The following is a 111,687-nucleotide window of genomic DNA, read 5'->3' as shown; positions in this document are numbered from 1 at the left end:
CGCTGTTTCCTTTGCGATCAAATTCGTCGAACGGACGCGCAAGGCACCGCCCAATGACGCAATCGCATAGACCCAAAGCCAAAAAATGGCAATCCATTATTTTTGATGCAGCGTTTTCAATCGTTTAGATACAAAAATGCTTACGTAAACGTAAGATATTCTGTCACCGAATTGTTACTCCGCGGCGCGTTTCTCATGGTGCAGCGCAAGATATTCCGCACTGCGCATCTCGAACAGGCGTGAAGCCGTGCGGTCGAATTCGAAGCCCTCGACACCCCGCCGTTGCAGCAGCAGTTCCTCCGGCATGGCCGCTGCGGAAATGTAAAGCCGCACGGCATGATCGTAGAACGTATCGACCAGAATGATGAACCGCTTGATCTGGTTCCGCTTTTCCGGCCCGAGCAAGGGAATGTGATCGACGAAGACCGTATCGAAACGCTCGGCGATCGCCAGGAAGTCGACTGCCCCGAGCGGCTTGTCGCAGAGATCGGCGAAAGAGAACCGCGCCATGCGGTCGACGGCGAGCGGCACATGGATGTGGCGCCCCTTCATTGGAATATCCAGCGGCTGCGCCTTGCGCCCATGCAGCGCCTGCGTCCAGGACGCATCCATCGCCATGTCGTTATGGTCGTTGATCGGCACCAGATAGACCGGCTGGCTGCTCAGCTTCTCCATCCGGTAGTCGGTCGGCGAATCCAGGGTGACGACATCGACATGCTGCTTGAGCAAGGCGACGAAGGGCAGGAACAGGCCGCGATTGAGACCATCCGTGTAGAGATTGTCGGGTTCGACGTTCGAGGTCGCGACCAGCACGCATCCGCGCGCGAAAAGCTCGGAGAACAGCCGCGACAGGATCATCGCATCGGCGATGTCGGTGACCGTGAACTCGTCGAAACAGAGCAGTTCTGCCTCGTCGTAAAGCGCTGCGGCGACCGGCGGCATCGGGTCGGCCTGTCTCGTCTCGCCGTTCTTGAGCTTCAGCCGGTGCGCCGCGATGCGGTTGTGCACATCCGCCATGAATTCGTGGAAATGCGCCCGGCGCTTCTTCCTGCACGGCGCCATCGCGAAGAACATGTCCATCAGCATGGTCTTGCCGCGCCCGACGCTGCCGTGGATATAAAGCCCCTTGATGCCGTCTGTGGATTTCTTCTTGGCGGCAAACAGCCAGCCGAGCGCGCTCGATTTTGCCGCCGGCAGCCGCTGCTTCAGCCCGGCGAGCACCCGGTCGAGGCTCTTTGCCACGTCCAATTGGGCAGAATCGACCTGGAGGGCGCCCGATGCGGTCAGCGCTTTAAGCTGTTCGCAGACGCTGAGCGCATAATCCGGCATTGGTTGCATGAGCGCATATCCGCCTGTCAGTCAATGGCGCTGACCCGCCGGACCACGCCAGTTAGTTTACCGACTGAGGCTGATCGACTGGCCCGTGCTCGTCTGTCCCTGGAAGCGGTTGTCGGCCGTCTTGTAGACGCTGCCAAGCTGGTTGCCCGAGCGGTCCTTGAGCAGCACCTGCTTGCCGGCGACCTCCCAGGAGCCCATCGCCGTCAGCTCGCCGACGCAACCACGCGTGCCGCCGCGCGAACCGCTGCCGAGATTGGTGAGCGTCAGGAACATGTCGCAGCTGCCGTTGACACGCCAGCTTCCAACCATCGATTCCTTGGTGATATCGAGCGCATTCGCGGCCATTGCCCCAGGCTGAGCGCCCGGCATCGGCGACGCCGACGCTGGTGCGGCCGGAAACTGCGAGCTGCCGGTCGGCGGCGGAAGCTGCCCGCCCTGTACGGAGGGCACCGGTTGCGCCGTCAACGGCGTCGGCACCGAGTTTGAGCTGGAGTTGTAATTATATGCCGTCCGATCACAACCGGCTAGCGCGAGAGCCACCACCAGACCTGTCATCGCATATCGCAACTGCATCATCATACTCCTGAATTCGGCCATCGCCGCAGAGAAACGGGCGTGAGACAAGTCCGATTATCGTAATTCGCTTTGGTTAATCAAGTCGGGCGGCATAAATTGCCCGCGACAACACCTAACCGAAAAACGATACAGTTCAACTGTCCCGCTGCAAAACTTCCTGCACATAGAATTTGTCAGCAAGGTGTTGCCCGCGTTCATCTCTGTCAGGATCCCTGTCGAACTCGCGCAATGTCTCGGAATAGCGCTCCAGTGCACCCTGCAGGAACACTTGCACCAGTGCCGGTGGCAGGCCCACACCCATTTCGCGCGTCTGCTTCTTGACATGCACGAGATCGAGTATCGCCGCCCGAAGTTCCGGCGCGATGGAGATCGTCTCAAGGCATTCCAGCATATTCATCGGCGGCAGCACGCGATATGAACGCTGCCGCATCCATTCGAGCGCGATGGCCGGACGCAGGGCATAGAGCAGCGTCTTCAGCTTGATCACGTCTTCGCCATGGCTTTGAAAATGCCGCCGCATAAGTCCGACATAATGCGCAGCGACCTTCTCCGGCACCATGACGTGATCAAGAAACGCGCCGAGACGGGAGCGAAAACCAGCTTCCTCTTCGTAGGCGATCGGCGATTTCAGCCATTCAACCACCACGGCGTTTCCCTTGAGCGCGAGCCGCAACGCCTTTCTGAGATCCCAGCCGCCTGTATCGATATCGCCAATGATCGGGAACTCGATGACATCGCGCGCCGAAACAAGAGCAAGATGATGTTCGACGGGACGGATGTAGACAAAGCGACAATCATAATCGCTGTCGGGAGATGGAAAGCCCCAGGCGCGGCTGCCACTTTCGATCGCAAAACCGATGCGGATGCCCTGTTCGCGCACCGATGCAAGCCGCGACCTGATCTCCGTGACGGCTTCGGGATCGAAGCCGTCGATTCCGCCATCGGTATGCATGCTGATCAAACCCGGCGCTCGACCATCATCTTCTTGATTTCGGCGATTGCCTTGGCCGGGTTAAGACCCTTCGGACAAGTCTGCGCACAGTTCATGATCGTATGGCAGCGATAGAGGCGGAACGGGTCTTCGAGATTGTCGAGGCGCTCGCCGGTCGCCTCGTCTCTGGAATCGATCAGCCAGCGATAGGCCTGCAGCAGAACGGCCGGACCGAGATAGCGGTCGCCGTTCCACCAGTAGCTCGGACAGGAGGTCGAGCAGCAGGCGCAGAGGATGCATTCATAAAGGCCGTCGAGCTTCTGCCGGTCCTCGTGGCTCTGCTTCCACTCCTTGGCCGGCGCCGGCGACACCGTCTTCAGCCATGGCTCGATCGAACGATGCTGGGCATAGAAGTTGGTGAGGTCCGGAACCAGATCCTTGACGACGGGCAGATGCGGCAGCGGATAGATCTTCACCGCACCCTTGATATCGTCGAGGCCCTTGGTGCAGGCGAGCGTGTTCGTGCCGTCGATATTCATCGCGCAGGAGCCGCAAATGCCCTCGCGACAGGAGCGGCGCAGCGTCAGCGTCGGGTCGATCTTGTTCTTGATGTAGAGCAGACCGTCGAGCACCATCGGCCCGCAATCGTCGACATCGATGTAGAAGGTATCGATCGACGGGTTCTGACCATCGTCCGGGCTCCAGCGGTAGACGCGGAATTCGCGGGTGTTCTTGGCGCCCGCCGGCTTCGGCCAGACCTTGCCTTCGCGCATCTGAGAATTCTTGGGGAGAGCGAGTTCAACCATGTCCGGTTCCTCTTGAGATCAGTACACGCGAGCCTTCGGCTCGATCTTATGCGGATCGATGCCTTCCGCGATCAGCTCGGTGTGGACCGGCCGGTAATCGAGTTTCACGTCGCCTGCCTCGTCCACCCAGGCGAGCGTGTGTTTGCGCCAGTTGACGTCGTCGCGGCCGGCGAATGCACCCTCGGCATAGTCCTCGCGGGCATGCGAACCGCGGCTCTCCTTGCGGGCCTCAGCGCCGTAGATCGTCGTGATGGCGTTGGCCATCAGGTTCTGCAGCTCAAGCGTCTCCACGAGGTCGGAGTTCCAGATCATCGAGCGGTCGGTGACCTTGATGTCCTTCATCTCGCCCCAGATTGCCGAGATACGCCGGCAACCGGATTCCAGCGATTCCTGCGTGCGGAAGACGGCGGCGTCTTCCTGCATGGCACGCTGCATCTTCTCGCGCAGTTCTGCCGTCGGCGTGCCGCCGCTGGCGTGGCGCAGACCGTCGAAACGGTCCATGATCTTGTCGCAGGCGGCGACATTGAGATGCGGGATCGGCGCCGCGCGGTCGATCACCTCGCCGGCGCGGATCGCCGCGGCGCGGCCGAAGACCACCAGGTCGATCAGCGAGTTGGAGCCGAGGCGGTTGGCGCCGTGCACCGAGGCGCAGCCGGCTTCACCCACAGCCATCAGGCCGGGGATGATCCGTTCAGGATTGGCGCCGTCGGCGTTCAGCACTTCGCCCCAATAATTCGTGGGAATGCCGCCCATATTGTAGTGAACGGTCGGCAGAACCGGGATCGGCTCGTGCGTGACGTCGACGCCGGCGAAGATCTTGGCGCTCTCGGAAATCCCCGGCAGGCGTTCATGAAGAACGGCCGGATCGAGATGGTCGAGATGCAGGAAGATGTGGTCCTTCGCCTTGCCGACACCGCGGCCCTCGCGGATCTCAAGCGTCATGCAGCGCGAAACGACGTCGCGCGAGGCAAGGTCCTTGGCCGAAGGCGCGTACCGCTCCATGAAGCGCTCGCCCTCGGAGTTGACGAGGTAACCGCCTTCGCCGCGCGCGCCTTCGGTGATCAGACAGCCCGAACCGTAGATGCCGGTCGGGTGGAACTGAACGAATTCCATGTCCTGCAGCGGCAGGCCGGCACGCGCCACCATGCCGCCGCCGTCGCCGGTGCAGGTATGGGCCGATGTTGCCGAGAAATAGGCGCGGCCGTAGCCGCCGGTCGCCAGCACCACCATCTTGGCGGCGAAGCGATGGATCGTGCCGTCGTCGAGGCACCAGGCGACGACGCCGGTGCAGCGGCTGCCGTCTTCCGACATGATCAGGTCTAGCGCGAAATACTCGATGAAGAATTCGGCATTGTTGCGCAGCGACTGGCCGTAGAGCGTATGCAGGATGGCGTGGCCGGTGCGGTCGGCAACGGCGCAGGTGCGCTGGACCGGCGGGCCTTCGCCGTAATTCTGCATATGGCCGCCGAACGGGCGCTGATAGATCTTGCCTTCCTCGTTGCGCGAGAACGGCACGCCGTAATGCTCGAGCTCATAGACCGCCTTCGGCGCTTCCATGGTGAGATACTGCATGGCGTCGACGTCGCCGAGCCAATCGGAACCCTTGACTGTATCGTAGAGGTGCCACTGCCAGCTATCCGGCGTCATGTTGCGCAGCGAAGCGGCGATGCCGCCCTGGGCCGCGACCGTATGCGAGCGGGTCGGGAATACCTTGGTGATGCAGGCCGTGCGGAAACCCTGCTCTGCCATGCCGAGCGTGGCACGCAGCCCGGCGCCGCCGGCGCCGACGACGATCACGTCGTAGGAGTGATCGACATACTTGTAGGCCTTGCCGTTCTGGGCGGGTGAAGTCGGTGCCATGTCAGCTTATCCTACGAATGCGATTTTCAGAATGGCGAAGAGACAGAGGCCGGCGATCACGATCGCAAAGAACGTGTTCAGCATCAGCAGAGCGATCTTGCCGAACTCGCCATGCACGTAGTCCTCGATGATGACCTGCATGCCGAGCTTCATATGGATGACGCCAGATATTACCATCAGGCCCATGACGACCGCGACAAACGGGTTCGACAGCGCGCGAACCACATCCGCATAGGGCGCGCCGGCATAGGCGATCATGAAGATGACGAAGAAGAGGATCAACGGAATATTGGAGACTGCGGTCAGCCGCTGACGCCAGAAATGGCCCGTGCCGTCCTTGGCGGAGCCGAGCCCGCGAACCTTGCCGAGGGGGGTGCGCATATCCATGAGAGGACCTTCAGAAGCGAATGAGGAAGCCGATCACCCAGACCAGCACGGTCAGACAGAGCGACCCGATGATGTTGGCGATGGCGAGCTTGGTCGAGAATTCTTTCTCGAGGCCGTAGCCGAGATCCCACATGAGATGGCGGAAGCCGCCGAGCATGTGGTGCAGCAGCGCCCAGGTGTAGCCGAGAAGTACGAGCTTGCCGAGAAGGCTGCCGAGCACCCAGTTGGCCCAGTCGTAGGAGCCCTGGCCGCTTGCCGCCGCTATCAGCCACCAGGCGACGAGCAGCGTGCCGACGTAGAGCGCGCTACCGGTGATGCGGTGAACGATGGACATGACCATGGTGGGGATAGGTTTGTAAATCTGCAGATGCGGCGATAGGGGCCGGTTATTTGTCACATTCGCCATCAGAACCTCGCGGCGGCTTCTCTGCGCTCCCGGATTTCGGAGCATGCTCAGTCAACCACACGAATGACAAAATTCTCTGTGTGCGTTGCATCAATTGCGACGTTTAATCACCGGGAACGCCGACGACAAGCACAATCGCTGTCTGCTTTTAATTTAATCGATTCGCGTTACCGGGAAGTTTGCAGGCTAAAGAAACTGGTCTTTTCCGCTCAAATTTTGTGCCGGTTGTCCGACCTGAATGGACAAGCTCCGGCTTTTGGCGCAATCTGGCGTTAACGATTTGTTAGGGATCGGAATTCCGGAGGCCGGCCACCCATGTTTCGCAGTCTGTCCGCAGTCGCCCTGCTTGCCCTGTCCGCGCTTGCTGCACTTCCCGCCGAAGCCGGTGACCGCCGCGACGATCATCGCTTTCGCGGCCACCGTCACGATTTCCACGGTGGATTACTCCTCGGCGAACGTATCGGCTGGCGCGATCGCGGCATCCGTTTCGATAACGCCTATCGATATCGGAACCGCAAAGAACGGATGCCGTTCCTGAAACAGTTTTCATCGCCGGCGACCAATCGCTTCGCCCGCAGCAATCTGATCGTCGTCGTGCCGCAGGCGCAGGGTGACGGCGGCGGCACCTATGCCGGCTCTTCTTACGTCTATCAGGTTGATGGCGGAACCTATGTCGGCGGCGACGGCTATGGCTTCTATCCCACAGCACGGCCTGAGCAACTGGCACCGAAGGCGAAAGTCATCGATATCGCGGTGCAGGACGATCCCTGCGCCTACGAGGCCAATGTCTGTGTCATCCGACCTTAGCGCATGATGCCAAAAGTGCGGGATTCCGCTCCGGCTTCGCTGACAAGAGTATGAAGATGACGAGCGCAGGTGGCTCAAATTTGCCCGGCCCTACTCTTTCGCGACGCGGCTACGTCAATACGGATGGCGCACATCGGCGGCAGATTCTTGTCCTCGAACGTCGCCCGCCGTGGCGTTCCGCTATCCGGCATCCAAGCATCCCAAGCTCTGTTCATTTCCTCGAATGAGGCAAGGTCCCTGAGCCAGATGTTGACGAGAATGATCTCTGACTTGTCGGTGCCTTCGCGCAGCAGCATGTCATCGATGCGCTCCAGTATTTCGTTGGTCTGCGCTGTGACGCTTGCTCCCCTCGTCAGGTTTGCGACCTGGCCGGGCAGATAGGCGGCATCTGCGAGGAGAGTTTCGTCAACTTTGGCTTGCCCCATCATGTATTCGCAGGCTTCCATGTATGCTTGAGATTGGGCCGTCGACCCTTCATGGATCACTGTGGGGCTTCGCTCGCCGTTCCGGTAGGAGGAATTAAATTGACCCGATATAATGGAAGCTGAACGCTCCCAGAATGGAGCAGGATATCGTCCGAAAACCGATCACACTTTTCGGCATCATGCTCTAGCTGGACAATATGGCCGTATGCCGCGAAATGAAGTCCACAAGATAGCGCGCGCCTTCGGCCGTCTCGGACTGAGCATACAGACCGATCTCGATGCGCACCGGACCGGGCAGGTCCGCCGATCGGTCAAGCGTCCGGCAGCCCTCCGGTTTCGTGTTGAGCATCATTGGCGCGATGCCGATACCGACGCGAACCGCGGTCGCCATGGCCACCAGCGTCGATGCAACGCACGCCGTCTTCCACTTGATGTTCCGCTGGGACAGGGCCGCAATCGTCGGAAGCGTCCAGGGACACTCCTCCTCGAACATGATGATGGGAAGCGGCTTTTCCGTATCCGCCACAAAGTCGGATCTGACCGTCCACATCAAATATTCGGTCCAGATCAGGGTCGGTTTTCGCGCGAGGCAGGTGATGTCGCAAACTACGAGATCGAGCTTCCTGTCTTCAAACAGGCTGGCGAGGCGACGATTCGGCTCGACGATGATGTCGATCTCGACCTTCGGGTTCTGGGCTCTGAAGGCACTAAGAATGTCGATCAGGTGGCCGGCTGCGAAGTCCTCGACGACGCCGAGGCGAATGCGGTCCTCGATCATCTTGCCTGTCAGCCTTTTCCCGACCTCATCGCTGAGGGCGACCATTTCGCGGGCATAAGCCAGCATGATCTGCCCATGGCTCGTCAGCTCGAGGCCCTTTGACGAACGCGAAAACAGCGTAACGCCGACAAGCTCCTCCAGCTTGCGGATCTGCATGCTCACGGCCGCCTGCGTTCTGTTCAGCTTGACGGCTGCTCCATTGACGGTGCCGATTTCCGCGACGGTCAGAAATGCACGAAGCAGATAAGAATCAAGATCAAGCATCAGAAGCCGCATTCCATACTTTGTGGCACTCGAGAGCCGAAGGCCTCTCTGCCCGTAAGTGGATATTGGACGAACCATGTCCTTCCGGCAACTGGTGACCCTTAGCCCGGGCGCAGTGCAAGCTGCGCCCCATCCATGCCAGCTTATCGCGCAAAGAGAACGCATGCCTCGGGGGGAATGGAAACGCTGATCTCCTGCCCACGAGCGAAGGCTATGTCTGGACGGTTCGGGCAAGCCGAGATTATGCGGTCGCCAGTGGCGAGGTCCAGAACGACATGCCTGAAGGCACCGAGTGTCACGACGTCGGCAACGCGCCCGGGCATGGCTCCGGCAGCCGGAACACCGGACGATATCTCGATGCTTTCCGGCCTCACGCAAATCTCGGCGGCACCTGAAAGACTTGCCGTGGACGCGACCGGGAACTCCCAGCCGGATTCGGAGCGAAATTTGCCGGCCGTTCCGCCCGCGGCCGAAATCGAGCCATGAATCCAATTCGTCCGACCCATGAAATCCGCGACGAAACGCGAGTCTGGACGCCAATACACATCATCCGGCTTGCCGGATTGCATGATTGCTCCACGGTTCATCACGAATATCCGCTCTCCCAGGCTCATCGCCTCCTCCTGGTCGTGGGTTACCACGATGGCGGTCGAGCCGACCGCGGCGAGCACATCCTTCAATTCGGTGCGCAGCTCGTGGCGAAGTTTGGCGTCGAGGGCCGACAGCGGCTCATCCAGAAGAACGAGGCTTGGATGGGTGGCGAGCGCCCGCGCAAGCGCAACACGCTGCTGCTGGCCGCCGCTCAACTGGTGCGGCCGCCGCTGTCCGAAACCGACGAGCCGGACGAGCTCAAGCATCTCGGCAATGCGGCGCGGTATTTGCCCCGGCGGATGGTTGCGATGGCGAAGTCCGTAGCCGATGTTCTGTTCGACGGTCATATGCGGGAAAAGAGCGTAGTGCTGGAACAGCAGCCCGACATTGCGCTCATAGGGTTTCAATCCGGCCATCGGCTCGCCGTCGATCAAGATCGAACCTTTGTCGGGCCGCTCGAATCCGGCAATGAGCCGAAGAATGGTGGTCTTGCCGCAACCGCTCGGTCCAAGCAGTGCGATTGTTTCGCCTGGGTTCACCGAAAAGGAGATATTGCCAAGGGCGACCGTTTCGCCGAAGCACTTGCTGACCCCTTGAAATTCCACGGCAGAAATCATCGTATTGTCCTCATGAACGAAACAAACCCTGACCGACGACGGTGTCGAAGCCGACGACACGGTCCAGCACGACGATCAGCAACGCGGTGACGGCAATCAGGACCACGGCCGCCGCAGCGATCGTCAGATCGAAAGCCGCGCGCATATTGCTGACCAGCGTAACAGGCAAGGTCGTTGCGGACGGATCGCTCAGGAAGAGACTGATCGATACGTCATCCATCGAAATTGCGAAGGCGAAGATCGCGCCGGTGACGACGCCCGTCCGCATCAGCGGCAGGGTAATGGTCCAGAAGGCCTGGCGCTCCGTGGCGCCGAGAACCATTGCGGCTTCCGTCAATCGGTGGTCGCTGCCGAGAAGGCTGGCGAGACTGGTCCTTATGCAATAGGGCAACGTCACGATCACGTGGCCGAGGAGCAGGCGCGCCATACCATTTGTGATACCGGCCTTGGAAAGGAAAAGCAGCAGGCCGAATCCAATCACGACCGGCGGGACGATGAGTGGCGAGAGAAAGGCCGAAGTCAGCGCTGCCTTTCCCGGAAAATTGCCCCGGGCAAGACCGACAGCCGCCGCAGTTCCGATCGTAACGGACAGAACCGTCGTGAGTACCGCCAAGATGAAGCTGGTGCGCAGGCTGGCAAGGATATCCGCCTGGGAGACGAGCCGTTCGAACCAATGAAGCGACAAGGCAGGTGGCGGCATCGGGCCGAGGTAGGTCCTGGCGTCGAAAGCCATGACGCATGTTATCACCAGCGGGATGGCGAGGAACGCCAATCCAAGGCCGATGACACCGTAGGCAAGGGAACCGGCGATCCGGTCTCCGGTTCTCGCTGCAAGAGACTGCATGCTCATCGGGAAACCCTCCGCGCCTGCGCAAACGTGATGACAGCGACGACCGCCAACGCCACGGCAAGCATGACGAGCGAGATCGCCGCGCCGCTCGGGTAGTTGGCGATATCGCTGAACCGGGTGTAGATGACGTTCGACATGAAAAGCACCCGGCCCCTCCCGAGCACCATGGGAATGACGAAGGCGCTGATCGCGAAAGTCAGCGAGACAAGCGTGCTCGAGACCAGCGCCGGGACGCTCAGGGGAAGCGTGATCGACAGATGGGCTTTCCATCCCGGTGCGCCGAGCGACTGGGCTGCATCGAGCAGACGCGGATCGATCGATTGCATCGCGCCGATCAACGTCAGCGTTGCGACCGGTATGATCGAGTGAACCAGACCCGCAATAACGACGATATTGATATATTCGCGGCTGTTGGGCGAAAGGCCCAGTGTCAAGAGGAAGGGTCGGAGGATGCCGACCGACCCGAAGGTCAGTTCGATCGCGTACGTCTTGATCAGGACGCTGGAAAGTACAAGCGTAATCAAAAAACCGAGGGTGAGCGTGCGCATCCGCGGCGAAATGCGCCGCACGATGAAATAGGCCAGCGGGAATGCCACAAGCTGGCCGATGATCGCGGCAACTCCACCGATCCAGAAGGTCGTCAGCAGAACGCTTGCAAACGCCTGGTTTGCAAGCTCGTAATAGTTCTGAACCGTTGCCGCGGCATTTTCCACGGAGCCGACGCGCCCCGGCGTAAACTCCTTCAAGCTTTCGATTGCCAGATTGATGAGCGGTGACAGAAAACCGAATGCGAACACCAGCAGGGCTGGCCCGAGCGTCAGGGCCGCATCTCGACGATCCGGAATTGAAATGGCAACGGGTTGCCGCCTTACCTTGGTCATGATGAAACAGCCTTTTACTCGCCCTTGCGGGCCATGAGAAAGGGAGGTTGTCGAAGCCCGCGCCTACGACAACCTGCCGCGAGGTGTCTTACAGCAACGGGGCGATATCTTGCTCCCAGCGCTTGGACCAGGCATCCTGCTGTTCGAGGACGACATTGTAGTCCGGCACATAGACGAAGCTCGAAAACTCGTCCGACGTGAAGGCGAGATGCTTGAGGTTGTCGGGCGTAACCGCCTTGCTGTTCAACGGCGCCTCGCCAGCCACTTTGGCGTAGAGCGAGTTCATGTCCGGGCTGATCGCGAAGTTGACGAAATCGAGCGTCGCCTTGGTGTTCGGTCTGTTCTTCAGGACGCCGAACCCGCTCTGGTAGAGGAAGGCTTTGAAGTTGCTGTCCTTGGTGAAACGCGTAACCGGGAAGTTTTTCGCCACCGCCGCCCAGCCGGGCTCGGCGAAGAAGCCGACGGAGGTCTCGCCAGACGTCAGCGAATTGGTGAAATCGATATCGGTGACGGCGACGCGGCCGATATTGCCGGATTTCGCCAATTCCTTCATGAGCTTCCACCCGGGTTCCATATTCGTTTCACTGCCGCCGGCGTGAAGGGCGAGCGCAACAATCTGGAGCATCATGCTCTGTGTCGGGCCCGGCCAGCAGATCGCGCCCTTGAGATCGGGGCTCAGCAGATCATCGATGGTCTTCACGGCGATCGGAGCCGTATCGGTTCGGGCGCCGAAATACATGCCGCCAACTGCGCGCGGGACCGCTTTGATATTGCCCTTGCCGTCACGAATGATGATTTTCTCGGGAATATTCGCGAGGTTGGGAACATCGGCAGGATTGATGGTCTCGAGCCAATCCTCCTTCACCATGCTGTTGAACGAGCCTTCCCAGCCGGCGACGTAGTCATAGTCGACATTCGGCCAGACGGCCTTGATCTTTGGCAGGATCGCGCCCGCGCCGCCCTGGTGAAGAACCCAGTTGAATGTCGCGGCATTCTGGTCGGCGGCAATCTGCTTCATCGCTTCGACGACATCACCGCCCCATTCGACGGCGGTGAGATTGCCGCTGCCGGCTGCGGCGGATCTCGCAAACCCGGTCATCGTGCCGGCAATCCCCGCGGCTGCGGCGGATCCGAGGAAGCGGCGGCGTGTCATATCGTGCAACATGGTAGGTTCCCTTTGTTGTCGGCCCTCTGCCGGACCGTTCGCATCGGAGACTGCTTGGAGGTTGCCAGCCGCGGTAGTGGGAAAATTCTCGCAGGGTTATAAAGTTTTCTGAACGCACCGATGGTCGCGCTACCCGCATCGCGGAGCCTCGGCGGATCCAAGCTATCAATAATCGTTATATCCCCTCTCGAATTTTCGCGGTTCCAAGAGAAACGGGCGGCGCCGATGATGATGGCAGCATCAATACCGTGGGAGCCTGCCTTGACCATTGACGGGGATTTTCTGGAAGACTTGAGAAAGCGCTTCGGCAGCGCCGCAGGCGGGGAGATGGAAGATCCGCACTTCCGCGCCGTGGCGGCGAGCGTATTCAAGGACGGCGACAGCCGCAAATGGCCCTTCGCCGATCCTGCGACCTTTCTGGATGCCCGTTTCATCGAGAAAGGCTTGCGGCCCGAGGTGCTTGAGGCCCTTGACGTGGCTCTGATCGGCGTGCCGATGGACCTCGGCGTTACCAATCGCGCCGGTGCGCGGCTGGGGCCGCGGGCCGTCCGGGCGATCGAGCGTATCGGCCCCTACGAGCATGTTCTGCGTGTCGCGCCAATGGGAGGGCTAAAGGTCGCCGATGTCGGCGACGTGCCGATGCGCAGCCGGTTCGGCCTTGCCGAATGCCATGCCGACATCGAGACCTGCTACCGGATGATCGCGGCAACCGGGGTTATCCCGCTGTCGGTCGGCGGCGACCATTCGATCTCCGGTGCCATCCTCAAGGGCCTGGCGGCCAGCCAGCCGGTCGGCATGATCCACATCGACGCTCATTGCGACACCGCCGGTCCCTATGAGGGCTCCAAGTTCCATCACGGCGCGCCCTTCCGCGAGGCGGTTTTGGCCGGCGTTCTCGATCCGAAGCGTACGATCCAGATCGGCATCCGCGGCGGCGGCGAATATCTCTGGGAGTTCTCCTTTGCCTCCGGCATGACCGTCATCCACGCCGAAGAGGTAGCGGAGATGGGCCTCAAGGCGGTGATCGCAAAGGCTCTGGAGGTTGTCGGCGCCGGTCCGACCTATCTCAGTTTCGACGTGGACAGCCTCGATCCGGCCTTCGCTCCGGGAACCGGCACGCCAGAAGTCGGCGGGCTTCAGCCGAGGGAGGCTCTGACCCTGCTGCGCGGCATCAAGGGCATCAACCTCGTCGGCGGCGACGTCGTCGAAATCGCACCGCAATACGACAACACCACCAACACCGCGCAGATCGCCGCGCAGGTCCTGTTCGAACTCCTGTGCCTCGCGATGTTCAGTCCCGCGGTCAGGACCAAGGTGACCTGAGAACCAGCTCCACACCGGCAGCGCGCCTCATGCCCGCTGCCATCCATCACCTGTCGCACAACACGTCTCAAAAAGGGGAACGACATGACTGCTCTTATGAAATTGCGCTACACCGCCACTGCGGCAATTGCCGTGTTCGGCATCCTTGCGGGGGCCGCTCAGGCCGACGAACTTGCCGATATCAAAGCCGCAGGCGAGATCAACATCGGCATCTTCTCCGATTTCCCGCCCTTCTCTTCGGCAAGCGCCGATATGAGCATCAAGGGCTATGACGTCGAGGTCGCCCAGAAGATCGCCGACGGGCTCGGCGTGAAACTCAATCTCGTCAGCGTTACTGGCCAGAACAGGATCGCCTACCTGAACGACGACCGCGTCGACCTGCTGATGAGCGTCGGCTATTCGAAGGAGCGCGCCGAGGTTATCGATTATGCCGCCCCGTACGCCCCTTACTATATTGCCGTCATCGGTCCGGCTGCGCTGAAGGTGAGCGGCAAGGAAGACCTCGCCGACAAGTCAATTGCCGTCAATCGTGGGACGCTCGAAGACACGTCGCTGACGGCTGTCGCCCCCGGCTCGGCTGCGATCCAGCGTTTCGAGAACTACAATTCGGTCATCCAGGCCTTCATATCCGGCCAGACCCAGTTGATGGTCGTTGGCAACGATGTCGGCGCGCAGGTTCTGGCACGACAGGAAGCCCTGAAGCCGGAGCAGAAGTTCCAGCTCCTCAGTTCCCCCTCGCACATCGCGCTCCGCAAGGGCGAGGAAGGCCTGAAGAAGGCTGTCAATGACAGCGTCGCCGCAATGATCGCCGACGGTTCGCTCGACGCAGGCTCGAAGAGCTGGCTGAAAGCGTCGCTCAACCCTGAGAACCTGAAGGACTGACGGGCACGGCCTCCCACTCACCAGAGCATGATGCCGAAAACCGCAAGCGATTGCGGTGGCATCATGCTCCAATTCTTTGCTTGAGAGGCGGACCCAGATTTCCGGGGCGGCCCGGCCTAGATCATCCGGCTCCAAAGGACATGCGATGAGATACAGCCTCGATTTCAATTGGCTTTGGGACGGGATGGCAGCTCTGGCTTATGGCGCAGGCACGACGCTTGCCCTGACGGCCTCCACATCGGTCCTTGGTATCGTTCTCAGCATTCTCGGCGCGGCCGCGCGCCGGGGACCTTATCCGTGGTTGCGCAAGGTCGTCGGCCTCTATGTGGAAATCATGCGCAATACGCCATTCCTGGTGCAGTTGTTCTTCATCTTCTTTGGCTTGCCCAGCCTCGGCATTCGCCTCGATCCGATCACCGCCGCAGTCCTTGCCATGACCCTCAACATGGCGGCCTACACGATCGAGGTGGTCGGGGCCGGGCTCGATGCCATACCGAGAGGCCAGAAGGAGGCGGCGCAGGCACTCGGCCTAAGGCCCCGGCTGGTGTTTTTCAAGATCATCCTGCCGCAAGCGGTCGCCATCATTTTTCCGGCGCTGACGAGCCAGATCATCATCATGATGCTGGAATCGGCGGTGGTTTCGCAAATATCCGTCCGCGAACTGGCGCAGGAGGCCGATCTGCTTCAGTCGCGCACCTTCCGCTCCTTTGAGACCTATCTGGTGGCGACGCTGATCTACCTTTCGATGTCCGCCGCACTTCGCCGGCTCCTCGTCGCAGGGAAACGCCGTTTTCTGGGAGCCGGTCTGGCATGATTGAGTTCACCTTCTGGGACATTCTGCGCAATCTTGTCTTCGCGACACGCTGGACCCTTATGCTTTCGCTCGCAGCCTTTGCCGGCGGCGCCATCTTTGGCCTGGCGATCCTGTCTGCACGGATATCGAAAACACGCTGGCCGCGCAGCTTCGCGTCCGGCTACATTGCCCTGTTTCAGGGAACGCCGCTCCTCATGCAGCTCTTTCTGATGTTCTTCGGCCTGCCGATGCTCGGTTTCCGGATCGAGTCATGGACCGCCGCCGTCTGCGGCCTGACGTTCTATGCCAGCGCTTATCTTGCGGAAATCTGGCGGAGCGGCGTCGAGGCGGTGCCGCGCGGGCAATGGGACGCCGCAGCCAGCCTGGGCTTGCATCGTCTCCTCGAACTTCGTCTGATCATCCTGCCGCAGGCTTTCCGCATCACGCGCGCGCCGACCGTCGGGTTCTTGGTCCAGTTGATCAAGAGCACCGCACTGGCCTCGATCCTCGGCTTCGACGAACTGCTGAAAACCGCAAACGCCATCAACAACGCGACCTTCGAACCTTTCAAGGTCTACGGTCTCGTCGCGGTGATCTTCTTCGCCCTGTGCTATCCGCTGACGCAATACGCCAGAATTCTGGAGAAGAAAGCGGCGTTTGGCTGAGTGGTGCTCAGTGCTTTGCATTCCTCAAAAGGCCGATGCCGGTTGAAAAGCCGGTGCGCCGCGCAGCGGCGACGCGGCTCTCGTCCAATCACACAGAACTCGCCTTATCCCGCCGTTAGAACTTCCTGAGAGATCGCTTCAATGACCGACACACAAATCCGTATTCTCGATGCCCGCACAACGGGCGAGCTTCTGCCTTTCGGCGCGCTGGTCGCGACCTTGCGGCAAGCATTTGCCGAAGGCTGTGTCGTGCCGGTACGGCATCACCACACGATAGCCAACAGCGGTGAGCCGGATGCGACGCTGCTTCTGATGCCGGCCTGGCATGAAACGCACCGGTCAGAGCGCTACCTTGGCATCAAGATCGTCACCGTCTTTCCCGGCAACACGCTGCTCGGCATTCCCGGTTTGACCTCGACTTACATGCTCTACGATGGCCGGACCGGGATGCAGCTTGCGCTACTTGACGGAAACACCATCACCACGCGCCGTACGGTAGCGGCATCGACGCTTGCCGCGGACTATCTTGCCCGAAAGGACGCCCGTCGCCTGCTGGTAATCGGCGCTGGCCGCGTCGCGAGCCTCATACCTGATGCCTATCGCACTGTCCGGCCGATCGCGCATGTCGATATCTGGGATATCGATCCCGCCGGTGCGGAGCGGCTGGCGCAGAGCCTCCGGCAACAGGGGCTCCAGGCCACTGCCGTCACGGATCTGGAAGCCGCTGCGCGGCAAGCCGATATCGTCAGCGCGGCGACGCTGGCGACCGCACCGCTTATCCGCGGCGAATGGCTGCGGCCGGGCACCCATGTCGACCTGATCGGCGGCTTCACCCCGGCAATGCGCGAGGCCGATGACGAGGCGCTTCGGCGCTCCTCGGTCTATAGCGACACGCACGAAGCCCTTCACGAAGCGGGCGATCTGGTCCAGCCGATCAGGGCCGGCGTCATTGCTGCAGATGCGGTGCGTGCGACACTTGACGAACTGTGCCGCCGGAATGTTCCAGCGCGGATGTCAAACGATGAGATCACGCTCTACAAGGCCGTCGGAACGGCATTGGCTGATCTTGCCGCCGCGACGATGGTGTATGAGGCCGCCTTGATCGCCGGCTGACGTCTTTTGGTCCGGGCGATCGCGAATGATCGAATCCTGAATGTCGATCGGACTTAGGGAGTGAACCGCCACACTGTCGTCTTCTTGATTTCGCTGTCCTCCAGCGCCCGCGTTACCGGCACCTCATAAACCGCGCAGAATTCCAACCGATCCCGCGGCAGGTAACTGCGTCCGGGGTCACCGACCAGCACCCGCTTGCCGTCGGCTGCCAGCTTCGCGAACCAGGGAACGAGCGCATCGGCGAAAGCGCGATCGTAGAAGACGTCGCCGGCAAGTACGATATCCGCATCGACCGCCCGCCCGATCAGATCGGCGCCGGTAAATCCGAGCGAGACGCGATTGGCCTCGGCATTCAGCCGGACTGCCGTCTCCGCCCAGGGATCGATATCGCCAGCCATGACCTCCCGGGCACCGGCCATCACAGCCGCAATGCCGACAAGGCCGGAACCGCTGGCGAAATCGAGCACGCGCTTGCCGCGCACGGTCTCGGGATGATCGAGGATGTAGCGCGCCAGCCCCTGGCCGCCCGCCCAGGCAAAAGCCCAGAAGGGCGGCGGCAGGCCGATCGCCTCCAGTTCCCCCTCCGTCTTCAGCCAGAGCTCATGCGCCTCGCTTGCCATATAGAGCGAAATCTCCGGCACATGCGGCGGCGGCATCAGGCTGGTATTGGCGCGGATGAAAGCTTCGGGATCGGTCTTCAACGCGGCGGATTGTCCAGTCCGCCCATCCGGCAGACTTCGAGATATTCTTCCTCGGTGACCGGCTGCACCGAAAGCCGCATCGAGGTGACGAGCGCCATCTTGGCGAGCTTCTCGCTCGCCTTGACGTCCTTCAACGTCACCGGCTTCGGCACGTCCATGACGGCGCGGATATCGACGCAATCCCACTTCGGATCGCCCTTGGCGGAAGAATCGGGATGCGACAGGGCGCAGACTTCGACGATGCCGACGATCTCCAGCCCGTCATTGGAATGATAGAAGAACCCTTTGTCGCCGATCTGCATCGCCCGCATATTGTTGCGCGCCAGATAGTTGCGGACGCCGGTCCATTCCGTGCCCTTTTCGCCGGCAGCCTTCTGCTGCTCCCAGGACCAGGAGGCGGGTTCGGATTTATAGAGCCAGTGCGCCATGCTCACGCCTCCGGTTTGTTGAACACCCAGTTGTAGGCCTTGACGTCGACGCTTTCGAATAGTCCGGCTTTGGCGTAAGGGTCGGCATCGGCAAGCGCAAGCGCCGCCTCTTTCGACTCCGCTTCGACGACGATCAGGCTGCCGCAGGGTTTGCCGTCGTCATCGAGAAACGGGCCGGCGATCTTCAGCGTGCCCTCGGCATTCAGCTTGTTCAGATGCTCGATATGCGTCGGGCGCGTATCCATGCGCACGTTCAGGTGTCCCGGTTTGTCCTTGCAGAGAAGGGCGAAAAGCATGTCTGTCTCCTATTCGGTGGTGATCGGACGCGTCATCAGCTGCTCTATCGCCTCTGATATATCGAGCTTGCCGTCGATGATGGCGGAAACGGCATCGGTGATCGGCATGCTGACCTTCAATTCCGCCGCAAGCCGCGAGGCAACGGAGGCAGCAAACGCGCCTTCCACCAGCGCGCCATGCAGGGGATCGGTCTTTTCGCCGCGCCCGAGTGCGATGCCGAAGCGCAGGTTTCGCGATTGATGGCTCGTCGCCGTCAGCACCAGATCGCCGAGGCCGGAAAGCCCGCGCACAGTGTCCGCCTGCCCGCCCTTGGCGACGACGAAACGCGACATTTCCGCAAGCCCGCGCGCAATCAGCGCCGCACGGGCGGAATCGCCGATGCCGCGGCCTTCGACAATGCCGCAGGCGATCGCCAGCACATTCTTCAGCGCGCCGCCAAGCTGCACGCCGATCCGGTCGTTGGAAGCGTAGAGCCGGAAGGTCCTGCCCGATATGGCCTGAGCGAGGCGCTCCGCGGTCTCCATGTCGGCTGCCGCAATCGCCATCGCCGTCGGCAAGCCTTTCGCGATATCGGCGGCAAAACCGGGACCGGAGAGCACCGCGACGGAATGATCCGGCAGTTCCCGTTCCAGCATGTCGGTCAAAAGATTGCCCGTCGCCCGCTCGATGCCCTTGGCGCAGGTAACAATCACGGCATCCTTGGAAAGATAAGGTCCGTATTGCCGTGCCGCATCGGCCTGCGCCTGCGACGGCATCGCAAAAAGCACGATGGAGGCACCAGTGATTGCATCCGCCTCGGCGGAAAATTCCAGCGTATCGGGCAGGAGAATGCCGGGCAGCGCCGCATCATGCAGCCGTTCGGCCTTCAGATCGGCAATCAGTGACGGATCGCGCCCGACGAGTGTCACGGCGCTGCGGCCGGCAAGGGCGATGACGGCCGCAAGCGCCGTGCCGAAAGCCCCCGATCCGACGACGGCGATGTTTTCGCTCATGCCTTGGCCCCTCGTTTTCCGAAACCGATCAGCGTTTCCGCATTGGAATCGAGCGGCCAGCGCGAGCGCGGCTGGACGTCGAGCGTATCCGGTGCGGCACCGGTCGCCATCCGCTCCAGTCCCGCCCAGGCGATCATCACGGCATTGTCGGTGCAGAGGTGCAGCGGCGGCGCAATGAAGCGGAAACCGTTCTTGTCGCACAGCGCCTGCAGCGTGCCGCGCAGTTCGAGATTGGCGGCGACACCGCCGGCAACGACCAGCGCCGGCTTTTCGCCAGTCGCTGGGCCGTAATGTCGCGGGAAATTCCGTCTTGAACCGCTGCAGGCCACGGCCGATGCGGTCTTTCAGCGTCCGCGAAACCGCCTTCTGGAACGAGGCGCAAATGTCAGCCACGTCTTGATCGCTGAGCGGCGCGATATCCTGCGCCGCCTGCCGCACCGCCGTCTTCAGGCCGGAGAAGGAAAAATCGAGCCTTGCCTCGCCGACCAGCGGCCGTGGAAAGTCGAAGCGACCGGGATTGCCGTCCCGCGCCATCCGCTCCACCGCCGGGCCGCCGGGATAGGGCAGGCCGAGCAGCTTTGCCGTCTTGTCGAAGGCTTCGCCAAGCGCATCGTCGATCGTCGTGCCCCAGCGCTCATACTGCCCGACGCCCCGCACCAGGATGAGCTGGGTATGCCCGCCGGAGACGAGCAGCATCAGATAGGGAAAGGAGAGCCCGTCCGTCAGCCGCGCCGTCAGTGCATGGCCTTCGAGATGGTTGATCGCATAGAGCGGCTTGCCGGCGGCTCTGGCGATCGCCTTGCCGGTCATCAGCCCCACCAGCAACCCGCCGATCAGCCCCGGCCCCGACGTGGCGGCGATGGCGTCGACATCGTTGAGCGACACATTGGCGCGCTTCAGCGCCTCCTCGATCAGCTCGTCCAGCGCTTCGACATGGGCGCGGGCGGCGATCTCAGGCACCACGCCGCCATAGGCGCTATGCTCGTCGAGTTGGGAAAGCACGACATCCGACAGCACGTTGGAATGCCCCTCCGCATCGCGCTCGACGACCGCCGCGGCGGTCTCGTCGCAGCTCGTTTCGATGCCAAGGATGCGCAGAAAGGGAACCATAAGGCCTGTTCGTTGATTGCGATGGGATGGAAACCCGTTTACGAGAACTCCGGTAACAACGGAATAGAGCCGATGCAAACAAAACCTTTCCGGATCGGCACGCGCGGCAGCCCGCTGGCGCTTGCCCAGGCGCATGAGGCCCGCGACAGGCTGATGGCGGCGCATCATCTGCCCGAGGACATGTTCGAGATCGTCGTTCTCTCGACCAAGGGCGACCGCATCACCGACCGGTCGCTGGCCGAGATCGGCGGCAAGGGCCTGTTCACCGAGGAACTTGAACAGAAGCTTGCCGCCGGCGAGCTCGATTTCGCCGTGCATTCCACCAAGGACATGGCGACGAAGCTGCCCGAAGGGCTTTATCTCTCCGCCTACCTGCCGCGTGAAGATATCCGCGACGCCGTCATCGGCCGCACCGCGCGCAAACTGATCGACCTGCCGCATGGCGCAACCGTCGGCTCTTCCTCGCTCCGCCGGCAGGCGCTGATCCGTCGCATGCGGCCGGATATCAATGTCGTCACCTTCCGCGGCCTCGTCGAAACGCGCCTGCGCAAGCTCGAGGAGGGCGAGGTCGATGCGACCCTGCTGGCGCTTGCCGGCCTGAAACGCCTCGGCAAGGTCGATGTGCTGACCGATATCCTCGATCCCGACACCTTCCCGCCAGCGCCGGCGCAGGGAGCGATCTGCATCGAAAGCCGCATCGGCGATTCCAGGATCGACGATCTGCTGGCGCCGGTCAACGATGCCACGACCTTCGACACCGTCTCCTGCGAACGCGCCTTCCTCGCCGCACTCGACGGCTCCTGCCGCACGCCGATCGGCGGTTATGCCGTCTGCGAAGGCGACCTGATCCGGTTCTCCGGCCTCATCATCACTCCCGACGGCCGCAGCCAGCATGCGGTGACGACGGACGGCCACCGCCGCGATGCGGCAGCGCTCGGCACCCGCGCCGGCCAGGACGTGCGCGCAAGGGCCGGCAGCGCCTTTTTCGACGACTGGCACTGAAGCGGCCATGCGTGTGCTCGTCACCCGCCCCGCGCACTCGGCGACTAGAACCGCACAACGATTACGCGATTTGGGCCACGAGCCCTTGCTGCTGCCGCTGCGTCAGCCGCTGCACGACAGCGCTGCTGCCGCAGGCGCGCTTGCAGCCACCAGGGGCGCAATCGCGGTGACGAGCGCCGAAGCCATCAGGGTCCTCTCCGCACTCGGCGAAAAACTTCGTCCGCATCTCGCCCGCCCGCTTTTTGCGGTCGGCAAAACGACGGCGGAAGAGGCACGCAGCCTCGGCTTCCGATCCGTCGCTTCATCCCAGGGCAACGGCCGCGATCTCGCCGATCTCGTCGTGGCGGAGAATTCGGGCACGCTGCTCTACCTCGCTGGCACCCCGCGCGCCGAGACTTTTGAAGGAAGATTGCGCGAACTCGGCATCCATTTTTCCGTCACTGAATGCTACCGTATGCAACCGGCCGTCCCCGATCCCACCGAGATCGGCGCTATCTTCGCTAGCGGTTACCCGGACGCCATCCTCTTCTATTCCCGCCAGACGGCAGAGGATTTCTTTCGCGTGCCGGAACTGCGATCAGCCGTGCCGAAACACAGTGGAATCCGCCTTCTCTGTCTCAGCGAAGCGGTGGCGCAAGCCATACCGGCGGCTCTGAAAGAAAGCGTCGAGATTTCGCCGATGCCGGAAGAGAAAAGCCTTTTGTCGCTGCTTTGAGGCTTTAGAGCCTTTCCTGGTCAGCTTGAAGCATTCTGCCGGAGCAGGTTTTCGTCAGGGCAGAGGCGATTGGCGAAGGGCATACCTCTTGGTACGTCCGAGCCGATTGCCTCTGATCCTGGCGGAAAGATGCCCGGCCCTTCGGGTTGGCTGAAACGGGCCGGCTGATCGACCGGCCGGCTTGGCCGTAGAGCTTGGCTACGACGCGCGCCGGCCGGTCGATCATCCGACTCCGTTTGAGCCAACAGAATGCTGCAATCTGACCAGGAAAGGCTCTAACCACCCAAATTTGATCTAAGCTCTTCCCTTAACTGGCATCACTGTCTAGTTTCGTTGCAATGCAGGATAAAGAGGACCTCATGGTATCGGGAAACCCGCCACGCCATTCGAAGAGCGCCGACGAGCCGGTCACGATCGACCTCGATTCACAGGAATTCGCCTCTGCAGCCGATACCGAAAAACCGGTGGACGATGAAACTCGCGAGGCCGACAGCACCGCCGCCGCGGATGAGGGCCTGCCGCCCGAAACCGAGACTGCGTCGCATGCCGAAGATGAAGAGAAGCCTGTGATGGATGCGCCGGAGGAGGAACCGGCAGCTCCAGAACTTTCCTTCACCTCTCCTCCCGAACAGCCTGCGCCGAAGAGCGCCAGCACCTCCGGCCTCATTGCCGCAGGCATCGTTGGCGGCCTCGTGGCGCTGCTTGGCGCCGGCGCCATCCGGTATGCGGGTTACCTCCCTGGCTCCTCCACGCCGCAGACGACATCGCCGGAGACGGCCGATCTTGCCGGCCAGATCGACGGCCTGAAACAGACCGTCGCCAATCTTGCCGCCAATCCGGCGAGCGCGGATAACGGCGAGCTTGCGAAACGCGTTGCTGCGCTGGAAGCGACTGCCAAGGCCCCCGCAGCCGGTGCGCCGGCCGATGCTGCCAATGTCGAGGCACTCAACCAGAAGATTGCGGAACTGACCGGTCAGGTCGACCAGCTGCGCTCAACGCTTGCCCAGTCATCCGAGCAGCAGACGACGAACGGCGCCGATATCACCAAGCGCCTGGAAGAGGCCGAAAAGAAGCTGAACGAGCCGCGCGAGGATGTCGCCGTTGCCCGGGCGATCGCGGCTGCCGCCCTGAAGGCGGCGATTGATCGCGGTGGCCCGTTCCTGGCCGAACTCGACACCTTCGCCGGCGTCGCACCCGACGATCCAGCCGTCGCCGACCTTAGAACCTTTGCCGAGACCGGCATTCCCTCACGCACCGAGCTGGTGCGCGAGGTTCCCGATGTCGCCACCGCGATTGTTGAAGCCGTCAACCAGCCGGACCCGAACCAGAGCTGGTCAGATCGGCTGATGTCGAGCGCCAAGTCGCTGGTGAGCGTCCGCCCCGTCGGCAACATCGAGGGCGAAAGCGTCGAAGCCATTGCCGCCCGCATGGAGGAGAAGGTGAAGAGCGGCGACCTGCCAGGCGCCTCCGCCGAATGGAACAGCCTGCCCGCTTCCGGCAAACAGGCGTCCGCCGCCTTCAAGCAATCGCTCGAAGCGCGCATCCGCGTCGAGGAACTGGTTGGCGGGGCGCTGTCGAAAGCGGTTTCCGGCACCGGCAAGGAAGGATAAGACCATGCTGATCCGCCTTGTCGTCTTCGCCCTCTTCGTGTTGCTTCTCGCCTATGGCTTCTCCTGGCTCGCCGATCGTCCCGGCGACCTCTCGCTGATCTGGGAGGGCCAGATCTACCAGACGAAGCTGATCGTCGCCGCCAGCGCGATCATCGCTCTCATTGCCGCCGTGATGATCGCCTGGTGGTTCGTCCGTCTCGTCTGGACCTCGCCGCACTCGGTCACGCGTTATTTCCGCGCCCGCAAGCGGGACCGCGGCTATCAGGCGTTGTCGACCGGCCTGATCGCCGCCGGCGCCGGCAATGCCCTTCTTGCCCGCAAGATGGCCGCCCGCTCGCGCGGCCTCATCCGCGCCGATCAGGAGCCGCTGATCAACCTGCTCGAGGCCCAAGCCGCCCTGATCGAAGGTCGCCATGACGAAGCGCGCGCCAAGTTCGAGGCCATGGCCAACGATCCCGAGACGCGCGAGCTTGGTCTGCGCGGTCTCTATCTGGAAGCCCGCCGTCTCGGCGCCAACGAGGCCGCCCGCCAATATGCCGAAAAGGCTGCCGACAACGCGCCCTATCTTCCCTGGGCCGCACAGGCGACGCTCGAATATCGCAGCCAGGCCGGCCGTTGGGACGATGCGATCCGCCTGCTCGAACAGCAGAAGGCCGCCCGCGTCGTCGAAAAGGCCGAAGCCAACCGTCTGCACGCCGTCCTCCTGACGGCGCGCGCCGGCGAGAAGCTGGAAAGCAACCCGACCGGTGCCCGCGACGACGCCCTGCAGGCGCTGAAGCTTGCCGCCGATTTCATTCCTGCGGCTCTCATTGCCGCAAAGGCGCTGTTTCGCGAAGGCGGCGTGCGCAAGGCCGCCTCGATCCTCGAACAGGCATGGAAATCGGCGCCTCATCCCGAGATCGGCCAAGCCTATGTCAGGGCCCGCAGCGGCGATTCCACCCTCGACCGGCTGAAGCGTGCCGAGCGGCTGGAAGGGCAGCGCCCGAACAATGTCGAATCCCTTCTCGTCGTCGCCCAGGCAGCCCTCGACGCGCAGGAATTCGCCAAGGCCCGCGCCAAGGCGGAGGCAGCGGCCCGCATGCAGCCGCGTGAAGCCGCCTACCTGCTTTTGGCCAACATCGAAGAAGCCGAGACCGGCGACCAGGGCCGCGTGCGCCACTGGCTGGCCCAGGCGCTCAAGGCGCCGCGCGATCCCGCCTGGGTGGCAGACGGCTTCGTCTCCGACAAGTGGCTGCCGGTATCGCCCGTGACCGGCCGCCTCGACGCCTTCGAATGGAAGGCGCCCTTCGGCCAGATCGAGGGTCCGCTCGAAGACGGTTCGGCGCCGACCTCGATCGAAACGGCTTTGAAGACATTGCCGCCGCTGCGTGACGTCAGGCCGGAAAGTCCCGTCAACGACCATCGCATCATCGAGCTGGAACGCGCCGCGACGATTGCCGAGGCTGTGCGCCCCACGCCGGCACCGGCACCGACGTCGGCCAAACCGAAATCCGTCGAACCGACCGCGGGCGATAAACCGCCCGCGCCGAGCGAGACAAAACCTTTCTTTGGCGGATTGCCGGATGATCCCGGCGTTCGCGATCCCAGGATGGAACCGGAACCCAAGACACGGCTCCGCCTTTTCTGAAATGGAACGAAAACCGCATGTTCGAACGCTTTCAGGCATTCTTCCAGAATCTCACCGCCGACCACCCGAAGAAAGGTTTTGCCCCCGATGATCCGCGCATCGCAGTGGCAGCGCTCTGCATGCAGGTCATGGAGGCCGACGGTCAGATCAAAACCAGCGAGAAGAAGCGGCTGCGCAAGCTCCTGAAGGAGCAGTATGCGCTAGACGGCAAGCAGCTCGATGCTCTGATAGCAGCCGGCCTCGAGGCCGAAAGCTCCGCCGTCGACTATTATCGCTTCACCGCCGACCTGAAACGCCATCTCAATACCGAGCAACGCCTCGAGCTGATCGGCGTCCTCTGGGACATCGTCTACGCCGATGGCGAACGCAGCGAGATGGAAGACCATGTGATCTGGCGTATCGCCGATCTGCTCGGCGTCTCCTCGCGCGAGCGCATCCAGAAGCGGCAGGAGGCCGCCGCCAGGGTGACGGATGTCCAGGTTGCGCAAGATGATGCCGACTGAGCAAAACCCGAACCGCGACGGGCGCCCAATCCTCATCGTCCTGCATCAGGAACGGTCGAGCCCCGGCCGTGTCGGCCAATTGCTCGTCGAAAAGGGCTACCGCCTCGATATCCGTCGCCCGGTTCTCGGCGAGCCGCTTCCGACAACACTTGAAGACCATGCCGGCGCCGTCGTCTTCGGCGGGCCGATGAGCGCCAACGATCCCGATGACTTCGTCAAGAAGGAGATCGACTGGATCGACATTCCGCTCCGGGAAAAACGCCCCTACCTCGGCATCTGCCTCGGCGCGCAGATGTTGGTGCATCATCTCGGCGGCAAGGTACAGTCGAATGCCGATGGCTCGACCGAGATCGGCTGGTATCCGCTGCACCCGACCGAGAGGGGCCGGCTGCTGATGCACTGGCCGAAGATGGTCTATCATTTCCATCGCGAGGGCTTCGAGCTGCCGCGCGGCGCCGATCTGCTCGCCGAAGGCGATGCCTATCCGAACCAGGCCTTCCGCTACGACGGCAACGCCTGGGGCCTGCAGTTCCATGCCGAACTGACCCGGGTGATGATGCATCGCTGGGTCGTGCATGGCGCCCATCGCTTCATCCTGCCGAACGCCCAGCAGGGCCGCGAACATCTCGAAGGCCGCATGCTGTTCGATGCGCCGCTGAGAGCCTGGCTCACCGAATTCCTCGACATCGTCTTCGAGGGAAAAACCGCGAAGGCGGCGTCCTCTATCGCTCTTCGCGCATAACCAGTTTCTAAATCGATTCCGACGATACAGTGGGCGCGTCCAGCGTATCGATCCCACGCAGTTTGGGGAAACTCGATGCCCAGATCGCCGCCACGACAAGCGTTCCGATCCCGCCGATGACGACCGCCGGCACCGCGCCGAAGATCGCCGCCATCGTGCCCGCCCGGAATTCCCCGAGCTCGTTCGAAGCGCCGACGAAGACCATGTTGACCGCATTGACACGGCCGCGCAGCTGGTCCGGCGTCCAGAGCGCAATCAGGCTCTCGCGCACATAGACCGACACCATGTCGGCCGCCCCCATCAGCGCCAACGCCGCGATCGAGACCTCGGTATTGGTAGAGACGCCGAAGATGATCGTTCCGACGCCGAACAGGGCGACACCGATGAACATGTAGATGCCGGCGCGATGTTTGAGCGGATAGGCGGCAAGGAAGATCGCCATGACAATGGCGCCAAGTCCCGGTGCGGCGCGTAGCAGTCCGAGCCCCCAGGGACCGAGGGTGAGGATATCGCGCGCAAAAATCGGCATCAGCGCCGTGGCCCCGCCGAGCAGCACGGCGAAGAGATCGAGCGAGATCGCCCCGAGCACTACCTTTTCGGCGCGGATGAAACTGAAGCCGCCGAGGATCATCGCCCAGCTCTTGGTCTCGCCCGTCGTCTTCTGCTCCGGTTTCGGGATCATGTAGAGAAGGGCGGCACCGAGCACGGAAAAGATCACCGCCACCGTATAGGCGGTCGACGCACTGACGCCATAGAGCAGACCGCCGAGCACCGGCCCGGTGATCGCCGCGAGCTGCCAGGACGACGAATTCCAGGCGATCGCATTGGAGAGTGCCTGCTCCGGCACGAGATTGGGCGCCAGCGACTGCACCGCCGGCGACATGAAGGCGCGTTCAACGCCGAAGATCAGCAGCACCGCGAAAACAGGCAAGGGCGTGAAGGTCCCCATGACAGTCATAACCAGCAGCGCCAGCGTGCAGAGCGCGCTTACCAGCGAGCAGAGAGCCGCGATCACCCGGCGATTATACCGGTCGGCCACCGAACCGGTGACGAGGATGAGCAGCAGCGACGGCAGGAACTGCACGAGACCGATCAAACCGAGATAGATCGCGCTGCCCGTCTGGTCGTACATCTGCCAGCCGACCGCGACGCTGACGATCTGCTGCGAGAAGGAAAGCAGGAAGCGCGCGAAGAAGAAACGCGTGTAGGACGAATGCCGGAACGCGGCAAAACGATCTCCGGTGGGCGAAAACGACATGGAAGTTTTCCGAGGAGACGGGCGCCGGAATGGCTGCGAAGCCGCCCGTTAAACATGATTCACCGTGCGTTTCCACACGGCACTTGCCCGTTTAGTCGCCAATGTCTACATGTCTGTCAACAACGAATTGGAGACGACGATGTTTGCGCTGTTTCAAACCATTGATTTGGCTTTGAATATTTACACCTGGATCCTGATTGCCAGTGCCATTTTTTCCTGGCTCTATGCCTTCAATGTTATCAATTCCAGCAATCAGTTCGTCAATTCGGTCGGCACATTCCTCTATAATGTCACCGAACCGGTGCTGAAGCCGATCCGCCGCCGGCTGCCGAACCTTGGCGGCATCGATATTTCGCCAATCATCCTGCTGCTGATCATCTTCTTCCTGCGCACCCTGCTTTGGACCACGCTGTACCCGCTGGTCGCTTGAGCCGTCCCTGGAGCCTTTTCGATGACCATCTGCGCCTCGCCGTCCGGCTGACCCCGAATGGCGGGCGCGACGCTGTCGACGGCATTGAGGTCGACGGCGAGGGCGAAGCCTTCCTGAAGGCACGCGTCACATCAGTGCCCGAGAAAGGCAAGGCCAACAAGGCGCTTATCCTTTTGATCGCAAAATCCCTGCGCATTCCCAAATCCAGCATCAGCCTCGTCTCGGGTGAGACCGCGCGCAAAAAAATCCTCCGGATCGACGGCGATCCGGAGGATTTGGTAAAAAAGCTCGAGATGTTTTTAGGCTGAGCGATCAGCCTTTCTTCTTGGCGCGCTCGACAGCTTCGAGGATGAGTTCGCCTGCTTCCCTAGAGTCGCCCCAGCCGAAGATCTTCACCCACTTGCCGGGCTCCAGATCCTTGTAGTGCTGGAAGAAGTGCTCGATCTGCTTCAGCGTGATCTCGGGAAGATCGGTGAAGTCCTTCACCTTCTCATAGCGCAGCGTCAGCTTCGGCGACGGCACGGCAATGATCTTCTCGTCCTTGCCGGAATTGTCTTCCATTTTCAGGACGCCGATCGGGCGCACATTGATGACGCAGCCGGGAACCAGCGGGCGGGTGCTGGCAATCAGCACGTCGATCGGGTCGCCGTCTTCCGACAGCGTGTGCGGCACGAAACCATAATTGCCGGGATAGGTCATCGGCGTATAGAGGAAACGATCGACCACCAGCGTGCCGGCTTCCTTGTCCATCTCATACTTGATGGGATGACCGCCGACCGGAACCTCGACGATAACGTTGACGTCCTCAGGTGGATTATGACCGATTGCAATGGCGTCGATGCGCATAAGAAACTCCCGCAAGGTTGAATGTGCCGGCAGCCAGATAATCAGTTTCATGTGGCAACGCAACATCGCACAGCGCCAATGCTCGACTGCAGCGGCGCACATTCACATCAAAAGTTTCCAATAGGAGATAGTGGAGCGTCGACTCCAGCGCCGCCCGTCTTTTCAGACGCGCCAAGGACGCTGTGGCACTTTGAATCGCCGTTCAGCTCCAGATGAAGCCGATCTTCTTCAATTGCCTGTGGTCGAAACTTTCCATGCCTTCGCAGAAATCGACGCCGCCATGATGGCGATAAAAGTGGCTGGCGGTCTCGTTTTCCTCGAGGCACCAGACGACAAGCCCGTTGCAGCCGAGCGACTTCAAGAGCCGGCGCGCCTCGCCGAACAGCATCCTGCCAAGGCCGATGCCCTGATACTCGGGCCGCAGATAAAGCTCGTAAATTTCGCCTTCTTGCGGCAGAGCGCGGGCACGGTTGAGGCCGAGCGTCGCGTAGCCGGCAACCGTGCCGGCAACATCGAGAACCAGCAGCGTTGCCGGTCCGCGCGTTGCCTTGCGCCACCAGCTTTCGCCGCGCCGCTCGATCATCTGCGTCAGTGCGCGGTGGGGAATGATGCCGGCATAGGTGTGCTGCCAAGCAAGCCTGTGTGTTTCCGATATGGCTCGGGCGTCTTGCGGCTCGGCCCGCCGGACATCGATCGACAACGTCTTCATAACGTTTACTCTGGTCCCGCTAGAGGCAATTAACCATATGCGATGTCGCATCCCGGTTGATTGCCCACAGACTTGATATGTGGACGACGATCAAAAGTTAACGCTTTTTTAACGATTGTCACAAGACGGAATCGACGCGGCGCACAATAAAAAACCCCGGCGCGAAGGCCGGGGTTTTGAAGGATTTCTCTCCAGCGCCGCGCCCCTTTTCGGAAGACCCAAAACGCTGCAGCGCTTTGAATGGCGCTCAGAGAGCCGCCTTCGTTTTTTCGAAACGCTTGCGATCGTTTGCGTCGAGATACATCTTGCGCAGACGAATATTCTTCGGTGTCACTTCCATCAGCTCGTCATCCTGAATCCAGGAGAGCGCGCGATCAAGCGTCATCCGGATCGGCGGCGTCAGCTTCACCGCTTCGTCCTTGCCGGCGGCGCGGATGTTGGTGAGCTGCTTGCCCTTCAGCACGTTCACTTCAAGGTCGTTGTCGCGCGAATGGATGCCGATGATCATGCCTGCATAGACCTTTTCGCCCGGCTCGATGATCATCGGGCCGCGATCTTCCAGGTTGAACATCGCATAGGCGACGGCTTCGCCGGGAGCATTGGCGAGCAGCACGCCGTTGACGCGGCCACCGATCACACCCTTGTAGGGCTGGTAGTCGTGGAACAGGCGGTTCATGATCGCCGTGCCGCGCGTATCCGTCAGCAGCTCCGACTGGTAGCCGATCAGGCCGCGGGTCGGTGCGTAGAAACGCAGGCGAAGACGGTTACCGCCCGACGGGCGCAGCTCGACCATTTCGGCCTTGCGCTCGGACATCTTCTGCACGACGACACCGGAATGTTCTTCGTCGACGTCGACGACGACCTCCTCGATCGGCTCCAGAAGCTGGCCGTTTTCATCCTTGTGCATCACGACGCGCGGACGCGACACGGCAAGCTCGAAGCCTTCGCGACGCATGGTCTCGATGAGAACGGCGAGCTGAAGTTCGCCGCGGCCGGACACGTAGAACGAATCCTTGCCTTCGGCTTCTTCGATCTTCAGGGCGACGTTGCCTTCCGCTTCCTTGAAGAGACGGTCGCGGATGACACGTGAGGTCACCTTGTCGCCTTCGGTGCCCGCCAGCGGGCTATCGTTGACGATAAAGGACATGGTGACGGTCGGCGGATCGATCGGCTGCGCCTGCAGCGGCTCGGTGACCGAGGGATCGCAGAAGGTGTCGGCGACCGTGCCCTTGGAAAGGCCGGCGATCGCAACAATATCGCCCTGATGCGCTTCGTCGATCGCCGTGCGCTCGATGCCGCGGAAGGCGAGGATCTTGGAAATACGGCCGGTTTCGATCGTCTTGCCGTCGGCGTGGAGAACCTTTACGGCCTGGTTCGGCTTGATGGAGCCGGAATTGATGCGACCGGTGATGATGCGGCCGAGGAAGGGGTTGGCTTCGAGGATGGTACCGATCATCGTGAACGGACCTTCGTGGACGGTCGGCTCCGGAACGTGCTTGAGCACCAGGTCGAGAAGCGGCGCAAGACCCTGATCCTTCGGGCCTTCCGGATTGACGTTCATCCAGCCGTCGCGGCCGGAACCGTAGAGGATCGGGAAGTCGAGCTGCTCGTCGGTGGCGTCGAGATTGGCGAAAAGATCGAAAACTTCGTTGATGACTTCTTCGTGGCGGCCATCCGGACGGTCGATCTTGTTGATCGCGACGATCGGACGAAGACCGACCTTCAACGCCTTCGAGACAACGAACTTCGTCTGCGGCATCGGGCCTTCAGAGGAGTCGACGAGAACGATCGCGCCATCCACCATCGAGAGAATGCGCTCGACCTCACCGCCGAAGTCGGCGTGGCCGGGGGTGTCGACGATGTTGATGCGGACACCCTTCCATTCCACCGAGGTCGCCTTGGCGAGAATGGTGATGCCGCGTTCTTTTTCGAGATCGTTCGAGTCCATCACGCGTTCAGCGACACGCTGATTTTCGCGGAACGAGCCGGACTGCTTGAGAAGCTCATCCACCAGGGTCGTTTTGCCATGGTCAACGTGCGCGATGATCGCGATATTGCGAAGTGACATATGTGAAATCTCTGATGCTGGGGCGCACGCTCTAGAGGACGCGCCTATTAGTTTGGGGCGTCCATACAGTTTTTTTTGCGTTTGCGAAAGGGGGGAACGCGCAAAAGCTGCGGCAAGGCTGTCGCCCCGCCGCATCATGGCATGTCATCAAATTGTCTTAGGCGTCGCTGCCTGTCAATTCCTCAAAGGTCGAAAGTCCTTTTTTGACGAGCATCGCATCCGGGCTCGGCAGCTTGCCGCGGAAGGCCTTGTAGGCGTCTTCCGGATCAACCGAACCGCCGACGGAATAGATATTGTCCTTGAGCTTGCGCGCCATCTCGCTGTTGAAGGCATCTCCCGTCTCCTCGAAGGCGGCAAAGGCGTCGGCGTCGAGCACCTCCGACCACATGTAGGAGTAATAGCCGGCCGAATAGCCGCCGGAGAAGATGTGCTGGAAGTGCGGCGTCGCATGGCGCATGACGATCGACTTCGGCATGCCGATCTCGGCCAGCACCTCGGCCTGAACCGCCATCGGGTCCTCGACGGCCGTTCTCGTGTGAAACGCCATGTCGACCAGCGCCGAGGAGGTGAACTCGACGGTATTGAAGCCAGCATTGAAGGTGCGGGCGGCCAGCACCTTGTCGAGCAGGGCCTGCGGCATCGGCTCGCCGGTTTCGACATGCACGGCATAGCGCTTCAGAATATCGGGCACCGTCAGCCAGTGCTCATAGAGCTGTGACGGCAGCTCGACGAAATCGCGCGAAACGCCGGTACCCGCAACCGAGGGATAGGTGACGTTCGAAAGCATGCCGTGCAGTGCATGGCCGAATTCGTGGAACAGTGTGCGGGCATCATCGAGCGACAGCAGCGCCGGCTTGCCTTCCGCCGGCTTGGCGAAGTTGCAGACATTGTAGATGATCGGCAATTCGCCGTGGCGGCCGTTCTTCAGCTCCAGTCTGTGCTGCGATTGCAGCGAGCTCATCCAGGCGCCTGATCGTTTCGAACTGCGGGCGAAATAATCGCCGAGGAACAGGGCGACCAGCTTGTCCTCGCGATCCCTGATTTCGAACACTCTGACATCCGGGTGATAGGCGGCCACGCCCTTCTTCTCGACGACCCGGATGCCGAACAGCCGGCCGGCCACGTCGAAGCAGGCCTCGATGATCTTCTCGAGCTGCAGATAAGGCTTGAGTTCGGCCTCGGAGAAATCGAACTTCCGTGCGCGGATCTTTTCGGCATAGTGGCGCCAGTCCCAGGGCATCACCTCGTGGTTCCGGCCCTCTTCGGCGATCAGTGCCGCGATATCGATCTCCTCCTCGCCGGCGCGTTTCACCGCCCGCGCCCAGACGGACTTGAGCAGGCCGTTCACGGCCTCCGCCGTCTTCGCCATCGTATTGTCGAGCTTCAGCTCGGCAAAGTTGCCGTAGCCAAGCAGCGTCGCCACCTGATGCCGCAACGCCAGCGTTTCCTTGATGACGGCGCGATTGTCCGTCTCTCCATCGTTTTCGCCGCGCGCCACCCACGCCTTGAAAGCCTGCTCGCGCAGATCGCGGCGCTCCGAAAAGGTGAGGAAGGGCTCGATGATCGAGCGTGACAGCGTCACTGCATATTTGCCATCCTCGCCGCGTTCGCGTGCTGCCGCAGCCATTGCATCGCGCAGGAATTCCGGCAGCCCGTCGAGCTCGGCTCCATCAGACAGCACCAGCGCCCAGGCCTTCTCGTCGGCCAGCACGTTCTGGCCGAATTGCGTGCCGAGGCCGGCAAGCTTTTCATTGATCGCGGCGAGTTTTTCCTGCTCGGCCTTGTCAAGCTTGGCGCCCGATTTGACAAAGCCTTTCCAGTGGCGTTCCAGCACGCGTGTCTGTTCGAGCGTCAGCCCAAGGCTCTCGCGGTTCTCCCAGAGCGTGTCGATGCGGGCAAAAAGTGCTGCATTCATCCCGATCTTCGAATAGTGGCGCGACATCTTCGGCGAGATCTCCCGCTCCAGCGCCTGGATCACATCATTGGTATGCGCGCCTGCCTTGTTCCAGAACAGCGCCGAAACGCGCGACAGTGCGTCGCCGGCAATCTCCAGCGCCACGACCGTATTGTCGAATGTCGGCGCATCGCCGTTTCCGGCAATCTCGTCGATCTCCCTTTCATGCGCGGCAAGCGCGGCTTCGAAGGCAGCGGCGAAATCACCGTCATCCAGGGCATCGAAACGCGGCAAGCCGTGAAGACCGTCCCAGGTCACCAGCGCCGGATTGAAATCATGTGGAGAAGACATCGGAGAATTCCTTTTTGGCATGCAAGTGGATCGTCAATATAGGAGAGCCGTCACAGAATTGGTATGTTGCCGGGATGGCCTTTTGCCTCGCCTGCCAATCTTGTGGACTGTCAAATCTGATGGACGACAATTGATACGTGAAAATTAACCAATCGTTAACGATTGACGCGAATCACGCGCAGGCGCTAGTTTCCTGATGTTCTTCTTGTAAGGGGACATGCGCCATGGAAGTTTTTTCTGTGCGGTCTTCTCAGAGTTTGCTTTTTAAAAACAATCCCAATAACGCAAAAAGTTCGAAGACCTCTGATATTGAAATCGAGACCAGAGCTCCCGCCCCGGCCTCGTTCCAGATCGAAGACGATGTTGGCGAAGGCCCGGATTTCACCGCGGTCAGCGCGGGAGAACTGCGCAATTATGCACGCCAGAGTTTCGACAGCGGCCTGATCGATCGGAACACCTACGCCGCGATCTCCGAACCGCTGCCAATGCATGCGATCGATCCGCTCGGCAACATCGTCGATCTCTCCAGTGTCACCGACGGCACCAGCTTCAATTTTCTCGATTATTACAAGAGCCAGCTGCAGGTCGCCATGTCGATCGGCGATTCTGACGAGGTCCAGACGCTGAACTCGATCGTCAGCTTCCTGGACGGCTGATCGGCATGACGCCGAAAAGTATGATGTGAGGAGCGAAGCTGAAAGATCGCGACGCGCTTTAGGTCAAGCCTTGCGCCAGCCGAGCAGGCCGGGCGTTGCGTGCCAGAGCGCCTGGGCGGCAAATCCCATGAAGAGCACGCCCGAGCAGCGCACGATCAGCCGCTCATGGGCGCGATAGAAGCGCCGCACCGTACCGGCGCCGATGATGCCGATCAGGATGATGTCGGCCGTCACGAAACCGACGAAGGACACGCCGAGCAGCACCGGCAGCGCCTCGAAATCGAGCGCGCCGGCCGAGCCGGCAACGAGCGCGGTGAAGGTGGCGAGCGCCACCGGATAACCCTTCGGATTGGTGACGCCGAATATCAGACCGCGGCGAAACGGCCGCTCGACCACAACAAGCGCCTGCCCCTCCGTTTTCGGCTTGGCATTGACGGCGCTCCAGCCGATCCAAGCGAGGTAGAAGCCGCAGGCAAGGCCGAGCAGGTCGAAGACGAAGGTTCCGATCGTCTTTGCGCCGACGATCGCGATCAGCGCCAGCGACGACCAGATGAGATCCCCGACCAGATGCCCCATCATGAAGAAGGCGCCGGCCTTGCGCCCCTGCCCGGCCCCGATGCCGAGCAACTGCAGGAAGGCGGGGCCTGGAATGAGCACGTAGAACAGCGCCGCCAGAAAGGCGCCGAAGAGCAAAGACTGCGTCATGGAAATGCTCCGGAGGATGATGACGGCAGACTAAGCGATCGCTGCCGTCCGTCAAGGGTGGTGCATTGGCACGAAGAGTGGGATCAGGTAGCAAACGTACCGGAGGCGGGCTTTCGGCCCGAGGCGGACACTTGGCGACGTCATACTTTTATGACGGCTGGCTATTGGTGGACGTAAGTTGCGGGCACCACAACGTACCCTATAATCTCAGGTTGCGTGGGTACCGTTTTGTAATCGTAGACGATTTGCACCTCCTCGTGGAGGCCTTGGAAGCTCTCGAACAGGAGGGCGAGAATGATGCCGTCTTGCCCGACCATCCGGCGTCCGATCCAGTGTGTCAACGCGGAGGAGCTTCCTTTCGCGTACGATATGCTCTCAAGCGTTGCCCCAGCATCTATACCCCGCTTAAATCCCACGGCAACGATCGCATCGAAATTCGCCAATGCGGTTCCGTGGAAGACGACGAGCGGGTTATCCTCGAGCTCCAATGGAAAAACACGGTAGTCTTCGCTGACATGCATATCTGATGGTAGCGCGTATTCCGGCGCGTCTTTTCCCTTGAGTTTATTAATCTAATGTGCTTTCCGGTGACATCGACGACCTCGCCCCGTGACCCACAACCGCGATCTCGTTCCCTGCAGCCTTGCTGATTCCTTACGCAGGAGAGACTCAAGACTATAACGGCGATCATTGAGACACGATCTCAGGCTTCTGGCTGATCGTCGTCGTCGCTTAAATTGATCTTCCTGCGTGGGGCATCGTACGGCAGCGGTATCTGCGCGGCCGCCATCGGGATCGGTAAGCTGCTGATACCTACCGTCCTTAGACCTCTGGCAGAGGCGAATTTCGCGAGGTTGCCGTCGTCGGTGTAGATCACTTTGACACCGGCCACGTGTGCGATCGCCACAATCTGCCGATCGAACTTGACCTTTGCCCAAGGTCCCTGGACACCGCCGCGCTTGTCACCGCCGTCAATCGCTCGTTTTTCCATATCCGCCAGCTCAACGGCGGCGCGTTCGTCGAAGGGTTCGATCCTGAACGCCGCCGATCGCCGGAAATGCTCTACCATAGCGCTGCGATCGCCCGGGGCCGACCTGACGAGCACCTCGCTCAAGACCGGCGTGGGAATGACGATCTTGATCTTGTCCTTGCCGAGCTGCTGCACCAGCCCGTCCACCCGATCCTTGGCGTGACTGATCTGATTACCCTGCGCATCCTTAGCGACCATGACATCCGGTCGCACGAGCATGAGCAGCATGTTGGTGTCGAAAACTACCATCAGTTTGCATCATCTCCCTCACCGCGCAACTCACGGATTTCTTCCCAAGCATCGCCACCTTCACCCCACGTGCCAGGAGACCGCCTGAGGGCCTCAACCAACTCCGCCAGGGGAGTGTCGTCCAACTTGATGAAATCGGAGATTATGAAGTGGGCGAGCGTCCAGCCGCCGCTTTCGGGGCGGTGCCATTCACCGGTGCCGATGAAGCGGAGCTCACCACCGAAAATGTGCTGCCCGAGAGTGCGCGCCACTTCACGTGTTGTGGTGCACCGATAGCTCTTCTCGCCATCCTGGATGGTCACGGGTACCGTCTTGTCCTTGCCACCGAGTTTGATGACCACCCCGTCGATCGTACCGGCTTGGGTTACAACCTCCGGCTTCGGCGGGGCAGGCATGTACTTGCCTGGGAACTTCAATAGTTGCGCCCCGTCGTGCTGAAAGCTTAGCTCACCCGTTGCATCATCCGCCTTCAGTAGTTCGTTAACTACCTTAAAGGCATTCAAGTGAACGACTTCCGCGTCACCCCGGGCGACGCGAGCAATCCGCTCTTCAACCTGCGGGGCGGCTTCTTCCTCTATACGGTGCACGATGCATGTGCTGCCGGGTTCCAGCTTTTCGAAGTGGACCTCGGTTCGCTCGCCGAGCACGGCCGCGAGCGCGACGAGGTACTCCCCCAAACGATCCATAGGGATCGTTTGGGGGCTGTACGCATCAATTTTAAAGCGCAGCTCAAGGTCGCTCACAGAATTCCCCGTTCATTTGCGTCACGATATCATGCAGATGGCGGTTGCGGAACTGGTAACCGCCTACCATCGACAATGAGCTTGAAGAGCCTGAGGACTTCGTCGACTGATTTGGACCCATCGCGACCAATGCTTCTCATAAAGCTCGTCAACGATAGTGTTGCGCGCTCGATATCCTCCAGAGCACTTCAAGCTGTGGCTTCGTTTTCTAGGCGTACTGTCGCTGGTAGAGCGGAATCAAGTAGCGCCTTTTGCCCTCGAAGAGTTCGATGATCGATCATGGTACATGGCTTCATGGATAAATGTTCCGAGCAGGATCGAGGGGGAACAGTAGGTGTGATCAAGACGTTGCAGCGGAAGATTCTGGAAGGAGGGCACTATCCACAGGTCGTTAAGATATTCGAAACCCAAACTTGCACTTTTGCTTCGCGCCTAAATATAGTGATCTGGGCGAAGCAAGCAGAGCATGCAGGGGCAGTCACTTGGATTACAAACCGCAGAAGTTAGTTGCGACCGCGACGCAGGCCATCAGTTACTACACAACGAAAACTTTCGACCGTTCCCTATCCAAGGCGATCCGCGACGGCGGACAAAATCGAAAGAAGGCAGACAAGGTACGAATCGTCCTCGGAAGTCTGCGGGATCTTGATCCATTCGCTAGTATTTCTCCCACCAATCACGGTGAAACTCGGATTTCGAACGCCGTCAAATATGATCTTGGTGACGGATGGCGATTGGTAACCCAGCAGCACGAGAAGGCATGCGTCTTCCTGTTCGTCGGAGATCACGAGGATGTTGACAAATGGCTTGACGGCCAAAAGGGGCTTCAGTTTGCGGTTCGTGACGCGCGGGCTGTAGTGGTTCCCGGAGCAGGCGAGGAGATATCGCACCGGGGTTGGCATCGGGCGGATCACCACGACAAGCCTCTCGCGGATCGGCTGGATCAAGAAGCCATGGATCACGCCCTTCGAGACGTTACCCGTAGCGTGGCTCGTCGGCTTGAAGCGTTGGACGCCCGTTCTTCTACTAAAGAGCTTGAAGCGATCCTATCCGATGTCCCCGAGCCCACTCGGCAATTCGTCTATAGCGTATTCAACCTGTTGCTCGCGGGAAATTACGATGGTGCTCAAGATCAGGTCGATCTGAGCCTTGGTCGGATCAGTTCGCTGGAAAAAGTTGATGAAAGCGAACTTCTTGAAGTCAAAGACGGGGAGGATATCCGACGCCTTCGTCTCGGGTCGAAGGAATACGAAGACTGGCTAACGTCCTTCGAGAAGCGTTCGTCCTGGCAAGAATGGTTTCTGTATCTTCACCCAGAACAGGAGAAGGTTGTTCAGGCCAACTATCCGGGTGTTTCCCAGTTGTCCGGCGTTTCCGGAGCGGGAAAGACCTGCGTGGCCGTCCGTCGAGCGCTACGACTGGCCGAAGGCGAAGGCTCTCGCGTTCTGTTGCTGACCTTGAACCGCAGCTTGGCCGGTCTTTTGACGCAGTTGGTAGAATCCTCGTGCATCAACGAAGACGTCCGTGGCCGTATCGAGGTGACGTCGTTCTTTGAGTTGGCGCAGCGTCTACTGCATGAGTTCGAGCCAAGTAATGATCTTCTGTATTCTGATGTCACTTGGAAGCATGATGAACACGTCGATCTGATATTCCGTGAATACTATCGACAGTGGCTAAACAATTCGACCGCGAAGGTCCTGCTACCGCTCCATAAGTCGCTGACCGCGCGAGGAGTCAACAGCGAGACTTACGTCCGCGAGGAGTTCGATTGGATCCGCAGCGCCGTCGCTCTGGACGCTCGCAAGACCTACCTCGACATGGAGCGAAAGGGCCGAAAGTTCGGGATTTTGTCAGAACGAAGGGCCGATATACTTCAAGGGTTAGCTGGTTGGGAAAGGAAGATGCGCGATATCGGTGTCGTCGACTACCTAGGGCTCACGGCTGCCCTTTCGAAGCATCTGCCATCAATTAAGGCACGCTATACCCATATTCTCGTAGACGAGGCCCAGGACTTCGGAACCACCGAGCTGAGCGTCGTCCGGCAGTTGGTTCCTGTCGCACCAAATGACATCTTCCTGTGTGGCGACATCGCGCAAACCATTCTCCCGAAACATCGCAACCTGGTGGAGGCTGGGATCACTGCAGTTAGTCGCGAGCGAATCCAGAAAAATTATCGGAACAGTCGCGAGATATTGAAAGCGGCGTACGAGGTCTTGAGCAAGAACCTCAGCGAGGACATGCTCGATAGCGAGGATCTCGAAATCCTAGATCCCAAGTTCGCGAATTTCAGCGGGCATGTACCAATGGCCCTTGCGGCTGAGACACTAGAGGAGGAGATCGCATATGCGCGCGCCTACGCGCAAACCTCCCTTCTGGGGGGAGCGCGAACTGTCTGTATCGCTTTCGCTGGCTTTTCTGCGAGGGATGTCAAGGCGTTCGCCGCCAGATGTGGTGCGACAGCATTAGACGGTGCCTACGATCCCAGCAGCGATCCGCTAGTATTCTGCGACTTGGAGCAGACAAAGGGATATGAGTTTGATGTTCTCATAATTCTGAACTGCCGCGACGGCGTGCTTCCTCCTCACGATGCTCCCGAGGAGGAGGCCTATCGAGCCTCTTGTAAGCTGTATGTCGCGATGACCCGCGCCAAACGAGAGCTTGTGCTTTCGTTCCACGATAAGGCCAGCCCATGGATCGAAGAGGTTAGCGAGACAATCGGTGCTGACTTCTGGAAGGAAGTTGAGGTTCTGCCGGAGGGGATCGACCAACTGGTTCCGGAATGCCTGCCGGAGATAGAACCCGATAAGGAGTACGACGATTTGGGCAAATCGACCGGACTCCAGTTTGTCTACTCCAACGCAGCCCTGAAGCTTTCGCTCGAAGCACAAGACAAGCTGATTGAGTTGGTGGATGGAAAAGGGCTGCGTTCCGCCGGGACAGGTATGGGCGGCAGACGCTTGCGCTGGCAGAACATGCAGACAGCCTTAGCGGATTTGCGCGAAAGCAGGCGCAGTGACAACCAATTTGGTCCAGTCGTGGCGACGGAGATACGAGCCTTGGCGGCACGACTTGTCATATCTAACGAAGCCGATCGCCCAATCTTGTCATTGCCATCTTGAGCCACGCGTTCCTCGCAGAACAGCGAGGAACGTCGCTTGGCATCATCGCAGATTGCCTTGTAACTGGATGGGGCCTGCGCTGATTAGCCAATCGGTCGGGCCCGAGACGTCAAAGATCTATGAGTTCGACTTCTGCTCCGCTAGGCGATGAGAGCCCGCTTTTGGCGTCAGAGCCAACCACACTTGACGCGAAGCTGGCCCCGGCGACATGACAACCAAGGAAGCCTTAAACTCGCCGCTCCTGCCGAATCAAGGACGAGGAACTGCGGCTAAAGAGCACCGAAGCGTATAGGCGTGGTGGCGCGCCGGATGAGATTCCGAATTGCACGTGGGAGTAATGTCTACGGAGTCTGCTTTGCTGCGCTCCTCGCCAGAAGTGGCCTCTCCGCTACCGGCCCCGTAGCGGTCGTCTATCCAAGCCGAGCCGATGTCCGTTTGTCATGCAATCCGGCCATCCAGAACGCTCTATGAACTTGGTGGCGTTTGCTACCTCACTCCACGAAAAAGCCCGCGCGGCAATGCCGGCGGGCCCGTATCCGGTTCGAAGGCGAACCGTGATTACTTCACGAGGTTGCGCTTGGCGAGCGTGCGCAGGCGCAACGCATTGAGCTTGATGAAGCCGGCCGCATCCTTCTGGTCGTAGGCGCCCTGATCGTCCTCGAAGGTGACGAGCTTGTCGGAATAGAGCGACTTTTCGCTTTCGCGGCCGATGACCATGACATTGCCCTTGTAGAGCTTCAGCGTCACTTCGCCTTCGACATGCTCCTGGCTCTTGTCGATCAGCGCCTGCAGCATCTCGCGCTCCGGCGAGAACCAGAAGCCGTAATAGATCAGGTCGGCGTAACGCGGCATGATGTCGTCCTTGAGATGGGCAGCACCCCGGTCGAGCGTGATCGATTCGATGGCGCGGTGCGCCGTAAGCAGGATGGTGCCGCCTGGTGTCTCATAGACGCCGCGCGACTTCATGCCGACAAAGCGGTTCTCGACGAGGTCGAGACGGCCGATGCCGTTGTCACGGCCGTAATTGTTGAGCGCAGCCAGCAGCGTCGCCGGGCTCATGCGCACGCCATTGATCGAAACCGCGTCCCCCCTCTCGAAGCCGACCTTGATGGTCGTCGCCTTGTCGGGTGCCGCCTCCGGCGAAATGGTGCGCATATGCACATATTCAGGCGCCTCCTTGGAGGGGTCCTCGAGAACCTTGCCCTCGGAAGAGGAATGCAGAAGGTTGGCGTCGACGGAGAACGGCGCCTCGCCCATCTTGTCCTTGGCAACCGGGATCTGATGCTGCTCGGCAAAGGCCAGCAGATCGGTGCGGCTCTTGAACGACCAGTCGCGCCACGGCGCGATGATCTTGATATCGGGGTTCAGGGCATAGGCGGAGAGTTCGAAACGGACCTGGTCGTTGCCCTTGCCGGTCGCGCCGTGGGCGATCGCATCGGCGCCGGTCTTCTTGGCGATATCGATCAGATGCTTGGAAATCAACGGACGGGCGATCGAGGTGCCAAGCAGGTAGACGCCCTCATAGACCGCATTGGCGCGGAACATCGGGAAGACGAAATCGCGCACGAATTCCTCGCGCACATCCTCGATGTAGATCTCCTTGATGCCGAGCATCTCGGCCTTCTTGCGCGCCGGCTCCAGCTCTTCGCCCTGGCCGAGATCGGCGGTGAAGGTGACGACTTCGGCGCCGAGCTCCGTCTGCAGCCACTTCAGGATGATCGAGGTGTCGAGGCCGCCGGAATAGGCGAGAACGACTTTCTTCACGTCTTTGTACGATGCCATGATGATGAGGTCCGTTGCATAAAAGGCCCGGCAAAACCCGGTGTCGCGGCACTTTTAGCGAGATTGGCGCGTGACGCAAGGGCAACTGCGACGCTGATGGTGCCGATAGCGTTTGACAGGGCGAAAGCGGAGCCCATATTCGCCAGCGTCCGCAAATGCTCGAGGAGAGGTTGCCCCGTGACGAATATTCAAGACATTTTCAGAAAATCCAATGTTGCCGTCATCACCGGCGGCGCCTCCGGCATCGGTCTTGCCGCGGCGAAATATTTCGCCGGACGTGGCATGAGCGTCGCCATCGCCGATCTTGGCGGCGATCGGCTGGCCGACGCCGCAAATGAACTCAAGGCCATTGCCGGCGAGGAAAATGTGATGGCGGTCGAAACCGACGTCGCCAGCAGAGATCTGCTGGAAGCTCTCGAGCGCGCCGTGCTCCAGCGCTTCGGCCGTGTGCACGTGTTGATGAACAATGCCGGCATCGGCCCGGAAACCTCGATCTTCAGCCCACAGGCGAACTGGGACAATATCTTCGCCGTCAACCTGATGGGCGTGATCAACGGCACGCGCACCTTCGGCCCGAAGATGCTGTCGCACGGCGAGCCGGGCCTGATCATCAACACCGGCTCCAAGCAGGGCATCACCACGCCACCCGGCAACCCCGCCTACAACATCTCCAAGGCTGGTGTGAAAGTCTTCACCGAAGCGCTGCAGCATGAGCTTCGCAACACCGAAGGCGGAAAGATTTCCGCCCATCTTCTGATCCCCGGCTTCGTCTTCACCGGCCTCACCAAGGGCGACCGCGCGGAAAAACCGGCCGCTGCCTGGACGCCGGAGCAGACCATCGATTTCATGGTCGAAAGCCTCGAACACGGCGATTTCTATATTCTCTGCCCCGACAATGATGTGGCGCGTCCGGTCGACGAGCGCCGGATGGCCTGGGCGGCCGGCGATATCATTGAGAACCGCCCGCCGCTGTCACGCTGGCACAAGGACTACGCCGACAAGTTCAAGGCGTTCCTCGAACAGAAGTAATAGGCCCCATCACAAGGTTTGATTGGTAATTTTCTGAAAGCTGGTTAAGAGGTCCCCAGATCCTTTCCGGCTTTCAGAGTATGTCATGGATTTTCTGCCCAGCCTGCCGACCCTTCTCGCCTTTGCCGCCGCGACGCTGCTGCTCGCGGCGACCCCTGGCCCCGACATGACGCTGTCGATCAGCCGCGCGCTCGCCCAGGGCAAAAAGGCGGCTCTCTTCGTTGTCGTCGGCACCAGCCTCGGCATCGTCGTCCACACCATGCTGGTCGCTTTCGGCATTTCGGCGCTGATCACCGCCTCGCCGACCGCCTTCCTGATCCTGAAGACCGGCGGTGCCGCCTATCTGCTCTGGCTGGCGGTGCAGGCGGTCCGCTTCGGCTCGAAGCTCATCGTCGCCAAGGTCGAGGAGCAGAAGGGCACGCCACTTTCGAACATTTCGTCAGGCTTCTGGGTCAATCTTCTGAACCCCAAGGTCATCATCTTCTTCATGACCTTCCTGCCGCAATTCGTCAGCGCCGGCGATCCAGCCGTCACCCAAAAGCTGCTCTTTCTCGGCTTCTGCTTCATCCTGATCGGCATGCCGATCAACGCCAGCATCGTCTTTGCCGCCGACTGGCTGGCCTCCTGGCTTCAGAACAATAAGAAAGTGCTGCGCGGCATGGACTACACCTTTGCCGGCGTCTTCTCGGTCTTCGCTGCGAAGATCCTGCTCACCCAGGCACGTTGATCGGCCGATCAGCACGCGGCCGGTCTAACCGATCAGCACGCTGTCGGCATCAGCCGATCAGCGCGCTGTCGGCGTTAGCCGATCAGCAACGCGTCGTCATCCAGCGTCTGGCCGCGCATCTTGCGGAACATGGCGATCAGGTCTTCAACCTGCAGGTTCTTTCTGTTGTCGCCTGCCACGTCGAGAACAATTTCGCCGCCGTGCAGCATGATCGTACGATGGCCGTAATCCAGAGCCTGGCGCATGGAATGTGTCACCATCATCGTCGTCAGCTTGCGCTCGGTAACGATCTTCTGCGTGAGGTTCATCACGAACTCCGCCATGCCCGGGTCGAGTGCCGCCGTATGTTCGTCGAGCAGCAGCACTTCCGAGCCCGCCAGCGTCGCCATGACAAGCGAAACAGCTTGCCGCTGCCCACCGGACAACAGGTCCATGCGGTCCTTCAGCCGGTTTTCCAGGCCGAGATTGAGTTCGGCAATCCGCTCGCGGAAATAGTCGCGCCTGATACCACCGAGCGCCGGTGCAAGCCCGCGCTTCTCGCCGCGACGGGCAGCCAACGCAAGATTTTCCTCGATCGACAATGCGCCGCAGCTTCCCGTCAATGGATCCTGGAATACGCGCGCGACCAGACCGGCTCGGGCCGCCGTCGACCTGCGCGTCACCTCGTTCTTGCCGATCAGCACCTGCCCTTCGCTCGGCAGCACGTCACCGGCGAGCACGCCGAGCAGCGTCGATTTGCCGGCGCCGTTGGAGCCGATGACGGTGACGAAAGAGCCTTGCTCTATGGTCAGGCTGACGCCGTTCAGCGCCTGCTTCTGCAGCGGCGTGCCGCGTCCAAAAACGACCTTGATGTCCTTGACACTGATCACGATGCGGCACCTCGACGAAGTCGGGGAAGAATGAGCGCAAAGGTCACCAGCATCGCCGTGACGAAATTCAGGTCGGACGCCTGAAGGCCGATGACGTCGCTCGAAAGCGCCAGCTGGATCGCGATGCGATAGAGGATCGAGCCGAGCACGCAGCCGATCAACGCGATCAGCAGACCGCGGCGCCCAAGCAGCGTCTCGCCGATGATGACGGCAGCCAGACCGACGACGATCGTGCCGACGCCCGAGGTGACGTCGGCAAAGCCGTTGGTCTGGGCAAACAGCGCGCCGCCGAGCGCCACCAGCGCATTCGAGATCGCCATGCCGAGATAGATCTGCCGGCTGGTGTCGACGCCCTGGGCCCGCGCCATCCTTGCATTGGCGCCGGTCGCCCGCATTGCCAGCCCCGCATCGCTTTCCAGGAAACGCCAGACCAGGATGAGCGCGATGACCACCAGAACACCGACGAAGAGCGGCCGCACGTAGAAATCGCGAAGGCCGTGGCCGAAGAACGGGCTGATCATCGTGTCGGCATTGATGAGGGCGACATTGGGTTTGCCCATCACGCGCAGATTGACGGAAAACAGCGCGATCATCGTCAGGATCGAGGCGAGCAGGTTGAGGATCTTGAAGCGCACGTTGAGCAGCGCCGTCACCATGCCCGCAGCGGCACCGGCCGCCATGGCGATCAGAGCCGCAAGCCAGGCATTGACGCCGGCAATGATCAGTACGGCCGTCACCGCCGCGCCAAGCGGAAAGGAGCCATCGACCGTCAGGTCGGGAAAATCCAGAACTCGAAAGGCGAGATAGACCCCGAGAGCGACGAAAGAATAAACCAGGCCGAGCTCGACGGCCCCCCAGAATGCGATTTGGCTCAAGGCTTTCAGCCCCTTTTTATGTCCGTTCCGCCCGTCGCGAAACCGCAGCGTTTTAATACGAAGAGCCGCCCCCGTGCAAACGGGAGCGGCTGTATCCAACTAAACGTCGAAGTAACGGCCGATTATTCAATGACCTTATTGGCGCGGGAAAGCACGCTTTGCGGCAGCGTGACGCCCATCTTCGCGGCCGCCGCCTTGTTGACGACGAGGTCGCTGCCGGCGGCGGTCTTGACCGCGATGTCGCCCGGGTTCTCGCCCTTCAGCACGCGCACGACGATCTCGCCGGTCTGCTTGCCGACATCATAATAGTTGAAGCCGAGAGCGGCGATCGAGCCGCGCGAAACCGAATCCGTATCGGCGGTAAAGAGCGGCAGCTTGCTCTCCTCGGCAACGGCGACAGCACCTTCAAGCGCGGAGATGATCGTGTTGTCGGTCGGAATGTAGATCACATCGGCGCGGCCGACGAGCGCACGCGCCGCACCCTGGACCTCGGCCGATTTGGTGGCGGCCGATTCGACCACCTTGAGGCCAGCCTTTTCGGCTTCAGCCTTCAGCACGGCGAGCAGCGAAACGGAATTCGCCTCGCCGGAATTGTAGAGATAGCCGATGGTTTTCACATCAGGCAGGATTTCCTTGATCAGCGCTATGTGCTCGGCGACCGGCGACATGTCGGAGAGGCCGGTGACATTGCTGCCGGGCTTGTCCATGTTCTTGACGAGCTGGGCGCCGAGCGGATCGGACACGGCCGTGAAGACGACAGGAATGTCACGTGTCGAGGAAACGACGGCCTGGGCCGAGGGCGTTGAAATCGGCACGATGACATTGGGCTCGTCGCCGGCGAACTGGCGGGCGATCTGGGCTGCCGTCGCCGGGTTGCCCTGCGCCGACTCGAACACGAATTTCAGGTTCTCGCCTTCCTTGTAGCCGGCGGCCGTCAGCGCATCGAGAACGCCCTTGCGCGCCGCATCGAGCGCCGGATGTTCGACGATCGCCGTCACGGCGACGGTGACGTCATCGGCCTTTGCGGGCAGGGAAACGGCCAAACTGGCGGCAAGAGCGAGCAAAATCGGGCGCATGGGGATCCTCCTGAATGATTTTGGGGGCACTTTTAGGAAAAGCGCCCCCTGAAATCAATCGCGGAGAATTGTAGCGAGGATCAAACTTGCTGATCAGTCGTCGGCGCCGTGATTGGCGATCATCATCGCCTCGAAGGCCAGACGTTCGGTCTTGCGCATGCGTTCGGATTCCGATTTCAGCTGGCCGCAGGCTGCAAGAATGTCGCGGCCGCGCGGCGTGCGGATCGGCGAAGCATAGCCTGCCGAATTGATGAAGTCGGCGAACTTCTCGATCTGCTCCCAGTCGGAACACTGATAATTGGTGCCGGGCCAGGGATTGAACGGAATGAGGTTGATCTTCGCCGGCACGCCTTTCAACAGCTTGATCAACCCTTTGGCGTCTTCCAGGCTGTCGTTGACATCCTTCAGCATCACATATTCGAAGGTGATACGCCGCGCGTTCGAAAGGCCAGGATAGGTCCGGCAGGCTTCGATCAGCTCTTTCAGCGGGTACTTCTTGTTGATCGGCACCAGAATGTCGCGCAGATCGTCGCGCACCGCATGCAGCGAAATCGCCAGCATGACGCCGATTTCCTCGCCGGTGCGGAAGATCTCCGGCACGACGCCGGAGGTGGACAGCGTCACGCGGCGCCTGGACAGCGACAGGCCGTCACCATCCGTGGCGATCAGCAATGCCTGCTTGACGGCATCGAAGTTATAAAGCGGTTCGCCCATGCCCATCATGACGATGTTGCTGACTTTACGGCCCTCGGCAGGCATGATCGTACCCTGCGGCGCTTCACGGTCCGGGAAATCCCCAAGCCGGTCGCGGGCAAGCAGCAGCTGCGAAAGAATTTCTTCCGCCGTCAGGTTGCGCACCAGACGCTGCGTCCCGGTATGACAGAAGGAACAGGTGAGCGTGCAGCCGACCTGGCTGGAAAGACAGAGCGTGCCGCGGCCCTCTTCCGGAATGTAGACGGCCTCGATCTCGACGGGACGCCCGGCGCCGCGGGCGGGAAAGCGCAGCAGCCATTTGCGCGTGCCGTCGTTGGAAACCTGCTCCTCGACGATCTCGGGACGTTCGATGGTGAAATGCTGCTTCAGCATCTCCCGCATGTCCTTGGCGACATTCGTCATATGGTCGAAATCGGAAACCCCGCGCACATAGATCCAGTTCCAGAGCTGCGAGACGCGCATCTTGATCTGCTTCTCGGCCACACCCTTTTCCCGGAGTGCCGCCGCCATCTCCTCGCGCGACATGCCGATCAACGACGGCTTCTCGAGGCTGGCGGACGTGCGCGCCTGCGGCTTGGTGACAACGATCGCATCCATGACGGACATAGGCATTCATCCCGAATTCAAACATGTGGCTGCTCCTGGCAACCCCGCGGACTTCAGCGATAAGCCGGAAGACCTGCGGGCGCATGACAGCACATCGGCAGAAGTTGAATGGCGGAACGGCGACTGAAATCGCGATCTGTCCGCTGTTGGCGCCGGCTTTAGCATCATTTTGCCCGCGCGTCACCATAGATGGAAATGGCATGGGCCGGCGCAAGGCCGGCCCATGAAACTCTTCGGCCTAGAGGACCGCTTACTTGCAGGTTTCGATCTGCTTCAGCGCAGCCGAAATACCCGAGAGCGAATAGCTGTAGGAGGTGCCGGTGCCCTTGCGCGAAACGGCATTGACCGTCATCGAGTGACCGGTCTTCATCGCGGCGACGAGGGCTGGCTCCTGGGCCGCATTCTCGACCCAGCCGGCCTTGTCCTTGGTGAACATCACGAAGGTCTTGTTGTCGATGACGACGTTGATCTTCGAATTTTCCTTGACCGTGTAGCCCATCATCGCCTGCGGCTCGTAAGAGATGTTCTGGCCCGGGCGCTGAGAGACGATGAAGAAATTGTCGCCGTGGTCGACGCTTGCCGGCTGCTTTGCCGTCGGAACGGACAGCACGTAGCAGACGGTGCTGTTGCCCGACTTGTAGGAGTAGGCGCCCCATGCCTGGAACTGCTGGATGCGGTTCGGCGCGGCCTGCTGCGCTTCCGCAACTCCGGCCATAACAAGGGTGAGTGCGAGAGCGGATACGATACTTTTTACAAACATGGATTCCTGCCGGTTCTTGCGATTCAAGGCCCGAAGCGATCATAGCGGGCGCCGCATAATCACGATCTGCTTTATTTTGACTTAATTCAGGTTACCAAATGGTCAACAATAGCTGCGATTTGTATCTGCCTGTGTCATTTCAGCTCGAGTGTCAATTTTCGCACCTTTGACGGTATCGGCCGCGACATCGTGCCCCGATGGCACTGGCGGTCCGTTCGGCTGAATTTAAGACACAAAGATTCAGGCAAGAGTTTGACGTTTCGCAAATCCGTTGTACCTCATTAAGACTTGGAAATCCGGGACGAAATTATTGCCGCAGGGGGCTGGTGAGGGGATATGGATGCCGAGGAAAGACAGCGTTTCGCTGCCCTCGCCAAGGCCGTCGCGGACGATCGCGACCAGCAGGCCTTTTCCGTCCTGTTCGACTATTTCGCGCCCCGCCTGAAAGCCTGGCTGATGCGCCAGAAGATGACATCAGGCGAGGCCGAGGAACTGGTCCAGGAGATCATGATCGTGCTTTGGCACAAGGCAGACCTCTATGATGCCGCGCGATCTTCCCTCTCGACCTGGCTTTTCCGTATTGCCCGCAATCGCCGCATCGACATGCAGCGCCGCGCCAATACCCGCATCTTCGACGAGAACGATCCGGCCCTGCAGCCGCCGGCCGATATCGGCGCGGAAGAAATCATCGCCAATGACGATCGCGACGCCAAGATACGCGCCGCCGTCGGTCAATTGCCGGAGGAACAGCGCGACATGCTGCGCGCCGCCTTCTTCCTCGGTCAATCGCATTCGGAGATCGCCGAATCGACCGGGCTGCCGCTCGGCACGGTGAAGTCACGTATCCGGCTTGCCTTCGGCAAGCTCCGCAAGGTGCTGGAACAGGATATCGCTTAAATCGTCTTCATCGCTTCTTCCGGCCGATCGGCAAGAACGCGGTCGGCCGCTTCGTAGTGGCGCGGCCGGATGTGGCCGCGCACCATGGCGAAGGCAGCCGAAAGCACGGCGATGTCGTCGGAAAAGCCGATGACGGCGAAAATATCCGGGATCATGTCGATCGGCATGACGAAATAGGCGAGTGCCGCAAGCAGCACGCCGCGCACCTTCGTCGGCGTCTGCGGATCGAGCGCGCAATAGAAACCGGCGACGACATCGCGCGAGAAGGGGATCTGTCGCACGGCCCGCCGAAACGTCGGCCAGAATTTCTGCCTGACGGTTTTCTCCCGCCGGCTCTGGGTGTCCTCGTCGCCCGGCAACAGGATTTCCCCGAATTTGACCTCGTCCATCCCTGCATCCCTTTTGTCCATGCGAACATATGGTGACGGCGCCCAGTCTTTCAATCGACCCCTTTCAATCGGCCCCGCTTTCAAACAATACGGCGCGCCGCAGCCTTCTCCATGGCTTTGGCGAGCTTGAAATCCAGCTCCGTCAGTCCGCCGGCATCATGCGTATTCAGCGTCACATCCACCCTGGAATAGACGTTGAACCATTCGGGATGGTGGTTGAGCTTCTCGGCCGCGAGTGCTGCCTGCGTCATGAAGCCGAAAGCCTCGACGAAATTTGCGAACTTGAACGTCTTCGATATCGAAGAACCCGCATCATTGAGCACCCAGCCCGCAAGCTCGGTCAGTTCAGCCTCGGCCGCCGGCCGTTCCAGTCTTTCCATTTTCATGCCATGGTCCTCTCATCTCTCAGACAGGTTACCGATGAAACGCATCAGCATCCTCTTCGTTTGCATGGGCAATATATGCCGTTCTCCGCTTGCGGAGGGAATTTTTGGCCATCTCGTCGCCGAGGCTGACTTAACCCGCGATTTTACAATCAATTCCGCCGGCACTGGCGGCTGGCATGAAGGCGAGCCGCCGGACCGGCGTTCGATCGCCACCGCGAAAAGCCACGGCATCGAGATATCGGGACAGCGCGCCCGCCGCATTCAGTCGAGGGATTTCAGGGATTTCCATCTGATCCTCGCGATGGACCGCGACAACCTGGCAACGCTCGAAAAGAGCGCGCCGCATGGGGCGAATATCCACCTTTTCGGTGATATCGCGCTGCGAACGGGAGAGGATATCCCCGATCCCTATTATGGCGGCCCAGACGGCTTCGAGCTGGTCTATACCAGGCTCTTGACCGGCTGCTGCAGGCTGCTCGAAACGCTGGGCGCCGAGCGAGCCTCATGCAGCGGGAACACTTCTTCGGTGAGATAAGGCCCGCCGCCGACCGATCTGCGCGACGACAACAGCACGAAGCGCGGCGCGGTGAAGGTGGCGGTGTGGAAGTTGCCGCGTCCCGCAAGATATTGCACGACATCGTCGAGCCGCGAGGATTTGAGCCGCGCCAGCGTCACATGCGGCATGAATTTGCGGGGATCCGGCGGCAGGCCGATACGCTGGCAGATGCGCTCGATCTCCCCCTGCAGGGCATACATTTCAGGCGATTGCGAGACGCCGGCCCAGACCGAATGCGGTTTCTTCGAGCCGAAGGACCCGATGCCTTCCAGCCGAAACTGGAATTCCGGCCGGTCTATCCGGTCGAGGCGTTCAACGATTTCATCGGCCGTGCGGCCGTCGACATCACCGATGAAGCGCAGGGTGATGTGGTAATTCTCCACATCGATCCATCGTGCTCCGGGGAGGCCACCGCGCAGCAATGAAAGACTCATCGCCGCATTGCGCGGAATTTCGAGGGCGGTAAACAGTCTCGGCATCACGAGCACTCCCCGAATCTTTTGCAGGTGCTCACACGGAATCATGCAATCAACAACCGCGCAAGCCCCTAATTCTTCACAGATGAAATCGCTTCGACGAAATTTGTGACAGCAGGCTCCATCTTTTCGACCATAACGTCGACACCTCTCGCGTTCGGATGCATGCCGTCGTCGAGCTTCAACCCTGCCTCCAGCGCAACGCCGTCGAGAAAAAAGGCATAGAGTGGAAGCCCATGTTTTTCCGAGAGTTTCTGATAGATCGGGTTAAACCGCGCAGCATAATCCGCCCCCATGTTCGGCGGCGCAATGATACCGGCGAGCAGCACGGCAATCCCGCGCTCCTTTAGCCGGGCAATCATCTGATCGAGATTCTTCTCGCTCTCCTCCGGCGGGATGCCGCGCAGCGCATCATTGGCGCCAAGTTCCAGAATGACGCCATCGGTGCCGTCGGGTACCGACCAGTCGATGCGCGCAAGGCCCCCTGTCGTCGTGTCGCCGGAGACCCCGGCATTGGCAATGGTGACGTCGAGCCCCTTCGCCTTCAATGCCACCTGTAGCTTTTCCGGAAAGCCATCGCCGGGCGGCAGCTGATAGCCCGCCATCAAACTGTCCCCAAAACCGACGAGATTGATCGTCCGGGCATCGGCGGCAGTGGCAAGGAACAGCGAGACGGCGATGACGGTGAATTGAAGGGCGGCAACTTTAAATCTCATCCCAGCTTCCCTAGATTGGCGAGGTGCCGTTATGCGGCCATTCGATTACGGACTTATATAGGGCGATTTCTGTTGGCAAAAACCATTATCGAGTTGAAGGGTGCCGATCTGACCCTTGGCAGCGCGGCCGCCTCCGTCCATGTGCTGAAGGGCATCGATCTCGATATCGCGGCCGGCGAATCCGTCGGCATCGTCGGCCCTTCCGGTTCCGGCAAATCCACCCTGCTGATGGTGCTTGCCGGGCTGGAGAAACTGGACAGCGGCGAGATCAACATTAACGATACGCCGCTCCATAGCCTCAGCGAGGACCAGGTCGCCGATTTCCGCGGCCGCAACATCGGCATCGTCTTCCAGTCCTTCCACCTGATCGCCAACATGACGGCGCTGGAAAACGTCGCCGTGCCGCTCGAACTCGCCAATGTCGGCAACGCCTTCGAGATCGCCCATCGCGAGCTGAAATCGGTCGGCCTCGGCGAACGGCTGAACCACTATCCCGGCCAGCTTTCCGGCGGCGAACAGCAGCGCGTGGCGATCGCCAGGGCGCTTGCCCCGTCGCCGGCCCTGCTGATCGCCGACGAGCCGACCGGCAATCTCGATACCGAGACCGGCCGCCAGATCGCCGACCTCTTGTTCTCCAAGCAGGCCGAACGCGGCATGACCCTGCTTCTCGTCACCCACGACGTCTCGCTTGCAAACCGATGCTCGCGCCAGATTCGCGTCCGCTCCGGCCGGATCGAAGGCGATAGCGCCGCCCGCCGCAGCGAAGCGGCGATCGCATGAGGATCATCACGCCACGCGTCTCGCTCGCTTTTCGCCTGGCATTGCGCGAGCTTCGCGGCGGCATCCGCGGCTTCTACATCTTCCTTGCCTGCATCGCGCTCGGGACAGGCGCCATCGCCGCCGTCAATTCCGTTTCACAGTCGATCACCGACACGATCGCCTCGCAGGGGCAGGAACTGTTGGCTGGCGACATCCGCTTCGAACTCAACAACCGCGAAGCCACGCCTCAGGAAATCGGTTTCCTCGAAGGCCTCGGCACCCTTTCAGTGTCGACAGGCCTGCGCTCGATGGCCCGCAAGCCCGACGGTTCCGATCAGGCGCTGGTCGAGGTCAAGGCCGTCGATGAAGCCTACCCGCTCTACGGCAAGTTCGTGGCCGAGCCGGACTATCCGCTTGCAGCGCTGCTTTCCAGCCAAAGCGGCACTTATGGCGCGGTCGCAGCGCCCCTTCTTCTCGATCGGCTCGGGCTTGCCGTCGGCGACGAGTTGCTGCTCGGCAACGTCAAGCTCAGCATCACCGGCACGGTGAAGACTGAGCCGGATGCACTGTCGGAAGGTTTTGGCTTTGCGCCGCGTCTGCTCGTCAGCCGCCAGGCGCTCCAAGCCTCCGGACTGATCCAGACCGGAAGCCTGGTCGAACATGCCTACAAGATCAGGCTGAACGACAAGGGCGCGATGTCGGGCATCCAGGCGCGCGCCTCCAAGGAATTCCCCGCCGCCGGCTGGGCGATCCGCACCAGCGACCGTGCCGCGCCCTCTCTCACCGAAAATATCACCCGCTTCTCGCAGTTCCTGACCCTGGTCGGCCTCACCGCACTGATCGTCGGCGGCGTCGGTGTCGCCAACGCGGTGCGCGCCTTCCTCGATGCCAAGCGCACCACCATCGCCACCTTCAAATGTCTCGGTGCGCCGGCGCAGGTCGTCGTTCTGATCTATCTCTTCCAGATTGCCATCATCGCTCTCGGCGGCATCCTGATCGGCCTCGTCATCGGCGCCCTGTCGCCGATCTTCGCCGCCCAGTTTCTGGCGCAATTCCTGCCGGTCTCGACTGCGCCGACCCTTTATCCCGGCGCCCTGCTGCTCGCCACGCTCTTCGGCATCCTGACGACGCTCGCCTTCGCCATCCTGCCGCTCGGCCACGCCCGCGAAGTGCCGGCGACCGCCCTCTTCCGCGAGCAGGGCTTCGAGGCCCGCCGCCTGCCCTCCTGGCCCTACATCCTGCTTGCCGCCCTGTTCATGGCCGGCCTTGCCGGCCTTGCCATCCTCACCGCCTATGACCGCTTCATCGCCGTCGTCTTCGTCGGCGCGATCGTTTTCGCCTTCGTCGTCCTGCGCCTGGTCGCGGCGCTGATCGCCTGGCTCGCGCGCCGCAGCCCGCGCGTCAACTCGCCGGCGCTGCGGCTGGCGATCGGCAACATCCACCGCCCCGGCGCACTGACGCCCTCGGTCGTCCTCTCGCTCGGCCTTGGCCTGGCATTGCTGGTAACCCTGACGCTGATCGACGGGAACCTGCGCCGGCAGCTGACCGGCCGGATGAACGAGGGTGCGCCGAACTTCTTCTTCGTCGATATCCAGAGCGCCGAGGTCGATGCCTTCCGCGATCTCGTCCAGGCGCAGGCGCCGCAGGGCAAGCTCGTCGAGGTGCCGATGCTGCGCGGCCGGATCATCGCCTTCAACGGCGAGGACGTCACCAAGATGAACGTGCCGGCAGCCGGCCGCTGGGTGCTGAACGGCGACCGCGGCATCACCTATGCCGAAACCCTGCCGGAGAACGCCGCCCTCACCGAAGGCAAATGGTGGGACAAGGATTACAGCGGCGAGCCGCTCGTCTCCTTCTCCTCGGAAGAGGCGCATGAGCTCGGCCTCAAGATCGGCGATACGGTCACCGTCAATGTACTCGGCCGCAACATCACCGCGAAGATCGCCAGTCTGCGCCGCGTCGAGTGGGAATCGCTGTCGATCAATTTCGTCATGGTCTTCTCGCCGAATACCTTCCGCGGCGCCCCGCATGCGTGGCTGGCGACCCTGACCGACCCCTCTTCGACACCGGCGGAAGATGCCGCGATCCTGAAATCGGTCACCAACACCTATCCGACGATCACCAGCGTGCGCGTCAAGGACGCGATCGATATCGTCAACCAGTTGGTCGCACAGCTGGCGACCGCGATCCGCGCCGCAGCCTCCGTCGCCCTCATCGCCTCGATCCTCGTCCTTGCCGGCGCGCTTGCCGCCGGAAACCGGGCGCGCACCCACGACGCGGTGGTGCTGAAGACGCTCGGCGCCACGCGCGCCACGCTGATCCGCGCCTTCAGCTACGAATATCTGATCCTCGGCCTCGCAACTGCGATCTTCGCGCTGATCGCCGGCGGGGTTGCCGCCTGGTTCATCGTCGCCCGCATCATGCGGCTGCCCTCGACCTTTCTGCCCGACGTGGCCGGACTGACGCTTGTGACTGCGCTCATCCTAACCGTCGGCATCGGCCTGATCGGTACCTGGCGCATCCTTGGGCAGAAGGCGGCCCCCGTTTTGCGCGAGCTTTGACCAGTCAGCGGCACTCAAACCCTTCACCTTACGGCGATTTAACCGGCCGAGGCTTTGCAAGCCTCTTGTTTGCAATGGGCGAAAGCCTCATATTGTTCGCAGGCATGCTGGAGCTCCGCAGCGGCGCCCGGGTCGAAAACCCCGACACCGTATTTCCATCGGAGCTTGTAAGAGGAAACTATGGCTGATCTTCGTAACTATCAAAGCCGCGTTCAGACCGGCGAGATGATTGATCAAGGCCTGCGCGCTTATATGCTCAAGGTCTACAACCTGATGGCGCTGGGCCTGGCGATCACCGGTGTGGCCGCATATCTGTCGTTCCAACTCGCCTTCGCCAATGGCGAACTGACCGCTTTCGGTCAGGCGATCTATGTGAGCCCGCTGAAGTGGGTGGTCATTCTGGCGCCGCTGGCTCTGGTGTTCTTCCTGAGCTTCCGGATCAATACGATGACGGTGGCCGCCGCCCAGACGACCTTTGCGGTCTATGCCGCGCTCGTCGGCCTGTCGCTCTCGTCGATCTTCCTGATCTATACGGGCCAGAGCGTCGTGCAGACCTTCTTCGTCACCGCCGCCTCTTTCGGCGCGCTGTCGCTTTACGGCTACACGACGAAGCGTAACCTGTCGGCGATGGGCTCGTTCCTGATCATGGGTCTGTTCGGCCTGATCATCGCTTCGCTGGTCAACATCTTCCTGGCGTCATCCGCCGTGCAGTTCGCGATCTCGGTACTCGGCGTGCTGATCTTCGCAGGCCTCACCGCCTATGATACGCAACGGATCAAGGAATTGTACCTGGAAGCCGATGACGTCGCCGTCGCCGGCCGCAAGGCGATCATGGGCGCGCTGACGCTCTATCTCGACTTCATCAACCTCTTCATGTTCCTGCTGCAGTTCATGGGCAACCGTAAATAAGCAGGGCAGACTGAGATCGAAAAGGCGGCTTCGGCCGCCTTTTTTGTTGCGCAGGCTTTCGCGGGATGGTTTTAGGAAGAGATATCCTCCCCAATGGATCTACCGCCAAAATGTCCTTCCTCCTGCGCGATGCCACGCAAGCCGATATTCCCGCCATTGCCGAAATCTATCGCGAATCGGTCCTGAACGGCGTCGCAAGCTATGAGATCGTGCCGCCGTCCGAGGCCGAGCTGGCGCAACGTTTTGCGGCCATCGTCAGCCAGCAATATCCCTATATCGCCGCCGTCGATGCGGGCGGTGTCCTGCTCGGCTACGCCTATGCCTCGGCGTTTCGCACGCGTCCCGCCTATCGCTGGCTGGTCGAGGATTCGATCTATCTCGCGCCTGAGGTCCGCGGTCGGGGCATCGGCAAGGCGTTGCTCGCCGCCCTGATCGACCGCTGCACCGGACTCGGTTTTCGTCAGATGGCCGCCGTCATCGGCGGCGCCAGCCCCGCATCGATCGCGCTTCATCGCGCAGCCGGCTTTGAGGAGGTCGGTCTGATGAAGGGCACCGGCTATAAGCATGGCCGCTGGCTGGACACGATGTTCATGCAGCGCGCGCTCGGCGAAGGCATGATCACCGATCCGGACCCGTCGACCTATCCCGGCACGCTGTTTAACAGCTGATATCGCTTATTTGTCGACGAGCTTCAGGGTCTTGTCGAAGACCTTCAGCACCTGGTTCAGCTCGTGACCGCGCTTCAGGATGGTGCCGTTGACGCTGATCACGGAATAGGCGCCCTGCTTGGCGGCAAGCTTCGGGTTTTTCTCGATGCGGAAGAGCGGCATTTCGCCGGAGCGCTTGAAAACGGAAAAGACCGCCCTGTCCTTCAGGTGATCGATGGCGTAGTCGCGCCACTCACCGTCACCGACCATGCGGCCGTAGATCCAGAGGATCGCGTCCAGTTCGCGCCGGTGGAAGGTCACCGGAAGCAGGTCTTTGCTTTGTTTGTATTCCCTGAGATCGACGACGACTGAGGAACTATTGTCGACGGAGCGGCTCTCGCCGTGTCGCAAATCCGGCTGATCTGTCATCAGTCTCCCGAGGCCTCCGCTTGTGACAGGAGGGTGACAGTTTGCCCGAGCCGCCGCAAATTGCAAGAGTGCCGGCCGTCACATTCCGCCGCAGTGCAGCGCCGCGCGTCTCTGTCGCAAGGGCGCTGGCGGGCACCACGCTTTCTCCGCAGCGCCGCATTTCAGTCAAAACAGCGCCTCATTTGCAGGAGATTTATGAATTCCAGTTTGGCGCCAGCGCGCCAAAAGGCCCGGCGGAGCGTATCGACCTTAACCCCAGCCCCGAATACGCTCGGCCGGGCCGCCCCGGCACTTCATCCGAAAGCGGATGGAATCTCAGATATTTTTACCAGCCATCACTACGGTCGCGCCAAGGATCGCAGCCGGATCGCCGTCTGCGGTCGCCGATTGCAGCAGGATGGCGCAGCCCTCGAGTTGCGGTCGCTGCAGGACGCTGGCCGGCAGCGTCAGATTGGTCGCCTTGCCGTCCCACATGCCGACGGTTTCGACATTGGTGACGCTGTGCAGATAAGAAATCTTTTTGCCGCTGTTCTCGCCCTTTTCGACATCGATCGTCTTTTCCTTATCGAAATAGACCATCACGACATTGGCTTTGCCCTGTCCGGCGCCGATCTTGATCTCCAACTCGTCGCCGCGCATCGCGGCACTGATGGGAATAGTCAGCCCATTGCCTTCGCTGCTAAAGGTGTCGATCTTGCCGTTGATGCCATTCAGATCGGCGCCGGCCAGATGGCCGCGTCCGTTGACGATGGCCTGCGGCGTATAGACGTTGCTGCGGCCCATCGTCCTGGCATAGCCGTACTGCCGCTCGGTATTTTCCTTGGAGCTCAGCGTATCGGCCCAGCCGAGATAATTCCAGTAATCGACGTGATAGGCGAGCGCGATGACATCGCCCTGGTTCACCAGCTTGCGAAACGCGGCATCAGCGGGAGGACAGGAGGAACAGCCCTGCGACGTGAAGAGTTCGACGACACCTTTCGGCGTGCCGTCTTCGGCCTGCAGCGGGCCTGAGAGAACAACGCCGGCAATCAGCGGAATCAAAAAACGCGGGGACATTCACCTGCACCTCTTTTTCAGCGCCGACGGCATGTTTGTACCGGAGGCCCTGACATATGAACGTACGAATAATCCCTCAGGGTCCAAACCGAAAGTCACGAACGGGTGAGACGTAGCCCGGCCGGAACCTGCGTAAAACAAATCATCGTGAGCCCGTCCAAATACTGTCGTCGCATCAAAGAAAAGCCGCCGGAAACTGCTCTCCGGCGGCCATTATCATGCGAGTTTCTTAAAAATCAGGCTGCGAGATCGCGCAGAACCGTCTGCAGGATGCCGCCATTGTTGAGGTAGATCACCTCGTCGAGCGTATCGACACGCGACAGCAGCGGAACCTCCTTCACGGTGCCGTCGCCATAGGTGATCCTGGCGATCTTCTTCTCGCGCGGCTTGATCTTTTCCAGGCCTTCGATGGTGACGAGTTCATCGCCCTTGAGGCCGAGGCTCTGCCAGGTCGTGCCCTCTTCGAAGACGAATGGAATGATACCCATGCCGACGAGGTTCGAGCGATGGATGCGCTCGAAGGACTGGGCGATCACCGCCTTGACGCCGAGCAGGTTGGTGCCCTTGGCAGCCCAGTCGCGCGAAGAGCCGTTGCCGTATTCGACACCGGCGAAGATGACGAGCGGTACGCCTTCCTGCTTGTACTGCATCGCGGCGTCGTAGATCGAGGTCTCTTCCTTCGACGGGTAATGGATGGTGTAGCCGCCTTCCTTGCCGTTTGGGCCAAGCATGTGGTTGCGGATGCGGATATTGGCGAAGGTGCCGCGCATCATCACTTCATGGTTGCCGCGGCGCGTGCCGTACTGGTTGAAGTCGGCAACGGCGACGTCGTGATCGATAAGGTAGGCGCCGGCTGGCGATGCCGCCTTGATCGAACCGGCCGGCGAGATGTGGTCGGTGGTGATCTTGTCGCCGAACAGGCCGAGAACCCGGGCGCCCTTGATGTCGGAAACGCCGGTGCCCTTCTTGCCCATCCCAACGAAGTAGGGCGGGTTCTGCACATAGGTCGAATCGTCGTCCCAGGCATAGGTCTGGCCCGGCGGGATCTGAACGGCCTGCCAGTTGACGTCGCCCTTGAAGACATCGGCGTACTTGCGTTCGTAGAGCTCGCGGGTCACGTATTTCAGGATGAATTCCTGGACTTCCCTAGAGGTCGGCCAGATGTCCTTGAGATAAACCGGATTGCCGCTCTCATCCTCGCCGATCGGCTCCTTGGTCAGATCCTTCTGCACAGTGCCGGCAAGCGCATAAGCGACGACGAGCGGCGGGGATGCGAGGTAGTTCGCCTGCACGTCGGGCGAGATACGGCCTTCGAAGTTACGGTTGCCGGAGAGAACGCCGGAAACGATAAGGCCCTTGTCGTTGATCGTCTTCGAGATCGGTGCCGGCAGCGGGCCGGAATTGCCGATGCAGGTGGTGCAGCCGAAGCCGACGAGGTTGAAGCCAAGCTTGTCGAGATCGGCCTGCAGGCCCGACTTGGCGAGATATTCGCCGACGACCTGCGATCCCGGCGCCAGAGAAGTCTTCACCCACGGCTTCGTCTTCAGTCCCTTGGCAACGGCGTTGCGGGCAAGAAGGCCGGCGGCGATCAGCACTGACGGGTTGGAGGTGTTGGTGCACGATGTGATGGCAGCGATCGCCACGTCGCCATGGCCGAGATCGAAATCCATGCCTTCGACGGCATAGCGGTTGTTCAGCTGGCCGGGCTTCTTGTAATCCGCGTCCATCGAGCCGGCGAAGCCGGTCGCGATGTTCTCGAGCGAGATGCGGCCTTCCGGACGCTTCGGGCCGGCCATCGACGGCACGACGTCGCTAAGATCGAGTTCCAGCGTATCGGTGAAGACGAGCTCGGAACCGTCGCCCTCGCGCCACATGCCTTGCGCCTTCGAATAGGCTTCGACGAGCGCGATCCGGTCACGCGTGCGGCCGGACATTGTGAGGTAGTTGATGGTTTCGCCGTCGACCGGGAAGAAGCCGCAGGTCGCGCCGTATTCCGGGCCCATGTTGCCAATCGTCGCGCGGTCGGCGAGCGGCATGTTGTCCATGCCGGGGCCGAAAAATTCGACGAACTTCGAAACGACGCCCTTCTTGCGCAGCATCTGCACGACGGTGAGAACGAGGTCGGTCGCCGTGACGCCTTCCTTGAGCTTGCCGGTCAGCTTGAAGCCGATGACTTCGGGCAGCAGCATCGAGACCGGCTGGCCGAGCATCGCAGCTTCCGCTTCGATACCGCCCACACCCCAGCCGAGAACGCCAAGACCGTTGATCATCGTCGTGTGGCTGTCTGTGCCGACGCAGGTATCGGGATAGGCGATCGTCTCGCCGTCCTCTTCCTTGGTCCAGACGGTCTGGCCGAGATATTCGAGATTGACCTGATGACAGATGCCGGTGCCGGGAGGCACGACGCGGAAATTCTTGAAGGCCTGCTGGCCCCACTTCAGGAAGCGGTAGCGCTCGCCGTTGCGCTGGTATTCCAGCTCCACATTCTTGGCGAAAGCCTGCGGCGTGCCGAATTCATCGACGATGACCGAGTGGTCGATGACGAGGTCGACCGGAACGAGCGGGTTGATCTTCTCCGGATCGCCGCCGAGCGACACCATCGCGTCGCGCATCGCAGCAAGATCGACGACGGCGGGAACGCCGGTGAAGTCCTGCATCAGCACGCGCGCCGGGCGATAGGCGATCTCGTTTTCGACCGCACCCTTATTGTTGAGCCATTCGGCAACGGCCAGGATGTGCTCCTTGGTGACCGACTGGCCGTCTTCGAAGCGCAACAGGTTTTCGAGCAGCACCTTCATCGAATAGGGAAGCTTCGACACGCCGGCCAGACCGTTTGCCTCAGCCTTGGGCAGGCTGTAATAGACATAGTCCTTCCCGTTGACGGAAAGCGTGGAACGACAATTGAAACTGTCAAGAGATTTAGACACGAGAGACCCCGTTTCTGATAGCCAACACAGTCGTGCGAACGCCTATGCACTTAATGCACATCAGGATGCGGGTACGGCCATTTCCGCTGTCCGCACGTGGAACAGACGCTCCAAGTTCGGCGCAAGGATGAAATTCACGCCGACCGCTGGCGTGGTTGCAGGTCTTATAGATAATTTCCTAAAAACTTGCCATACCCGAGCACAGTCAAAATCGGACATTTTTTGACCCCGCCGCAAGCCGAAACCAGGAAAGAGCCGCCGCATGCATCTCACCGCCGACAATCTGGCTGCAAGGCGCGGTGAAGATCTCATTTTCGTTAACATTTCCTTTCACTTGGCAGCCGGCGAGGCGCTTGTCCTCACGGGAAGAAACGGATCGGGAAAGTCGACTTTGCTGCGAGTCGTCGCGGGCCTCCTCAGGCCGGAAAAAGACACTGTCATCTTCTGCGACGAAGAGAGCCCGGGAGGCAGGCATCCGGGCGAGGTCAGCCACTACCTTGGCCATCGAAATGCGATGAAGAGTGAACTTACGGTTGCAGAAAACCTCGATTTCTGGCGTGTCTTTCTCGGCAATACAGGCTCCGCCGCCGCTCTTTCCACCGAGGACGCCGCTGACGCCGTCGGTCTTGCCGGCATCACCCACCTTCCCTTCGGTTATCTCTCCGCCGGCCAGCAGCGCCGGATGGCCTTCGCCAAGCTGCTCGTTGCCCACCGCCCCGTCTGGATCCTCGACGAACCGACCGCGGCACTCGATGCCAGCGCCGACCGGCTGCTTGCCGATTTGATTGGAGCGCATCAGACAAAGGGCGGCATCGTGCTGGCGGCGACGCATCAGCCGCTGGGGCTGAGGAATTCGCAGGAATTGAAGATGACCGGCTTTGCCGGGGTCGATGCGGGGGTATGGGGTTGATGCTTCTCGATGTAGCTACCCCGTCAACCGCACATGCAGAGAGCCGCCCCGCATGACCGCCCTCTTCCTCCGCGACCTGAAACTTTCCATCCGCGCCGGCGGCGGTGCACTGATCGGCGTGCTGTTCTTCCTGACCATCGTCGCCGTCATTCCCTTCGGCGTCGGCCCCGATCTCAAACTGCTGTCGCGCATCGGCCCCGCCATCGTCTGGATCGGCGCGCTGCTCGCCGCCCTTCTCGGTCTCGACCGCCTGTTCCAGGCCGAGCGCGACGACGGATCGCTCGACCTGATGCTGATGCAGGAAACGCCGCTCGTCCTGACCGTGCTGGTCAAATGCTTCGCCCATTGGACGGCCACCAGCCTGCCGCTGGTCATCGCCTCGCCGCTGCTCGGCCTCTTCATGAACATGGACGAGACGGCGATTGCAGCCACCATGCTGACGCTGCTGGTCGGCTCGCCTGCCATCACCTTCATCGGCGCCGTCGGCGCCGCCGTTGCCGTGGCGCTGCCCCGCGGCGGCCTGCTGGTCTCGATCCTCGTGCTGCCGCTGACCATTCCGGTGCTGATCTTCGGCGTCAGCGCCACCTATGCCGCAGTCGAGGATCCCGCCCCCTTCCTGCCGCCCTTCCTGATCCTCATTGCGCTGACACTCTTCTTCGCGGTCATCGGCCCGGCAGCCGCCGCCCTGGCGCTACGAAACACAGCGGATTGATGGGCCATTCGATTGCGGGAAAAGCCGGATCAAGGTAAGGAAACGATCATGCGCGAAACGAGCCTTGCCATCAGCAAATTCAGCGATCTCGCCAACCCGACGCGGTTTCTGGCGCTGGCGGCGCGCGCCATTCCGTGGCTGGCTGGCATCACCGCCCTCTGTTTCGCGGTTGGCCTCTATCTGAGCTTCGCCACCGAAGGCGATTACCAGCAGGGCGAGACCGTGCGCATCATGTATGTGCATGTGCCCTCGGCCTGGCTTTCGATGATGTGCTATACGATCATGAGCGTCTCGGCGATCGGCACGCTGGTCTGGCGCCATCCGCTGGCCGATGTCTCCGCCAAGGCCGCAGCGCCGCTCGGCGCCGCCTTTACCCTGCTCGCACTCGTCACCGGTTCGCTCTGGGGCAAGCCGATGTGGGGCACCTGGTGGGTCTGGGATGCGCGGCTGACCTCCGTCTTCGTTCTCTTCCTGATGTATCTCGGGCTGATTGCGCTCGGCCGCGCCATCGATGATCCGTCGAAGGCCGCGCGCGTCAGCGCCGTGCTCATCCTCGTCGGCTTCGTCAACATCCCGATCATCAAATTCTCGGTCGAGTGGTGGAACACGCTGCATCAGTCGGCAAGCGTGCTGCGCCTCGACGGCCCGGCGATCGATCCGGAATTCCTGCGGCCGCTCTTCGTCATGGCGATCGCCTTCACCCTGCTCTTCTTCACGCTGCACATCATGGCGATGAGGAACGAGATCTGGCGCCGCCGCATTGCCGCCCAGCGCCGTCTTGCCGCCCGCATGGCGAGCCGGGAGGAATAGCCGTGACGCACGCCTTCTACGTCTACGCTTCCTATGGCTTTGCAGCCCTGGTGACGATCGCCGTCACGCTCTGGACCTGGGCCGACGGCCGCGCCCGCCGCAGGGAACTTGCAGCCCTTGAGGCTGCCGGCATCCGCCGCCGTTCGGCGCGCCCCAAGGTCAGTGTGGGGGATGGCGAATGAACGACACGCCGGAAAACACCGCCGCCAAGCCGCGCGGGCTGAGCCGTTACGCATTGGCGCTGCTGCCGCTCGTCGTCTTCGGCGGCATTGCGGCCACGGCCGCAAAGATGCTCTACGACCAGGATTTCCATGGCAAGAACATCGCCGAAATTCCCTCCGCCCTGATCGGCACCAAGGCGCCGGCGCTGAACTTGCCACCGCTCGACGGCGCCAACCTGCCGGCGCTGACCGATGCGGCAATCAAGGGCAAGCTGACCCTCGTCAACGTCTTCGCCTCATGGTGCCTCCCCTGCCGGGACGAGCATCCGCTATTGAAAGAACTGGCAAAAGACGGACGCCTGAACATCGTCGCCATCAACTACAAGGACCAGAGCGACAACGCCCTGCGTTTCCTCGGCGAGCTCGGCAACCCCTATCGGGCGATCGGCATCGATCCGAATGGCAAGGCAGCGATCGACTGGGGTGTCTACGGCATTCCGGAAAGCTATCTGGTCGGTCCTGACGGCACAATCCTCTATAAGCGCGTCGGACCCTTCGACGATATCAGCCTGAAGGAAGGGCTTTTTCCAGCGATGGAAAAGGCGCTCGGCAAGCCGGCTTCCTGAGCAAGTGATCCACAAAAGACCCCTCCCCAACCCCTCCCCACAAGGGGGAGGGACTTAACGTGCGGCTCTTGCCGTGCGTCCAATCGAACGTCCAGTGTGCAGTTGGTCTGGTTTGCGAGGCGGTGTCACGAGTTAGTCCCTCCCCCTTGTGGGGAGGGGTTGGGGAGGGGTCTTGTGAGAACAAAGAAGCCCTACACCCCACCCTGCCAGACCTTAATTGCCTCCACCGGCCAGATCAGCATCAGCACATTGAGCGTCAGGTTATCGCGGATCACGTAGCCGGTGAAAATCTCGAAGAAGATGGCGATTGCAACCGTGAGCGCCACCGGTGCGCGCCGCGCGAAGAAGAAGCCGACGCACATGAAGACGGTGTCCATCGCCGAATTCAGGATGCTGTCGCCGTAATAATCGAGCGCGATCGTCGCCGTGCGGTAGCGGTCGATGATGAGAGGTGAATTCTCGAGCAGCTCCCAGCTGGATTCGATAACGAGCGCCAGCAGCAGCCTTGCCGCCAGCGGCTTGCCGCGTACGATGAGATGCGCGAGCCCGTAGAACAGGAAGCCATGGATGATGTGTGACGGCGTGTACCAATCCGATAGATGCTGCGAATTGCCGCTGGTATTGACCCCGCCCTCCCACAGCTTGACAGTGCCGCAGGCGCAGATCGGCAGGCGGCCCATCATATATTCGGCGACGATCTGGATGATCAGGACCGCAAGGCAGGCGACAAACCAGAAGCTCTGGTGTCTTACGCGAGACTCTGCATCGACAGCGCTCACTTCTCGCCGTCCGTTTCCAGGTTGACGCTATGCTTCAGCACCAACGGCATCTGCGCCAGCGTGAAGATGATGGTGATCGGCATCGTGCCCCAGACCTTGAAGGCGACCCAGGTACCATCGGAAAAATTACGCCAGACGACTTCGTTCAGCACGGCAAGGAAGAGAAAGAAGATGCCCCAGCGGATGGTGAGCTTGCGCCAGCCCTCGGCATCGAGCTGGAACGCGGCATTAAAGACATAGCCGAGCAGCGACTTGCCGAAGGCCAGCCCGCCGAGCAGCGCCACTCCAAAGAGCGCATTGACGATGGTCGGCTTCATCTTGATGAAGGTTTCGTTCTGCAGCCAGATCGACAGCGAGCCGAAGATGACGACGACGATCCCCGATACAAAAGGCATGATCGGCAGATGGCCGAGCACGATCTTCGAAACGATCAGCGAGATGATCGTCGCCGCCATGAATAGCCCGGTCGCGACGAACAGCGGTCCGCCCAATTCGGAAAGAGCAGGAAACGTCTCCACCAGCCACTGGCCGCGCAGATTGGCGAAGAAGAAGATCAGCAGCGGCCCGAGTTCCAACGCCAGTTTCAGCAGCGGGTGATGCCGGTCGGCAGCAGACGGGGTGATATCGCTTTCGGTGCTCATGCGTTCTTCAAACCTGTTTTCCTGGAAACTGTTTCCGGCCGTGCCCTGCAGGCTTTCGGCGGCATATCTGTGGCATCATTGGGGAAGTCCGGCAATGGCATGGGCAAAATCCTCGGCCTCGAACGGCTCCAGATCCTCGACGCCCTCGCCGACGCCGATGAAATAGACCGGCAGCTTGTGCTTGGCGGAGATGGCGACGAGGATGCCGCCGCGCGCCGTGCCGTCGAGCTTGGTCATGATCAGGCCGTTGACGCCGGCGACGTTGCGGAAGATCTCGACCTGGCTCAGCGCATTCTGCCCCGTCGTGGCATCGAGCGTCTGCAGCACGGTATGCGGCGCATCGGGATCGAGTTTGCCGAGCACGCGCACGATCTTCTCAAGCTCGGCCATCAGCTCTGCCTTGTTCTGCAGGCGGCCGGCGGTATCGACGATCAGCACGTCGCATTTTTTCGCCTTTGCCTGTTCGAAGGCGTCATAGGCAAGCCCGGCGGCATCGGCGCCGAGCTTGGTGCCGATGAATTCGGATTTCGTCCGGTCGGCCCAGATCTTCAGCTGCTCGATCGCCGCCGCACGGAAAGTATCGCCGGCTGCCAGCATCACCTTCAGCCCGGCGCCGGAAAGTTTTGCCGCAAGCTTGCCGATCGTCGTCGTCTTGCCGGTGCCGTTGACGCCGACGACAAGGATGATATGCGGCTTGTGCGAGAGGTCAAGCTGCAACGGCTTGGCGACCGGCTTCAGGACCTTGGCGATTTCCGACGCCATGATCCGGCTGACATCCTCGCCGGTGACATCCTTGCCATAGCGTTCGGAGGCAAGCGTGTCGGTGACGCGCATGGCGGTCTCGACGCCGAGATCGGCCTGAATCAGCAGGTCCTCGAGATCCTGCAGCGTCTCGTCATCGAGCTTGCGCTTGGTGAAGAGCGCGGTGATCTGGCCGGTCAACTGCGAAGAGGTGCGTGCAAGACCGTTGCGCAGGCGCTGGAACCAGCTGAGTTTTGGCTGCAGGACAACGGGCTCCGGCTCGACGACCTTCGGGCCGGTGGCGAAGCCTTTGGGGAGGATAGGCGATTCAAGCTTCGACTGTTCAGCGGCGATCTCGGAAGGTTCGGTGGGTGAGATACCCCCCTCTGCCCTGCCGGGCATCTCCCCCACAAGGGGGGAGATCGGCTGAACGGAGATGTCTTGCTCCACATTGATCTCGGGCGAAATCTCTTCTGGAAGCAGGCCTGCGACTTCCGCGGTCTCTTCGACCGAAGGTGGCGCGTCGACCTCCGAACGATCTCCCCCTTGTGGGGGAGATGTCCCGAAGGGACAGAGGGGGGTGCTTCCGCAACGTCCGCAGCAATCGGATGGGCTTCCGTCTCCGCTTCCGCCGCAGCTTCCGCTTCCAGCAATGAAAGCGGCACGACACTCATGTCGTTCAGCTGGTCGGCGGCGGGCAGGATTGCGGATTCGACATCATCGTCAGCAACCGCTGCTTCGACCCCGCCGGGGTCAATATCGGCAGCCGGCCCGCCGGCCGTATCCATTTCCTCGGCCAGCACCGGATCGTCGGCAACCGGCAGATCTTCGTCGCGCGAACGCGGCTCCAGCTCCCTTTCGACGGCCGCAGGCACAGGTTGGTCAGCCGGCTTGCCGAAGGTGAAGACCTTTTTGATGAAACTGAGAGCCATGGGCATTCCGTGAAAGTCAGGCCGCCGCTGCGGCCGTCAATTGCATATCGAGATGCTTGCCATTGTGGCCGGTGATCGTGACCGGCACAAGTTCGCCGGGACGAAGGCCGGGGGCTGCGGCCAGCGTGAAGTTCTCCGTATGCGCCAGGCCGTTGTTTTCAACAAGCAGCGATTGCCGGGTTCCAATCATCCCATCGAGATGGGATTGATGCAGCCTATGTCCAGCGGCGCGCAGCCTTGCGGCGCGATCCTTGACCAGCGACCGGTCGAGCTGCGGCATGCGGGCGGCCGGCGTGCCGGGACGCGGACTGTAAGGAAAGACATGCAGATGGGCGATGCCAGCCTCTTCGGCCAGCCTCACGGCATTGTCGAACATCTCTTCGGTTTCGGTGGGAAAGCCGGCAATCATATCGGCGCCGAAGCTCATCTCGGGGCGCAGGCGGCGCGCATCCTCGATGAAACGCAACGCATCGGCGCGTAAATGCCGGCGCTTCATCCGCTTCAGGATCATGTCGTCGCCATGCTGCAGCGAAAGATGCAGATGCGGCATGAAACGTGGCTCGTCGGCGATGAGATCCATCAGATGGGCATCGGCCTCGATGCTGTCGATCGAGGAAAGCCTGAGCCGGCGGATATCGGGGATTTGTTTCAGCAGCGTCTTCGCCAAAAGCCCGAGCGTCGGGGCGCCCGGCAGATCGCCGCCATAGCTGGTGGCATCGACCCCGGTCAGCACGATCTCGCGATAACCGCCGTCGACGAGATTGCGGGCCTGATCGACGACGGCTCCCATCGGCACGGAACGGGAATTGCCGCGGCCATAGGGGATGATGCAGAAAGTGCAGCGATGGTCGCAGCCGTTCTGGACCTGGATGAAGGCACGCACATGGCCGTCGATGTGTCTGATCATCTGCGGTGCCGTCGCCTTGACGCTCATGATGTCGTTGACGCGGAGCTTCTCTTCGGCCGAAACGCCGAAATCCGGCAAGCTGCGATAGGAGGCGCTCGTCAGCTTCTCCTCGTTGCCGAGCACGGCATCGACCTCCGCCATTGCGGCGAAGGTCTGCTTTTCCGTCTGCGCGGCGCAGCCGGTGACGATGATGCGGGCATGCGGATTGTCGCGCCGTGCACGGCGGATCGCCTGGCGGGCCTGGCGCACGGCCTCGCCGGTCACGGCACAGGTATTGACCAGGATGGCGTTGTTGAGCCCGGCCTTCTCAGCCTGCGCCTTCATCACTTCGGATTCATATGTGTTGAGGCGGCAGCCGAAGGTAATGACCTCGATGCCGCTCACTGCGCCTCCGCCTCTCGGGTATCATCGCGCGACCAGCGACCGGTCGACGGATCGACCCTGCCCGACCATTCCCATTCGGCCGGGCCGGTCATGATGACATGATCGTCGCGCTCCCGCCATTCGATCGAAAGCGTGGCCGGCGGCTTGGCGCTCGCCACATCGATCGTCACCTTGCGACCGGTGCGGCCGGTGCGCGCAGCACTGACGGCAGCAGAACAGGCAGCCGAGCCGCAGGCAAGCGTCAGTCCCGCGCCGCGCTCCCAAGTGCGCGTCGTCACCGATGTCGGCGACGTCACTTGCGCCAGCGTGATATTAGCGCGCTCGGGAAACACCGGATGGTTTTCGAGCAACGGTCCGAAGCGGGCGAGATCATAGGACATCACGTCCCTGTCCACCCAGAAGATCGCATGCGGATTGCCCATCGACATCACTGAGGGCGAATGCAGCACCGGCTTGTCGATCGGGCCGATCTGCAACTCGATGCGGCTGGTATCATGGAATTCTTCCGCCAGCGGGATCTTGTCCCAATCGAACACCGGCCGGCCCATATCGACCGAGATCGTCCCGTCCTCGTGCTCGACGGCATTCAGGATGCCGGCGACCGTCTGGAAGGTAAAGACCTTCCTGCCCGTCTCGGCGGCAAGCGCCTGCACGACGCAGCGCGTGCCGTTGCCGCAGGCCTGCGCCTTCGAGCCATCGGAATTCAGGATATCGATGAAGGCATCGGTGCCTTCGGCCTTCGGATCATGGATCGCCATGATCTGATCGAACTCAGTCTGCGGATCGGCATTGAGCGCGACCGCCGCCGCCGGCGTCACTTTGTCCGGCCGGCCGCGCATGTCGACGACCAGGATCTTGTTGCCAAGCCCGTTCATCCTCGCGAATTCGACCGCTGCGCTCATGGGTATCATTCCGTCTGTCTTTCCGGTGTATATGGCGGAAATGCGAAGGAATTACCAGAGGGTGAGTGCCGGGCAGGTGTTGCGGGCTGCCGACCCTTTCGAGGCAGCTTTGGCTTTTACCGCTGCGCACCCTCAGGATCGAAAGACGCAGCATGGGCTTCGACAATAGCTGCGGTGATGACCTTTCTCAGCTCGTAGACCAGCGAGCGGGACCGCTTGCGGTCCAGATCCTGTGCCGCCTTCGCAAGATTCAGGCCCTCGTTCAGAACAATATGATGGGCCCGCGCCAGCGCCCAGCTCTCAATATCAGCATTTAGCATTCGATATCTCCGCCGATTCATTCGGCATCAAGGATATTCACGAATCATTTTACAGGACGCACTCAAGTATAAAGTAGAATCATAAGCCGAATAATTTGCAACTGGCGTTGACAGCGAATTCGGCCGCCGGAGTGGCAATATTTATCGGCAAAACCTGAAACCTGGCGGATTGCGCAAGCCAATACATCACTTTGTTTGAGTATGTACTATTGCTGCAACCGCTGGATGAGACACTAGTGCCCTCTCGTCGCTCAGCTTTTGAGACGGCGGTCATGCGGTCATTTGTCCGCATTGCCTTGACTTTCGCCCGACTTTCCTGTTTATCGCGCCCAATCCGCGACGAGCCACACGACTCCGAGCCGCCGACCGGGACTTAGAGATCCCGGAGGTCAACACCCGACAGCGCGATGCGCCCTCGGGTGCTTTTTGGCTTTGCGTCTTGTTTTCGTCAAGGAAAAGCACGACGTTTCCGGGCATATCCAAACCCGCCCGAAACGTATCAAGGAAGAGCCGATGTTTGAAAACCTCCAGGACCGTCTTGGATCCATTCTGAATGGACTGACAGGCCGTGGCGCGCTTTCGGAAGCCGATGTTTCCGCAGCGCTGCGCGAGGTTCGCCGTGCGTTGCTGGAGGCCGACGTCGCGCTCGACGTCGTGCGTTCCTTCACCGACCGCGTGCGTGAAAAGGCCGTCGGCGCCGAGATTCTGAAGTCGATCAAGCCCGGCCAGATGGTCGTCAAGATCGTGCATGACGAACTGATCGAGATGCTGGGCGGCGAAGGCGTCGGCATCGACCTGCATGCACCGGCCCCGGTCGTCGTCATGATGGTCGGCCTGCAGGGTTCCGGCAAGACGACGACCTCGGCGAAGATTGCCCATCGCCTATCGACGCGCGAGAAGAAGAAGGTGCTGATGGCATCGCTCGACACGCGTCGTCCGGCAGCCCAGGAGCAGCTTCGCCAGCTCGGCGCGCAGGCCAATATCGACACATTGCCTGTTATATCGGGCCAGTCGCCGACGGATATCGCCGCCCGCGCCGTGCAGGCGGCCAAGCTCGGCGGCCATGATGTCGTCATCCTCGATACCGCCGGCCGCACGCATATCGACGAGCCCTTGATGGTCGAGATGGCGGACATCAAGAAGCGGTCGAACCCGCATGAAATCCTGCTGGTCGCCGATAGCCTCACCGGCCAGGACGCCGTCAACCTCGCCCGCAGTTTCGACGAACGCGTCGGCATCACCGGTCTGGTGCTGACCCGCATGGACGGTGACGGCCGCGGCGGTGCCGCCCTTTCGATGCGCGCCGTCACCGGCAAGCCGATCAAGCTGATCGGCGTCGGCGAGAAGATGAGCGAGCTGGAGGAGTTCCATCCCCGCCGCATCGCCGACCGCATCCTCGGCATGGGCGACATCGTCTCGCTCGTCGAGCGCGCGGCCGAAAACATCGACGCCGAGAAGGCGGCCGCGATGGCCGCCAAGATGGCCAAGGGCAAGTTCGATCTCGACGACCTTGCCGACCAGCTGCGGCAGATGCAGAAGATGGGCGGCATGGGCGGCATCATGGGCATGATGCCCGGCATGGCCGGCATGAAGGACAAGATGGCCGCAGCCGGCCTCGACGACAAGCTCTTCGGTCGCCAGATCGCCATCATCCAGTCGATGACCAAGGCCGAGCGCACCAATCCCGACCTGCTCAAGCATTCGCGCAAGAAGCGCATCGCCGCCGGCTCCGGCACCGATGCCGCCGCCATCAACAAGCTTCTGAAGATGCACCGCCAGATGGCGGACATGATGAAGATGATGGGCGGCAAGGGCAAAGGCGGCATGATGAAGCAGATGATGGGCGGCCTTGCCGGCAAGATGGGGCTCGGCGGCGGCATGGGCGGCATGGGTAGCGGCATGCCCGATCTCTCGAACATCGATCCCCGGCAGCTCGAGGCCTTGCAGAAGCAGGCGGAAGCGGCGGGGCTTGGAAAACCGGGCGGGGGTATGCCCGGTCTCGGCGGTCTGCCGGGTGGTTTGCCGGGCCTCGGCGGCGCCAAGCTGCCGGGCCTTGGCGGTGGTTTCCCGGGATTGCCCGGATTGCCGAAGAAGAAGTGAAAGGATCGCTTGCCCCATGATTGATCCAGACGTCAAAGCCCAGCTCGCGAGCTATCGTCAGTCGATCGACAATATCGATGCCGCTCTCGTGCACATGCTGGCCGAACGCTTCCGCTGCACCAAAGAGGTCGGCGTGCTGAAGGCCAAATACAATTTGCCGCCGGCCGACCCGGCGCGCGAGGAATACCAGATCGAACGCCTTCGCCAGCTGGCGAAAGCCGCCAATCTGGACCCGGATTTCGCTGAGAAGTTCCTGAACTTCGTCATCAAGGAAGTCATCCGGCATCATGAGCAGATCGCTGCGGATCACGCTGAACAGAGCGCTGCAGCCCGATAACCGTACCGCTCAAGAAAGCGGTCAAGAAAAGCCCAAGGAGTAAAGAACATGGCACTGAAAATTCGTCTCGCCCGCGGTGGTTCCAAGAAGCGCCCGTATTACCACGTCGTTCTCGCCGATGCGCGCAGCCCGCGTGACGGCCGCTTCCTCGAAAATCTCGGTTCCTGGAACCCGATGCTTGCCAAGGACGATGAGAAGCGCGTTCAGCTGAACGCCGAGCGCATCAAGCACTGGATCGAACACGGCGCTCAGCCGACCGATCGCGTTCTGCGCTTCCTCGATGAGGCCGGCGTTGCCAAGCGCGAAGTCAAGAACAACCCGGTCAAGGCAAAGCCCGGCAAGCGCGCCCAGGAACGCGCCGCCGAAAAGGCTCAGAAGGTCGCCGACGCCGCCGCTGCTGCAGCAGACGCCGCGGAATAATCGCGACATTCCCTTCGAGCGGGCGGCATGGCGACATGCCGCCCGTTTTCGTTTCCAATCCTCCGCACTTCGTCTATGAGAAACCTGTCTTTCGGCTTCACATGAAGGAACCCATGACCAAGCTTGAAAACCCCGTTCTGATGGCGACGATCGGTGGCGCGCAGGGCCTCCGGGGCGAGGTGCGCGCCAAGGCCTATACGGCCGATCCCAGTGCGCTTGGCGACTACGGCCATCTGCACAGCATGGATGGCCGCAGCTTCGAAGTCCTCGAAATCCGCGAGATGAAGAATGTCGTCGTCGTCCGTTTCCGCGGCGTCAACGACCGCAATGCCGCCGAGGCTCTGAACGGGCTAGAACTTTATATCGAGCGGGACAACCTGCCGGATGAGGAGCTGGAGGACGACGAGTTCTACTATGCCGATCTCGAAGGGCTCGAGGCGCGCGACGACAAGGGTGTCAGCTATGGCACCGTTACCGGGGTCTTCGATTTCGGCGCCGGCGACCTCTTGGAACTCAAAGGTCCGGGCAAGCGCCCGGTGCTGATCCCCTTCTCCGAAACCTCGGTGCTGGAGATCGACCTCGAGGCCGGCACGCTGCTGATCGATCCGCTGGCGGCGGGGCTGGTCGACGATCCCGAAGAGCTTTCGAAATTCACTCCCGACAAGCCGAAAAAGAAGAAGTGATGGCTTTCCGGGCGAGCGTGCTGACACTTTATCCGGAAATGTTTCCGGGGCATCTGGGCTTCTCGCTCGCCGGCAAGGCGATGGAGCGGGGGCAGTGGTCGCTTGATACGGTGCAGATCCGCGACTTCGCCACCGACAGACACCGCACCGTCGACGACACCCCGGCCGGCGGCGGCGCCGGCATGGTGCTGAAACCAGACGTTCTCGCCCGCGCCATAGACAGTGCCTCGGAAAACGATGCCCGCCCGCGGCTGCTGATGAGCCCGCGCGGCCAGCCGCTGACGCAGGAGCGTGTTCGCGAGCTCGCCGCCGGTGATGGCGTCATCATCGTCTGCGGCCGCTTCGAGGGCGTCGACCAGCGGGTGATCGAGGCGCGCGGCCTGGAAGAGGTCTCGATCGGCGACTACGTCCTATCCGGCGGCGAGCCGGCGGCGCTGATCGTGCTCGATGCCATCATCCGCATCCTGCCCGGCGTCATGGGCAACGACCTTTCCGGCCTGCACGAAAGCTTCGAAGGCGGACTGCTGGAACATCCGCACTATACCCGGCCGCAGGAGTGGGAGGGCCATGAAATTCCCCCGATCCTCACCTCGGGCAATCACGGCGCCATCGAGAAGTGGCGGCATCAGGAAGCGGTGCGCCTGACCCGGGAACGGCGGCCGGATCTTCTCGAAAAGGCCAAAACCGAGAAAAACGGCTGATTTCGCAGCCCTTTTCACAAAAATGCCATCCAAGTGATGACAAGCCCTGGCCTTTGGTGTATTGGCGCACGCGGAAATGGGGTTTATCCCCGTCTGCCAGCAAACAAAGAATGGCGAATCCGCTCCCGCCCTTGATGGGCAAAGTCCTGAGGCCAGCTCCGAAGGATCAGTGTTGAGCGCTCTGGCTGTTTCAGAAGAACCAAAGGTTAAGACGATGAACATCATTCAGCAGCTTGAGGCCGAACAGGCCGCCAAGATCGAAGCCAAGCGCACGCTTCCCGAATTTTCCCCGGGCGACACCGTCCGCGTCAACGTCAAGGTCACGGAAGGCACCCGTACCCGCGTTCAGGCCTATGAAGGCGTCTGCATCGCCCGCTCCGGCGGCGGCCTGCAGGAAAACTTCACGGTCCGCAAGATCTCCTACGGCGAAGGCGTCGAGCGCGTATTCCCGGTCTACTCGCCGATGATCGAAAGCGTCGACGTCGTTCGCCGCGGCAAGGTCCGTCGCGCCAAGCTCTATTACCTGCGCGACCGCCGCGGCAAGTCTGCCCGTATCGTTGAAGACACCGGCGTCCGCGCCCGCAAGCTCAACGACGCCGAACGCGCCGCCATTGCCGAGGAAAAGGCACGCATCGAAGCTGAAAAGGTTGCAGCCGCCCAGGCGCTCGCCGCCGAGAAGGCAGCAGCAGAAGCAGCAGAAGCCAAGGCCGCTGCTGAAGCGGCCGCCGCTGCAGCGGAACCGGCAGCAGAATAAGATCTGCACTAGGCAAAATTCTTTGCTTGAAAAGGCGGCCTTCGGGCCGCCTTTTCTATTTTTTGCTTCGGTACGCAGGCGGCGGCCTTGCCTCAGGCCTATCTTCCGTGACAGTTTTTGCCGTTCAATTTTGGGGAACCGTTCAATGTTGTTTCGCCGTACCGTTCTTGCGAGCCTCGCCGCCCTTGCTCTTCTGCCCCTGGCTGCATCGGCCGCCGAGCTGCCCGATCTTGGCGGCAAGAGCGTCGTCGTCGTCACCGAGAATGCCTATCCGCCGCTGCAATTCGTCGATCCGAAATCCGGCAAGGCGATCGGCTGGGAATATGATGCGATGAACGAGATCGCCAAGCGGCTGAATTTCAAGGTGGAATACCAGAACACCAGCTGGGACGCGATGATCCAGGCGGTGTCCGACGGCCAGTACAACATCGGCATGACCGGCATCACCATCAAGGAAGACCGCAAGCAGAAGGTGGATTTCTCCGATCCCTATATGCGTTCGCAGCAGTTCATGCTGGTGCGCGGCGACGAGAAACGCTTCGCCGATGCCAAGTCCTTCGGCGAATTCAAGGATGGCCTGGTCGGCGCGCAGCCGGGCACCACGCCCTTCTACACCGCTGTCTATGAAGTGCTGGATGGCAACGAGCAGAACCCGCGCATCAAGCTCTTCGAAACCTTCGGCGCCACCGTCCAAGCGCTGAAGGCCGGCGATGTCGACGTCGTGCTGACCGACGGCACCGCCGGCAAGGGTTATGTCGACGCCTCGAACGGCGCCCTCAAGCTGATCGGCGAACCGCTCGGCACCGAAGATTTCGGCTTCATCTTCCCGAAAGGGTCCGACCTCGTCGCCCCGGTCAATGCCGCCATCGCCGCACTCAAGGCCGACGGCACGTTGGATGGGCTGAACAAGAAGTGGTTCCTCGACTACAAGATGGGCGAATGACGCCGAAAAACGACTGATGGCCCTGCGACCGTCTCCCGACAGACACGTCAAGGACGACTATCCCTGGTGGCTGGTCGCCCTGGTCACGATCGGCATCGTGCTTGCCGCCGTCATCGTCGCCAACGATATCTACGCCCAGGTCTTCCGCACCGTCGTCAACGGTGTCGGCGTCACCGTCTTCGTCACGCTGGTCGCCTTCGTGCTCGCCACCGTGCTCGGCCTCGGCATCTGCCTGCTCGGCATGGCCGACAGCCAGGTGTTGCGTCAGATTGCGCGCTTCTACATCGAGATCATCCGCGGCATACCGATCCTCGTGCTGCTGTTCTACGTCGCCTTCGTCGGCGCGCCGGCTCTGGTCGCAGCCTATAATTTCCTGATTTCGCCGCTGGTGACATCAGGTATGGCCGAGCCCATCCTGGTGCGCGACCTGTCGCTGATGTGGCGAGCGATCATCGCGCTGACGATCGGTTATTCCTCCTTCATCGCCGAAATCTTCCGGGCCGGTTTCCAGTCGGTCGATATCGGCCAGATCGAGGCGGCCAAGGCGCTTGGCCTGTCGCGCTACCGGCGCTTTCGCTCCGTCGTCTTCCCGCAGGCGATCCGGGTAATCTTCCCGCCGCTCTCCAACGACTTCGTCTCGATGGTGAAGGACAGCTCGCTGGTTTCCGTGCTCGGCGTCGCCGACATCACCCAGATGGGCAAGGTCTATGCCGCCGGCTCCTTCCGCTTTTTCGAAACCTATTCGATCGTCACCTATATCTATCTGATCCTGACGATCGGCCTGTCGCTGGCGCTGAGGCGGACGGAGAAATGGATGAAGTCGCGGTAAGCGATCAATCTCCGTCGCGTCGCTGAGAGGCCGCAGAACGTCTGCTGATGATTCAAATTGAAGCCGCCGCGAAAAATCGCTATATGCAGGGCCATGGAATCCAAGTTCAGATGCATTGGTGCGCGTATTTTCGTGCTGCAGGACCATTATCGCCTGCCGGCGCGGTTCTTTGCGTGTGTATCCGGTGCGCTCAACAGCCGACTTCGTTGATCGAATGACGGCCGGCGGAGCCTGATCCGCCATTTCTCGATTTTCCAAAAGCTTCCAAAAAACGGACTTAACGCCATGAGCGCACCGCGTACCCTCTACGACAAGATCTGGGACGATCATCTGGTCGACGAACAGGCAGACGGAACCTGTCTTCTCTACATCGACCGCCATCTGGTCCACGAAGTCACCTCGCCGCAGGCTTTCGAAGGCCTGCGCATGACCGGCCGCAAAGTTCGCGCGCCGGAAAAGACGCTTGCCGTCGTCGACCATAACGTTCCGACCTCGCCCGACCGCCACCTCGGCATCAAGAACGAGGAAAGCCGCATCCAGGTGGAAGCGCTGGCCACCAATGCCGCCGAATTCGGCGTCGAATATTATTCGGCAAGCGACAAGCGCCAGGGCATCGTCCACATCGTCGGCCCGGAACAGGGCTTTACCCTGCCCGGCATGACCATCGTCTGCGGCGACAGCCACACCTCGACGCACGGCGCCTTCGGCGCGCTGGCGCACGGCATCGGCACCTCCGAGGTCGAGCATGTGCTGGCGACCCAGACATTGATCCAGAAGAAAGCGAAGAACATGCTGGTGCGGGTCGACGGCCTGCTTCCGCCGCACGTCACCGCCAAGGACATCATCCTTGCCATCATCGGCGAGATCGGCACGGCCGGCGGCACCGGCCACGTCATCGAATTTGCCGGCGAAGCGATCCGCGCGCTGTCGATGGAAGGCCGCATGACCGTCTGCAACATGACGATCGAAGGCGGCGCCCGCGCCGGCCTGATCGCCCCTGACGAGAAGACCTTCGAATATATCAAGGGCAAGCCGCGCGCGCCGAAGGGCGAGGCGCTGGAACAGGCGATCGCTTACTGGAAGACGCTGCAGACCGACGAGGGCGCTCATTACGACCGCGTCGTCGTGCTCGATGCCGCCAGCCTGCCGCCGATCGTTTCCTGGGGCTCCTCGCCCGAGGACGTCATCTCCGTCCAGGGCATCGTTCCGAACCCCGACGACATTCCGGACGAAACCAAGCGCACCTCCAAATGGCGCGCGCTCGATTATATGGGCCTGAAGCCGGGCACGAAGATGACCGACATCACCCTCGACCGCGTCTTCATCGGCTCCTGCACCAACGGCCGCATCGAGGATCTGCGCGAAGTCGCCAAGGTCGTCGAAGGCAAGACGGTTGCCCCAACCGTCGACGCGATGATCGTGCCGGGTTCCGGCCTCGTCAAGGAACAGGCGGAAGCCGAAGGCCTCGACAAGATCTTCAAGGCCGCCGGTTTCGACTGGCGCGAGCCGGGCTGCTCCATGTGCCTTGCGATGAACGACGACCGCCTGAAGCCGGGCGAACGCTGCGCTTCGACCTCGAACCGCAACTTCGAAGGCCGCCAGGGCTTCAAGGGCCGCACGCACCTCGTCTCGCCGGCAATGGCCGCCGCAGCCGCGATCGCCGGGCACTTCGTCGATATCCGCGAGTGGAACTGATCTGATCCGGCCAACGGATGGGATTGAAAGCCGCCCGCTGCACATCGGGCGGCTTTGCATTTATGGCGTCTGTCGCTTCGGCGCCCAGATTGCGACCTGCACAGCCCCGCGCCTTCTTCGACGCGCAAAGAGCTCTGCAGCCCCCTGAATTTCTGCACCAAAGCGCGCGTCGCGATCTTTCAGGTTCGCTCCTCGCGCTTTAGGCCTTTGTTCTTACGCATGTCGTTGTCGCAAAACCGCGGCACAGTTTTGCGCGACATGCTCTAACTCCGTAAATTGCTTCCGATTTAACTCACTCGTGGCGGGCGAGCCCGTTTGTGCATGGCCCGCCTTCCCAATTTCATCCTTTCGGGCAATCGACATCGATAAAGTCCTGTGGCCTCATCGATGATCAGGCGCGACACGCGACAGATACCGTTCAGGCTTCGCGAACACCGCGCCATCGGGGAAGCGCCATGAGGCAGAAATTAGTAGCGAGTTTACTGCGAGCCGGCCTGATCATATTCGCACCGCTGGCATCGATCGACGCCGTCGGCGCCGCGCCGATGCATCCAACCATACCGCCAGTCACGGTCGCCTCCGGCCAACTGCAACAGGTCGCGCAGAAGAAGATACCGTCGCTCAACGGATACCGCGGCTACAGCAGCGGTCGGCCCGGCTATATCAAAAGCGCGAACGGTTATTGGTATCCCTCACACGCCTTCGACGATTATACCGGCTCAATTGGAAGACCGCGGAACCTGGGCAATAGCTGCAGTTACGGCTTCGCCCCGACCAACGGATCGTCCAATTGCAATTATTGACTGAAGGATGCATGCCTCCTTGATGCAACGGCCGCCACGGGCGATCTCACCCGCGCGGCCGCTCATCGGTTTGCTTAATCAGAAGGCTGCCGTCATCGGATCCGGTCCCATGCGGGCGCTGGCGTTGTCGAGTTTGACTATCGCAGCCATATCATCGGCATCGAGCTTGAAGTCGAACACCTGGAAATTCTCCTCGATACGCGACGGCGTCACTGATTTCGGGATGACGACGAGGCCGGTGTCGATGTGCCAGCGAATGATGACCTGAGCCGGCGTCTTCTGATGCTTTTTGGCAATCTCACCAATCACAGCGTTCGAGATGAACTTGCCCTGGCCGAGCGGGCTCCAGGATTCGGTGGCGATACCAAGCTTCTTGTGAACCTCGTGCGCCGCCTTCTGCTGGAAATCGGGATGCAGTTCGATCTGGTTGATAACGGGAACGACGCCGGTCTCGCCGATGATGCGCTCGAGATGTTCAGGATTGAAATTCGACACGCCGATCGAGCGGGCGCGGCCCTCTTCCCGGATACGGACGAAAGCCTTCCAGGTCTCCATATAAAGGCCGCGATGCGGCGACGGCCAATGAATGAGATAGAGGTCGACATATTCGGAGCCGAGTTTCTTCAGGCTGCCGTCGAAGGCCCGCAGCGCATTGTCATAGCCCTGGTCGTCGTTCCTGAGCTTGGTGGTGACGAAGATATCCCTGCGGTCGAGGCCGGAAGAGCGGATGCCTTCGCCGACGCCCTCTTCGTTGTCGTAACCGGAAGCGGTATCGATATGACGATAGCCGGCGGCGATCGCCGTGCGCACGGTGGGAGCGGCGATTTCCTGCGGCGTCTGCCAGACGCCGAGGCCGACCTGCGGAATGGAATGTCCGTCATGGAAAGTGATGATGGGTTGAGCGGGCACAATATATCTCCGGGAGTTTGAAGAATTGGACGAGGCATGAATTGCGGCGCTCACCTTACAGCGCCGCGCGTCTTTTAAGACGCGCGAAGGACGCTGTAAAACTTTCAATTGCTGCACAATTCCTCAAATCGATTCCGATTTGAGGAATTGTGCAGGGTGCGGACGTCCCTGAACGCATTTCAGCCGGAGCGTTCGGTCACCGAAAACATATAGGCGGCCGCATCCGGAAGACAATCAGACGACGCGGACAATCGTTTCCTTTCGAAGGTGAGGCAGCAGGCGGCGCATGTCGCGCAGGCTTATGGCCACGCAGCCCGCCGTCGGCTCGTAACCCGGCCTGATGAGATGGAAGAAGATCGCCGAGCCGCGATTGCGTGCACGCGAGGAGATGTTCCAGTCCATCACCAGGCAGATATCGTAGAGCCCGTCGCTGCGCCGCATCTCCTCGTGGCTTGCGCCGAACGGCGCCCTGACAAGGCGGTTGTAGCTGGCGTTGTCGGACTGATCGCACCAGAGCATGTCGGGGCGGATGCGGCGGATGGAAAGCGGCGTGACGAGCCGGCCGTTCCGCTCGCCGCGCCGGAAGCCGGATATCAGCCTCATCGAGGCGATCGGCGTGGCGCCGTCGCCCTCGCGTTTCATCACGGTGCGGCCGGAACGGCCGATCGCAGCAGGTATGGTGATGGCGCCGAGCCGGACGATTGCCCGGCTCTTACGCCCCGGCGCAGGACGCACCACCACCGTCGACGGCGTCATGCCCCGCCTCTGCCTTGCTTTTTCCATTTTTCTCGCATGTCGTGCCTTGTCTGGGGCTTCGATTGAAATCATATCAAAACCGACCCGGCAACAGCCCGCTGCCCGATCCTTGCCAAACCAGCAATTTGGCGTAGGACTAGGGAACTTAACATGAGGACGCAAACGGCATGACCGCACGCACCATTCTTCTGGTGGATGACGACGATGACCTTCGGCAGACGCTGACGGAGCAATTGTCGCTGTATGAGGAATTCACGGTTCTGCAGGAATCCAACGCCGGTAAAGGTGTCGCGACCGCCCGTTCGACGCCGATCGACCTGCTGATCATGGATGTCGGCCTGCCCGATATGGACGGCCGCGAGGCAGTGAAGCTGCTGCGCAAGGGCGGTTTCAAGGCGCCGATCATCATGCTGACCGGCCATGATACCGATTCCGACACGATCCTCGGCCTCGAAGCCGGCGCCAACGACTATGTCACCAAGCCCTTCCGCTTCGCCGTGCTGCTCGCCCGCATCCGCGTGCAGTTACGCCAGCATGAGCAGAGCGAGGATGCGACCTTCACCGTCGGCCCCTACCTCTTCAAGCCGAGCCAGAAGCTGCTGACCACCGATAACGGTCAGAAGATCCGGCTGACGGAAAAGGAAGCGGCGATCATCCGCTATCTCTACCGCGCCGAACAGAAAGTCGTCACCCGCGACGTGCTGCTCGAAGAGGTCTGGGGCTATAATTCCGGCGTGACGACGCATACGCTGGAAACCCACGTCTACCGCCTGCGCCAGAAGATCGAGCGCGATCCCTCCAATGCCGAAATCCTCGTCACGGAAAACGGCGGCTATAAAATCATACCCTAGAGCATTTCCGTTTTCTCCGAATCGCGGAAATGCTCTATCTCTTTGTTTTCACGCAATTCCCGGCAAAAGCGTTTCACGCTTTGCCTGGCAAAACCGCTAGACACCTCTGCTGGAATTGCTCTAAGGCGAAAAGCCCGCATGGCGCTGACCGACGACATCCACATGCTCGCGCAGCTTCCTCTGTTCAAGGACATGAACGAGGATCAACTGCGGTTGATCGCCTTCGGCGCCGACCGGCGCATGATCGCTGCCGGCCAGATGCTGTTTCGCCAAGGCTCACCGGCCGAGAGCGCCTATGTCATTCTCACCGGCAGCCTGGAGCTGCGCGCGACGAGCAGCGACGGCATGCAGAAGACAGAGGGGATCGCCGGTCCCGGAACCTTGGTTTCCGAGCTGGCACTGGTGACGCTGGTGGAGCGCAAGTTCACCGCGGTAGCGCGCGAGGACACCAGTATCATCCGCATTACCCGCGCCCTGTTCCACCGGCTGATCGAAGAATATCCGGACGCAGCCCGGCTGATCGAGAACCGGATCCGCGATAATCTTGCCGAGCTTGCGGCAAAGGCCGCAAGCCAGTTCTACCGCTTCACCTGATCCCGTTAGAGCAGTTCTGCGCTTTACGAAAAGCTGAACCGCATCGTTCTAGAAATCGAAATGCGCCGTCACCGGCACGTGGTCGGAGGGACGATCCCAGCCGCGCGCCTCTTTCAGGATCTCGATCCGCTTCAGATGCGGCCCGAGATCCGACGACGACCAGATATGGTCGAGACGGCGGCCGCGATCGGCGGTCTCCCAGTCCTTGGCGCGATAGCTCCACCAGGTGTAGAGTTTCTCGTTTTCAGGCACATGCTGGCGCATGAGATCGAGCCAGGCGCCACGCTTCATCACCTCGAGCAGCCCCTCGGTTTCGACGGGCGTATGGCTGACGATCTTCAGAAGCTGCTTGTGCGACCAGACGTCATGCTCCAGCGGCGCGATGTTGAGGTCACCGACGAGAATTGACGACGTATTGGCCTCGCCATCGGCTTTCAGCAGCTTCATCTCCTCGATGAAATCGAGCTTGTGGCCGAATTTCGGATTGATCGTGCGATCCGGCTCGTCGCCGCCGGCCGGGACGTAGAAATTATGCAGCCGGACGCGACGATTGCCGTATTCGAAGATTGCCGAGATGTGGCGCGCATCGCCGACGCCGCAATAATCCTGCCGGTGATCCTCGGTCAACGGAATGCGCGAGGCGATCGCCACGCCGTGATAGCCCTTCTGGCCATGGATGATGATGTGATTGTAGCCCATTGCCCTGAGCGGTGCCGCGGGAAACAGGTCGTTCGTCACCTTGGTTTCCTGCAGGCAGAGGATATCGGGCCTGTGCTTGAGAACGAGCTGCTCGACGATCGGCATGCGCAGCCGCACCGAGTTGATGTTCCAGGTGGTGATCGAAAAGCCCATGCCCATGCCCTTTCACGCCCAACGCGTATCGCGCAAACCGTGCAACGGTTTTCACGCGATGCGCTTTCATGAAAGGGCTTTAGAACAAAGGCGGACGCGAGGGAACCTGCCGCATGTCAAAGCGGCCGGCGATCAACCGAAAAGCTCTCAGTCGCGCGACTGAGGCGTGCCGGGAATGCTCTCATAGGGCACGCGGAAGACGCGATCGTCGAACTGCATGCCGGTTTTGACGTTGAAAATCATCACCGAAGTGTCCTTGCCCTGATTGTCGGTGATCGTCCACTGACGCAGGTCGTAGGTCTTCGCATCGAACATCATGGTGATGGTCGAGTTTCCGAACACCGTATTGTTGCCGAGCGCGATCGTCGTCAGGTCGGACTCTTCCTTCACGCCCTTCACCATACCGGCCGACAGGTCGATATGCTGCGCCAAGAGCAGGCTGAGCGGGGTCTTGGAGAGCGGGTAGAGATCCCAGGTCTTGAGCTTCGTATTGCCGATGGCGACGTTTCTGCCGTCGGCGATCACCCGCATCGGCGACGGATCGTCATAGTTGAAGCGCAGCTTGCCGGGGCGCTGGATGAAGAACTTGCCGCCGGTCTGTTCGCCGCGCGGACCGAACTGCACGAATTCGCCCTGCATCGTCGTGACGCCGGAGAAATGATCGGCGATCGCCTGCGCCGTGCCGGAGGCAGGAGCTGCCGCCTGCGCATAAGCGCCGAGGGGAATGGCGCTCGCTATCGCGGCGATAGCGAAAGCGCCGAGAAGGTCGCGGCGCGTTACCGTCAGGCCGGAGAGAAAGGTATCGGAGTGACTCATCTAAATCTCCTTTATGCGATCTGCATGCTGCCGAAAGGCGGCGTCTTCAAGGCGTTGCGATCGGCCTGCGAGAGGTAACGGCTTCGATGCTATCAGGTTTCCGCAAAAGCGGCTGTATTGGAAATATATGCCTGTTCTGTCAGCGGTCGAGGATGTCGCCTTCGGTGGGAACGAGGATCTCACGTTTGCCGGCATGGTTGGCCGGTCCGATGATGCCCTCCTTCTCCATGCGCTCGACGAGCGAGGCGGCGCGGTTGTAGCCGATGCCGAGCCGGCGCTGGACGTAGGAGGTCGACGCCTTGCCGTCGCGCAGTACGATGGCGACCGCCTGGTCGTAGGGATCTTCCGATTCGGAAAGATTGGACGTGCCGGCCGGACCGCCGCCACCGCCGCCGTAATCGCCGTCTTCGTCGTCATCGGCAGTGATCGCGTCGAGATATTGCGGCGAGCCCTGGGTCTTCAGGTAGGAGACGATCTCTTCCACTTCGACATCAGACACGAACGGGCCGTGCACGCGCTGGATACGCCCGCCGCCCGCCATGTAGAGCATGTCGCCCATGCCGAGCAGCTGTTCGGCGCCCTGTTCGCCGAGAATGGTGCGGCTGTCGATCTTCGAGGTCACCTGGAAGGAAATGCGGGTCGGGAAATTCGCCTTGATCGTGCCGGTGATGACGTCGACCGACGGACGCTGTGTCGCCATGATCACGTGGATGCCGGCCGCACGCGCCATCTGCGCCAGACGCTGGACGGCGCCTTCGATATCCTTGCCGGCGACCATCATCAGGTCGGCCATCTCGTCGATGATCACGACGATATAGGGCATCGGCCGCAGATCGAATTCCTCGGTCTCGTACATCGCCTCGCCGGTGTGGCGGTCGAAGCCGGTCTGCACCGTGCGCGAGATCGCCTCGCCCTTCGAGAGCGCCTGCTCGACGCGGGTGTTGAAGCCGTCGATATTGCGCACGCCGATCTTCGACATTTTCTTGTAGCGCTCTTCCATCTCGCGCACCGTCCATTTGAGCGCGACGACGGCCTTTTTCGGATCGGTGACGACAGGCGAAAGCAGGTGCGGGATGCCGTCATAGACGGAGAGTTCGAGCATCTTCGGGTCGATCATGATCAGCCGGCACTGTTCCGGCGTCATGCGATAGAGCAGCGACAGGATCATCGTGTTGATCGCGACCGACTTGCCGGAACCGGTGGTGCCGGCGACGAGCAGATGCGGCATCTTGGCAAGATCGGCGATCACGGCTTCACCGCCGATCGTCTTGCCGAGCGCCATGGCGAGCTTCGCCTTGCTGCCCTCGAAATCCCGGGAGGCGATAAGTTCGCGCAGATAGACGGTCTCGCGCGTCTGGTTCGGCAATTCGATGCCGATCGCGTTGCGGCCGGGCACGACGGCGACGCGGGCGGCAATCGCGCTCATCGAGCGGGCGATATCGTCGGCAAGGCCGATGACGCGCGACGACTTGATGCCGGGCGCCGGCTCCAGTTCGTAGAGCGTGACGACGGGACCGGGACGGACATGGATGATCTCGCCCTTGACGCCGAAATCTTCGAGCACGCCTTCGAGCATGCGGGCGTTCTGTTCCAGCGCATCGGCCGACAGCGTGGAGTCGCGCACGACGTTCTTCGGTTCTGCGAGCAGATGCATCGACGGAAGCTGGAAACCCTCGGGGCGGATGAACGAGCCCTGCGCCTCCCGCTCGATGCGGGCGCTGGGCTTCGGGCGTGCGACCACCGGGACGACGCGCGGTTCCGGCTTGCCGGCCGCCTTTGCCGGCGCGCGGATCATCCAGTCGTCGTCATCGTCGTCGGGCAGGATATCGGCCGGGCGCGGCGGCATGTCGTTATCGAAGGGCAGGTCGTCGTCATTGTCGTCGTCATCGATGGACAGCGACGGCGCGGAGACGATGCGCCGCGGCGAAGCCGTCCTTGGCCCCATTGATGGTTCCATCGACGGCTCCATGCGCTCGCCGCGGACGGTCGGCGCCTTGGCGCGAACGGGTTCGTTCAGCGTGCCGAACTCGTCATCGTTGAAATCATACGGTGATTCGTAATCGCCCTGGCGCCGCTTGCGCGGACCCATGCCGAAGAGCCGGCGCAGCCGGCCCTGGCTCATGTACCAGGCATGCGTCACGGCGCCGCTGAAAGCGACCCAGCGCGACTCGTCCTCCTCCTCGTCCTCGTCTCCGACGACGCGGGCCTTGCTTCTCGTATCGACGTAATCTTCCTCGACCTCCTCGTCGGCGTCGCTGCGGCCGACGAGGCCCGATGCAAAGAGCATCATCCAGGCGGTCGGCGCGGCAAAGATGCAGCCGACCACCATGGCGAAGGTGCCGGTGGGATAGGCGCCGACGAAGAGTGCGGGAAAACGCAGGATCATGTCGCCGACGACGCCGCCGATGCCGTTCGGAATCGGCCAGGTGAGCGGCGGCGGAAAACAGCCGATGACGGCGGAAGAGAGCACTGAACCGGCCAACCAGGCGCCGGCGCGGGCCGGAATGCGGCTGAAGCGGCGGCCAGAAATCAGCGTCAGCGCCCAGGCGACGATCGGCAGCATTGAAACGACGCTGGCAAGGCCGAGGAATTGCATGACGATATCGGCAAAGGCGGCACCGCTGTAACCGAGAATATTCGTCGGCAGGTTGGCAGTGGCATAGGAATAGCTCGGATCCGCAACATTCCAAGTCGCCAGCGCCGCGACGCAGAACGCCAGCAGCAGAAAGATCGCAAAGCCGATGAGCGCCTGGATCTGCCGCAGCATGAATGCCGAGAAGGAGAACCGATCCGGACGGCCATCCATTGCCGGCGACGTGCTTCTTGCCATGTGTCTAACCCGTCCAATGCCTGAGGACACGCGAATCGCTGAAGCTTCGCCGTGCCAAAATGCGTCCGCTCTACCTAATCAGAGCCGGGTTAAAGCGATGTTAACCATGCATAGCCGGACGACAATTCCGGACAGGGAAATGAAAAAGGCCCGAACCTTGAAAGGTCCGGGCGAAATGCGGTCTATGGCAGCTTTTCCGGGTCTAACCCGGAAAAGCTCGAGATAGGCCGCGACGGGCCGTGAAGCGGCGCCCTTTTGCCGGGCGCCGCAAACCCTGTGATCAGGAAGAGTGGTAGGCGGCTTCGCCGTGGGTCGAAAGGTCGAGACCTTCGCGCTCGGCTTCGACGGTGACACGCAGGCCGATGACAACGTCGACGATCTTGTAGAGGATCGCCGAGCCGATACCCGACCACAGCAGCGTCGTCAGCACGCCCTTGGCCTGAGCCCAGACCTGGGTTGCCGTGCCGGCATAGGAGGCTGCGAAGTCGGCAGTCGAATAGTCGACGATGCCTGCACCGCCGAGCGCCGGGTTGACGAGGATACCGGTGCCAAGAGCGCCGATGATGCCGCCGACGCAATGGACGCCGAAGACATCAAGGCTGTCGTCGTAGTTGAACTTGTTCTTCACGACGTCGACGAAGAAGTAGCACACCGGCGAGACGATGAGGCCGAGAACGATTGCGCCCATCGGGCCGGCAAAGCCTGCCGCCGGGGTAATGGCGACGAGACCGGCAACCGCGCCGGAAGCGCCACCCAGCATCGAAGCCTTGCCGCGGGTGAGGGTTTCAACGATGCACCAGGACACAGCGGCGGCAGCCGTTGCGACGAAGGTGTTGATAAAGGCAAGCGAGGCGTAGGCATTGGCTTCGAGGTTGGAGCCGGCATTGAAGCCGAACCAGCCGACCCAGAGCAGCGAGGCGCCGACCATGGTCAGCGTCATCGAATGCGGAGCCATGATTTCCTTCTTATAGCCCGTGCGCTTGCCGAGCATGATGGCGCCGACGAGGCCCGCAATACCGGCATTGATGTGAACGACCGTGCCACCGGCAAAGTCGATTGCGCCGTAGGAGAAGATCAGGCCGGCCGGCGAGGTGTAGGAGCTCGGACCGCCCCAGAACCAGACCATGTGGGCCATCGGGAAGTAGATGAAGGTGACCCAGAGGACGACGAAGAGCATGACGGCCGAGAACTTGATGCGCTCGGCGAACGCGCCGACGATCAGGCCGGGCGTGATGCAGGCGAAGGTCATCTGGAACACGATGAAGGTGTATTCCGGAATGGCGACGCCCTTCGAGAAGGTTTCAGCGAGCGACGACGTGTTGACGCCGGCGAGGAACGCCTTGGAGAAGCCGCCGACGAAGCTGTTCAGCGAGCCGCCGTCGGTGAAGGCGAGCGAATAGCCGTAGGTCACCCAGATCAGCGCCACGACGGCCGTGATCATGAAGACCTGCATCAGCACCGAGAGCATGTTCTTGGCGCGGACGAGACCGCCGTAGAAAAGCGCAAGGCCGGGGATGGTCATCAGAAGGACGAGCGCCGAGGAGACGAGCATCCAGGTATTGTCACCCTTGTCCATGGTGAAAGCAGGAGCAGCAGCGGCGGTGGCAGCTGGTGCAGCCTCCTGCGCGAAAGCAACGGCCGGCGCCAGAAGGGCAGCCGTTGCTGCGCAAAGACGCGCAGAGGTGGAAGAAAACTTCGAAATTGACATTGGAAAAAGCTCCTTGATCTGCCGTTCTTACAGCGCTTCTGAATCGGTTTCGCCCGTACGGATGCGCACGGCATGGTCGATCGAATAGACGAAGATCTTGCCGTCACCGATCTGACCGGTCTTGGCCGATGCCGCGATGGCCTCGACCGCCCTGTCGACGAGTTCCGATGCAACCGCGATTTCGATCTTGAGCTTCGGCAGGAAGCTGACTGCATATTCGGTGCCGCGATAGATTTCGGTGTGCCCCTTCTGGCGCCCGTAGCCCTTCACTTCGGTTACAGTCAGCCCCTGAATGCCGATCGCCGTGAGGGCTTCGCGGACCTCATCGAGCTTGAACGGCTTGATAATGGCCATCACAATTTTCATCTGGTTTCCCATCCTTCGTTATCCTCGGCGCGGAGCCGACTCTCCTTGCCGCTGACGTTCCCGAACAGCGACCGGCGAATACACATTCAAGGGACGTGCCAGATTCGAGGCAAGATGTAAGTTATTGAAAAGTAAAGGTTATAATAAAAAGCGCCAATAAACAGGCAAATGATCGGCCGATAAGCGCACAAATAACGCGCAAATTAAAAAAGTTGCACATTATTTATTCATTTGCCTTTTTCCGAATCAGACCTTCCTGCGTGACCGATGCGATCAGGCTACCCGAACGTGTAAATAGGCTACCCCGGGTTAATCCTCTGGCACCTGAAGCCGAGGGACTATCCTGAGTATAAAGCAGCCAGTCATCGAGTTTGCAGGGTCTGTGGAACCACATCGAGTGATCGAGGCTCGCCACCTGCAGGCTCTGGTCGAAGATGGACGTTCCGTGCGCATAGAGCGACGTATCGAGCAGCGTCATGTCCGAAAGATAGGCAAGCACCGCCGCTTGATAGAGCCGGTCGTCGGGAACCGGGCCGGTGGCGCGCACCCAGACGTCCTGTTTGGGATCGAGCTTCCTGTCGGAAAAATAATGCGTCAGCGAGACGGGACAGATCTCGATCGGCCGCTCACGCTGCCAGTATTTTCGGATCGCCTCCGGCGCATGGGCGAGATACTGTTCCTTGATCTGCTGCTCGCCGAGCAGCGCCTCCGGCATCTCGACTTCGGGCATCGCGATCTGGTGCTCGAAGCCCGGCTCCTCCACCTGGAAGGAGGCCGACAGCGCGAAGATCGCCTTGCCGTGCTGGATGGCGACGACACGCCTCGTATTGAAGCTCGATCCGTCGCGGATGCGCTCCGCCTGATAGATGATCGGCACCGAGGGATCGCCGGGCCGCATGAAATAGGCATGCAGCGAATGGACGAAACGCTCGCCCTCGATGGTGCGTTGCGCCGCCATCAGCGCCTGGCCGATCACCTGGCCGCCGAAGACCCGCTGCCAGCCGACCTTGGGGCTGCGGCCGCGGAAAATATCGACCTCGATCGGCTCGAGGTCGAGCGTCGAAAGCAGCGTCTCCATCGCCGAAGGCCCTGATGTCTCGCCCGTCATTTCTATGTCTCCCAGCGGTAGGAAGTGAAGTTGCGATGATCTATATAAAGCACATCTGAGGCATAAGGTACGGGAGCGGCGCGATGCTGGACATGCTGGTTGTGGGTGGGGGTTATGTCGGCCTTTCCGCCGCTGTCGCGGTCAAACAGGCCGCGCCGCATCTGAATGTCGCCGTCGTCGAGGCGGCTCCCGAACACGTCTGGAAAAACGATACGCGCGCTTCCGCCGTCATCGCGGCGGCGGCAAAGATGCTCGAGGTCTTCGGCATCTGGAACGAGATTGAACCGGAAGCCCAGCCGATCACCAAAATGATCGTCACCGACTCCAAGACCTCCGATCCGGTGCGTCCGGTTTTTCTGACCTTCGACGGCGAAGTCGCCGAAGGCCGGCCCTTCGCCCACATGATCCCGAATGTCGTGATGGTAGCAGCCCTGCGCGGTGCCTGCGACCGGCTCGGCATCGACATCCGCCACGGGCTCGGCGCCACGGAGCTGAAGACCCATGACACCCATGTCACCGTCACGCTTTCGGACGGCAGCGCGCTGGAAACCAAGCTATTGGTTGCCTGCGACGGCGTGCGCTCGACGCTGCGCGATCTCGCCGGCATCAGGACCGTTACCTGGGATTACGGCCAGTCCGGCATCGTTGCAACCGTCGAACACGAGCGGTCGCATGACGGCTGCGCCGAGGAACATTTCCTGCCGGCCGGCCCCTTCGCCATCCTGCCGCTGAAGAACAACCGCTCCTCGCTCGTCTGGACGGAGCGCACGCCGGATGCCAACCGGCTGGTCGCTGCCGACGACCTGATCTTCGAGGAAGAGCTCGAACGCCGCTTCGGCCACAAGCTTGGGAGCCTGAAAGTGATCGGCGACAAGCGCGCCTTCCCGCTCGGCCTGACGCTCGCCCGCTCCTTCGTCGCGCCGCGTTTCGCGCTGGCCGGCGACGCTGCCCATGGCATCCACCCGATTTCCGGTCAGGGCCTCAATCTCGGCTTCAAGGATGTGGCGGCACTGGCCGAAACCATCGTGGACGCCGATCGCCTCGGCCTCGATATCGGCTCGATCAACATTCTCGAGCGCTACCAGACCTGGCGGCGCTTCGACACGTTCCGCATGGGAGTGACGACCGACGTCTTGAACCGGCTCTTCTCCAACGACGCAACGCCGATCCGCATCGCCCGCGACGTCGGCCTCGGCATCGTCGACCGGCTGCCGCGCCTCAAAACCTTCTTCATCGGCCAGGCGGCCGGAACGACGGCGAAGCACAATCCGCGCCTGCTTGCCGGAGAGACAATTTAACCTTTGTTTTTACGCAATACCCGGCAAAAGCGCCTCGCGCCTTGCCTGGGAAAACCGCTTCCGAGAATTGCTTTAGTCGTCGAGGCGGCGGGCCTCGGATACCAGCATGATCGGAATGCCGTCTCGGATTGGATAGGCAAGCCGTGCCTTTTCCGAGACGAGCTCATTCTGCTCTCGATCATAGGAAAGCCGGCCCTTGGAGAGCGGGCAGACCAGGAGATCGAGCAGCTTGGGATCGACGCGGCTGAGTTTTTCATCCATGGCTGAAGTCTACTGCAGAACCGTGTCGGAGTCACCGAAGACGCGCGCCAGCACGATTTCGGTAATGGCGATCAGCGTCTCGGCCCGCGTCTTCAGATCCGGCGCCTCCAGCAGCGCCTGTTTTTCCGCCGGCCCGAAGGGCGACATCATCGCCAGCGAATTGACGAGCGTCAGATTGCTCGCCCGCTCGACGCTCTCCCAGTCCGCCTCCAGCTTGTTGGCATCGAGATAGTCCCTGAAGGCGGTGAGAAGCGCAGCGCGATCAACCGCCTCCTCCTCGTTTTCGGCCGAGAGGTCGGCGATGAATGGGGCGATACGGAAGATACGGAAGGGATCGTTGGTCGATTTCTCTTCCAGCAGCCGGAAGCGGCAGACGCCGGTCAGCGATACGATACAGCGCCCGTCGCCAGTCTCCGCGAAGGAGGTGATGCGGCCGAGGCAGCCGACAGCGGCAAGGTTGGGCTCGCCGCCCTTGTCCTCATGTTCGCCAAGCGCCGGCTGCACCATGCCGATCAGCCGGTTTCCGCTCAATGCTGCATCCAGCATCGCCAGATAGCGCGGCTCGAAAATGTTGAGGGGTAGCTGCCCGGCCGGCAGGAGGAGGGCGCCGGTCAGGGGGAAGACAGCGATCGCATCAGGCAGATCGCCCGGCTTCAGGTATCTGGCATTCCCGACTTGCATGAAACCGTCCCGCATTCTTGTAACGGGCATGCCCGTCTTGACGAGAATGTGGTGCCCTCGCCCGAAAACGCAAGGGCAGATGTTCGAAACTTAGCAGGATTCAGATTTTAGGCCGATCAGGCCTAAAATCGTCCTGATCTAGGAGAACAGCATCGCCGAAAGCTTGCGGCGCGCTGCAACCGTCGCTGGATCCTTAAAGCCCCAGACCTCGAAGAACTGCAGCAACTGGCGGCGGGCGCCATCATCGTCGAAGGCACGATCCTTGCGCATAATCTGAAGCAGATGGTCGGCCGCTTCGTCGCGCCGCCCTTCGACGTTGAGAATCTTGGCGAGCTTCAGCCGCGCCTCGTGATCATCGGGATTGGCGGCCAGTTCACGCTCGAGCGCAATGGGGTCGCCGAGCTTGCGGGCCTCCTCGATCTGCTCAAGTTTCTTCAGCACGGCCTGAATGCCGGTGTCTTTTGACAGCTCTTCCGGCAATTCCGTCAGTATGTCGCGAGCCCGCTGATGCTGGTTGTCGGCGATCATGCATTCGGCCATCCCGGCAAGCGCCTTGGCATTCTCGGGATCGGCCTGCATGACGGCGCCATAGAGCTGAGCGGCCTCGTCGATATTGCCGGCGGCAAGCAGTTCCGCCGCTTCCGCAAGCACCGCTTCGATTTCGGCCGCCTGGTCGGCGCCGGCCGGACCGGCGATCCGGTCGATGAACTGCTGGATCTGGCTTTCCGGCACCGCGCCCATGAAACCGTCGGCAGGACGGCCGTTGACGAAGGCGATGACGGCGGGGATCGACTGGATGCCGAGCTGACCGGCGATCGACGGATGGTCGTCGATGTTCATCTTGACCAGCCGGACACGGCCCTTGGCTTCGTTGACCACCTTTTCCAAGGCCGGCGTCAGTTGCTTGCACGGACCGCACCAGGGCGCCCAGAAATCGACCAGCACCGGCTGGCTACGCGATGCCTCGATGACGTCCTTGGAAAAATTCGCGGTCGTCGTCTCCGTGATGTAGCTGCCGGCCGCAGCCGTGGGTTCCGGCGCAGCACCGAAGCTTGTGCTCGCCGTCATCTGATTTCCGAAGGAACCGCTATAGGGGTTGTCGCTGCCGCTCATAGGTATCTCCCGCCGCGCCGATCCTGCCGGCGTCTTTGCTAAAGCATGTCGCGCAAAACTGTGGTGCGGTTTTGCGATAAAGGCATGCGCAAAACCAGAGACTAAAGCGCGGCAAGCGAATCTGAAAGATCGCGACGCGCCTTAGCGCTAAAATCGTATGTCAGGACGTCACTTTCAAGACAAGCGGCTTATGTCCCGTCGCTTCCATGAAACGGATGAGATCGCTGCTCGCAATCGAGGTCGTCGCATCGTTGGACAGCGGATGGCAGTTGACGATCTCTTCGCGCATCAGATCGGCATCGAACACGAAGGTAACATTCTCCGCGGTATCGTTGATCGCGCCGAACGCCGTGACGGCCCCGGGGATGACGCCGAGATATTCCATCAGCTTTTCCGCCCTGCCGAAGGAAACCCGGCCGGACCCGCCGATCAAATTGTGCACCTGTTTGAGGTCCACCTCGGCATTTTCCTCCACCGTCAGCAAAAAATACCTGTCCTTCTTGTCTTTGACGAACAGGTTTTTGGTGTGACCGCCGGGGATTTCATCGCGAAGCGCCACCGATTCGGCGACAGTGAAGACCGGCGCATGGTCGACCGTCTTATGGGCAATGCCGAGCCCATCGAGAAAGGCAAACAATTCTTCTCTTGTCTTCGGGGCATTTTCGGACATGGGGCAATCCATTGGACAGGAAGGGAAAAAAGCGAGGCGTCCTGATTAAGTGTGTCCACATCGTTTGGCAATCTTTGCGACCGACGCTTTGCCCCGCATTTGCGGCCTTTCCACCGGGCGTCTGCGAACACCGGAATTTTTCTTCGCCTCTCCGTCATTTCCCTGTTGCATTTGAAAACCCGTTAGGCCATATAGCGCCGGTCGCCGCGAGGCGGCGCCCACGGTCCAACAACTACCCCGGACCGATGCGGATTGAGCGGGTGTAGCTCAGGGGTAGAGCACAACCTTGCCAAGGTTGGGGTCGAGGGTTCGAATCCCTTCGCCCGCTCCAGTTTTTTAAATGTCCATTCCCGACACATAGGTAACGGAACGTACCTAAGACATGGGTGACAACCTCGTGCCGAACGGGTTGTCGATGGTTTGCAAGGTTCTCTGCTCCAGGTCGATATATCCCAGATCATAGTGCATGAAGCTGACGAGCCAAATGCCGTTGTCGACTTCTTTGATGCCGAGTTTCTGTCCGGCCATGACGGTTGAGATATTGATCTTCTTGCGGTGCATACAGATGCGTCCACAATGGGTGACCAGCACGTCGCGGTCATGGAAGGGGTATTCGATCTCGGGCAGGCCGGTATAGAGGCGGTCTGACGGCCGATAAATCTCTGCCGGATGCCGCATGTTCAGCGCCTCATGTGGGCGTTCCTCGTTGAATTCGCGGATGAAGTCATCGAAGCGTGCCTGCTGTTGGAGGATCGTCCTGCCGGGCGGGCGGGTGGCCTCCTTCTTCAGCGTCAGATGCATGCGCTCGTGGCGGCCGTTCTGCTGCGGGTGACCGGGTTTGATGCGCTCGATGCCGATGCCGAGCCTCAGCCACCAGACCGACAGCTTCGACAGATTGTAGAGCCCATTGGGGCTGGCGAAGGGCAGACCGTTGTCGGAGCGGATGGCGGTGGGCAGCCCGCGTTCGGCAAAGAGCCTGCGGAAGGCTTCGAAGACGCCCTGCTCGCGGGTCGATTCGAAGGCCTCGCAGCAGAGAAGGTAGCGTGATGCCTGGTCGGTGACCGTCAAGGGGTAACAGTAGCGTCCGTTGCCGAGCTTGAACTCTCCCTTGAAATCGGCGCACCAGAGGTCATTGGGAGCAAGCGCTTCACCAAGCACCGTTCCCACGGCCTTGTTCGCCCGGTTCCTCTTGCGGGCCTGGCTCACAAGGCCGTGTCGGTCGAGCACGGCATGCACGGTGCTTGTGGCGGGAATGCGCACATCGCCTGCAAGCCGCTTGACCAGAAGCTCCCGGATTTTGCGTGCTCCCCAATATGGTTTTTCCTTCTTCAGTCGCACGATCATCGCCGTGACTGGCTCGGGCAACTGGTTGGCATAACGGACCGGTCGGCGCGACCGGTCCGTCAGGGCATCAAGCCCTTCGTCCTTGTAACGGTTGAAGATCTTGTAGCCGGTCTTGCGCGAGATGCCGAATTCCCGGCAAACATCGCTCATACCCTCGCCCTCAAGCAGCCGGGCGACAAATCGAAGACGTTCCTCCATGACCGAAATCTCTCTCCACGGCATCAACACCTCCCGCTTCAAAACGGAAAGTGTTACCCATGTCTCCGGTACAAAACGTCACCTATCTCTCAGGTCGGGCAAAATTTCCAGCAAGGATAGAAACGCCCGGCGGGCCTCTGTGGGTCTAGTTTTTTCATGGAACCAAAGAGGTACCGGGAGCCTTTCAAGGCTGATGGCGCTCCATCAGCCAGAACCAGGCCCACACCTCTACCATCGTCAGCCTTTCCACAGCCAGTTCGGATCGATCGCGGGCGCCGGTGGAAATGGATTGAAAACCGTCGGATTGATGAAATTTGTGACCGGTATCGGCCGCTTGTTTTCGAAGATTTCGATCAATAGGCCATGCAACCGTCTTATTGTTTCTTGATCGCTTGCCCACCCGCTTGGAGAGTAGGCCAATTCTTCGATTTCTTTTTTGTCTTGTGAAAAGCCGGTAGCCCGCGCGATAGCGTAGACCAAATCAATGAAAGCATCGTCTCGTTCTTTCCAGAACGATTCGTCGGCCACGCCCGGAATCAGTTTTCTTGACAGAAGACGGATATAAGCTTTGTAGGCCGCCAGCACGGTCTCTTCTTCACTAAAGTACACTTGGATGAGATCCAACGACGAGACGTGTTCGGGATCAAGCTGAAATCGCCGTGTTTTCATGAGTGATGCGAAAATTTCTGCTTTCTGCCGCAATTTGAGTGCCTCGACCTCCTCTCGTCTCGTGATCTTCACCGCACGGATCGGACCAATGTAGACGGCGAAAGCGGTGACGCCTAAGATCAGAATATTGATCCAATCCTTCGCCTGAAATGCCCAAAAGTTTGAGTCCATCACGGCAGTTCCCGAACTTTTTGGAGCCGAACGTTAACGTTCCCCAGCGGCGTCCGAAGCTCTAGAAAGGGCTCTTTGTCAAATTTCATTGGAAAGACGAAAGGCACTTCATAGGTTAGCCCTTGCGCGGGTGCTGTGACGCCTTGCACCACGGTTACACCAGGTGGCACTTGAACCGAAACCGTACCTGTAAGCTTGCCTTCTTCGTCCTCGCCAAAAGCGCCATCGAAACTGACACCCGCCATGTCCGCGCCCGATATTTTACCGTCGGCTATTACAAACATTGCCAAGCCGTTACCCGCACCGCCTGCGAAGTAGCCCGCGTAGAAACCAGTCATCGCCACACCTCCTCGGTTGCAAGGAGAAGGTCAAATTCTCTGAGTCGGAACAATTAGACGGAGAGCTTAATCACAATTATTACTTTTATTTCGAATCTCGAATTACATCTTCAAATTATGGTGTCGCCGCGAATGACTGATGCTCAAACATTCATCGCTCGTCACTTTGTGGCGATAAGCGTCAACTCTCGCATGAAGGATGATCAAGGCCCCGACCGTTTCTTCGCGGCTTCCGGGTTGCTGATACGCATCGGGGACATATTTGGCATTCTGACAGCGGGTCATGTGGTCGAATACCTCGATGAGGCCGTGAATCACCCAGACATCATCAGCCTTGGGTGCCAGTTGCTAGACACCTTCGGCGAAACGAAGCTAAGCGACCACGGGGTTCCTTATGATCTTAAGAGCTCGCCTCGCCTCCATTTTCACGACGACAAACTTGGGCTCGATTGTTTCTCGAGGAGCACCAAATCCGATTAATCGCGAAACACAATATTGTCCCGCTCACATACGAGGCTTCGCAGAATGAACCTGCCGACCTTGAGGTCTTTTTTCTGCTCGGTCTTCCTGTTGAGCTAACATCCGAAAGGGTATCGCCTTCGGGAAACGCCACTGTCGGAATGACGATGCTCAGGCTTAAGAAAGCCGAACCGGAAGAGCAGACCACGCTCTTTCCGAGGTTTATCGCCACAATCGATAGCCGGACCCATCTACAGAGCCTAGAGGGCATGAGTGGTGGGCCGATTTTTGGTTTCAACACCGAGCGCCCTAACAAATTCAATCGTCATGGAAGAAATCGGAGCGCAAGATATTCGGGTGCCCGGTAGCGCACATATATGACATTCTCAACCATCTACACAATGAAGCCGCTAAAGAGCTTGCGCGGAACAGCTGATTTGACGCCTTGTGCTACGTGTCAGAGGTCATTTTGGCAGGTATCCGTAGATTGATATCCATTCTCGACGGGTAGCCTCTAAAGCGCATAGCCGCATCGACTTTCTGTTCGGCGAATTGTCGAGCGCTTCGCTGACTTCATCGGCAAGCCACGCCCCGCCATAATCTATATAGCACTTCGGAATCCCGAAATTGGTGGCGGTATTGAAATCATTGGATGTTTCCCCGCGGCGGCACCGCCCAAAACGCGACGAATTTCGGAATCCCGAAGTGGGGGAATTTCGGGATCCCGAAGTGGGATTTTTTCTCTATGGCGACGCGGCCACGGCTGTCGGCAGCAATCGGCCCGGCATCCGACGGAAAAAGCCGAGTCGGTCCGAGACTCACCGATTACGGCACCTTCCACCTCAACGCCGGCTTAGAAGATCAAGATTGTAATTTATTTTGGTTGATTGGTTCGTTTGTAAACTTATTGTCGAGGCAAAAGGACGCGTCTTCGGATCGGATCCCGCATGTTCAGTTTATCGCAGCACAAACTCCGTCGAGCGACACCGATCCGCACCCAGCGCGTCGATGCCAGCGCTCGGGCCGGAGTGCCAGCATCGCCGCCCATAACGTCCTGATTGCTCCCAACATCAACTGAGGTTTCCCATGCGCATCGCTGTCGGTGGCATTCATACCGAGTGTAGTACATACAATCCCGTCCTGAACGAGGAGAAGGATTTTCGCGTGGTGCGCGGCGACGCACTGTTGGCGTCTCCCTATTTCGCCTTCCTCAGGGATTATGATGCCGAGTTCCTGCCGACGATCCATGCGCGCGCCATTGCCGGCGGCCCAGTTTCACGCGCCACCTACGAGGCCTTCAAGGGTGAATTCCTCGAGCGGCTGAAGCCGATGCTGCCGCTCGACGGTCTCTACCTCGCCATGCACGGCGCAGTGTATGTCGAGGGTATGGAGGATGCCGAGGGCGACTGGATCAGCGCGGCCCGTGCTCTGGTCGGCGAGGATTGCACGGTTTCGGCAAGCTACGACCTGCACGGCAATGTCACCCAGCGCATCATCGATGCGCTCGACATCTATTCCACCTATCGCACCGCGCCGCATATCGATGTCGAGGAGACGATGCGCCGCTCCGTCTCCATGCTGGTAAACAGCCTGAAAACCGGCGAGAGGCCGATCCTCCTCTGGGCGCCGATCCCGGTGGTGCTGCCCGGCGAGCGCACCAGCACCGTCGATGAGCCGGCAAAGAGCCTCTATGACATGCTGCCCGGGATCGATGCGCTTGATGGCGTTTGGGATGCATCGCTGATGGTCGGCTATGTCTGGGCCGACGAACCGCGCGCCACCGCTGCCGCGATCATGACCGGCACCGACCGCGCCGTGCTGGAACGCGAGGCCAAACGTCTCGCGAGGGCTTATTGGGATGCGCGCGAAGACTTCGTCTTCGGCTGCGAGACCGGCTCGGTCGAAGAATGCGTCGCCAGGGCAATCGCAAGCCCGACCGCGCCAGTGGTGCTTGCCGAATCCGGCGACAACCCCACAGGCGGCGGCGTCGGGGACCGGGCCGATGTATTGGCCGAGTTGATCGCCAGGGGTGCCACCGGCGTCGTCTTCGCCGGCATCGCCGACAAGGCGGCGACCGAGGCCTGTTACGCCGCCGGCATCGGCGCCGAGCTGGAGCTCAGCGTCGGCGCCTCGCTCGATACCAAAGGCAGCAAGCCGGTTGTCGCCCGCTTCACGGTCAAATTCCTGCATGAGACATCAGATCCCGCCGACCGCCAGGCGGTGGTTTCGGTCAGTGGTATCGATCTGGTGCTTTCCGCCAAGCGCCGGCCCTATCACAATATCGCCGATTTCACCCGGCTCGGCCTCGACCCGCACCAAGCGAAGATCATCGTCGTCAAATCGGGCTATCTCTCACCGGAACTGGCGCCGATTGCCAATCCGAACCTGATGGCGCTATCAACAGGTGTCGTCGACCAGTTCGTCGAACGCCTGCCGCGGCTGCGCAAGCTGCATCCGACCTACCCCTTCGACAAGGATTTTGCCTTCGAGCCGCAGGTCTTTCTTTCCGCACGCTCGACGCCGGCCTGAGTTCGACCGGTCGGCGCGCCACAAGCCGACGCGGCCGACTCACTGCCGCCCGGCGAGATGCTGACGGGCTGATGCGCGCCGCAGCCACGCCCCGCCTGATGCAGGCCTATGCGATCGGACGATAACGCTTGAGGGCTTTGTCGGCCGCTCTTATAGAGCATCCGATGAAGCAAGTATTTCAGGAAATGAGCTGTGCCGGGGAGGTGCAGGTCGCCCTTTTTGCTGCATCGCTTATATCACTTATCCCAGATATTATTTCACCCTTAATTGTTAACGACCAATTCCACCCATTTGTGTTCTCTTATCCCTACGAATCAAAAAGGTTTGATTTGCTCGGGGACGCCCACCATGTTGAAGCATGGGGCGATGCAACAGTTGGGTAGGAGCCTATGCTGCAACGGATTGAAGACATTGATGCAGCGCTCGTCGACAGGCTGCAACATTCGGCGTTCAAGTATTTCCTGAAATATTCCAATCCCGAAAACGGCCTGGTGGCGGATACCTCGATCGGCGGGGTTCCGGCGAGCATCGCAGCGGTGGGCTTTGCGCTTTCCTCCTATCCTGTCGGTGTCGAGCGTTTATGGATCAGCCGCGAGGAGGCGGCCGAACGTACGGTCAATACGCTGCGGTTCTTCGCCGAGGCGCGCCAGGGCGAGGAACGCCACGCGACCGGCCACCGCGGCTTCTTCTACCATTTCCTGCACATGGATACCGGCCATCGCGCCTGGAACAGCGAGCTTTCGACCATCGACACGGCGTTGCTTGTCGCCGGCATCCTCACGGCCGCACAGTATTTCAATCGCGAAGACGACGAGACGGAGACTGAAATCCGTCAACTCGCGACCTTCATCTACGAGCGCGTTGACTGGCGCTGGGCGCTGAACAAGGGCGACACGATTGCCATGGGTTGGAAACCCTCTTCCGGCTTCCTGCGTTGGCGCTATCACGGCTTCGACGAGGCGATCATCCTCTACACGCTGGCACTCGCTTCGCCGACGCACCCCATCCCGCAATCGAGCTACGACGTCTTTACGTCAAGCTATTCCTGGATGCTGCACGGCGAGCAGTCCTATCTCTATGCCGGGCCGCTCTTCATCCACCTGTTCTCGCATGCCTGGATCGATTTCCGCGCCATTCAGGACAAGCCGATGGCGGAGCGGAACTGGGACTATTTCCGCAACACGCAGGTAATGATCAACGTCCAGCGTGATTATGCCGAGCGCAATCCCGGCCAGTTCGTCGGCTATAACAGGAATGTCTGGGGTTTCTCCGCCTGTGACGGTCCGCCACCGACGCGACGCATGCGCGGCGGCCGCCAGCCGAAGGTTCTGGGTTATGCCGCGCGCGGCGCCCCGCTCGGTCCGGATGACGGCACGATCGCACCCTGGGCAGCACTTGCCTGTCTGCCTTACGACAAGCAGGCGGCTCTCGATGGCACCAAGGCGCTTCTGACTACCTATCCGAATCTGCTCTTGGAAGGCGGCTTCCCCGGTGGCTTCAACCCCACAGTCAAGACCAAGCGGCCGGAAGGCTGGGTCGACGACCGCACCGTCGGCATCGACCAGGGCCTTGTCGTCATGACCATCGAGAACGACCGTTCGGATTTCATCTGGAAACTGATGCGGCAATCGCCGGTCATCCGTCTCGGTCTCGAACGCGCCGGCTTTACCGGCGGCTGGCTGGAAGGCATCGAACCGGAAGAAGTGGTGCGCAAGTTCGGCTAGCGAATAACCCCGAGATCGAAATTGATTTCTGGAAAATGACACGAAAACGATAAGTGATGGAGCCCGCGCGTCCAATAGGAGGTGCGGGCTCTTCGTTTAGCTCTCGAAGACATGCGCCTTGCCGGCGATATCGAGGCGAACGAGATCGCCTCGCGCCGGAAGGGCGACGCTCGAGGTCTTGATCAGGATCGGCGGCAGCGCAACGCCGTCCAGCGAAACGGCAACGGTGCAGACGGCGCCGCCGAATTCCACCTCGACGACACGTCCGCCGTATTTGCGATCGCTTTCATCGGCAACGACGCGAATCTGCTCGGGCCGCAGCATGATCTCCGCCTTGCCTTGACGGCTGCCCTCGACGGCGACATGGCCGAGAGCGCAGTCGGCAAGGCCATTTCGGATGATGGCGGGAAGCAGCACGGCGTCGCCGAGAAACAGCGCCGTCTCGCGATCGCGCGGATGGAGATATAATGATTGCGGCGACCCGGCTTGGATCAGCCGCCCCTCTCTCAGAACCGCCACCTGATCGGCAAAGGTCAGCGCCTCTTCCTGATCATGGGTGACGAGAATGGCGGTGATGCCGGCCGCCTGCAGCACGCGCGCAACCGCCTTGCGCATATTCTCGCGCAGGCCGGTATCGAGTGCCGAGAAAGGTTCGTCGAGCAGCATCAGCCGCGGTTTGCGGCCGAGCGCGCGGGCGAGCGCCACACGCTGTTGCTGGCCGCCGGAAAGCTGATGCGGGCGCCGCGCCAGCATGCCGCGGTCGAGCTCGACCATGTCGAGCAGCTCGAGCACGCGTTTCTCGCGATCGGCGGCACCTCGCTCGAAGCCGAAGCCGATATTCTCGGCAACGCTTAAGTGCGGAAACAGCGCACCGTCCTGCGAGACGATGCCGATGCCGCGCTTGTGCGCCGGTATTGTCGCCGGGCCGTCGGCAAGCACCTCGCCATCCAACGTCACCCTGCCGACATCCGGTTGTTCGAAGCCGGCAATGATGCGCAGCAGCGTCGTCTTGCCCGAACCGGACGGGCCGACGACCGCCGTGCGGCTGCCCGCCTGGACGTCGAGCGAAATATCCTTCAACGCCTGGACGGGGCCATAGCGCTTGCTGATGTTCTCGATCGTAAGCAGCGTCATTGGCCGGCAGTCCGTTTCGATTGGGTATAGAGCATCAGGGTGAGCGGCAGCGACAGCACGATCATCATGAAGGCGTAGGGAGCGGCCGAGACATAGTCGATCTCGCTGGTCAGCGACCAGAATTTCGTCGCCAGCGTATCGACGCCGTTGGGCGACAGCATCAGTGTCGCCGTGAGTTCATTGGTGATGCCGAGTGCGGCCAGCGCGACGCTGGCGGCCGCTCCCGGTGCGGCAAGCCGCATGGTGATCTGCCGCACCGCCTGGCCGGGCGTGCGGCCGAGGCCCATCGCGGCGCGCTCCAGCTCCACCGGCGCTTGGGCGATGCTGGCGCGCAGCCCGATCATGGCGCGCGGCAGGAAAAGCATTACATAGGCGACAAGCAGCGTTGCGAAGGTCTGATAGAGCGGCAGCACGAGACGCACGGTGATCGTCACCAGCGCCAGCGCCACGACGACGCCCGGCAGCGAGCCGACATAATAATGGCAGGCTTCGAGCACCCGCTGGAAGCGGCCGGGCGCACGCACCGAAAGCCAGGCCATCGGCGCTGCGGCAATCGTCGCCAACACGCCGCCGATAACGGCAAGCACAATCGTTTGCAGGAAGGCGTTGCCGACTTCGATGCGCCAGATATCGGTGCCGCCGAGATAGAGCCAGCGGCCAAGCGTCACCAGCGGCACGCCGAGCGTCAGCGCCGCCAGGATGACGGGCAGCAACACGGCCGGCACGACGAACCAGCCCAGCCGGCGGCGATCCGCAGGGCGTGGCGAGCCGGTGCCGACGCGGGCATAGCGTTCATTGCCGCGCACCAGCAGCTCGAAGCCGAGCAGAAAAAGGCAGCAGGCGACGAGCACACCGCCGAGCATATTGGAGGCCGGGCTGTTGTAGGACGACTGGAACTGGTCGACGATCGCCGTCGCAAACGTGTCGAACCGGATCATGACGAACAGTCCGTATTCCGAAAGCAGATGCAGCGCGACCAGCAGCGAGCCGCCGCAGATGGCAAGCCTCAGCTGCGGCAGCACGGCACGGAAGAAGACGCGCCAGGGATTAAGGCCCAGCGAGGCCGCGGCATCCTCGATGGCCGGATCGAGTCGGCGCAGCGTTGCGGCGACCGGCAGGTAGAGGAACGGATAATAGGCGATGACCGAGACGAGGACGCCACTCTGCAGACCGCGCATGCCGGGAATAAGGCTGACCCAGGCATAGCTGTGCACGAAGGCAGGCACGGCGAGCGGAGCAATCGCCAGCCAGGCCCAGAGCCGCGCGAAAGGAATGTTCGTCCGTTCTGTCAGCCAGGCAAGCGTCACGGCAAGCGCGATCGACAGCGGAATGGTGATCGATTCCAGGAGAACCGTATTGACGAGAAGTTCGCCGACGCGTGGCCGGAAGATCAGGGCCTTCACCGTTTCCCAGCCGACATCGTAGGTGACCCAGCCGATGAAGCCGAGCGGCACGAGGCTGAAGATCGCGACGACAGTTGCAAGCAGGATCACCGAAGCGTGCGGCATGCGTCCGCGCGGCAAAACCATGCGCGTGGCCCTCGGCGCGACCGGTGCCTGGTTGCCGGATGCGAGCAATCTATTGTCCTGCAGCAAGGCCGATGCCTTTACACGCTGAAAAAGGAAGGCAACCGCCTTTGAAGGGCAGTTGCCGGATTTCGTCATGCCCTAAGGTTTTCTTGAGCCAAATGCAATAGTTTTGGCCGGAAGAAGCCTGCGGCAGAAAGGTCAAAGCATGTCGCGCAAAACTGTGCCGCGGTTTTGCGACGACGACATGCGGAAAACCAAAGATCTAAAGTGTGGCGCGCCACGCTTTAGATCAGGCCGGCAGCCGTCATCAACTCGACAACCTTCTTGCTGTCGAGGGTCGAAGCTTCGACTTTCGGGGCGTTGAGATCGGCAAGCGGGGTGAGCTTGTCATTGGAGGGCGCATCCTTGCCGATGGCATATTCATAGGAATCGCCATCCATGAGGACTGCCTGGCCAGCCTTGCTGGTGAGGAACTTCAGGAAAGCCTGAGCTTCCTTCATGTGCTGCGTGGACTTCAGGACGCCGCCGCCCGAAACGCTGACGAAAGCGCCCGGATCCTGGTTCTTGAAGTAATGCAGGCCGACATTCTTGCTGTTCTCGCCTGTTTTGGCCTGATCGCCGAACCAATAATAGTGGTAGATGATCGCGCCTTCGACTTCGCCAGCGTTGACGGCCCTCATGGCGACGCTGTTGCCCTTGTAGGGCGTAGCGTTTTCCTTGAGAGCCTTCAGCCAGGCGGCTGTCGACTGCTCGCCCTTGAGCTGCAGCAGGGCGGCAGCGATGGCCTGGAAGTCGGCACCGGCAGGGGATGCACCCCAGCGGCCCTTCCAGGCGGGATCTGCTAGGTCTAGCATCGACTTCGGCAGCTTGTCTTCGGTGAGCTTCGTCTTGTCATAGGCAAAAACCGTGGTGCGTGCGGCAATGCCCGTCCACATGCCGTCAGCCGGGCGATACTGATCCGGAACCTGATCCAGCGTTTCCTTTTCGATCGGGGCAAACAGGCCCGCGCCATCGACCAGCGTCATCGCCGGTGAATTCTCGGTCAGGAATACGTCAGCTGGAGAGGCGTCGCCTTCCTGGATGATCTGGTTGGCGAATTGCATGTCGCTGCCCTGGCGCATGGTGACCTTGATGCCGGTCTCCTTGGTGAAGGCGTCGATCCATTCGCGGCCGAGGCTTTCGTGCTGGGCATTGTAAACAACGAGACCTTCGTCCTGCGCATGGGCGCTGCCGGCGAGCGCGGTGGCGGCGAAAAGAGAAGCGACAAGCGCAAGGGAAAAACGACTAAGAGCAATGTTCATGATGGCCTCCGTGGCAATAGCGCGCCCGAGCTCCCAAGGGCGATGAGAGGCGTATATTTTTCCTGACTACAGATTTCAAGTTTGGCTTGGCCGGAAAAGCCATCACAATATCTTGACTATATATTTCATGTTACCGGGGAATAAAATTCGATTTGGCCAAAAAGGCGACGCTCCCAAGCGCCGCCTCTCTTTTGCAGCCTTTTGCAGCCGGCCTATTCGACGTCGAACTTGACGCCCTGCGCCAGCGGCAGCGTCCTGCCGTAATTGATCGTGTTGGTGGAGCGGCGCATATAGGCCTTCCAGGCATCCGAGCCGGATTCACGGCCGCCGCCGGTTTCCTTCTCGCCGCCGAAGGCGCCGCCGATTTCGGCGCCCGATGGCCCGAGATTGACGTTGGCGATGCCGCAATCCGAACCGCGGGCCGAGACGAAAGTTTCCGCCTCGCGCATATCGTTGGTGAAGATCGACGACGACAGCCCCTGCGGCACGGCGTTATGCAGCGCCAGCACCGCGTCGAAATCGCTGTATTTCATCACATAAAGGATCGGCGCGAAGGTCTCGTGCTCGACCGGGCCGGTCTGATCCGGCATTTCGACAAGCGCCGGGCGAACGTAGAAGGCGTCAGCCGAGCCATTGTCGACGCGTTCGCCGCCGGTCACCGTGCCGCCCGCCGATTTCGCCTCGCCAAGCGCTGCCTGCATCTTCTCGAAAGCCTGGCCGTCGATCAGCGGTCCCACAAGCGTACCACTTTCGAGCGGATTGCCGATGGTGACGGAGCCATAGGCCTTCTGCAGGCGCGGCACCAGCTGGTCGTAGACGCTGTCATGCACGAAGAGACGGCGCAGCGTCGTGCAGCGCTGGCCTGCCGTACCCATGGCGGAAAAGGCGACGCCGCGCAGCGTCAAGTCGAGATCGGCCGACGGGCAGACGATCGCCGCATTGTTGCCGCCGAGTTCGAGAATCGCGCGGGCAAAACGCTGCGACAGGCGCGGACCGACGGCGCGGCCCATAGCCGTCGAGCCGGTGGCGGAAACCAGCGGGATCTTCGGATGATCGACCAGCACTTCGCCGACCTCACGGCCGCCGATGATCAGCGTCGACAGATTGGCCGGTGCGCTACCGCCCTCGGCGACGAAACGCTTCAGCGCCTTTTCGAACAGCGCCTGCACGGCAAGCGCCGTCAACGGCGTCTTTTCCGAGGGCTTCCAGACGGTGGAATTGCCGCAGACCATCGCAAGTGCGGCATTCCACGACCAGACGGCAACCGGGAAGTTGAAGGCGGAGATGATGCCGATCACGCCGAGCGGATGCCAGCTTTCCATCATCCGGTGCTCGGAGCGCTCCGTGGCAATCGTCAGGCCATAGAGCTGACGGGAAAGGCCGACCGCGAAATCGCAGATGTCGATCATCTCCTGCACTTCGCCCAGACCTTCCGAAGTGATCTTGCCAACCTCGATCGAAACGAGACGGCCGAGCGCCGCCTTGGAGGCGCGCAGTTCCTCGCCGAGCAGGCGGACCAGTTCGCCGCGCTTCGGCGCCGGCACGGCACGCCATTCGAGGAAGGCCTGATGTGCCTCATCGATTGCCGCCTTCGTCTCGGAAACGGAATGTTCCCTGAGTTTGCCGATTTCCTTGCCGGTGACCGGCGAGGTGACGGAAAGCGTGCCGCCGTGGTAGCGGCCGGCATCGACGCCGAGTTCGGCAAGCAGTTTGGCGGTTTCGGTGGCGAGATCGAGGACGGCGATGGTCATTGTCGTGTTTCCAATCTTATTATTCTCAGAAGCGTGCATCGGCGAAATGGGCGACCTGAGCGCCGGCTTCGTACCATATTTCCTTGAGTGCACGGAAGCTTGGCTCGGTGGGCGAAGTCAGCGGCAGCGGCAGATCGGCTTCCGGAAGCCGGCCGAGGATATGCTCCGCCAGCGTACGGCCGAAGACCGTACCGGGGGCAATGCCGCGGCCATTGTAGCCCGAAAAGCCGACGACACCAGGTGCGAATTTGTGGAAGCGCGGCAGCGCATTGTCGGTCATGCCGATATGGCCATACCATTCACACTCGAATTCGACGTCGCCGATCACAGGGAAGAGCCGCTTCAATGCGCGTTTGGCCCAACCCTTGTGTACGGCCAGTCCGGTATTGCGCAGCGCCCCGACACTGCCAAAAATGAGACGGCCGGCCTGATCCATGCGGAAGGAGGAGAGAATTTCCTTGGTATCCCATGCGCCTTCCCGCCCGGGCAGGATCGACTGGCGCAGGTTGTGGCCGAGCGGCACGGTGGCAAAATTGAAATAGGGCAGATGCACCTGTTCGCTACGCACCTGCTCCCATGGACCGGTGCTGTAGGCATCCGTCGCGACGACGATCCACTCGGCGCTGACTTCGCCGCTTGATGTCTTCACGGTCCAGCGGCTGCCGTTACGCTCCGTTGCAACGACCGGGCTGGATGTATGAATGGTGACGCCTGATTTGACGGCGGCATGGGCAAGGCCGCGCGCATAGGCAAGCGGCTGCAGCGTTCCGGCGCGTTTGTCGAGCAGCGAACCGGTATAGGCATCGCTGCCGATGCGTTTGGCCGTTTCTGCTGCATCGAGCAGCGTCACGGCGGCGCCGCGGGCGGACCATTGCGCCGCGCGATCCTCGATCTCCTTCAGCCCATCCGCGCCGACCGCGCAATGCAGCGTGCCATTCCGTTCGAGTTCGCAAGCAATCTGATGTTTGTCGATCAGCTCCATGACGAGCTTCGGCGCATTGCCGAGCAGATCGAGCAGACGTTCGCCATGCACCGGGCCGAGCACGCCGGGCAGATCGTTCGGCATCAGCCACATGCCGGCATTGATCAGCCCGACATTGCGCCCAGCCCCGCCGAAGCCGATCTCTTTGGCTTCCAGCAGCACCACCTTCGACCCGGCTTCGGCGAGATGCAGGGCGGAAGAGAGGCCGGTGTAACCGCCACCGACGATGACGACATCGGCCGATACCGTGCCGTCGAGAGGCGAAGTCGTCGGCGCTTCGGGCGCTGTCTTTTCCCAGAGGCCGTGGGAGCGCGGATCATTCAGCATGGCTCAGTCCGATCAGAGCGAAATCGCGGATACTCTAATGCATAAAAGAAAGCGTTGAAGCAGCCATTTCACGCAACGGTCTTCAGCGGCAGGCCCGCAAGGCCGAGCGCGGCCAGTGCCGAATCCAGCGATGCGGCCTGGCGTTCGGCGTAAAGCGCCAGCTCGTCCTGAACGGTAGCACCGAGTGCTGCCTCGAAGGCGTCGCGGTTCGAGCGGGTCGCATAGTTCTGCTGCTGGTCGGTGCCGAGGTTCGACTGGAAGATGCCGGCCGCGCTGACGGGCAGGAAGTCTTCGTAGACGATCGGGGTGAAGGCAAGGTAACCCCCGGCGATCAGCGCCTCCGGATCGCTGGGCAGCCTGCTGCCGACCGCGGCGGCGATGCCCGCAGGGGTCGCGGAATAGCGGAAGAAGGCCAGATCCGCGCTGCGCAGCTCGTCCCAGCTGTCCGGCAGTGCCTTGAAACGCTCGGTGAGTTCGTGATCGTAGACGCCGGCCTTGGCGCCGCTGGCGCCCACCTGCACCTCGCCGCGAACCGAGGCGAGCAGCTGGTCGTAGAGCGCCCGGCCCTTCGCCGTCAACGCCACGCCGCGCTGTTCGATCTCGCCGAAGCGGGCGGTATGCGTCCCTTGAATCGCATCGTCATCACCGCAAAAGGCGATCGTTTCCTCCAGCGCCTTGAAACTCGTCTGCCGCAGCAGAATATCGCAATGACGGCGCGGCGGCCCTTCGATGACAGCCTTCGGCGTGATGCCGCGTTCCGGCATGCGAGCCTGGACGGCGTCAATATCGAGCGTGCGCGGCGTCAGATGGTTGATGTGCGGTCCCCTGAAGCTGACGACGTCGGCGATCAGCCGATGGGCATCGTGCAGGCGCTTGTAGGTTTCGGCGCTGACCGTCGCTTCGCCATGCCAGCGGAAGGTTTCCAGCGCCTCGGCGACGAATTCCGTCGCTTCCGCCTCGCTCAGGCCGCCGTTCTGCTCGTGGCGCTCGATCAGCGCGATGGCGCGCGGTGTGTAGATCCGCCGTTTGGCCAGGATGGCTTCGGCCTCGCCGCGCAGTCCTTCGTCCTCGATTAGTTCCAGTCGCAGCAACGAGGTGAAGACGCGGAATGGATTGACATTGACCGCGGCCTCGTCGATCGGCCGGAAGCTGGTGGAATGAACCGGCACGCCGGCGACCGAAAGATCGTAATAGCCGACCGGCTGCATGCCCATGACCGCAAACAGCCGGCGAATGGTGAAGAGCTCATCTGCCGTACCGAGCCGGATAGCGCCGTGACGCTCGACCTCGATACGCTCCAGCTCGCCGGCGCGGGCCAGGCGCGCGCGCAGGTCGGGATCCCTTTCGAGGCAGCTGGCATTCACATCCGCCACCAGTTCGATCAGCGTGCCGTATTGCGGCACCTCCGCCCGGTACATCTGCGACATCGCCTCGGTGAAAAGCGATCGGATGCGGTCTGGGGAAACGAAGCTTTGCGGCATTGGGAAACTCCGGATCATTCCGTTTTTGCAGGATGAACCTCTTTACACGCGCGACAAAGGCGCAAATATCGCTATTTCGGAAATAGCCCATTCTGAAACGGAATGACCATGCTGACGTCCAGACGTTTTCTGCCATCGATTTCGCATCTCGCCGCCTTCGAGGCGGTTGCCCGCACCGGCAGCGTGACGGCAGCGGCGCGCGAACTCGATCTGACGCAGAGCGCCGTCAGCCGCCAGGTAAGCGCGCTGGAGGAGCAGCTCGGCGTCGAGCTCTTCCTGCGCGAACGCCAGACCATGCGGCTGACGCTTGCCGGTGACGGATATGCCCGCGAGATTCGCGAGGCGCTGCGGCGCATATCGAGCGCTTCGCTCAACCTGCGCGCCAATCCCCATGGCGGCACGCTTAACCTCGCCATCCTGCCGACCTTCGGCACGCGCTGGCTGGCGCCGCGCCTGGG

The 111,687-nt window shown here is 61.1% G+C and carries 112 protein-coding genes, 1 tRNA gene and 2 pseudogenes (1 of these 115 only partly in view); 49 read left to right on the top strand and 66 right to left on the bottom strand.

What is annotated here, in order from left to right; genetic code table 11:
• Positions 1-174: 174 nt before the first annotated feature.
• From zapE to sdhC, 7 genes are all read right to left on the bottom strand, one after another.
• Complete coding sequence (zapE, locus tag ACS4RR_RS03895; protein ID WP_260109622.1) at positions 175-1,338, bottom strand: cell division protein ZapE; 1,164 nt, start codon at positions 1,336-1,338, stop codon at positions 175-177.
• A 57-nt stretch (positions 1,339-1,395) separates the two neighbouring features.
• Positions 1,396-1,911 carry a protease inhibitor Inh/omp19 family protein gene (locus tag ACS4RR_RS03890; RefSeq protein WP_026154363.1) on the bottom strand — a complete coding sequence of 172 codons (516 nt, stop codon included), beginning with the start codon at positions 1,909-1,911 and terminating at the stop codon, positions 1,396-1,398.
• Positions 1,912-2,047: 136 nt separating this feature from the next.
• On the bottom strand, positions 2,048-2,866 hold the full coding sequence (locus ACS4RR_RS03885) for a nucleotidyltransferase domain-containing protein (protein WP_162116927.1): 819 nt from the start codon (positions 2,864-2,866) through the stop codon (positions 2,048-2,050).
• A gap of 5 nt (positions 2,867-2,871) precedes the next feature.
• Complete coding sequence (locus ACS4RR_RS03880; protein ID WP_003567268.1) at positions 2,872-3,651, bottom strand: succinate dehydrogenase iron-sulfur subunit; 780 nt, start codon at positions 3,649-3,651, stop codon at positions 2,872-2,874.
• Between the two features lie 18 nt (positions 3,652-3,669).
• The gene (gene sdhA, locus ACS4RR_RS03875) at positions 3,670-5,511 is read right to left on the bottom strand and encodes a succinate dehydrogenase flavoprotein subunit (RefSeq protein ID WP_170260934.1); all 1,842 of its coding nucleotides are present in this window, start codon (positions 5,509-5,511) and stop codon (positions 3,670-3,672) included.
• 6 nt (positions 5,512-5,517) lie between these two features.
• Complete coding sequence (gene sdhD / locus ACS4RR_RS03870) at positions 5,518-5,898, bottom strand: succinate dehydrogenase, hydrophobic membrane anchor protein (protein WP_260109623.1); 381 nt, start codon at positions 5,896-5,898, stop codon at positions 5,518-5,520.
• A 10-nt stretch (positions 5,899-5,908) separates the two neighbouring features.
• Positions 5,909-6,304 carry a succinate dehydrogenase, cytochrome b556 subunit gene (sdhC, locus tag ACS4RR_RS03865; protein ID WP_017966247.1) on the bottom strand — a complete coding sequence of 132 codons (396 nt, stop codon included), beginning with the start codon at positions 6,302-6,304 and terminating at the stop codon, positions 5,909-5,911.
• A 315-nt stretch (positions 6,305-6,619) separates the two neighbouring features.
• Between sdhC and ACS4RR_RS03860 the strand changes: the two genes are divergently transcribed.
• The gene (locus tag ACS4RR_RS03860; RefSeq protein WP_222384446.1) at positions 6,620-7,111 is read left to right on the top strand and encodes a hypothetical protein; all 492 of its coding nucleotides are present in this window, start codon (positions 6,620-6,622) and stop codon (positions 7,109-7,111) included.
• A gap of 74 nt (positions 7,112-7,185) precedes the next feature.
• On the opposite strand, the gene ACS4RR_RS03855 is transcribed toward ACS4RR_RS03860, so the two are convergent.
• The 6 genes from ACS4RR_RS03855 to ACS4RR_RS03830 all read right to left on the bottom strand — a co-directional run bounded on the left by ACS4RR_RS03855 (position 7,186) and on the right by ACS4RR_RS03830 (position 12,682).
• Positions 7,186-7,539 (bottom strand): RidA family protein, encoded by a 354-nt coding sequence (locus ACS4RR_RS03855; RefSeq protein WP_017966245.1) that lies wholly within the window; start codon positions 7,537-7,539, stop codon positions 7,186-7,188.
• Between the two features lie 181 nt (positions 7,540-7,720).
• Positions 7,721-8,590 (bottom strand): LysR family transcriptional regulator, encoded by an 870-nt coding sequence (locus ACS4RR_RS03850; RefSeq protein WP_017966244.1) that lies wholly within the window; start codon positions 8,588-8,590, stop codon positions 7,721-7,723.
• A 131-nt stretch (positions 8,591-8,721) separates the two neighbouring features.
• Positions 8,722-9,786 (bottom strand): ABC transporter ATP-binding protein, encoded by a 1,065-nt coding sequence (locus ACS4RR_RS03845; protein WP_020486159.1) that lies wholly within the window; start codon positions 9,784-9,786, stop codon positions 8,722-8,724.
• Positions 9,787-9,796: 10 nt separating this feature from the next.
• The gene (locus ACS4RR_RS03840) at positions 9,797-10,636 is read right to left on the bottom strand and encodes an ABC transporter permease (protein WP_017966242.1); all 840 of its coding nucleotides are present in this window, start codon (positions 10,634-10,636) and stop codon (positions 9,797-9,799) included.
• Positions 10,633-11,517, bottom strand: a complete 885-nt coding sequence (locus ACS4RR_RS03835) for an ABC transporter permease (protein ID WP_456189726.1) — start codon at positions 11,515-11,517, stop codon at positions 10,633-10,635. The genes ACS4RR_RS03840 and ACS4RR_RS03835 overlap by 4 nt, the downstream gene beginning before the upstream one ends.
• 88 nt (positions 11,518-11,605) lie before the next feature.
• Entirely contained in the window at positions 11,606-12,682 is a 1,077-nt protein-coding gene (locus tag ACS4RR_RS03830) for an extracellular solute-binding protein (RefSeq protein WP_456189725.1), read from the bottom strand.
• Positions 12,683-12,943: 261 nt separating this feature from the next.
• Between ACS4RR_RS03830 and speB the strand changes: the two genes are divergently transcribed.
• From speB to lhpI, 5 genes are all read left to right on the top strand, one after another.
• Positions 12,944-14,005 carry an agmatinase gene (speB, locus tag ACS4RR_RS03825; RefSeq protein WP_456189724.1) on the top strand — a complete coding sequence of 354 codons (1,062 nt, stop codon included), beginning with the start codon at positions 12,944-12,946 and terminating at the stop codon, positions 14,003-14,005.
• An 84-nt stretch (positions 14,006-14,089) separates the two neighbouring features.
• Positions 14,090-14,887 carry a transporter substrate-binding domain-containing protein gene (locus ACS4RR_RS03820; RefSeq protein ID WP_222384441.1) on the top strand — a complete coding sequence of 266 codons (798 nt, stop codon included), beginning with the start codon at positions 14,090-14,092 and terminating at the stop codon, positions 14,885-14,887.
• 145 nt (positions 14,888-15,032) lie between these two features.
• A complete protein-coding gene (locus tag ACS4RR_RS03815; protein WP_222384440.1) occupies positions 15,033-15,701 on the top strand; it encodes an amino acid ABC transporter permease in 669 nt (222 codons plus the stop codon).
• Complete coding sequence (locus ACS4RR_RS03810; RefSeq protein ID WP_222384439.1) at positions 15,698-16,345, top strand: amino acid ABC transporter permease; 648 nt, start codon at positions 15,698-15,700, stop codon at positions 16,343-16,345. Before ACS4RR_RS03815 ends, ACS4RR_RS03810 begins: the two co-directional genes overlap by 4 nt.
• A 141-nt stretch (positions 16,346-16,486) precedes the next feature.
• Positions 16,487-17,458 (top strand): bifunctional Delta(1)-pyrroline-2-carboxylate/Delta(1)-piperideine-2-carboxylate reductase, encoded by a 972-nt coding sequence (gene lhpI, locus ACS4RR_RS03805; RefSeq protein ID WP_222384438.1) that lies wholly within the window; start codon positions 16,487-16,489, stop codon positions 17,456-17,458.
• Positions 17,459-17,511: 53 nt separating this feature from the next.
• Here the strand turns inward: lhpI and ACS4RR_RS03800 are convergent, their stop codons facing one another.
• The 5 genes and pseudogenes from ACS4RR_RS03800 to tsaD all read right to left on the bottom strand — a co-directional run bounded on the left by ACS4RR_RS03800 (position 17,512) and on the right by tsaD (position 20,974).
• A complete protein-coding gene (locus ACS4RR_RS03800) occupies positions 17,512-18,159 on the bottom strand; it encodes a class I SAM-dependent methyltransferase (RefSeq protein WP_222384437.1) in 648 nt (215 codons plus the stop codon).
• A complete protein-coding gene (locus ACS4RR_RS03795; RefSeq protein ID WP_003543603.1) occupies positions 18,156-18,587 on the bottom strand; it encodes an EVE domain-containing protein in 432 nt (143 codons plus the stop codon). Before ACS4RR_RS03795 ends, ACS4RR_RS03800 begins: the two co-directional genes overlap by 4 nt.
• A gap of 2 nt (positions 18,588-18,589) precedes the next feature.
• Positions 18,590-18,883, bottom strand: a complete 294-nt coding sequence (locus ACS4RR_RS03790) for a YciI-like protein (RefSeq protein WP_017966233.1) — start codon at positions 18,881-18,883, stop codon at positions 18,590-18,592.
• A 9-nt stretch (positions 18,884-18,892) separates the two neighbouring features.
• The gene (locus ACS4RR_RS03785) at positions 18,893-19,876 is read right to left on the bottom strand and encodes an NAD(P)H-dependent glycerol-3-phosphate dehydrogenase (RefSeq protein WP_222384435.1); all 984 of its coding nucleotides are present in this window, start codon (positions 19,874-19,876) and stop codon (positions 18,893-18,895) included.
• Positions 19,873-20,974, bottom strand: a pseudogene (gene tsaD, locus ACS4RR_RS03780) (tRNA (adenosine(37)-N6)-threonylcarbamoyltransferase complex transferase subunit TsaD). Before tsaD ends, ACS4RR_RS03785 begins: the two are co-directional and overlap by 4 nt.
• A gap of 84 nt (positions 20,975-21,058) precedes the next feature.
• Here tsaD and hemC point away from each other — a divergent pair.
• The 6 genes from hemC (at position 21,059) to ACS4RR_RS03750 (ending at position 27,185) form a co-directional block, all read left to right on the top strand.
• Positions 21,059-21,988, top strand: a complete 930-nt coding sequence (gene hemC / locus ACS4RR_RS03775; protein WP_456189723.1) for a hydroxymethylbilane synthase — start codon at positions 21,059-21,061, stop codon at positions 21,986-21,988.
• A 7-nt stretch (positions 21,989-21,995) separates the two neighbouring features.
• A complete protein-coding gene (locus ACS4RR_RS03770; RefSeq protein ID WP_456189722.1) occupies positions 21,996-22,703 on the top strand; it encodes a uroporphyrinogen-III synthase in 708 nt (235 codons plus the stop codon).
• A 338-nt stretch (positions 22,704-23,041) separates the two neighbouring features.
• A complete protein-coding gene (locus tag ACS4RR_RS03765) occupies positions 23,042-24,313 on the top strand; it encodes a COG4223 family protein (protein ID WP_456189721.1) in 1,272 nt (423 codons plus the stop codon).
• A gap of 4 nt (positions 24,314-24,317) precedes the next feature.
• Positions 24,318-25,940: a heme biosynthesis HemY N-terminal domain-containing protein gene (locus tag ACS4RR_RS03760; protein ID WP_456189720.1), complete on the top strand. Its 1,623-nt coding sequence runs from the start codon at positions 24,318-24,320 to the stop codon at positions 25,938-25,940.
• 17 nt (positions 25,941-25,957) lie between these two features.
• Entirely contained in the window at positions 25,958-26,443 is a 486-nt protein-coding gene (locus ACS4RR_RS03755; RefSeq protein ID WP_017966226.1) for a tellurite resistance TerB family protein, read from the top strand.
• Positions 26,412-27,185, top strand: coding sequence for a glutamine amidotransferase (locus ACS4RR_RS03750; protein WP_170257135.1), 774 nt, complete (start codon positions 26,412-26,414; stop codon positions 27,183-27,185). Before ACS4RR_RS03755 ends, ACS4RR_RS03750 begins: the two co-directional genes overlap by 32 nt.
• A gap of 7 nt (positions 27,186-27,192) precedes the next feature.
• On the opposite strand, the gene ACS4RR_RS03745 is transcribed toward ACS4RR_RS03750, so the two are convergent.
• Positions 27,193-28,443, bottom strand: coding sequence for an MFS transporter (locus tag ACS4RR_RS03745; protein ID WP_456189719.1), 1,251 nt, complete (start codon positions 28,441-28,443; stop codon positions 27,193-27,195).
• Positions 28,444-28,582: 139 nt separating this feature from the next.
• Between ACS4RR_RS03745 and ACS4RR_RS03740 the strand changes: the two genes are divergently transcribed.
• Positions 28,583-28,873 (top strand): YggT family protein, encoded by a 291-nt coding sequence (locus ACS4RR_RS03740; protein WP_025396317.1) that lies wholly within the window; start codon positions 28,583-28,585, stop codon positions 28,871-28,873.
• On the top strand, positions 28,870-29,181 hold the full coding sequence (locus ACS4RR_RS03735) for a DUF167 domain-containing protein (protein WP_456189718.1): 312 nt from the start codon (positions 28,870-28,872) through the stop codon (positions 29,179-29,181). Before ACS4RR_RS03740 ends, ACS4RR_RS03735 begins: the two co-directional genes overlap by 4 nt.
• A gap of 4 nt (positions 29,182-29,185) precedes the next feature.
• Here the strand turns inward: ACS4RR_RS03735 and ppa are convergent, their stop codons facing one another.
• The 4 genes from ppa to ACS4RR_RS03715 form a co-directional block, all read right to left on the bottom strand.
• Complete coding sequence (ppa, locus tag ACS4RR_RS03730; protein ID WP_456189717.1) at positions 29,186-29,719, bottom strand: inorganic diphosphatase; 534 nt, start codon at positions 29,717-29,719, stop codon at positions 29,186-29,188.
• A gap of 202 nt (positions 29,720-29,921) precedes the next feature.
• Entirely contained in the window at positions 29,922-30,428 is a 507-nt protein-coding gene (locus ACS4RR_RS03725) for a GNAT family N-acetyltransferase (RefSeq protein ID WP_017966220.1), read from the bottom strand.
• 247 nt (positions 30,429-30,675) lie between these two features.
• Positions 30,676-32,496 carry a translational GTPase TypA gene (gene typA / locus ACS4RR_RS03720; RefSeq protein ID WP_017966219.1) on the bottom strand — a complete coding sequence of 607 codons (1,821 nt, stop codon included), beginning with the start codon at positions 32,494-32,496 and terminating at the stop codon, positions 30,676-30,678.
• 157 nt (positions 32,497-32,653) lie between these two features.
• Positions 32,654-34,741, bottom strand: a complete 2,088-nt coding sequence (locus ACS4RR_RS03715) for a M3 family metallopeptidase (RefSeq protein ID WP_456189716.1) — start codon at positions 34,739-34,741, stop codon at positions 32,654-32,656.
• Positions 34,742-34,965: 224 nt separating this feature from the next.
• Between ACS4RR_RS03715 and ACS4RR_RS03710 the strand changes: the two genes are divergently transcribed.
• Complete coding sequence (locus tag ACS4RR_RS03710; RefSeq protein ID WP_456189715.1) at positions 34,966-35,397, top strand: hypothetical protein; 432 nt, start codon at positions 34,966-34,968, stop codon at positions 35,395-35,397.
• Between the two features lie 63 nt (positions 35,398-35,460).
• Here ACS4RR_RS03710 and ACS4RR_RS03705 read toward each other — a convergent pair whose 3' ends face one another.
• The 3 genes from ACS4RR_RS03705 to ACS4RR_RS03695 all read right to left on the bottom strand — a co-directional run bounded on the left by ACS4RR_RS03705 (position 35,461) and on the right by ACS4RR_RS03695 (position 38,124).
• Positions 35,461-36,102, bottom strand: a complete 642-nt coding sequence (locus ACS4RR_RS03705) for a LysE family translocator (RefSeq protein WP_456189714.1) — start codon at positions 36,100-36,102, stop codon at positions 35,461-35,463.
• A 703-nt stretch (positions 36,103-36,805) separates the two neighbouring features.
• Entirely contained in the window at positions 36,806-37,381 is a 576-nt protein-coding gene (locus ACS4RR_RS03700) for a PIN domain-containing protein (protein WP_168283346.1), read from the bottom strand.
• Complete coding sequence (locus tag ACS4RR_RS03695) at positions 37,381-38,124, bottom strand: hypothetical protein (protein ID WP_456189713.1); 744 nt, start codon at positions 38,122-38,124, stop codon at positions 37,381-37,383. The genes ACS4RR_RS03700 and ACS4RR_RS03695 overlap by 1 nt, the downstream gene beginning before the upstream one ends.
• 482 nt (positions 38,125-38,606) lie before the next feature.
• Here ACS4RR_RS03695 and ACS4RR_RS03690 point away from each other — a divergent pair, with 482 nt between their 5' ends.
• Positions 38,607-41,243: a UvrD-helicase domain-containing protein gene (locus ACS4RR_RS03690; protein WP_456189712.1), complete on the top strand. Its 2,637-nt coding sequence runs from the start codon at positions 38,607-38,609 to the stop codon at positions 41,241-41,243.
• 558 nt (positions 41,244-41,801) lie between these two features.
• On the opposite strand, the gene ACS4RR_RS03685 is transcribed toward ACS4RR_RS03690, so the two are convergent.
• Positions 41,802-43,025: an argininosuccinate synthase gene (locus ACS4RR_RS03685; RefSeq protein ID WP_456189711.1), complete on the bottom strand. Its 1,224-nt coding sequence runs from the start codon at positions 43,023-43,025 to the stop codon at positions 41,802-41,804.
• 177 nt (positions 43,026-43,202) lie between these two features.
• Here ACS4RR_RS03685 and ACS4RR_RS03680 point away from each other — a divergent pair, with 177 nt between their 5' ends.
• Positions 43,203-44,054: an SDR family NAD(P)-dependent oxidoreductase gene (locus tag ACS4RR_RS03680; protein ID WP_456189710.1), complete on the top strand. Its 852-nt coding sequence runs from the start codon at positions 43,203-43,205 to the stop codon at positions 44,052-44,054.
• Between the two features lie 85 nt (positions 44,055-44,139).
• On the top strand, positions 44,140-44,781 hold the full coding sequence (locus ACS4RR_RS03675) for a LysE family translocator (RefSeq protein ID WP_170257147.1): 642 nt from the start codon (positions 44,140-44,142) through the stop codon (positions 44,779-44,781).
• A gap of 74 nt (positions 44,782-44,855) precedes the next feature.
• Here the strand turns inward: ACS4RR_RS03675 and ACS4RR_RS03670 are convergent, their stop codons facing one another.
• The 5 genes from ACS4RR_RS03670 to ACS4RR_RS03650 form a co-directional block, all read right to left on the bottom strand.
• Entirely contained in the window at positions 44,856-45,650 is a 795-nt protein-coding gene (locus ACS4RR_RS03670; RefSeq protein WP_162116886.1) for an ABC transporter ATP-binding protein, read from the bottom strand.
• Complete coding sequence (locus tag ACS4RR_RS03665; protein ID WP_017966209.1) at positions 45,647-46,525, bottom strand: ABC transporter permease; 879 nt, start codon at positions 46,523-46,525, stop codon at positions 45,647-45,649. Before ACS4RR_RS03665 ends, ACS4RR_RS03670 begins: the two co-directional genes overlap by 4 nt.
• A 122-nt stretch (positions 46,526-46,647) precedes the next feature.
• A complete protein-coding gene (locus tag ACS4RR_RS03660; protein ID WP_456189709.1) occupies positions 46,648-47,601 on the bottom strand; it encodes an ABC transporter substrate-binding protein in 954 nt (317 codons plus the stop codon).
• Between the two features lie 93 nt (positions 47,602-47,694).
• Entirely contained in the window at positions 47,695-48,921 is a 1,227-nt protein-coding gene (rlmN, locus tag ACS4RR_RS03655) for a dual-specificity RNA methyltransferase RlmN (protein WP_017966207.1), read from the bottom strand.
• 250 nt (positions 48,922-49,171) lie between these two features.
• The gene (locus ACS4RR_RS03650) at positions 49,172-49,681 is read right to left on the bottom strand and encodes an invasion associated locus B family protein (RefSeq protein ID WP_017966206.1); all 510 of its coding nucleotides are present in this window, start codon (positions 49,679-49,681) and stop codon (positions 49,172-49,174) included.
• A gap of 336 nt (positions 49,682-50,017) precedes the next feature.
• On the opposite strand from ACS4RR_RS03650, the gene ACS4RR_RS03645 reads away from it, so the two are divergent.
• Positions 50,018-50,578 carry a sigma-70 family RNA polymerase sigma factor gene (locus ACS4RR_RS03645; protein WP_456189708.1) on the top strand — a complete coding sequence of 187 codons (561 nt, stop codon included), beginning with the start codon at positions 50,018-50,020 and terminating at the stop codon, positions 50,576-50,578.
• Here the strand turns inward: ACS4RR_RS03645 and ACS4RR_RS03640 are convergent.
• A complete protein-coding gene (locus tag ACS4RR_RS03640; RefSeq protein WP_456189707.1) occupies positions 50,575-50,967 on the bottom strand; it encodes a YkvA family protein in 393 nt (130 codons plus the stop codon). The genes ACS4RR_RS03645 and ACS4RR_RS03640 overlap by 4 nt on opposite strands.
• Positions 50,968-51,047: 80 nt before the next feature.
• The gene (locus tag ACS4RR_RS03635) at positions 51,048-51,353 is read right to left on the bottom strand and encodes a 4a-hydroxytetrahydrobiopterin dehydratase (protein ID WP_456189706.1); all 306 of its coding nucleotides are present in this window, start codon (positions 51,351-51,353) and stop codon (positions 51,048-51,050) included.
• A 34-nt stretch (positions 51,354-51,387) separates the two neighbouring features.
• On the opposite strand from ACS4RR_RS03635, the gene ACS4RR_RS03630 reads away from it, so the two are divergent.
• Positions 51,388-51,888 carry a low molecular weight protein-tyrosine-phosphatase gene (locus tag ACS4RR_RS03630; protein ID WP_456189705.1) on the top strand — a complete coding sequence of 167 codons (501 nt, stop codon included), beginning with the start codon at positions 51,388-51,390 and terminating at the stop codon, positions 51,886-51,888.
• On the opposite strand, the gene thpR is transcribed toward ACS4RR_RS03630, so the two are convergent.
• Both thpR and ACS4RR_RS03620 read right to left on the bottom strand, forming a co-directional pair.
• Positions 51,795-52,388, bottom strand: coding sequence for an RNA 2',3'-cyclic phosphodiesterase (gene thpR / locus ACS4RR_RS03625; RefSeq protein ID WP_456189704.1), 594 nt, complete (start codon positions 52,386-52,388; stop codon positions 51,795-51,797). The genes ACS4RR_RS03630 and thpR overlap by 94 nt on opposite strands.
• Before the next feature lie 68 nt (positions 52,389-52,456).
• Positions 52,457-53,101, bottom strand: coding sequence for an arylesterase (locus ACS4RR_RS03620; RefSeq protein WP_222334701.1), 645 nt, complete (start codon positions 53,099-53,101; stop codon positions 52,457-52,459).
• A gap of 72 nt (positions 53,102-53,173) precedes the next feature.
• Here ACS4RR_RS03620 and ACS4RR_RS03615 point away from each other — a divergent pair, with 72 nt between their 5' ends.
• The 4 genes from ACS4RR_RS03615 (at position 53,174) to ACS4RR_RS03600 (ending at position 57,998) form a co-directional block, all read left to right on the top strand.
• A complete protein-coding gene (locus ACS4RR_RS03615; protein WP_017966199.1) occupies positions 53,174-53,881 on the top strand; it encodes an ABC transporter ATP-binding protein in 708 nt (235 codons plus the stop codon).
• Positions 53,878-56,421 carry an ABC transporter permease gene (locus ACS4RR_RS03610; RefSeq protein WP_260109640.1) on the top strand — a complete coding sequence of 848 codons (2,544 nt, stop codon included), beginning with the start codon at positions 53,878-53,880 and terminating at the stop codon, positions 56,419-56,421. The genes ACS4RR_RS03615 and ACS4RR_RS03610 overlap by 4 nt, the downstream gene beginning before the upstream one ends.
• 180 nt (positions 56,422-56,601) lie before the next feature.
• Positions 56,602-57,330 (top strand): Bax inhibitor-1/YccA family protein, encoded by a 729-nt coding sequence (locus tag ACS4RR_RS03605; RefSeq protein ID WP_017966197.1) that lies wholly within the window; start codon positions 56,602-56,604, stop codon positions 57,328-57,330.
• Positions 57,331-57,440: 110 nt separating this feature from the next.
• Positions 57,441-57,998: a GNAT family N-acetyltransferase gene (locus tag ACS4RR_RS03600; RefSeq protein WP_260109641.1), complete on the top strand. Its 558-nt coding sequence runs from the start codon at positions 57,441-57,443 to the stop codon at positions 57,996-57,998.
• A 6-nt stretch (positions 57,999-58,004) separates the two neighbouring features.
• Here the strand turns inward: ACS4RR_RS03600 and ACS4RR_RS03595 are convergent, their stop codons facing one another.
• The 3 genes from ACS4RR_RS03595 to acnA all read right to left on the bottom strand — a co-directional run bounded on the left by ACS4RR_RS03595 (position 58,005) and on the right by acnA (position 62,389).
• Positions 58,005-58,406 (bottom strand): DUF2794 domain-containing protein, encoded by a 402-nt coding sequence (locus ACS4RR_RS03595; protein ID WP_164577648.1) that lies wholly within the window; start codon positions 58,404-58,406, stop codon positions 58,005-58,007.
• 315 nt (positions 58,407-58,721) lie between these two features.
• The gene (locus ACS4RR_RS03590) at positions 58,722-59,462 is read right to left on the bottom strand and encodes a DUF1223 domain-containing protein (protein ID WP_260109642.1); all 741 of its coding nucleotides are present in this window, start codon (positions 59,460-59,462) and stop codon (positions 58,722-58,724) included.
• A gap of 236 nt (positions 59,463-59,698) precedes the next feature.
• Positions 59,699-62,389: an aconitate hydratase AcnA gene (gene acnA / locus ACS4RR_RS03585; protein WP_260109643.1), complete on the bottom strand. Its 2,691-nt coding sequence runs from the start codon at positions 62,387-62,389 to the stop codon at positions 59,699-59,701.
• 262 nt (positions 62,390-62,651) lie between these two features.
• Between acnA and ccmA the strand changes: the two genes are divergently transcribed.
• Genes ccmA through ACS4RR_RS03560 form a run of 5 tightly spaced genes read left to right on the top strand, consistent with a single transcriptional unit; the run spans position 62,652 to position 65,608 of the window.
• Positions 62,652-63,299, top strand: a complete 648-nt coding sequence (ccmA, locus tag ACS4RR_RS03580; RefSeq protein WP_260109644.1) for a heme ABC exporter ATP-binding protein CcmA — start codon at positions 62,652-62,654, stop codon at positions 63,297-63,299.
• 52 nt (positions 63,300-63,351) lie between these two features.
• Entirely contained in the window at positions 63,352-64,011 is a 660-nt protein-coding gene (ccmB, locus tag ACS4RR_RS03575) for a heme exporter protein CcmB (protein ID WP_162116902.1), read from the top strand.
• A gap of 48 nt (positions 64,012-64,059) precedes the next feature.
• Positions 64,060-64,821, top strand: coding sequence for a heme ABC transporter permease (locus tag ACS4RR_RS03570; RefSeq protein ID WP_260109645.1), 762 nt, complete (start codon positions 64,060-64,062; stop codon positions 64,819-64,821).
• Between the two features lie 2 nt (positions 64,822-64,823).
• Complete coding sequence (ccmD, locus tag ACS4RR_RS03565; RefSeq protein WP_260109646.1) at positions 64,824-65,003, top strand: heme exporter protein CcmD; 180 nt, start codon at positions 64,824-64,826, stop codon at positions 65,001-65,003.
• The gene (locus ACS4RR_RS03560; protein ID WP_260109647.1) at positions 65,000-65,608 is read left to right on the top strand and encodes a DsbE family thiol:disulfide interchange protein; all 609 of its coding nucleotides are present in this window, start codon (positions 65,000-65,002) and stop codon (positions 65,606-65,608) included. The genes ccmD and ACS4RR_RS03560 overlap by 4 nt, the downstream gene beginning before the upstream one ends.
• 191 nt (positions 65,609-65,799) lie before the next feature.
• Here the strand turns inward: ACS4RR_RS03560 and ACS4RR_RS03555 are convergent, their stop codons facing one another.
• The 6 genes and pseudogenes from ACS4RR_RS03555 to ACS4RR_RS03530 all read right to left on the bottom strand — a co-directional run bounded on the left by ACS4RR_RS03555 (position 65,800) and on the right by ACS4RR_RS03530 (position 71,235).
• Positions 65,800-66,387 carry a DUF2585 domain-containing protein gene (locus ACS4RR_RS03555; protein WP_260109648.1) on the bottom strand — a complete coding sequence of 196 codons (588 nt, stop codon included), beginning with the start codon at positions 66,385-66,387 and terminating at the stop codon, positions 65,800-65,802.
• The gene (locus tag ACS4RR_RS03550; protein ID WP_017966185.1) at positions 66,384-67,028 is read right to left on the bottom strand and encodes a septation protein A; all 645 of its coding nucleotides are present in this window, start codon (positions 67,026-67,028) and stop codon (positions 66,384-66,386) included. The genes ACS4RR_RS03555 and ACS4RR_RS03550 overlap by 4 nt, the downstream gene beginning before the upstream one ends.
• Positions 67,029-67,103: 75 nt before the next feature.
• A pseudogene (gene ftsY / locus ACS4RR_RS03545) lies at positions 67,104-68,701 on the bottom strand (signal recognition particle-docking protein FtsY).
• A 16-nt stretch (positions 68,702-68,717) separates the two neighbouring features.
• Positions 68,718-69,992 carry a tRNA (N(6)-L-threonylcarbamoyladenosine(37)-C(2))-methylthiotransferase MtaB gene (mtaB, locus tag ACS4RR_RS03540; RefSeq protein WP_260109650.1) on the bottom strand — a complete coding sequence of 425 codons (1,275 nt, stop codon included), beginning with the start codon at positions 69,990-69,992 and terminating at the stop codon, positions 68,718-68,720.
• A complete protein-coding gene (dapF, locus tag ACS4RR_RS03535) occupies positions 69,989-70,894 on the bottom strand; it encodes a diaminopimelate epimerase (protein WP_260109651.1) in 906 nt (301 codons plus the stop codon). Before dapF ends, mtaB begins: the two co-directional genes overlap by 4 nt.
• 116 nt (positions 70,895-71,010) lie before the next feature.
• Positions 71,011-71,235, bottom strand: a complete 225-nt coding sequence (locus ACS4RR_RS03530) for a hypothetical protein (protein WP_170257161.1) — start codon at positions 71,233-71,235, stop codon at positions 71,011-71,013.
• 492 nt (positions 71,236-71,727) lie between these two features.
• On the opposite strand from ACS4RR_RS03530, the gene ffh reads away from it, so the two are divergent.
• The 10 genes from ffh to ACS4RR_RS03480 all read left to right on the top strand — a co-directional run bounded on the left by ffh (position 71,728) and on the right by ACS4RR_RS03480 (position 80,479).
• Complete coding sequence (gene ffh, locus ACS4RR_RS03525; RefSeq protein ID WP_260109652.1) at positions 71,728-73,314, top strand: signal recognition particle protein; 1,587 nt, start codon at positions 71,728-71,730, stop codon at positions 73,312-73,314.
• Positions 73,315-73,330: 16 nt separating this feature from the next.
• The gene (locus tag ACS4RR_RS03520; protein ID WP_011427149.1) at positions 73,331-73,651 is read left to right on the top strand and encodes a chorismate mutase; all 321 of its coding nucleotides are present in this window, start codon (positions 73,331-73,333) and stop codon (positions 73,649-73,651) included.
• 48 nt (positions 73,652-73,699) lie between these two features.
• Positions 73,700-74,071, top strand: coding sequence for a 30S ribosomal protein S16 (rpsP, locus tag ACS4RR_RS03515; protein WP_003543667.1), 372 nt, complete (start codon positions 73,700-73,702; stop codon positions 74,069-74,071).
• A gap of 113 nt (positions 74,072-74,184) precedes the next feature.
• Positions 74,185-74,754 (top strand): ribosome maturation factor RimM, encoded by a 570-nt coding sequence (gene rimM / locus ACS4RR_RS03510; protein WP_260109653.1) that lies wholly within the window; start codon positions 74,185-74,187, stop codon positions 74,752-74,754.
• Positions 74,754-75,455, top strand: coding sequence for a tRNA (guanosine(37)-N1)-methyltransferase TrmD (gene trmD / locus ACS4RR_RS03505; RefSeq protein WP_260109654.1), 702 nt, complete (start codon positions 74,754-74,756; stop codon positions 75,453-75,455). Before rimM ends, trmD begins: the two co-directional genes overlap by 1 nt.
• A gap of 214 nt (positions 75,456-75,669) precedes the next feature.
• The gene (gene rplS, locus ACS4RR_RS03500) at positions 75,670-76,209 is read left to right on the top strand and encodes a 50S ribosomal protein L19 (RefSeq protein WP_017989740.1); all 540 of its coding nucleotides are present in this window, start codon (positions 75,670-75,672) and stop codon (positions 76,207-76,209) included.
• Between the two features lie 145 nt (positions 76,210-76,354).
• The gene (locus ACS4RR_RS03495; protein WP_260109655.1) at positions 76,355-77,152 is read left to right on the top strand and encodes a transporter substrate-binding domain-containing protein; all 798 of its coding nucleotides are present in this window, start codon (positions 76,355-76,357) and stop codon (positions 77,150-77,152) included.
• A 16-nt stretch (positions 77,153-77,168) separates the two neighbouring features.
• Positions 77,169-77,981, top strand: a complete 813-nt coding sequence (locus ACS4RR_RS03490) for an amino acid ABC transporter permease (protein WP_260056903.1) — start codon at positions 77,169-77,171, stop codon at positions 77,979-77,981.
• A gap of 285 nt (positions 77,982-78,266) precedes the next feature.
• Positions 78,267-79,676 (top strand): 3-isopropylmalate dehydratase large subunit, encoded by a 1,410-nt coding sequence (leuC, locus tag ACS4RR_RS03485; protein WP_017962459.1) that lies wholly within the window; start codon positions 78,267-78,269, stop codon positions 79,674-79,676.
• A 455-nt stretch (positions 79,677-80,131) separates the two neighbouring features.
• A complete protein-coding gene (locus ACS4RR_RS03480; protein ID WP_260109657.1) occupies positions 80,132-80,479 on the top strand; it encodes a cell surface protein in 348 nt (115 codons plus the stop codon).
• Between the two features lie 78 nt (positions 80,480-80,557).
• On the opposite strand, the gene ACS4RR_RS03475 is transcribed toward ACS4RR_RS03480, so the two are convergent.
• Positions 80,558-81,388 carry an aldo/keto reductase gene (locus ACS4RR_RS03475; protein ID WP_260109658.1) on the bottom strand — a complete coding sequence of 277 codons (831 nt, stop codon included), beginning with the start codon at positions 81,386-81,388 and terminating at the stop codon, positions 80,558-80,560.
• A 234-nt stretch (positions 81,389-81,622) separates the two neighbouring features.
• Positions 81,623-82,144: a L,D-transpeptidase family protein gene (locus ACS4RR_RS03470; RefSeq protein ID WP_260109659.1), complete on the bottom strand. Its 522-nt coding sequence runs from the start codon at positions 82,142-82,144 to the stop codon at positions 81,623-81,625.
• A gap of 167 nt (positions 82,145-82,311) precedes the next feature.
• Here ACS4RR_RS03470 and ACS4RR_RS03465 point away from each other — a divergent pair, with 167 nt between their 5' ends.
• Together ACS4RR_RS03465 and ACS4RR_RS03460 are read left to right on the top strand one after the other, a co-directional pair.
• Positions 82,312-82,995: a response regulator transcription factor gene (locus tag ACS4RR_RS03465; protein ID WP_017966170.1), complete on the top strand. Its 684-nt coding sequence runs from the start codon at positions 82,312-82,314 to the stop codon at positions 82,993-82,995.
• Between the two features lie 138 nt (positions 82,996-83,133).
• Entirely contained in the window at positions 83,134-83,589 is a 456-nt protein-coding gene (locus ACS4RR_RS03460) for a cyclic nucleotide-binding domain-containing protein (protein WP_260109660.1), read from the top strand.
• A gap of 48 nt (positions 83,590-83,637) precedes the next feature.
• On the opposite strand, the gene ACS4RR_RS03455 is transcribed toward ACS4RR_RS03460, so the two are convergent.
• The 6 genes from ACS4RR_RS03455 to tesB form a co-directional block, all read right to left on the bottom strand.
• Entirely contained in the window at positions 83,638-84,441 is an 804-nt protein-coding gene (locus ACS4RR_RS03455) for an exodeoxyribonuclease III (RefSeq protein WP_260111083.1), read from the bottom strand.
• A gap of 147 nt (positions 84,442-84,588) precedes the next feature.
• On the bottom strand, positions 84,589-85,257 hold the full coding sequence (locus ACS4RR_RS03450; RefSeq protein WP_260109661.1) for an outer membrane lipoprotein carrier protein LolA: 669 nt from the start codon (positions 85,255-85,257) through the stop codon (positions 84,589-84,591).
• 139 nt (positions 85,258-85,396) lie between these two features.
• Positions 85,397-88,087, bottom strand: coding sequence for an FtsK/SpoIIIE family DNA translocase (locus tag ACS4RR_RS03445; RefSeq protein ID WP_170263014.1), 2,691 nt, complete (start codon positions 88,085-88,087; stop codon positions 85,397-85,399).
• 280 nt (positions 88,088-88,367) lie between these two features.
• Positions 88,368-89,795 carry an ammonium transporter gene (locus ACS4RR_RS03440; protein ID WP_017966165.1) on the bottom strand — a complete coding sequence of 476 codons (1,428 nt, stop codon included), beginning with the start codon at positions 89,793-89,795 and terminating at the stop codon, positions 88,368-88,370.
• A 27-nt stretch (positions 89,796-89,822) separates the two neighbouring features.
• Positions 89,823-90,173, bottom strand: a complete 351-nt coding sequence (locus ACS4RR_RS03435) for a P-II family nitrogen regulator (RefSeq protein WP_003543684.1) — start codon at positions 90,171-90,173, stop codon at positions 89,823-89,825.
• Between the two features lie 211 nt (positions 90,174-90,384).
• On the bottom strand, positions 90,385-91,269 hold the full coding sequence (tesB, locus tag ACS4RR_RS03430; protein WP_456189703.1) for an acyl-CoA thioesterase II: 885 nt from the start codon (positions 91,267-91,269) through the stop codon (positions 90,385-90,387).
• Positions 91,270-91,352: 83 nt separating this feature from the next.
• On the opposite strand from tesB, the gene ACS4RR_RS03425 reads away from it, so the two are divergent.
• Complete coding sequence (locus ACS4RR_RS03425; protein ID WP_170263012.1) at positions 91,353-92,567, top strand: ubiquinone biosynthesis hydroxylase; 1,215 nt, start codon at positions 91,353-91,355, stop codon at positions 92,565-92,567.
• Between the two features lie 72 nt (positions 92,568-92,639).
• On the opposite strand, the gene ACS4RR_RS03420 is transcribed toward ACS4RR_RS03425, so the two are convergent.
• The 4 genes from ACS4RR_RS03420 to ACS4RR_RS03405 all read right to left on the bottom strand — a co-directional run bounded on the left by ACS4RR_RS03420 (position 92,640) and on the right by ACS4RR_RS03405 (position 95,292).
• Positions 92,640-92,828, bottom strand: coding sequence for a Trm112 family protein (locus tag ACS4RR_RS03420; protein WP_017966162.1), 189 nt, complete (start codon positions 92,826-92,828; stop codon positions 92,640-92,642).
• A gap of 9 nt (positions 92,829-92,837) precedes the next feature.
• Positions 92,838-93,524 (bottom strand): LON peptidase substrate-binding domain-containing protein, encoded by a 687-nt coding sequence (locus ACS4RR_RS03415; RefSeq protein ID WP_017966161.1) that lies wholly within the window; start codon positions 93,522-93,524, stop codon positions 92,838-92,840.
• A gap of 123 nt (positions 93,525-93,647) precedes the next feature.
• The gene (gene trxA, locus ACS4RR_RS03410) at positions 93,648-94,622 is read right to left on the bottom strand and encodes a thioredoxin (RefSeq protein WP_260109662.1); all 975 of its coding nucleotides are present in this window, start codon (positions 94,620-94,622) and stop codon (positions 93,648-93,650) included.
• Between the two features lie 160 nt (positions 94,623-94,782).
• Complete coding sequence (locus tag ACS4RR_RS03405) at positions 94,783-95,292, bottom strand: prolyl-tRNA synthetase associated domain-containing protein (RefSeq protein ID WP_260109663.1); 510 nt, start codon at positions 95,290-95,292, stop codon at positions 94,783-94,785.
• A 256-nt stretch (positions 95,293-95,548) separates the two neighbouring features.
• Here ACS4RR_RS03405 and ACS4RR_RS03400 point away from each other — a divergent pair.
• A tRNA-Gly gene (locus ACS4RR_RS03400) sits at positions 95,549-95,623 on the top strand.
• A 44-nt stretch (positions 95,624-95,667) separates the two neighbouring features.
• Here ACS4RR_RS03400 and ACS4RR_RS03395 read toward each other — a convergent pair.
• The 3 genes from ACS4RR_RS03395 to ACS4RR_RS03385 all read right to left on the bottom strand — a co-directional run bounded on the left by ACS4RR_RS03395 (position 95,668) and on the right by ACS4RR_RS03385 (position 98,012).
• The gene (locus ACS4RR_RS03395) at positions 95,668-96,858 is read right to left on the bottom strand and encodes an IS481 family transposase (protein WP_260109368.1); all 1,191 of its coding nucleotides are present in this window, start codon (positions 96,856-96,858) and stop codon (positions 95,668-95,670) included.
• 213 nt (positions 96,859-97,071) lie between these two features.
• Positions 97,072-97,674, bottom strand: a complete 603-nt coding sequence (locus tag ACS4RR_RS03390) for a DUF6680 family protein (RefSeq protein WP_456190118.1) — start codon at positions 97,672-97,674, stop codon at positions 97,072-97,074.
• Positions 97,674-98,012, bottom strand: coding sequence for a hypothetical protein (locus ACS4RR_RS03385; protein ID WP_222292760.1), 339 nt, complete (start codon positions 98,010-98,012; stop codon positions 97,674-97,676). The genes ACS4RR_RS03390 and ACS4RR_RS03385 overlap by 1 nt, the downstream gene beginning before the upstream one ends.
• A 132-nt stretch (positions 98,013-98,144) precedes the next feature.
• Between ACS4RR_RS03385 and ACS4RR_RS03380 the strand changes: the two genes are divergently transcribed.
• The 5 genes from ACS4RR_RS03380 to ACS4RR_RS03360 all read left to right on the top strand — a co-directional run bounded on the left by ACS4RR_RS03380 (position 98,145) and on the right by ACS4RR_RS03360 (position 102,724).
• Entirely contained in the window at positions 98,145-98,492 is a 348-nt protein-coding gene (locus tag ACS4RR_RS03380) for a hypothetical protein (protein WP_162115068.1), read from the top strand.
• 631 nt (positions 98,493-99,123) lie between these two features.
• On the top strand, positions 99,124-99,549 hold the full coding sequence (locus ACS4RR_RS03375; protein ID WP_456189702.1) for a hypothetical protein: 426 nt from the start codon (positions 99,124-99,126) through the stop codon (positions 99,547-99,549).
• A gap of 8 nt (positions 99,550-99,557) precedes the next feature.
• Complete coding sequence (locus ACS4RR_RS03370; RefSeq protein WP_260109664.1) at positions 99,558-101,000, top strand: M81 family metallopeptidase; 1,443 nt, start codon at positions 99,558-99,560, stop codon at positions 100,998-101,000.
• Between the two features lie 164 nt (positions 101,001-101,164).
• On the top strand, positions 101,165-101,383 hold the full coding sequence (locus tag ACS4RR_RS03365; protein WP_260109665.1) for a hypothetical protein: 219 nt from the start codon (positions 101,165-101,167) through the stop codon (positions 101,381-101,383).
• Between the two features lie 6 nt (positions 101,384-101,389).
• Positions 101,390-102,724, top strand: coding sequence for a glucoamylase family protein (locus tag ACS4RR_RS03360; protein ID WP_260109666.1), 1,335 nt, complete (start codon positions 101,390-101,392; stop codon positions 102,722-102,724).
• A gap of 96 nt (positions 102,725-102,820) precedes the next feature.
• On the opposite strand, the gene ACS4RR_RS03355 is transcribed toward ACS4RR_RS03360, so the two are convergent.
• The 6 genes from ACS4RR_RS03355 to hglS all read right to left on the bottom strand — a co-directional run bounded on the left by ACS4RR_RS03355 (position 102,821) and on the right by hglS (position 111,247).
• Positions 102,821-103,858: an ABC transporter ATP-binding protein gene (locus ACS4RR_RS03355; RefSeq protein WP_170258232.1), complete on the bottom strand. Its 1,038-nt coding sequence runs from the start codon at positions 103,856-103,858 to the stop codon at positions 102,821-102,823.
• Positions 103,855-105,522: an ABC transporter permease gene (locus tag ACS4RR_RS03350; RefSeq protein ID WP_260109667.1), complete on the bottom strand. Its 1,668-nt coding sequence runs from the start codon at positions 105,520-105,522 to the stop codon at positions 103,855-103,857. Before ACS4RR_RS03350 ends, ACS4RR_RS03355 begins: the two co-directional genes overlap by 4 nt.
• A gap of 149 nt (positions 105,523-105,671) precedes the next feature.
• Complete coding sequence (locus ACS4RR_RS03345) at positions 105,672-106,688, bottom strand: iron ABC transporter substrate-binding protein (protein WP_456189701.1); 1,017 nt, start codon at positions 106,686-106,688, stop codon at positions 105,672-105,674.
• Between the two features lie 212 nt (positions 106,689-106,900).
• Entirely contained in the window at positions 106,901-108,439 is a 1,539-nt protein-coding gene (gene amaB / locus ACS4RR_RS03340) for an L-piperidine-6-carboxylate dehydrogenase (RefSeq protein ID WP_260109669.1), read from the bottom strand.
• A 25-nt stretch (positions 108,440-108,464) separates the two neighbouring features.
• Positions 108,465-109,748, bottom strand: a complete 1,284-nt coding sequence (locus ACS4RR_RS03335) for an NAD(P)/FAD-dependent oxidoreductase (protein WP_260109670.1) — start codon at positions 109,746-109,748, stop codon at positions 108,465-108,467.
• Positions 109,749-109,816: 68 nt separating this feature from the next.
• A complete protein-coding gene (gene hglS / locus ACS4RR_RS03330) occupies positions 109,817-111,247 on the bottom strand; it encodes a 2-oxoadipate dioxygenase/decarboxylase HglS (protein WP_260109671.1) in 1,431 nt (476 codons plus the stop codon).
• Positions 111,248-111,331: 84 nt separating this feature from the next.
• Here hglS and ACS4RR_RS03325 point away from each other — a divergent pair, with 84 nt between their 5' ends.
• Positions 111,332-111,687 carry the 5' portion of a LysR family transcriptional regulator gene (locus ACS4RR_RS03325; RefSeq protein ID WP_456189700.1) on the top strand. Its footprint extends 553 nt past the window's final position, so 356 of the gene's 909 nt are visible here — the first part of the coding sequence; it begins with the start codon at positions 111,332-111,334; its stop codon lies off the right edge, out of view.

This window comes from Rhizobium zaerense (assembly GCF_051810725.1).
GTDB classification, from domain to species: Bacteria; Pseudomonadota; Alphaproteobacteria; order Rhizobiales; family Rhizobiaceae; genus Rhizobium; species Rhizobium leguminosarum_I.
This window is presented reverse-complemented; position numbering and strand designations above follow the sequence as displayed.

Excerpts from the sequence above, each read along its gene's own strand:
- sdhA (WP_170260934.1), bottom strand. The coding sequence starts at position 5,511 with ATGGCACCGACTTCACCCGCCCAGAACGGCAAGGCCTACAAGTATGTC.
- trxA (WP_260109662.1), bottom strand. The coding sequence starts at position 94,622 with ATGAGCGGCAGCGACAACCCCTATAGCGGTTCCTTCGGAAATCAGATG.
- ACS4RR_RS03785 (WP_222384435.1), bottom strand. The coding sequence starts at position 19,876 with ATGAGCGAAAACATCGCCGTCGTCGGATCGGGGGCTTTCGGCACGGCG.
- ACS4RR_RS03710 (WP_456189715.1), top strand. The coding sequence starts at position 34,966 with ATGGAAGTTTTTTCTGTGCGGTCTTCTCAGAGTTTGCTTTTTAAAAAC.
- ACS4RR_RS03455 (WP_260111083.1), bottom strand. The coding sequence starts at position 84,441 with ATGGGCTTTTCGATCACCACCTGGAACATCAACTCGGTGCGGCTGCGC.
- rlmN (WP_017966207.1), bottom strand. The coding sequence starts at position 48,921 with ATGTCCGTCATGGATGCGATCGTTGTCACCAAGCCGCAGGCGCGCACG.
- ACS4RR_RS03880 (WP_003567268.1), bottom strand. The coding sequence starts at position 3,651 with ATGGTTGAACTCGCTCTCCCCAAGAATTCTCAGATGCGCGAAGGCAAG.
- ACS4RR_RS03415 (WP_017966161.1), bottom strand. The coding sequence starts at position 93,524 with ATGCGGGACGGTTTCATGCAAGTCGGGAATGCCAGATACCTGAAGCCG.
- ACS4RR_RS03435 (WP_003543684.1), bottom strand. The coding sequence starts at position 90,173 with ATGGGAAACCAGATGAAAATTGTGATGGCCATTATCAAGCCGTTCAAG.
- rplS (WP_017989740.1), top strand. The coding sequence starts at position 75,670 with ATGAACATCATTCAGCAGCTTGAGGCCGAACAGGCCGCCAAGATCGAA.
- ACS4RR_RS03465 (WP_017966170.1), top strand. The coding sequence starts at position 82,312 with ATGACCGCACGCACCATTCTTCTGGTGGATGACGACGATGACCTTCGG.
- ACS4RR_RS03620 (WP_222334701.1), bottom strand. The coding sequence starts at position 53,101 with ATGAGATTTAAAGTTGCCGCCCTTCAATTCACCGTCATCGCCGTCTCG.
- ACS4RR_RS03685 (WP_456189711.1), bottom strand. The coding sequence starts at position 43,025 with ATGGCATCGTACAAAGACGTGAAGAAAGTCGTTCTCGCCTATTCCGGC.
- rpsP (WP_003543667.1), top strand. The coding sequence starts at position 73,700 with ATGGCACTGAAAATTCGTCTCGCCCGCGGTGGTTCCAAGAAGCGCCCG.
- ACS4RR_RS03480 (WP_260109657.1), top strand. The coding sequence starts at position 80,132 with ATGAGGCAGAAATTAGTAGCGAGTTTACTGCGAGCCGGCCTGATCATA.
- amaB (WP_260109669.1), bottom strand. The coding sequence starts at position 108,439 with ATGACCATCGCCGTCCTCGATCTCGCCACCGAAACCGCCAAACTGCTT.
- ACS4RR_RS03770 (WP_456189722.1), top strand. The coding sequence starts at position 21,996 with ATGCGTGTGCTCGTCACCCGCCCCGCGCACTCGGCGACTAGAACCGCA.
- ACS4RR_RS03630 (WP_456189705.1), top strand. The coding sequence starts at position 51,388 with ATGAAACGCATCAGCATCCTCTTCGTTTGCATGGGCAATATATGCCGT.
- ACS4RR_RS03650 (WP_017966206.1), bottom strand. The coding sequence starts at position 49,681 with ATGTTTGTAAAAAGTATCGTATCCGCTCTCGCACTCACCCTTGTTATG.
- ACS4RR_RS03640 (WP_456189707.1), bottom strand. The coding sequence starts at position 50,967 with ATGGACGAGGTCAAATTCGGGGAAATCCTGTTGCCGGGCGACGAGGAC.
- ACS4RR_RS03370 (WP_260109664.1), top strand. The coding sequence starts at position 99,558 with ATGCGCATCGCTGTCGGTGGCATTCATACCGAGTGTAGTACATACAAT.
- ACS4RR_RS03765 (WP_456189721.1), top strand. The coding sequence starts at position 23,042 with ATGCAGGATAAAGAGGACCTCATGGTATCGGGAAACCCGCCACGCCAT.
- ACS4RR_RS03440 (WP_017966165.1), bottom strand. The coding sequence starts at position 89,795 with ATGTCAATTTCGAAGTTTTCTTCCACCTCTGCGCGTCTTTGCGCAGCA.
- ffh (WP_260109652.1), top strand. The coding sequence starts at position 71,728 with ATGTTTGAAAACCTCCAGGACCGTCTTGGATCCATTCTGAATGGACTG.
- ACS4RR_RS03490 (WP_260056903.1), top strand. The coding sequence starts at position 77,169 with ATGGCCCTGCGACCGTCTCCCGACAGACACGTCAAGGACGACTATCCC.
- hemC (WP_456189723.1), top strand. The coding sequence starts at position 21,059 with ATGCAAACAAAACCTTTCCGGATCGGCACGCGCGGCAGCCCGCTGGCG.
- ACS4RR_RS03725 (WP_017966220.1), bottom strand. The coding sequence starts at position 30,428 with ATGAAGACGTTGTCGATCGATGTCCGGCGGGCCGAGCCGCAAGACGCC.
- ACS4RR_RS03815 (WP_222384440.1), top strand. The coding sequence starts at position 15,033 with ATGAGATACAGCCTCGATTTCAATTGGCTTTGGGACGGGATGGCAGCT.
- ACS4RR_RS03445 (WP_170263014.1), bottom strand. The coding sequence starts at position 88,087 with ATGGCAAGAAGCACGTCGCCGGCAATGGATGGCCGTCCGGATCGGTTC.
- dapF (WP_260109651.1), bottom strand. The coding sequence starts at position 70,894 with ATGAGCGCAGCGGTCGAATTCGCGAGGATGAACGGGCTTGGCAACAAG.
- ACS4RR_RS03810 (WP_222384439.1), top strand. The coding sequence starts at position 15,698 with ATGATTGAGTTCACCTTCTGGGACATTCTGCGCAATCTTGTCTTCGCG.
- ACS4RR_RS03395 (WP_260109368.1), bottom strand. The coding sequence starts at position 96,858 with ATGCCGTGGAGAGAGATTTCGGTCATGGAGGAACGTCTTCGATTTGTC.
- leuC (WP_017962459.1), top strand. The coding sequence starts at position 78,267 with ATGAGCGCACCGCGTACCCTCTACGACAAGATCTGGGACGATCATCTG.
- ccmB (WP_162116902.1), top strand. The coding sequence starts at position 63,352 with ATGACCGCCCTCTTCCTCCGCGACCTGAAACTTTCCATCCGCGCCGGC.
- ACS4RR_RS03715 (WP_456189716.1), bottom strand. The coding sequence starts at position 34,741 with ATGTCTTCTCCACATGATTTCAATCCGGCGCTGGTGACCTGGGACGGT.
- ACS4RR_RS03365 (WP_260109665.1), top strand. The coding sequence starts at position 101,165 with ATGAAGCAAGTATTTCAGGAAATGAGCTGTGCCGGGGAGGTGCAGGTC.
- ACS4RR_RS03590 (WP_260109642.1), bottom strand. The coding sequence starts at position 59,462 with ATGTCCCCGCGTTTTTTGATTCCGCTGATTGCCGGCGTTGTTCTCTCA.
- ACS4RR_RS03350 (WP_260109667.1), bottom strand. The coding sequence starts at position 105,522 with ATGACGAAATCCGGCAACTGCCCTTCAAAGGCGGTTGCCTTCCTTTTT.
- ACS4RR_RS03605 (WP_017966197.1), top strand. The coding sequence starts at position 56,602 with ATGGCTGATCTTCGTAACTATCAAAGCCGCGTTCAGACCGGCGAGATG.
- ACS4RR_RS03790 (WP_017966233.1), bottom strand. The coding sequence starts at position 18,883 with ATGCTTTTCGCCCTTCTCTGCAAGGACAAACCGGGACACCTGAACGTG.
- ACS4RR_RS03390 (WP_456190118.1), bottom strand. The coding sequence starts at position 97,674 with ATGGACTCAAACTTTTGGGCATTTCAGGCGAAGGATTGGATCAATATT.
- ACS4RR_RS03360 (WP_260109666.1), top strand. The coding sequence starts at position 101,390 with ATGCTGCAACGGATTGAAGACATTGATGCAGCGCTCGTCGACAGGCTG.
- ACS4RR_RS03840 (WP_017966242.1), bottom strand. The coding sequence starts at position 10,636 with ATGAGCATGCAGTCTCTTGCAGCGAGAACCGGAGACCGGATCGCCGGT.
- typA (WP_017966219.1), bottom strand. The coding sequence starts at position 32,496 with ATGTCACTTCGCAATATCGCGATCATCGCGCACGTTGACCATGGCAAA.
- hglS (WP_260109671.1), bottom strand. The coding sequence starts at position 111,247 with ATGATCCGGAGTTTCCCAATGCCGCAAAGCTTCGTTTCCCCAGACCGC.
- ACS4RR_RS03560 (WP_260109647.1), top strand. The coding sequence starts at position 65,000 with ATGAACGACACGCCGGAAAACACCGCCGCCAAGCCGCGCGGGCTGAGC.
- ACS4RR_RS03355 (WP_170258232.1), bottom strand. The coding sequence starts at position 103,858 with ATGACGCTGCTTACGATCGAGAACATCAGCAAGCGCTATGGCCCCGTC.
- ACS4RR_RS03520 (WP_011427149.1), top strand. The coding sequence starts at position 73,331 with ATGATTGATCCAGACGTCAAAGCCCAGCTCGCGAGCTATCGTCAGTCG.
- ACS4RR_RS03760 (WP_456189720.1), top strand. The coding sequence starts at position 24,318 with ATGCTGATCCGCCTTGTCGTCTTCGCCCTCTTCGTGTTGCTTCTCGCC.
- ACS4RR_RS03860 (WP_222384446.1), top strand. The coding sequence starts at position 6,620 with ATGTTTCGCAGTCTGTCCGCAGTCGCCCTGCTTGCCCTGTCCGCGCTT.
- ACS4RR_RS03755 (WP_017966226.1), top strand. The coding sequence starts at position 25,958 with ATGTTCGAACGCTTTCAGGCATTCTTCCAGAATCTCACCGCCGACCAC.
- ppa (WP_456189717.1), bottom strand. The coding sequence starts at position 29,719 with ATGCGCATCGACGCCATTGCAATCGGTCATAATCCACCTGAGGACGTC.
- ccmA (WP_260109644.1), top strand. The coding sequence starts at position 62,652 with ATGCATCTCACCGCCGACAATCTGGCTGCAAGGCGCGGTGAAGATCTC.
- ACS4RR_RS03385 (WP_222292760.1), bottom strand. The coding sequence starts at position 98,012 with ATGACTGGTTTCTACGCGGGCTACTTCGCAGGCGGTGCGGGTAACGGC.
- ACS4RR_RS03550 (WP_017966185.1), bottom strand. The coding sequence starts at position 67,028 with ATGAGCACCGAAAGCGATATCACCCCGTCTGCTGCCGACCGGCATCAC.
- ACS4RR_RS03885 (WP_162116927.1), bottom strand. The coding sequence starts at position 2,866 with ATGCATACCGATGGCGGAATCGACGGCTTCGATCCCGAAGCCGTCACG.
- ACS4RR_RS03595 (WP_164577648.1), bottom strand. The coding sequence starts at position 58,406 with ATGACAGATCAGCCGGATTTGCGACACGGCGAGAGCCGCTCCGTCGAC.
- ACS4RR_RS03835 (WP_456189726.1), bottom strand. The coding sequence starts at position 11,517 with ATGACCAAGGTAAGGCGGCAACCCGTTGCCATTTCAATTCCGGATCGT.
- ACS4RR_RS03405 (WP_260109663.1), bottom strand. The coding sequence starts at position 95,292 with ATGTCCGAAAATGCCCCGAAGACAAGAGAAGAATTGTTTGCCTTTCTC.
- tesB (WP_456189703.1), bottom strand. The coding sequence starts at position 91,269 with ATGACGGGCGAGACATCAGGGCCTTCGGCGATGGAGACGCTGCTTTCG.
- ACS4RR_RS03530 (WP_170257161.1), bottom strand. The coding sequence starts at position 71,235 with ATGAATCGGCGGAGATATCGAATGCTAAATGCTGATATTGAGAGCTGG.
- ACS4RR_RS03890 (WP_026154363.1), bottom strand. The coding sequence starts at position 1,911 with ATGCAGTTGCGATATGCGATGACAGGTCTGGTGGTGGCTCTCGCGCTA.
- ACS4RR_RS03850 (WP_017966244.1), bottom strand. The coding sequence starts at position 8,590 with ATGCGGCTTCTGATGCTTGATCTTGATTCTTATCTGCTTCGTGCATTT.
- ACS4RR_RS03660 (WP_456189709.1), bottom strand. The coding sequence starts at position 47,601 with ATGCGCCCGATTTTGCTCGCTCTTGCCGCCAGTTTGGCCGTTTCCCTG.
- ACS4RR_RS03855 (WP_017966245.1), bottom strand. The coding sequence starts at position 7,539 with ATGATGGGGCAAGCCAAAGTTGACGAAACTCTCCTCGCAGATGCCGCC.
- ACS4RR_RS03470 (WP_260109659.1), bottom strand. The coding sequence starts at position 82,144 with ATGACGCCGTCGACGGTGGTGGTGCGTCCTGCGCCGGGGCGTAAGAGC.
- ACS4RR_RS03425 (WP_170263012.1), top strand. The coding sequence starts at position 91,353 with ATGCTGGACATGCTGGTTGTGGGTGGGGGTTATGTCGGCCTTTCCGCC.
- ACS4RR_RS03830 (WP_456189725.1), bottom strand. The coding sequence starts at position 12,682 with ATGTTGCACGATATGACACGCCGCCGCTTCCTCGGATCCGCCGCAGCC.
- ACS4RR_RS03845 (WP_020486159.1), bottom strand. The coding sequence starts at position 9,786 with ATGATTTCTGCCGTGGAATTTCAAGGGGTCAGCAAGTGCTTCGGCGAA.
- ACS4RR_RS03495 (WP_260109655.1), top strand. The coding sequence starts at position 76,355 with ATGTTGTTTCGCCGTACCGTTCTTGCGAGCCTCGCCGCCCTTGCTCTT.
- ACS4RR_RS03705 (WP_456189714.1), bottom strand. The coding sequence starts at position 36,102 with ATGACGCAGTCTTTGCTCTTCGGCGCCTTTCTGGCGGCGCTGTTCTAC.
- sdhC (WP_017966247.1), bottom strand. The coding sequence starts at position 6,304 with ATGGCGAATGTGACAAATAACCGGCCCCTATCGCCGCATCTGCAGATT.
- ACS4RR_RS03420 (WP_017966162.1), bottom strand. The coding sequence starts at position 92,828 with ATGGATGAAAAACTCAGCCGCGTCGATCCCAAGCTGCTCGATCTCCTG.
- ACS4RR_RS03635 (WP_456189706.1), bottom strand. The coding sequence starts at position 51,353 with ATGAAAATGGAAAGACTGGAACGGCCGGCGGCCGAGGCTGAACTGACC.
- rimM (WP_260109653.1), top strand. The coding sequence starts at position 74,185 with ATGACCAAGCTTGAAAACCCCGTTCTGATGGCGACGATCGGTGGCGCG.
- ACS4RR_RS03795 (WP_003543603.1), bottom strand. The coding sequence starts at position 18,587 with ATGGCGCACTGGCTCTATAAATCCGAACCCGCCTCCTGGTCCTGGGAG.
- ACS4RR_RS03335 (WP_260109670.1), bottom strand. The coding sequence starts at position 109,748 with ATGCTGAATGATCCGCGCTCCCACGGCCTCTGGGAAAAGACAGCGCCC.
- ACS4RR_RS03380 (WP_162115068.1), top strand. The coding sequence starts at position 98,145 with ATGACTGATGCTCAAACATTCATCGCTCGTCACTTTGTGGCGATAAGC.
- ACS4RR_RS03570 (WP_260109645.1), top strand. The coding sequence starts at position 64,060 with ATGCGCGAAACGAGCCTTGCCATCAGCAAATTCAGCGATCTCGCCAAC.
- trmD (WP_260109654.1), top strand. The coding sequence starts at position 74,754 with ATGGCTTTCCGGGCGAGCGTGCTGACACTTTATCCGGAAATGTTTCCG.
- sdhD (WP_260109623.1), bottom strand. The coding sequence starts at position 5,898 with ATGGATATGCGCACCCCCCTCGGCAAGGTTCGCGGGCTCGGCTCCGCC.
- ACS4RR_RS03700 (WP_168283346.1), bottom strand. The coding sequence starts at position 37,381 with ATGGTAGTTTTCGACACCAACATGCTGCTCATGCTCGTGCGACCGGAT.
- ACS4RR_RS03750 (WP_170257135.1), top strand. The coding sequence starts at position 26,412 with ATGTCCAGGTTGCGCAAGATGATGCCGACTGAGCAAAACCCGAACCGC.
- ACS4RR_RS03645 (WP_456189708.1), top strand. The coding sequence starts at position 50,018 with ATGGATGCCGAGGAAAGACAGCGTTTCGCTGCCCTCGCCAAGGCCGTC.
- ACS4RR_RS03820 (WP_222384441.1), top strand. The coding sequence starts at position 14,090 with ATGACTGCTCTTATGAAATTGCGCTACACCGCCACTGCGGCAATTGCC.
- ACS4RR_RS03460 (WP_260109660.1), top strand. The coding sequence starts at position 83,134 with ATGGCGCTGACCGACGACATCCACATGCTCGCGCAGCTTCCTCTGTTC.
- ACS4RR_RS03450 (WP_260109661.1), bottom strand. The coding sequence starts at position 85,257 with ATGAGTCACTCCGATACCTTTCTCTCCGGCCTGACGGTAACGCGCCGC.
- ACS4RR_RS03675 (WP_170257147.1), top strand. The coding sequence starts at position 44,140 with ATGGATTTTCTGCCCAGCCTGCCGACCCTTCTCGCCTTTGCCGCCGCG.
- ACS4RR_RS03345 (WP_456189701.1), bottom strand. The coding sequence starts at position 106,688 with ATGAACATTGCTCTTAGTCGTTTTTCCCTTGCGCTTGTCGCTTCTCTT.
- ACS4RR_RS03745 (WP_456189719.1), bottom strand. The coding sequence starts at position 28,443 with ATGTCGTTTTCGCCCACCGGAGATCGTTTTGCCGCGTTCCGGCATTCG.
- ACS4RR_RS03375 (WP_456189702.1), top strand. The coding sequence starts at position 99,124 with ATGTTTCCCCGCGGCGGCACCGCCCAAAACGCGACGAATTTCGGAATC.
- thpR (WP_456189704.1), bottom strand. The coding sequence starts at position 52,388 with ATGCCGAGACTGTTTACCGCCCTCGAAATTCCGCGCAATGCGGCGATG.
- ACS4RR_RS03610 (WP_260109640.1), top strand. The coding sequence starts at position 53,878 with ATGAGGATCATCACGCCACGCGTCTCGCTCGCTTTTCGCCTGGCATTG.
- ACS4RR_RS03600 (WP_260109641.1), top strand. The coding sequence starts at position 57,441 with ATGTCCTTCCTCCTGCGCGATGCCACGCAAGCCGATATTCCCGCCATT.
- lhpI (WP_222384438.1), top strand. The coding sequence starts at position 16,487 with ATGACCGACACACAAATCCGTATTCTCGATGCCCGCACAACGGGCGAG.
- ACS4RR_RS03740 (WP_025396317.1), top strand. The coding sequence starts at position 28,583 with ATGTTTGCGCTGTTTCAAACCATTGATTTGGCTTTGAATATTTACACC.
- zapE (WP_260109622.1), bottom strand. The coding sequence starts at position 1,338 with ATGCAACCAATGCCGGATTATGCGCTCAGCGTCTGCGAACAGCTTAAA.